Here is a 106,241-nt window from a genome sequence, read left to right as displayed (position 1 = left end):
TTGATGATGTCTACTTTCTTTATAAATTCTTTTGAGAATCCTTTGAGTTTCTCGGCTTAAATCTCTAATAAATCTCATAAGTCTCTTGTTTTCTTGACTTTTGTTTTAGCTTATTCTACTTTTTATTATGTGTAATTTATTTTACATAAGCACTTATCTTCAGAAGAGTTGCTAAAGGCTGTTGAACAATTGAGCTTGCCTGAATTAGAGAAATTTGTATCTCAAGTCCTCTTACTACAAGGACAGCGCAAAGCTAATAGCCTGCCGCAAGCCGAAGCTGAATTGTTAATAAAAATTAATCAAAGTATTTCTTCAGATATTCAGACGTATTATGACGAATTGATTGCTAAGCGACAGGCTGAAACTCTGACGCCTACAGAGTATAGCGAGTTATTGCGCTTGACCGAACAGATAGAAAAGCTGCAAGCGCAACGCATAGAATACTTGGCAGAATTGGCACGTTTTCGTAAAATTTCCCTTACTGCATTGATGGAAGATTTAGGCATCCAGATGCCAGCTTATGCCTGAAAGTCGCGTCACAGCTCAACAAAAAAAGCTGTATGTAACGGGAAAATATCTCCCAGCTAATTTGCATGAATAAAGGTAGGCGCGATCATCTACGAAGCAGAGCGTTGTACCATATATAAAGCTTAGAATTGTTGTTTCAATGGAGTAATCTGTGGTCAAGGCACCCGACGCAAATCCAAAAAATCTTTTATCGCTTATCGGTGACGTTTACAGCGGCAAGGTAGTTGTACCTGAATTCCAGCGCTCATTCGTGTGGGAAAGAGACGATATTGAAGAGTTCCTAACATCGCTCCTTCATGGATATTTCATGGGAACATTTCTCATGTTAGATACGCCAACAAAAACGCCTATGTTTCCTTTTCGGCCTGTCGAAGGTGTCGAGAAAGTTAACCCTCAGGTGCGTCCCAAGGCACATGGAACTGTGCAGCTAGTTTTAGACGGTCAACAGCGGATCACTTCATTGTTCTATGCTTTTTATGAACCGGATATTTGTCTAAAGGGAGTAAAAAATCCATATCGCTTTTATTTAAACCTTGATGAAGCTTTGAACGGAGATATTGACGAAGCGGTAATCGGTGTATCTAAGGGAGATACAAGGCGCATAACAAATTTTGAGAAACTTTGTAACGAATACAAAGCTGTACGTTTCTCACTTTTGCGAGACTATAGCAATTTTGATGATTGGCTGGATGAGGGACACTCAGTGTGGGGACGTGAACAACGTAGACAGATTAAGGAACTTTATCGACACCTAGAGCAGTTTATGGTTCCTGTCGTTGCTCTTCCTGAGGAGACTAGCAAGGCAGATATCGTTAATATCTTCGAGCGTATCAACAGAACTGGAGTCAGCCTTTCACTTTTCGATCTTGCTGTAGCACAGCTATACCTCAAGGAAATAAAACTGCGAGATTTATGGGAGAGCTTTAGCAAGAAACACAAGACAATCACCTCAGTGGTTGAGCCTGTATTTTTGCTTCGGGTGATTGCTCTTTTGGAAGGAAAGGAAATTCGTAGGCGTGATTTACTAGATGGTATTGACTTGGAAGCGACTGCTTTTGAGAAGCGTTGGTCTGATGCCGCTAATTCTATAGTAGAAGCGCACAACCGAATTATCCACGAATATGGTGCTTTTAGTCAAAACTTAATTCCTTATTCGACTTTGTTAGTAACACTAGCTGTTCTTTTGCATAAACTCAAGGAAAAATCAGCAGGAGCAAAGGATTATCAAAAAGTGGATCGCTGGTATTGGGGCTGTGTTCTCAGTCGGCGCTACGATACTTCAAGGTTTACCAAAACTTATCAAGATGTTAAAGATTTAGACAGTTGGCTCGATGGCAACGCTGATGCACCACAATGGCTGCAACAGTTTGCAGATCAAGACTTAAATCTGGATATAGTTGATGATCCTCGATCTGCTTTATATCGGGGGCTTATGGGTTTAGTTGTATGTCAAGGTGCAAAAGACTTCTTGACTGGTCAGTCTGTTAAGTATAGCGAGTGTCAGGACGACCATATCTTCCCGAAGTCTGTGTATAAAAAATCATATGAGAAACAGGTTGATACTATATTAAATCGGACACTCATTTGGGAACCAACCAATAAAACTAAAGCAAATAAGTTGCCATCGCAGTTTTTCCAAGATTGCCAAGTCAAGCACGGTGGAGATGAAGCTAAATTACTAGAAACTTTAAAAACTCACTTTATTTCTCCAAATGCTTATGCTGCTCTAAAACAGGATAATTTCGATGGATTTATTAACGAAAGACGTAAAACTTTAAAAGAAGTAGTTCAAACCGTACTCTAAGAGGCTTGTGGCAAAGGCCATCAGAGTAAGGTTAAACATATACATTTGTTAAATCACCATACCCACCACCTCCGGGTGTTTCTATTACAAACACATCATCTGGCTGCATTTCTACAACCCCTGTACTACCCAATTCCTGAACAGTCCCATCATTACGCTGCACATAATTTTTCCCGACTGCACCCGCTTCACCACCGTGCAAACCAAAGGGAGAAATGACACGACGACTGGATAAAATTCCAGCAGTCATGGGTTCAAGAAAACGCAGGCGACGGATAACACCATTTCCTCCATGATGATGCCCATTTCCGCCACTATTGGGACGAATCGCAAAACTTTCTAAAAGGACGGGAAATCGCCATTCTAATACTTCTGGATCGGTAAGACGGGAGTTTGTCATGTGAGTTTGTACGGCGTCGGTGCCATCGAAGTCAGCGCCAGCACCGGAACCACCACAGATGGTTTCGTAATATTGATAGCGATCGCTTCCAAAGGTGAAATTATTCATGGTTCCTTGGGAAGCTGCCATCACCCCCAGCGCCCCATACAAAGCATCGGTAATGTTTTGCGAAGTCTCTACATTTCCCGCCACCACAGCAGCAGGATAACGCGGATTTAACATACAGCCTTCGGGAATAAAAATCTCCAAAGGTTTGAGACAACCCGCATTGAGGGGAATATTGTCATTCACTAAAGTGCGGAAGACATACAATACTGCTGCCTTGCACACGGCTGCTGGTGCGTTTAAATTACTCGGTTGCTGAGGAGAAGTGCCGGTAAAATCTATTTTGGCGCTGCGAGTCGATTTGTTGATGGTGATGGTAACTGCGATCGCGCTGCCATTATCCAGAGGACAGGTGAAACTGCCATCTTTGAGAACTTCGATAACCCGACGTACCGACTCTTCCGCATTGTCCTGTACAAAGCCCATATACGCTTGCACAGTCTCTAAACCATAATGCTCCATCATCTTGTGGAGTTCTTGCACGCCGCGTTCGTTCGCCGCAATTTGTGCTTGCAAATCTGCAATATTTTTACTGGGATTTCGGGCTGGATAAGCGCTGGATGCCAGCAGTTCCAGCAATTCTTTTTCTCGAAAATGTCCTCCCTCTCCTAGTTGGAAATTATCAAGTAGCACTCCTTCTTGTTCTACCGTGGTGCTGTTTGGAGGCATGGAACCTGGGGTAATCCCGCCGATATCTGCATGATGTCCCCGCGAGGCAACGTAGAAGAGGGGAAGCGTGGGATGGGAGGTTGTAGAGACGCGATTTATCGCGTCTGGAGAGGAAGCAAATACAGGGGTAATTACAGTGATATCGGGTAGGTGCGTGCCGCCGTTGTAGGGATTATTTGAGGCAAAGACATCTCCGGGTTGAATCGTGTCGCCACAGGCGTCAATTAAACTTTTGACGCTTTCACTCATGGAACCCAAATGTACGGGAATATGGGGGGCGTTGGCGACTAACTGCCCGTGTTGGTCAAAAATTGCACAGGAGAAATCTAAGCGTTCTTTGATGTTGACTGAGGAACTGGTATTTTGCAGAGTAATGCCCATTTGTTCGGCGATCGCGCCAAACAAATTATTGAAAATCTCCAGCATCACCGGATCGGGACGATTGAGGATTCTCGATTCTAGATTTTGGATCGAGAATTGTAAATCTGCCGAACGCTGTAAAATCAGATGATTGCGATCGCTTAGTTGTGCCTGCCAACCGGGTTCAATCACATTCGTACCCGTCGCATCGGCAATGATAGCAGGGCTAGAAATCCAGTCTCCGGGTTGCAAATCCTCTCGCTTATACACTGGCGTCTCGTGCCACCGATCCGCCGCATACATCTGTACAGTTGCCACCGGCGAGGGAAGTTCATCACTGCGACGCTGAATGACTGCTTCCTCTACTCTCTCCGTCTTCGCCACCACCTCAACTGAAACTGCCTCTACAATCAGCCTTTTATCTTCCACAACAAAGCCGTAACGCTGCCGGTGCAACTCCTCAAACCACCCCCTCATCGCCGCCGTATCCCCAAAATCTACAATCAGCGCCGAATCAGTCCCCTCATACCGTAAATGCACCTTCCGAAAAACCTCAATCTCAACATCCTCCCTTGTCTCTTCTTCCTCTCTTTCCTCTGCGTCCTTGGCGTCGTGGCGGTTTAATTCCTCCTCCCCCTCCCCTGCCAACTGGCTTAACATCCCCTCCAAACTCAGCACTAACTCCTCACTCAGATGCGCCTCCACCGCCCGTTCTCGCAGCACCCGCATATCTGCCAAACCCATGCCATAAGCGGATAACACGCCGGCATAGGGATGCAGAAACACCTGCTTCATCCCCAACGCATCGGCAATCAGACAAGCGTGTTGTCCTCCTGCGCCCCCAAAACAGCACAAAGTATATTCCGAAACGTCATAACCGCGCTGGAGAGAGATTTTTTTAATTGCACTCGCCATTGTTTCAACTGCGATCGCGAGAAATCCAGCCGCCACTTGTTCCGGCGTCCGATTGTCCCCAATTTCTGCCGCCAGTTCACTAAACTTTTGCCGCACTACTTCTGCATCTAGCGGCAAATCTCCGTTCGATCCAAACAATTTCGGGAAAAACTCCGGTTGCAACTTGCCCACCATCACATTGCAATCCGTCACCGTTAGCGAACCGCCTTTTCCATAGGCAGCGGGACCCGGATTCGCCCCCGCTGATTCGGGTCCCACGCGATACCTCGCCCCATCGAAAAAGAGAATCGAACCGCCACCAGCAGCAACCGTATGAATTGCCATCATCGGCGTTCGCAGTCGTACCCCGGCAACTTCCGTTTCAAAGGTGCGTTCGTATTCGCCGTTATAGTGGGCGACATCCGTAGAAGTTCCGCCCATATCAAAGCTGATAATTTTGTCGAATCCCGCCATCAAGCTTGTCTGTACCGCGCCGACGATGCCCCCAGCAGGGCCAGATAAAATACTGTCTTTCCCTTGAAACTGTTGGGCATCAGTAAGTCCACCGTTGGACTGCATGAACATCAACTGGGGAGAGTTTTGAGTTGAAAATTCCGATTCCAAACTGGCTAGCTGACTGGCAACTCGATCTACATAACGCCGCAAAATAGGCGATAAATAAGCATCAACAACGGTAGTATCACCGCGACTCACCAACTTCATCAACGGGCTAACTTCGTGCGATACCGAGACTTGGGTAAATCCAATTTTCCGCGCTGCATCTGCTATTTGTTTCTCGTGTTCGGGATAGCGATAGCCGTGCATGAAGACAATTGCACAGGAGCGAATCCCGTCGTCGTATGCTTCTTGTAGAGATGCGATATATCCTGTTTCTAGGGGGATTAATTCTTCGCCTTGGGCGCTGTAGCGTTCCTCGACCTCAATCACTCGCTCGTAGAGCATCTCTGGCAATACAATGTGACGGGCGAAGATATCGGGGCGATTTTGGTAGCCGATGCGAAGGGCATCCCGAAATCCCTGAGTAATGACCAGAAGAGTGCGATCGCCCTTGCGTTCCAGTAGCGCATTCGTCGCCACAGTGGTTCCCATCTTGACAACTGCAATCTGTTCCGATGGAATAGGTGCATCTGCCGCAATTCCCAAAATGTCCCGAATTCCCTGTATCGGCGCGTCAGTATACCGTTCGGGATTCTCCGACAGCAGCTTATGAATCACCAGTTGTCCATCTGGACGCCGCGCCACAATATCAGTAAACGTACCACCCCGATCGATCCAGAATTGCCAGCGGTTATTTACGTGGGAAGGTAGATTGGAATGCATAATAAAAAATAATTGCGCGATGTTGATGATAAAATCTTTCTAATTAATTCTTATTATAAATACCGTTGCTAGTTTGTCCGGTTTTAGTTTAAAAACATCCAAACTTTTTTAATAAACATGTTTTTTAATATAAAAGTAGCTTTTGTAGCAGGAAAATTTATAAATATTAATTGCTATAACTTCTAAAATTAAAATAAATAATCTAACCTTTTATTTAACTTTTATTTACAAAAAGGATGTTTTAGAGAATGCTTTACTTCACCGAAACAGAGAAAGCTAAAGTTCTAATTGATGAATATTCAAAACGCCAGCTTTTGTACTTAGATACGGAAGTTGCCGATTATAATACTCGCAAGCCTAAACTCTCTTTAATTCAAATATTAGATGACTTTACCGATGTAAGCGGAGATAGCGTTTGCATCTTAGATGTTTTAGATAATCCTGAAATTGCAGAAATCTTTATTAAAGAAATTATGGTTAATCCTGCAATTGAAAAGGTCTTCCACAATTCCAGCTACGATCTGAAGTTATTAGGTAAAACCAAAGCTAAAAATGTAAGTTGCACCTTAGAGATTGCCAAATCAATCCCTTACTATTTATTGCCAGTACCAAATTTACAATTGAGAACTCTGGCAGAAAAGCTGTGCTATTTTCCCAATATAGACAAAACCGAACAAAGCAGCGATTGGGGACAGCGACCGCTGACAGAAAGTCAGCTACAGTATGCAAAAATGGACCCGATTTATCTGGCTCACGTGCATCAGCGGCTGTTGGAATTAACTCAATTGAGTAGTCCAGATCCAGAACAGGAAGATGTAACAGCTCTAGCCCAACGCTATCGAGAAATTGAGCAGGAATGGAAGTTGCTAGATACCGAAATTGACCACATCCAAAATAGGCTCAAAGCCGCAATGCAGGCACAGGAACTATCAGAGACGAAATATTTCCAATTATCCAGTTATGAGCGAACTACAAAAAAGATTCCGTTTAACCAGTTGGCAAGAATAGCGGAAATTCATGGAATTGATTTAGAGTTTCCGGTAACGCTAACCCAAAATCTTCAGAAGGACTTAGGAGAATTGGTCGCGGAACTTCCCGTGGAAGAAGAGAAAACTACTATCTGGCGGTTGAATCCCAAAGAGCAGGAAGATGAAGAGGATGATGGGATTCCATTTTAAAGAATATTCTGTGAATTCAAGTAACTATCTCTTTCTTCCAGTCTCGGGATTCACCTTTTATCTGGAATAGCAGTCTGTTCTCGTGTGTAAAAGCTCGTAGCTAACCTTCGTATTCAAGGGGTTTCTGTAATGCTTCCTGATTTATTGCATCGCAAACAGACACATTTCGTTTTGTGGCGTCCAGGAGATATTAAACCCCCTCCAACGCTTTACATCGGCGACTTCGCTGGAGATAATCCAAGCTCATTTGAAAATTTTCAAGAATTCGACTTAATCCAATCAACAGATTTTCCAGAACTTTGGGAAATACCAGCGGAAAACTGCAATTTAACAGACGGAGAGGTTTATTTTTACTGGTTTAAAGTCCGCGACACTGACGCCTACACCAACACCCATCGAATTCTCTACTGCACCGATCCTACCGCTTACACGGTGGATCGGCGTTTCTCTGCACCGAAAATCCTTTCAGAAGAGGGAATGTCCGACCTAGATCCAGCTAGCGTCATCCTCTACCGAGATAAAATGCTGGTTCCGTGCGATCCGAAGGGGCAAACAGCGGACTGGGAAGGAGATACGATAGAAAACCTACAACCGAATAATCGGCTAGTGATTTACGAGTTGCCCACTCGCTGGACTCGAATTCGTTCAACTGGGGGAATTCAAGAAGGAAACGGGACTTTTCGAGACGTAGTTTCTCTATTTGTGGAAGAAGCGATCGCACCTACTTTTTCCTCAGTCCGCGCCTTACAGAACCGCGCTCATCTGGTGGAATTAGGTGTCAATGCTTTGGAACTTTTACCGCCATCTGATAGCGATCAAACAGATAATTGGGGCTACGGTACGGCTAATTATTTCGCAGCCGATTATGACTTAGGTCGCCCGGACAGCCAAGAAGCGCCCACGGCTTCCACCGATTTAATCAATCTCATCAAAGTTTGCCATCAACACGGCGTGCGCTTTTTTGTTGATGCGGTAATGGCTTTCTCTTACAACAATCCTTACCGCAACGTTAATTATCTAGAATTTTACATCAAGTTTAATAGTGGCGATCCAGAACAAGGAAATCGGGACGGATTTGGCGGTGATTTGTTTAAGTACAACTATTGGGTAGAAGGGTATCATCCGCTTGCAGGTACGCGATCGCGTTTTGTTCCTGCCCGCGAATATATGAAAGCCTACATCGCCCACTGGATGGATTACTATCGGGTAGATGGTTTGCGCCTCGATAGCGTCAACAATATCGGCAATTATGACTTTTTACAGGAATTCAAAGATTATGCGCGATCGCTTTGGCAGGAACGGGAAGGAAGCGGCGATAAATTTCTCGTAGTCGGTGAAGAATTAAGCGTACCGCTAGCTTTAATTTCACAGAATCGTCTCGATGGGTTGTGGAACGAAAAGTTTAAGCATATTATCCGTAGCGTCATTCTAGGACAAAATTCGTCTGATGAGCCTAGCTTTGAATGGAGCGTCCGCAAACTCATTGACTGTCGTAATTTAGGGTTTGCAGATGGTTCTCAAGCAGTTAATTATCTGACTTCCCATGATGTAGGAGGCTTTGGCAACGAACGCTTCTACAGCTACCTAAATAATAATCAAGTTTTTGATACAGAAAAGCGCATCAAGCTAGCATTTGTTTGTTTGCTCACTGCTGTCGGGATTCCGATGATTTTGGCAGGAGATGAATTCGCCGATCAAAATGACTTGCCAACTTCAGATGACCATAAAAAACAGGTTGATCCGGTCAACTACAGCCGTCTGACAGATGATTGGCGACAGCGTATTTTCAATTATGTTTGTAGATTAGTGAAGTTTCGGACTACTTCTGATGCTTTAGCCGTAAATGACACTCATTTTATCCATTCTGACTTCAATGAAGGCAAGCGAGTTATCGTCTGGCAGCGAGGCAAAGACGATCGATTAGTGATTGTGGTGGCGAATTTCTCTGAGTACGGGACTCCCCCCGGTTCTGACTATAAAATACCCAATTGGCCTGCAACTCCGGCTGGTAAACAGTGGAAAGAAATCGCCCAGGATCGCATGGTTCCTGCTGAATGGGTAGGCAGAGAAGGCATCTTCCCGTGGGAAGCGAAGGTTTACGCGCTAGTTTAAACTTATTTACCCTCAGAGGTAGAGACACGGCAGTGTCGTGTCCCTACTTACTCAATACTGGTCTCTAAACGCCAATACACACCATTTTCCCGCTGCATCAGTTTAGAGGCTATCAACTCTCGCCGCAGAGTGGCGCAGTCAGGATGGTGGCGCTTGATGATTTCATTCACCTGAAGTTCTGGGTAATTAATCCCGATTTCAAATTGGTTTGCCAACCACTTGAGAATCACTTGGCGTTTTTTACGACTGGCAGGAATTTCTTTCAAACGAAGGACGCGATCGCATCCCGCTTCGCTAACGTCCTCAAAAAAGTTTTTCAATACCTTGCTCTCCCATGCTTCCCCTTCTACATCTTCGACGAGAGAAGCCATGTTATCTGGGGTGAAAATCTCTTTGCTAAAGTTTTGCAGCGCCTCGCTATTGAGTCGATACAAATGAGTATTGCCGTCAGGGCGCATATTCACCAAATTGAGTTCTTTCAGTTTACCCAAATGATGGGAGACAGTCGGCTCCTTCAGTTTCACAATCGCGGCTAATTCTTCGACGCTGCATTCCCGATTCGCCAGAATCCCCAAAATCTTCAATCGGCTTTCGTCAGCGAGAACCTTGAAGAAGCGTAGCAGGGTTTGAAATTCCGCTTTTTCCATCGTTTTACGTCTAATTAGATACATATCTAATTAGAAGTTTATCTAATTAATTGTGCGGTATGCAAGTCATCTTTCACAGACGGCTAATACCGGAAGCCAAACCGCGACAGACGCCGGTCAGAAAGTTTAAATCCAGGGTTTCTATGGTGTCGCTCGGTTGATGGTAATGGGGATTTCGCATAAATGCTGTATCTGTCACCATCATTGCTTTATAGCCTAAATCCCAGAAGGGCGAGTGATCGCTCAGTCGCGTTGAGCTGACGATTAAACCTTTATTCGGCACCGGCAACCATTCGCTTGGAACCCCAACTTTACGAATGTTGCGACTCAGGTGGATTAAATCAGGAATGGTCGGCAAATTGCCAATCAAAGCAATGTAATCACCTCGATTCGGGTAAAAGCGTTCTAATCCGGCCGGATAGCGTTGCGAACCAGGGGCGGAGTTGCAATATCCCAGCATTTCTAAGGAAAGCATCAAACGAAGTGATTGTCCTTGTTGCTTTAAATCAGATGCATATTGCTGACTCCCTAGCATCCCGTATTCTTCCATATCAAAAGCAACCAATCGCACCGGGTATTTTGCAGGTTCTGCTGCGAAAATTCTCGCCAATTCCAATAGCGCGGCGACACCCGTGGCATTATCATCTGCGCCTGGGGTTCCAGGTGCAGCGTCATAATGTGCGCCAATAAGAATCGGTGGCTTCTGATTATTTGTCGCAGCTGGTAGATTCAGAATGAGATTCTGATGGTTTTGACCGCGAATGCTGAACTCGTGGGTTTCTACAGTTCCCCATTGTTGCAGTTGTTCGCGGATGTAATGCTGGACGTAGAAATGCCCCGAACTGGCGAGATAAGGGTCGCGATCGCGTACTATCTGGGTCAGATGCGATCGCAAGTTTTCTTTTAAATCCAATTGTCTATTGCTCCTAAGTTTCTAACCAAGCGCTCAAATCATTTACAGAGGAGAAATCCAACAGCGCCTCGCCCAAATATTCTTACTGGGGAATGGATAATTGCTGAATTTTAGTTTGTAGTTCGGGAGCGATCGCGCCAAACCGACGGATAAGCTGATGCATAATCAATGCTAACCTTTCTCGTTGCTGTCACTGTTAGAGGATATTTTGATAAATTACCAATCCTTGCATAATCTCCTCTCTAAACAGTTGGGTAATCAAATCTTTTTCAAAGCCTGATACTGTTTATAGTATCTACCGCCAATCCTGAGCATGGAGATTCATCTCATGACGACTTCTGCTCACCGCTCATCGAACGCTGTTTGGCTCCCTTTGTCACTCTCAGCTTGGCAAGATACCTATCAAACGCTGCATTTGTGGACACAAATTATTGGTAAAATCCCGTTAGCATTAGCCCCGAAAATCAACCATTGGTGGCACTCGACGCTGTATGTCACCACCCCTGGACTTACCACTGGTTCAATTCCTAACGGAACACGCAGCTTTCAAATCACCTTTGATTTTCTCGCTCACCAACTCAAAATCGAGACAAGCGAAGGTACAACCAAAAGTCTGGCACTTGCTCCTCGCTCGGTGGCTGATTTTTATCAGGAAGTGATGAACACCCTGAAGGATCTCGGTATCGAAGTGCAAATCTGGACAATGCCCCAAGAAATTGCCGATGCGATTCCATTTGAGCAAGACCATCAACATCATGCTTACAATCCGGAATCTGCTCAACGCTTCTGGCAAATTCTGGTACAAGCCAATCGCATCATGACCGTATTTCGCTCCCACTATATCGGAAAGTGCAGTCCTGTCCATTTCTTTTGGGGCAGTTTCGATCTGGCTGTGACTCGCTTTTCGGGACGAAGGGCACCCGAACATCCAGGAGGTGTACCCAACATGGCAGATTGGGTAACGCGAGAGGCTTATTCCCATGAAGTCAGCAGTTGTGGTTTTTGGTTTGGGGGTGGTTCAACAGAAGCCTTATTTTATGCCTACGCCTACCCAACACCAAGAGGATTTAAGGATTATCCAATTCAACCACAGTCTGCATTCTATAGCCCGGAGCTACAAGAATTTGTCCTGCCCTATGAGGCGGTGCGACAAGCAGACGATCCAGATACAGCCGTGCTGCAATTCCTACAAAGCACTTATGAGGCAGGGGCGAATTTGGGAGATTGGGAGCGAGCTGCGTTGGAAGATACTCCAGTAGTGAGTGAATAAAGCAAGTCTGCGATCGCTTCTATTTGTATATGGGATGATATTATCTCCGCTTTTTTCCGCGTCACTTCATAGAGAATTGGTATCACCAGGCGATCTAATGATTGACAAAAGAAGAAATCCGACAGCACCTCGCCCCAATCTTCTCACTGGAGAGCAGACCGACGTGATTGATAAAAAAAGGGATACGGTAATGCCGTCCCCCTTTTTAAGCCTAAAAAAATTGAATTTCAAACGCCAGAATTGAGAATAAATTACCTCAGCTTAGGGGCAATTTTAAACAGACAAGGCGGAGGAAAAAGCCTTGGACTGAGTGGGGTGGAGTAGATACTCAGAGTCAACTTTTTCAGCAGTCAAGGGCACCAGTTGCACCGCACAAGCTTTCAGTTCCGGTTGCAGTGATTCGGGACAAGATTCGGCATGGGTGAGGGCGTTCGCTTCGGCACCATCTGCCCAAAGAGCGCCCCAGTGCATGGGGACAAAGGTAACACCGGGAGCGATCGCCTTGGTGACTCTGGCAGGGAATCGCGCCGTGCCCCGACGGGTTCGCACTTCCACCCAATCATTTTCCTGAATCTTCAGAGAGGCCGCATCGCGGGGATGAATTTCAATGAATGGCTGCGGGTGCATCTGCCGAATTTTATCAATTCGTCCGGTACGGGTTTGGGTGTGCCAGTGTCCGTAAAGTCTGCCCGTCGTCAGAACAAAAGGATAATTGGGATCGGGCGGTTCTGCCAGCCCCCGCGAATGATAGGCTCCAAACCGCGCCCGTCCATCCGGCGTCGGAAAGCGAAAATCAGTGTAAAGCCGTTTTAAGTTTTGAGTTTTGTTAGCGTAGCGGTGCGTAGCACATTTTGAGTTTTGAGTTGAAGAGTTTAACGGAGAACTCAAACTTGGGGTATCAAAACTACGATCGGGACAGGGCCACTGAAGCGGACCTTCTTGCGCCAGTCGTTCGTGACTGAGACCGCTCATATCGCAAACGCGATCGCGTGTCAGCTTCACATATTCGGCATAGATGGAGGCTGGCGTCTCGTAGGGAAATTTTTCAGCAAAACCTAAGCGCCGTGCGACTTCTGTAAATATTTGCCAATCGGGTTTGGCTTCTCCTGGGGGAGTGCGAAATGCCTGACACAGCGTGACCACTCGCTCAGAGTTGGTCATTGTGCCGGTTTTCTCGCTCCACTGCGCTGCTGGTAGCAAAACGTGAGCAAAGGCGGCGGTTTCAGTGGGGTAGTAGGCGTCTTGATAGACCGTAAAAGGCGATCGCTGCAATGCAGCTTTCGCACGTTCCAAGTCAGGTAAACTGACAGCCGGGTTCGTAGCGGCAATCCAGAGAACGCCCACATCTCCGGTTTCCAAACCCGTGATAATGTCCCACGCCGTGCGACCCGGATAGGGCGAAATTTGTCCGGCGGGGAGTTGCCAAAACGCTTCAAGTTCCGCTCGATGTTGGGGATTTTTGACCACTCGATATCCGGGCAGAATGTGGCAAAGACCGCCGGTTTCCCGACCGCCCATCGCATTCGGTTGACCCGTCAGGGAAAACGGCCCTGCACCGGGTTTGCCAATCTGAGCCGTCATCAGGTGCAGATTCACGATCGTTCGCACCTTGGCAGTGCCTTCAGAAGACTGATTCACGCCCATCGACCACAGAGACAGCACGCGCTTCGACTGTGCCCAGTATCGAGCTGCTGTTTCCAGGTCAGAGATGGAAATACCGCATCGTTCGGCGACCACTTCCGGTGGATAGTGCTGGATGACTTCTGCAAAAGCCGGAAAATTCGTCGTGCAGTCTTCAATGAAATAAGTATCAATCGCGCCCCAACGCATCAGCAGGTGAGCGATGCCATTGAGTAGATCCATATCGGTGCCTGAGCGAATCGCTAAGTGCAAATCTGCTGCCTCAGCGGTGTTCGTCCGGCGCGGATCGACCACAATCATTTTGACGTGGGAATTTTTTTTGTGGTGTTTCCGCAGGCGGTTAAAAACGATCGGGTGACAGTCGGCGGTGTTGCTACCGATGATAAAAGCACAGTCGGTTAAGTCTAAATCTTCGTAGCAGCAAGGGGGGCCATCTGAACCAAAGCTTTGCATATAACCCGCAACGGCGGAGGACATACACAAGCGCGAGTTGGAATCAAAATTATTCGTGCCCAGGCACCCTTTGAGCAGTTTCTGAGCAACGTAGTAATCTTCAGTTTGCAGTTGCCCGGAGCCGTACATACACACGGCGTCCGATCCTTGAGTTGCCAGAACGTTTTGAATCTTGCTCGCGACGAGATCCAAGGCTTCCTCCCAGGTGGCGCGGCGGAAAGGTTCATCCAGGGAGTCGCGGATCATCGGATGGAGAAGGCGGTCTTTGGAAAGGGACTCGGCAACGGTAGCACCTTTGACACACACCATCCCGTGACTGGAAGGGTGCGCGCGATCGCCCTGCACTTTCCAGATGGGATTCCCTTGAGCATCCCGATGCGTTGGCTTACCGGCTTGCGCTGGAGGTGTCACCTCCAATCCACAGCCTACGCCGCAGTAAGGGCAAAGGGTTTTTGTACTGTCAGTTGTCATTCGTCAGTCGTCCGTTGCTAATTGCTAATTGCTAATTGCGATTAGCCATACTTTCATCGCTTGTTGGGGATTACCCATTGGATAATACCTAACAAGCGATGACTAATCATCATCATGAGCAAATCGGTTGAACAGAAAGTCGAGGGCGTAGTTCCGCAGGTTGTAATATTCCGGGTCTTCCATAATCCGGGCGCGATTCCGGGGGCGGGCGAAGGGAATTTTCAAAACTTCACCGATGTTTGCCGATGGCCCGTTGGTCATCATCACCAGCCGATCTGCTAGGAAGAGTGCTTCGTCGATGTCGTGGGTAATCATCAAGACAGTAACTTGATGTTCGCGCCAGATGGTCAGCAGTTCCTCTTGTAATTCTTCCTTGGTGATGGCATCTAAAGCGCCGAATGGCTCATCCAGGATTAATACTTTAGGGCGAATTGAGAGGGCACGCGCGATCGCGACTCGCTGTTTCATCCCTCCAGACAGCTGAGATGGTTTTTTATCTGCTGCTTCAGTCAGCCCCACCATTGCGAGGTGATCCCGAACGATGGTGACTTTTTCTGACCGGGGTTTGCCAGGATAAACAGAATCCACTGCTAGGTAAACGTTCTCGAAGGCAGTCAGCCAGGGAAGCAAGCAATAATTCTGGAATACCATCATCCGGTCTGGGCCGGGTTCGCGGATTTTCAGGGTTTCCAGGCGCACTTCACCGTCAGTTGGCTTATTGAAACCTGACACCATGTTTAACAGGGTGGATTTGCCGCAACCAGAGTGACCAATCAGGCAGATAAATTCGCCTTCATAGACGGTGAGGTTTACCCCATCTAGAACGGTATACGGTCCGGTAGGAGTGGGATAAACCTTGGAAACGTCTTCAATGACCAAAAACGGGTCGCGGTTGACGGTTTCTTGGGTTAGTTGGGTGACGACGCCAGTGTTGTTCAAAGTATGCATGGGGAGGTGAAGGTTGTTAATAGCTAATCGCGAATTGTTCTTGCCATAGTTCCATTAGCGAATGGCTAATGACTGATTACTAACGACTCGCAACTAAGGGGTCGATGTTAATCTCTTCGATACGAATTGGACGCTTAATTTCCAAGCTATTGAGGTACTTAATGGGATCGTCGGGATTGAAAATGGTGCCATCAAACATTTGCATGGGTGCGCGATCGCGTCCGATATCCATTAAGCCGAGTTCCCGCGCCGCTTCCCTAAATACATCGATGCGCCGCACTCGTTCTTGAATTTCTAGCCAGTTTTTGGGGAACGGAACAATTCCCCATCGTGCTAGCTGAGTCATCACCCACAGTCCTTCCTCCGGTTCTGGAAAGTTCGCTTTATCGACAAAGAACTGGTTATAACGCAACATCTGTTCGGGTGCTGCGCCCGTCCCGCGAATGTAGGGATCGATAAAGCCGGGACGGGTGTATTCTGGGGCGGAGCCGATGTATTGCGGCTGACACAGTAAGTTGACAATTTCTTCCCGATTGCGTCGGTCATCGCAGTATTCGCAAGCTTCCAAAAGCGCTTTTATCAATGCGATATGAGTTTGCGGGTACTTATTTGCCCATTCTTCCTGGCATCCGAGTACCTTCTCCGGATGTCCCGCCCACAACTCCATATCGGTGGCGATGACAAAACCGAGTTTTTCATGAACGGCGCGAGAGTTCCAAGGTTCGCCGACACAGTAGCCATCAATACTTCCAGATTTCAGATTAGCGACCATCTGGGCGGGTGGAATCACCGTCAAACTGACATCTCGGTCGGGATCGATGCCGCCACTTGCCAGCCAGTAGCGCAGCATCATGTTGTGCATAGAGGCAGGATGCACCACTCCGAGTGTATGGATCTTGTCAGGAGTTTGCGCGATCGCTTCCTTGAAATCTGCCAAGGTGCGAACGCCGCGATCGTACAAATCCTTACTGAAGGTAATCGCATTGCCATTGCGCGATAAAGTCATCGCCGTACATACGGGCATTGGCGGGCCATCGGCTCCCAAGGTCATTGCCATCGGCATTCCGGCAACCATCTGGGCAGCGTCTAGGCGTCCCGTCGCCACCCCTTGCGCGATCGCTTTCCAACTGGGTTCGCGATTCAGCGTCACATCTTCTAACCCGTGCTTGGCGAAGAAACCTTTTTCTTTTGCCACCACTAAAGGGGCGCAGTCAGTTAGGGGAATAAAGCCAATTTCCAGATTGACTTTCTCCAACCCATTCCGGGCAACCACCGCCGGTTGCGTTGCTTTGCGCTGCTTGGCCTTTTTCTGCTGGTTGAGGAAGTAAATCATCTCATTCCGCAAACCGTAGTAGCTGGGATGATTGACAACCTCCATCCGCTTACGTGGGCGAGGAATCGAGACTTCCAGAATTTGCCCGATATGGGCATCTGGGCCGTTAGTCAGCATCACAATCCGGTCAGACAGTAGCAGCGCTTCGTCCACATCGTGCGTCACCATGATTGCGGTGACTTTGCTTTCCTGACAGATTTGCATCAGCTTTTCTTGCAAGCCGCCCCGTGTCAAGGCGTCTAGTGCGCCGAACGGTTCATCGAGTAGCAGCAACTTAGGACGAAGGGCGAGGGCACGCGCGATCGCTACCCGCTGTCTCATTCCCCCCGATAGCTGACCGGGTCGTTTATCCGCAGCGTGCCGCAATCCCACCAAATCGATGTGATGCTCCACAATCCCCTTGCGCTCACCTCTGGGCCGGTCCTGTAATACTTCATCTACCCCCAGAGCGATGTTTTCCCGCACGGTGAGCCAGGGAAGCAGCGAATAATTTTGGAACACGACCATTCGGTCTGGTCCCGGCGAAGTCACCTGTCGCCCTTCTAAAATCACACCCCCACTCGTCGGTCTATCTAGACCAGCCACCATATTTAGCAGGGTTGATTTGCCGCATCCAGAATGTCCAATTAAAGAAACAAATTCACCTTGTTTGATTTTCAGGTCAATATTCTTGAGTGCCACATAAGTACCGCCATTGGCAAGCGAGTACACCCGGTCAACATGGTCAATTTCTACAAAGACAGACATAGCAATAGGGCTGAGGTATGAGGACTGAGAGAAGTGAGGACTGAGGTATGAGGGCTGAGGACTGAGAGAAGGAACTAAAAGAGGAGTCGGGGATAAGGATTGAGGATGAGTTGAGAAGTTAAGGGCGAAGAGTTTACTTAATACTTCCTACTCAGTCCTCAGTCCTTACTTCTGTTCCTCTGGTACAACTTTGGAGGCGACGAAACCGACCAGCCTATCTAGCAGCAGACCTACAATGCCGACATAGACAAGCGCGAGAATAATTTGGCTTAGTAAAGAGTTGTTGTAAGCATCCCAGATGAAGAAACCAATTCCCACACCGCCTACCAACATTTCAGCCGCAACAATTGCTAACCAAGACAAACCAATGCCAATTCTCAGTCCAGTAAAGATATAAGGAACCGCTGCGGGAAAGAGAATCTTAAAGAAATACTTCTGCTTAGAAAGCCGCAATACTCTAGCAACGTTTCGGTAATCTTGAGGAATCTGCTGCACTCCCACGGTGGTGTTAATAATAATGGGCCATATCGACGTGATAAAAATTACAAAAATAGCTGAGGGATTGCTTTGTTGAAATGCTGCCAGAGAAATCGGTAGCCATGCCAGAGGGGGAATGGTACGCAGAACCTGAAAGAGGGGGTCTAAAGCGCGGTAAGTAAACTGATTGGTACCAATCAAAATCCCCAACCCAATCCCAACTAAGGTAGACAGAGAGAAGCCAATCGCTACCCGTTGTAAACTGGCGAAAATTTGCAACGCCAAGCCTTTATCCGTACCGCCATTATCAAAAAATGGATTGATAATATAGGGATTCCAAGTTTCTCTTAGTACTTGGATTGGCCCTGGCAAACCTTTAGAACCCGGAGGGCAGAGGATTTGCCAAAGGATCATAAAAGCTGCAAGTGCTAGCAGCGGTGGCACAATATGTTTAAGTTTCTTCTGAAAGAAGGTTCCGATTAATTTCTGGGGATTATTACTTGAAAGGCGATACTCAGTTCTAGCGGTCATTCTCCCTCCTAATTGTTAATCATATTGATTCGTCATTGGCTAGCGAACAGCGAATAGCCGATTCCTCTGGAACTATTCGCTGTTCGCGATTTATGCCTTCTTAATCTTGAGACTCTTCAAGTATTCCTCTGGCTTTTCGGGGTCAAATTTGACGCCATCAAAGAACGTTTCAACACCGCGAGAACTGCTAGTCGGAATTTCTGAAGCAGGAACTCCTAGTGCTTTGGCTGCCTCTTTCCAGAGGTCTTCCCGGTTCACTTTGTCAACAAGTTCTTTAATGTTGGTGTCAGCAGGAATATTCCCCCAACGGATGTTTTCAGTTAGGAACCAGGTGTCGTGACTCTTGTAGGGATAAGAAGCGTTATCTGACCAGAACTTCATCAGTAGCGGACTATTTTGCACGACCGGGCGACCATCGCCGTAGTCAATGTTGCCTTTGGAGCGTTCGATAATATCTTTGGCTGGGACTTTAAACCATTTTGCTTGGGAGACAATTTGGCACATCTCTTCTTTGTTTTCTGCCTTATCGCACCACTGCTGGGCTTCTTGGATTGCCATTAGCAGTGCTTTGGCAGAATTGGGATTTTTATCTACCCAATCAGCCCGCATCGCAAAAGCTTTTTCGGGATGGTCTTTCCACAGTTCTCCCGTTACCAAGGCGGTGTAACCCTGCCCTTGGTTCACCAGCTGGGCGTTCCACGGTTCGCCTACACAGAAGGCTTCCATGTTGCCCGTTTTCATATTCGCCACCATCTGAGGCGGTGGTACGGGGACTGTAGAAATATCCTTGTTTGGATCGATGCCGCCTGCGGCTAACCAGTAGCGCATCCAGAGGTCGTGGGTGCCACCAGGATAGGTAATGGCTGCCTTGAAGTCATTTTTGCCCCCAGCTTTGGCAAAGGCTTCTTTGAGTCCTTTGCTGTCTAAGCCGACTTTGGATTCTTTGTAAGTATTGGCAACAGAAATTGCTTGACCATTGGTATTTAACCGCGCCAGGATGTACATCGGCACTGGCTGCTTGTTCTTGGTTTGTCCCAAGCTCATAAAGTAAGGCATGGGGGATAAAATATGCGCCCCATCAATCCCACCGGCGTTACCGGCTGTGCCTAGCTCCAAGTTATCGCGGGTGACGGGCCAGGAAGCTTGCTTGACAACCTCAACCTCTGTCATGCCGTATTTGGCAAACAACCCTTTTTCCTGGGCTACAACTAGGGGCGCGGAATCCGTTAGAGCAATAAATCCTAGCTTGGCGGTGGTTGTTTCTACTTTCGGCGCGTTGGCTGCCGTGCTGGTGGCAACGGGGGAAGATTTTGAAGCGGACTTGGCGCTATCGGTGGGGCCGGAACTACAGCCATGAGCCAGCAAGCTTCCGGCTGTGGCTGCGCCTGCTGTAATGATAAATTGCCGTCTAGAAACTCTGCTCATATTTCTCTTGGAAGTGGTAACTCGGTGGTACGTAGTCGGGAATTAGTGGTAGGGAGTCGCTAAAAGCTTCTTTGCAACTCCTAGAAGCGAGGAGTCGCCCCAAACTGTTCGATCAATAAATTCCGCAATACAGGTTTGAGGTCTTCGCAGGGAATGCTTTTCTGGACGCAGGTACCCAAATGGGCTTCTTTACCAACTGTGCCTCCCATGTAAAGATCGACACCTTCTAAGGTTTTGCCGTTTTTGCGAACTTTTGTCCCCATCAAACCGATGTCGGCTACTTGAGGCTGACCGCAGGAGTTGGGGCAACCAGTCCAGTGAATCCGCACGGGTTTAGTTAGAGATAATTCTGCTCCCAGTTCTTCAATCGTTGCCAGGGCACGGTTTTTAGTTTCAATTAAGGCAAAGTTGCAGAACTGCGATCCGGTGCAGGAGACTAGCGATCGCGCTAAAGGATCGGGATTGATCGAGAATCGTTGTAGCAGGGGTTCGGCTAAGCAGGCGTCTAAGCGCGAGTCGGGAATATTCGGGATGATGACATTTTGCTCAACGGTGAACCGCATTTCTCCGCTGCCGTAGACTTCAGCCATCCGAGCCAGGTCAAACATATCCTGGGCATAGAGACGCCCCACGGGAACGTGTAAGCCGACGTAGTTTAAGCCGGGTTGCTTTTGGGGGTACACGCCGATGTGGTCGCGCTTTTCCCAGTCAATTTCGTCTTTTTCGGCGGCTGGTTGGAGAGGCTTCTCTAGATATTCTTCTACCAAGGCTCGGAACTGTCCTAACCCCAATTCATCGATCAGCCACATCAGCCTTGCCTTGTGCCGATTCGATCGGGGACCGCGATCGCGAAAAACTTCTAAAACGGCTCGGCATACCTCGACAACATCGTCGGGATGCACCCAAGCATTCAGGGGAATGGCAGCATCGCACCGTTTGGCAGAAAACAAACCACCGACGAGAACATTAAACCCGAAGACGCCATCTTTGTAGGCGGGGACGAAGGCGAGGTCGTTGATTTCAGCGTGAACCGAGTTGTCGCGACAACCGGCGATCGCAATATTGAATTTCCGGGGCAGATTGCTGAAAGCTTTGTTGCCTTCCCCATGATTCGTAATCATGTCCTGGACTTGCTGCACCAGACTTCGCGTATCAAACAATTCATCCGCATCAATCCCCGCAACTGGCGAACCCGTGATGTTGCGGACGTTATCCATCCCCGACTGAATGCTGGTCATCCCGACTCGCTCTAACCGTCGGAAAATTTCTGGCACATCCTCGATTCGGACTCCCCGCAGTTGGATATTTTGCCGGGTGGTGATGTCGCCGCTGCCATCTTCGCCGTAACGCTGCACAATCTCGGCGAGCATTCGCATTTGATCGCTGGTGAGGATACCGCTGGGCATCCGCATCCGCATCATAAATTTTCCGGGCGTAACGGGTCTGAAGAAAATCCCTACCCACTTGAGTCGGTGGTCGCGGTCTGTTTCGTCCATCGCCTCCCAGCCAACTTGGGCAAAATGTTCAATTTCTGCCTTTACCGCCAGACCATCTTTCTCTGCTTTGAATTTTTCAAATTTATTAAGACTTGCTGTGGGCGTGGCTGTGCTTGTCATGGGTGTGTCCTCATTACGTGGCGCTCGAATGCCCGCAAACGGATAATATGCGTGTTTGTCAATTGCTCGTTGATGATAAGTTATGCAAACTGAACTGTGAAATTCGTATAAGAAATTACAAAATGTTAATACAAATGAAGTTTTTGCATCGATCGGATGCCATTTAGTCATGACATCCCCCTTAAGGAAGATTAATGATTTACATAAGAAATTCTTGTGGCGAGGGGTTTTGGAGTCGCGATCGCGGCCCCAAAACCCCTATCAATGCAATCATTGAGTTTCCTGCAACTCACAGCCGTCAAATAAGAAAACTCATACAAGTGTGATTTAGCTGCCCTTGAACGTGGAGTTAAGCAATTTTGTGAGAATTTACAATCGTTAAAACCGGATTACAAGGAAATATTCAAACCGTTAGTAGGGAACGCTCTTTTGTACGATAGGCATAGAACGGGTACGAAACTCGGCAAATTACTAAATGATCATCCCGACTTCTGTGCTGGCAGATTTGCTGCAAGTCCTGCCCCAGCTGCGACCTCAAATGTATTTCAAGTCTTCCTTAATCGCCTTATCTCATGCGATGGAAGACCAGGTTCTGGCATCTTTAGACCAGCATCTGGTGATTGCCAGTTTCCAGCGAGAGCGCTTCTATCGTCAGGAGGCTCACCGTTATCGACGGATTGCAGAACGGACAGAGCAGTTATATGTGCTGGCAGCCCCAGAAACCGACTTTAGCAACAGTTCGGAAGCTTATGAAACTGTTGCTTTTGAGCCGACCGATGGTTTAAGTCAAGAGTGGCACTTAGTGGTGATCGGGCAGAATTATGCTACTTGCTTGGTTTGTCGAGAACGAAACCTAACAGAGGATGGGCGATCGCGTCAGGGTGTAAGAGGAAAGACCGCAGCTAGAAAAGGAATCGCACCCGCGATTTCCCCTAGCCGCCGCACTTCTGACCTTCCTCGAACCGCCTCCCGATTGCGGATGTCATCGTTTGAAGGGATAGACCCCGCCCGCCGGTTTGAGGGAATCTGGACGTTCGATCGGCAAGTCAGTTGCATCGTTGCTGAATTATTACTCAATCGAATTTCGCAGTACCGTCCGGAATTGGCTCAAAAGCTCGCTCAAGCACGAAATATTTACGGCATTCCTTCGAGGGGAGAGTTTTTAGAAACTTCCTTTGGAAAAACCGATCGGGAAGCAGCGAATCGGCAGAATTTTTTAGTTCAAAACTCCGTACAGCCACAGGCGGCAAAGGAACCCTCCGCCCAAACTCCAGAGTCTCTAACCGACAATCCCGACCCCTTTGTTCAGTGCCTAGTCACTTACTTGCAAGCGGGGCAGTACAAGCTGCTCAAAGCTTATCGCTCAATTTCCGCCCAAGAACGCAAAGAACGCCTAGTCAACTCGATTACGGCTGCCATCCGGCGGGGTAGCCATACGGGACAGCCGTTACACCCGGATGAAATTCTATCCATTGCCGTACAGGAATTAGGACAGGCATTGTTTGCTTGCCGGTGTCTGATTTATCGTGCCGGGGAAATCGATACTTCTGCCACGATTAACCATGAATTTTTGAAAGTGACCGATAACGGGAATTCTCGACTTGCCTCTGCACTCGGTCAGAATTGGCCTTTACAGGAAAATCCTCTATTTCAGGAAGTTGTGCAGAACCGAGAGCGAGTTTATGTTGCCGATACTCATATCGACCCTCGCATTGTAGGAGTGTCGGCAGGAATATCGGTAGGAGTGTCGGAACTTCCTTCCAATCGCCCACTTCAAACTCTGGCGAGCCGCTTTGCTATTCAGTCTTGGCTGATGATGCCAGTGCTATATCAGGATCGACTACTGGGGATAGTAGAGCTGCATCATTGCGGTGCTACCCCCTACGAGTGGCAGGACGACGAACTAGAACTTGTAGAAGCCATTTCTATTCAAATCGCCGGGGCATTGATTCAAGCCGAAGCCTACGCGAACCTGGAAGACCTCAACCAACAGCTAGAAGCTCTCGATCGCACTCGCAGCAACTTAGTCGCAATTACGGGTCACGAACTCCGCACCCCCCTCTCTACTATCCAAGTCTGCCTGGAAAGTCTAGCGAGCGAACCTGATATGCCCCCGGAGATGCGGCAAGTGATGCTCAGTACCGCTCTCACCGACGCCGAGCGGATGCGTAAACTGGTTCAAGATTTCCTCACCCTTTCTCGCCTAGAAAGTGGTCGGGTGCAATGGCATCCAGAACCCCTAGCGCTGCCAGAGTGCATCGATCTTGCCCTCAGCAGTATCCGCGCCCGCAATTCCGATGGTCAGCTACCAAAGATTATTACTAAAGTGTCTGATTCGCTGCCTTTAGTACGAGCGGATGGGGAGTGGCTGGTCGAGGTGCTTGCCAAACTGCTGGACAACGCTTGCAAATTTACAACGCCTCAAGGAAAAATTACGATACTCGCTGAGTGTAACGACAGCTCAATGCTTGAAGTTACGGTTGCCGATACAGGTCGTGGCATTGAACCCAACCGGCTGGAGGCTGTCTTCGATCGGTTCTATCAGGAAGAAGGCGCTCTGCGGCGAACTACTGGCGGTACTGGTCTGGGACTTGCGATTTGTCGCCAAGTTGTCACGGGTTGGGGCGGTGAAATTTGGGCTGAATCCGCTGGTAAAGACCAAGGTAGTCAGTTTCACTTTACCGTCCCTATCGCGGCAAGACAGTCAGCAGTCAGTAGTCTTTGAAGAAATTAGTCAGCAATTAGTAGTCAGCAGTGCTTGACTAATGACCCATGACTCATGACTAAATGACTCATGACTAAATGGCTAATGACAAACTGTTACAGTTCTTGACAGACTCGCAAGACAGGCCTTGCCTCGGTGATAGGATGCCCTAAAACGTTGGGAGAAAAATCTATGCCAGAAACTCTTACTGGACAAACCCCCATATTTGGCGGCGGTACCGGCGGTTTGCTCACCAAAGCTGAACTAGAAGAAAAGTACGCCATCACTTGGACAAGCCCGAAACAGCAAGTATTTGAATTGCCGACTGGTGGCTCTGCCATCATGAACCAAGGTGATAACTTGCTATACCTAGCACGTAAAGAATACTGCATCATGTTAGGCGGTCAGGTACTCCGAGCCAAGTTCAAAATCAACAACTACAAGATTTACCGTGTCTTCCCGAACGGTGAAATGGAGTATCTGCATCCGAAGGATGGCGTCTTCCCAGAGAAAGTCAATCAAGGTCGTCCTTATGTGAATAAGGTAGAACGGAACATTGGTAGCAACCCGGAACCGCCAACGATTAAGTTTAGCGGTCGTGCGACTTACGACGTTTAGCACCTTTTTAATTATTTAGCATTAGTAGGGTGGGCATCCACCCTACTTTTTCGTTAAAGATGATGCGATAAATGGGCGAAGCAAGGGCAATTCTGTTGGGTTAACAGTTTGAATTCAGATTTCGCAATTCTCATTTGGGTGCGATACATCTGTAGGAGCATGACAATCCAAAAGCGCCTATCAAACATTAGAACCGCAAGATATTCCACCCAACTGAGAACTGCTATATTTGCTCCCCACGACTTATCCTCCAAGACTCCCCGATAAGTTGGGGAAATTAGATAAAACAAAAATACGAGAGTCTAAAGGAGAAAGATGAAGGATGAACTAAAGCGTCTGGTTCTTCCCTTTTCCCATTTGCGCCCATTTCTGTTTTAACCTGGATGAATAATGGCGGCGCTAGGGCGAATCGCCTCGATCCAGAACGCAAGAAAATTATGATTTTTCCTGATTTTTCCCAATTTTCCGATCTGGCTAAACAGGGTAATTTTGTGCCGGTGTATCAGGAATGGGTGGCAGACCTAGATACACCCGTGTCTGCTTGGTACAAAGTCTGTGCTGGACAGCCTTATAGCTTTTTACTGGAATCCGTGGAAGGTGGGGAAAAAGTAGGTCGCTACAGTTTTGTCGGCTGCGATCCTTTGTGGGTGTTGGAGGCGAGAGGAAATAAAACGACGCAAACCCACCGTGACGGGAGAGCGATCGCGTTTGAAGGCGATCCGTTTCAGGCATTAGCTTACTGCCTAAAGCCGTTTCACCCGGTAACGTTGCCCCAATTGCCGCCCGGAATCGGCGGATTATTTGGCTTCTGGGGTTATGAACTGATTAACTGGATAGAGCCGCGCGTGCCGATTTATCCCGCCTCAGAGGACGATTTACCGGATGGATTGTGGATGCAGGTAGATAACCTGATTATTTTCGATCAGGTGAAGCGGAAGATTTGGGCGATCGCGTATGCGGATTTGCGCGACCCAGAGGTTGATTTGGCTCAGGCATATCAACAAGCGTGCGATCGCGTTACTCAATTGGTGAGCAAACTCCAGCTACCCTTGTCGGGAAAAGATACTTTGTTGCAATGGACGCCCCCTGAAAATCGGGAGAAGCAACTCACCTACACCAGTAACACCGGACGCGAACAATTCTGCGCCAATGTCGAAAAGGCAAAAGATTATATTCGCGCCGGAGATATATTCCAAGTCGTCCTGTCTCAACAACTCTGTGCCGAATATAGCGGCGATCCCTTTGCCTTATATCGCTCTTTGCGCCTAATTAATCCCTCGCCTTATATGGCTTATTTCAACTTCGGCGATTGGCAGATTATTGGCTCTAGCCCGGAAGTGATGGTGAAGGCGGTGCTGAGTTCTTACGGAGGCGATGCGGCGCTAACAGAGGAGGGGATGAGCGCGACCGTGCGCCCGATTGCCGGAACGCGCCCGCGAGGGAAGACGCCAAAAGAAGATGACGCCTTTGCTGAGGACTTACTTCAAGACCCAAAGGAAATTGCCGAACACGTGATGCTGGTTGACTTAGGCCGCAATGATTTGGGGCGCGTCTGCACCAGCGGCACGGTGAGAGTCGATGAATTGATGCTAATCGAGCGCTACTCTCATGTAATGCACATCGTCAGCAACGTGCTAGGAGAACTCGCGCCCGATAAAACCGCCTGGGATTTACTCAAAGCCTGCTTCCCCGCCGGCACCGTCAGCGGTGCCCCCAAGATTCGGGCGATGGAGATTATTCACGAACTCGAACCCTGCCGTCGTGGCCCTTATTCAGGAGCATATGGCTGGTATGACTTTGAGGGGCAATTAAATACAGCGATCGCGATTCGCACGATGGTTGTTCGTTCTCAAGCCAGTGGGAAACATCAGGTGTCAGTCCAAGCGGGGGCAGGTCTGGTTGCAGATTCTCAGCCCGAAACCGAGTATCAAGAAACCCTCAACAAAGCTAAGGGATTGCTAGAGGCTATCCGCTGTCTTGAATAGAGGCTAAACCGTTAATGGAGTGTAGAGACGCGATTAATCATCGCGTCTTTTTTTCAAGAACAGCCCTCGATCGAGGTTAGAGCGGTTTCATTACGACCGCTTCATAGGGAATCACGCCCACCTCTTCACTCTTAACGCAGCGAGCGGCTCCCCGCGACAAATCCAGCGTTCTCGGCGGAATGTAGGGGCCACGGTCAGTCACCCGCACGATGACAGCATCCCCATTTTTCAAGTTTGTTACTTTCAGAAAGGTATTAAAAGGCAGAGAAGGATGAGCCGCCGTAAGTGCATCCTGGTTATAGATTTCGCCGTTTGCCGTTTGGCGTCCGTGAAAATAACCGCCATACCAAGAGGCTAAACCCTCTAGTTTGGTATCTGTCTGGGTTAATCCGTGCATTTGGGCTTGAGCTTCCACCAAGGTTAAAGGCGTTTCTCCCAAGGCGAGGCGGAGATTATTTACCCATTCGATTGCCAAGAGTTGGCGATCGCGATTGAAGTCGGTAGCGATCGCGTCGTCAATTACAAACAACTGGTTGTTGCCTAGCTTACCCCCCGGCTTCCCATCCACCAGCGTTGGTTTCAGTTGCGAAGCGTCAACATCGGAGTTTTGCAGGAGTTGCGCGACGCGCTTGGCAAATCGCTCAGCTTGGGGTTTTTCGGGGATTTGAGCCACCAAATGTCCCTTCACCCAGACTTGAAACTGCTCCGGTTCTCCGCTAGATGTGGCAACGCTCTTGCTTTTGCGCCCAGCCAAGGACATCCACAGACCTTGCCGTTTTCCAATTTTTTCATTGATTAAGCGATCGCCCGATGTGCCTTGGTCGCGAATCTGAACGACTGCAACCGGAGAAGGCTTTGTATCGCGAGATTCAGCCCAAGCAGGCAATTTCAATAAATTCTGCATCACCTGCATGATTCTGTCTGGAAAACTCGGCTTTGACGCTCGACTGACAGGAACTTCAACCCATGAAGCCGACTGAGATAGGATAGTTGGTGCTACTGGCGCTTCCTTTGTGGGTGCCGAGCCGGGGCGGCAAAGCACATTATCCACCGTCTCTAGCTTCCGCCTAGATTGTTCGGGCGTTTTGGCTTTGTTTGATGAAGATTGGCTCTGATTTCCTCCTAGTTGGAAATCCCAGGAAGGCAAGAACGCACTGAATTTTTGAGAATGTAAACCGCTTAAATACGAGTAGGGTTTCCCCGTTCCTACAGCCTGAACAAACAGAGGTTTATCGCTATCCAGGGGATTATTGACAGATGAAAAAACCTTGGCTGGAAGTGTTATCGAGAGGTAATCAGGTATACTCGACAACGCCTGGTTAGAGAAAAAACAGCTGACCCAAGAAGTTACCCAAACAAGTCCGAAAAATGGCATTGGCAAAAAAATCTTTAGTTACAATGCACTCTGGATTTGCAAACGTTCTCTAGTATACCAACCTCCTTATTTGGTATATCTGCCCTCTGGCTGAGTTGTGCATTTAGACGCGATCCCAGCCTCTTGCTAATAAACCATATAGCAGCGATTTTGACAAGTATGAAGCGACTTCACTTTTACATGGTTGATGTATTTGCCGTAGAAAAATACACGGGTAATCAACTAGCAGTTTTTACGGATGCCGGTGAGCTTTCTGATGTTCAAATGCAAAGAATTGCTAAAGAGACAAACTACTCGGAAACCACTTTTATAACCTCTCCAGAGGTTCGAGATGGAGGTTATGATGTGCGGATTTTTACGCCTAAGCAAGAGTTACCGTTTGCAGGGCATCCTACCTTAGGGACTGCTTATATTCTGCAACAAGAAATTATTAATCAGCCGGTTGAAAACTTAATTTTAAATTTAAAAGTCGGACAAATTCCTGTATCGCTGCATTACGGAGAGCAAGCAGTAGAATGGTTGTGGATGCAGCAAAAACCACCTACTTTTACCCAAACCTTCGAGGGAGAGGCACTCGCCCAAGTTTTGAATTTAGAACCCAGCGAGATAGATCCCCGATTCCCAATTCAAGAAGTTTCTACGGGAGTTCCCTTTATTATCGTTCCCTTGAAAACGCACCAATCCTTAAAGCGAATCAAGGTAAATAAGGATAAATATTTTGATTTAGTTAGTCATACTCAAGGCAAATGTATATTGGTTTTCTGCCCTGAAACTTATCATCCAGAGAATAACTTGAGCGTGCGCGTGTTTGCCGAGTATGCAGGAATTCCCGAAGATCCTGCTACAGGAAGTGCGAATGGTTGTTTAGCTGGTTATTTGGTTCAGCATTCCTATTTTGGAGCAGAGACAGTTGATGTCAGAGTTGAGCAAGGGTATGAAATTGGCAGACCTTCTTTGTTGTTATTAAAAGCTCACAAAAAGTCTGATTTCATTGAAGTATCGGTGGGTGGTAAAGTAATTTTAGTTGCCAAAGGAGAATTCGTCTAACGGGTAAGATTTGCTTCGACTCAATCCGGTTTGGTTTAGCATAATTATAGATTGGCTTCGGGTTAGACAAACCCATCAAATGCCTTAAGATGCGTGGTTACAGGCTTCAAGGCGATCTACACAGGGAAGGTTTTTAGTCTTAAGCCGACCGGATTTTGCCTCTATTTGTGCAAGTAAAGAAGAGCCTATCTCTTACCAATTGGATTAGAAAATCAACAATTTTTGAGAAATTTTATGAGTATTATTTTGCACATCACGAAGCGCGAACAGTGGGAAGAAGCAAAATCAACTAACAAATATTGTGGCGATACGCTGGAATCGGAGGGTTTTATCCACTGCTCAACGCCAGAGCAAGTTATTAATGTAGCGAATAGCTTTTTTCATTCCCAAAGTGGCTTAGTCCTCCTGTGCCTTGATTCAGAGGCAGTTGAGGCAGAAATCCGATACGAGGGATTAGACGAAGGAGAACGATTTCCTCATATCTATGGGCCTTTAAATATCAATGCTGTGGTGCAAGTGCTGGATTTCTCTCCGGGGGATGATGGCTGCTTTGAATTGCCGCCAGAGATTGCTGGTAGTGCTAATAAGGCTTGAAGAACGAGAGCGATCGCATCCTCATCTAGCCGCATCCGTTGTCCATTAGAGGCAACCTGAGCCGCATTCCTGGTTGATTTGGGGCTATCTATGGATTGAATAGGAGCAAGTCCGCTTATCGATTGCTCAATAAACGGACTTGAAATCGGGAATGGCTAATCCCAAAAAACATAAAGTTTACAGACGTGAGTTGATTTTCCTCTGGTTGTCGCCAGCGCCACAAGCCGCCAGCGCCACAGAGTTATAGCACCTGCGCCCTCAACCAAGCCGCTGGCAAACTCAGCAGCTTCCGGGAAGTCGGGACGTAAGCTCTGGTGCTAAATACATCGTATTGATTGCGTTCAATCCGATCGAGAATTTGGCTATAGAGCATTAAAGCCGCCGCAACGGGCCAACGAGCATCGGGGCTAAGGGCACCAATTCCCTGTTCGGCTTCAACGTAGAATTTGCGCGCCCGTTGAATTTGGAAACGCATCAATTCGCGCCATCGCTCATCGACTACCCCATTCATCAGATCCTGTTCGGTGTAGTTAAATAACGCTAATTCTTCGAGGGGCAGGTAAATGCGACCCCGACGGGCGTCTTCTCCGACATCTCGCAGGATGTTAGTGAGTTGGTTAGCAATGCCAAGTGCGATCGCTTCCGAGGTCGGAATATAAATCTCTTGATTGCGTTTCCAGGGTGCTGTATACGGTTCCGTATCGACACCCATCACCGCAGTAGACATCAACCCCACCGTACCGGCAACCCGATAGCAGTAAAGATTAAGTTCCTCAAAGGTCTTGTATCGGCTGCGGTAGAGATCCATTCGCTGACCCGCAATCATATCCCGAAATGGTTCAATATCCATCGGGAAGCGTTTCAGCGTATCTACCAAAGCCACATCCGGGTCGTCTAGGGGTTCGCCGGCAAAAACAGATTCTAGCTGTTTTTCCCATCGATCCAAAGTTTCAGGAGTCGTAATCGCAGCTGAGGCACCGTCTACCAGTTCATCGGTGCGACGACACCAAGCATAAATTGCCCAGATGGCACGGCGCTTGGCTGCTGGCATCAGCAGCGTACCCAGATAAAACGTCTTTGCGTACTTAGCCGTAATCTGGCGACAGAGTTGGTAAGCGTCCTCTATTGAAGCCAGCGTTCTCATGCGCGGGAAATTAGACAGTTGCAGCATTCAGTACAGGCACCAGAGATTGTCAGTTTTCCGTTGTCAATTGTCAATTGTCCTGAGTCTGTTGTTCTTTGGTAGCAGGTAATAGATAGTCAGATATTCGGGAGTAGACTCTTTCCCCCTAACCATTACCCACTAACGACTAACGCCTGATCGGTGACCGTTGACGATTGATCGGTGACTACTGACGACTGACTGCTCACAATTGCCTGCGCTGTCAGCTTACCAGAAAGTACGGCACCTTCCATACTCGCTAGGTAACGCTGCATGGTGTAATCACCCGTTAAATAGAAATTCGCAATCGGTGTTTCTTGGGAAGGTCGATATTGCTGACGCCCTGGAGTTGCCTTGTAGACTGAACGAGGGGTTTTGACGACATGATATTTCAGCAACTTGGCTGGGTTCTCACCCCCAAAATGATCGGGAAAAAGTTTTTCCAATTCTGCGACGGTAGCGTCTACAATTTCCCCATCCGATTTGCTAATCCAATCTTTTGCTGGTGCCAGCACCAATTCCAACATTGAGCGGTCGGGGTTCGCATATTCGCGACAGGTGTTGCTCATGTCCGCGTAGACACTAAGCAAGGGCGATCGCGAAAACAGCAGATGGTCAATTTGAGTTAATTTTCGGTCAAACCACAGATGCACGTTGATGACCGGGACACCCTCTAAGCCGTCTAGCTTTTGGAAATACTCCATCTGACGCCAAGATTGGGGCAACATCACCTTCAGGGGATCAACCGGCATCGCAGATACATAAGCATCCGCCGTAATAATTTCATCCGCAGCACCATTTAACCCACGAATCAAGAATCCCCGCACCGTGCCATCGGCATTGAGCAAAAATTCCTTGATCGGCATATTCAACCGCACTTCCCCACCGCGCTCGGTGATGTAATCTACCATTGGCTGACACAACCGCTCGGTCGGGGAACCATCCAAAAATGCCATTTTTGAGCCATTTTTTTCCTGAAGGAAGCGATTGAGAGCGGTCAGCAATATCGTGGCAGAAATTTCATCTGGGTTAATGAAGTTCAGTGCTTTGGACATGGCAATGAAAACTTCTTTTTCTACCCGTGGGGGGATGTTTTGCTTTTTCATCCATTCCGACCACGAGTATTTATCCATCTCCTCAACGTATTTTTGCCCCTGAACCATCGCCGGAATTAAACCAATCCCGAAGCGAATTTTTTCAGGCCAAGTCAACATATCGTTGTTGCCCAAAATCGCTGTGACGCCATTAAATGGTGCCGGAATGTCCGGAAAGTCAAAGCGAGAATAAGTACCGGGGGCATCGGGCTGGTTGAAGATCATTGTGTGTTCTTTCCACTGCAATCGATCTTCAATACCGAGTTCCTTAAATAGCTGCAACATATTGGGATAAGCCCCAAAAAAGATGTGCAGTCCGGTTTCGTACCAGTCGCCGTCTTCGTCTTTCCATGCTGCCACCTTACCGCCTAGAACGTCCTGACGTTCTAGAACGATGGGAGTGTGACCGGCATCTGTCAAATATTTGGCGCAGGAAAGCCCTGCTAAACCCGCCCCAGCGATCGCAACTCGCATCTGATGGTCTACCCTTATAGCTGCTTGCGTGTTTGGTCGCTCTCATTATACGTTGCATTTCGTTACAGAAGATAGCGCTACCCCACTGCAAATCTCTGTAAAGTTGTCACCCTCTCCCGATCGATGAATATTAGCTGCGATCGGAGCGGGGCAATAATGAGAAATTATCGTCCGAGCTGAACCCGCAGGAAAGACCGATGAGTCAAGACAATCCCGATGCACCTCAACCACTCAGCGAACGAGATAGGGCACTGGCAAAGGAGCTTGCAGCAGTACGCGCTCAAAGACAACGTCTGTATGAAAAGCTAAATGGTTCCCTAAAAGCATTGTTTAGCCATTGTGAGTGGAGAATCACTCATCACGACACTGGAATGACAGAATTAGTTGTCATCTGCCCTAGCTTGGTCATTTATCAACGGCTATTAAAAAAAGTAATTTCCATTCAAACTCGGCTTGAAGATGCTATTGAAATTAAACAGACTAGATTTATTCTCTGTTATCCTCCAAATCCTCAAGCTTTTTATGAGCATGAAGTGACAATACAACAAGATTTCAATCCTGATCCTTATTTAGATTTAGATGAGAACGAGGAGTTTTAGGAGATCAGGAGAGAAAACTTAAACCGCAAGGGTGCAATCGTACCAAATCGTAGCAATGACAATAAGGAAAAAATAGATGCTAATTGTCCGCATTGCGAGCTTTGTTTAGCTCTAGCATTCAATGATGCGGACAATATTTTATCTAGCGAGGCCAGGGAATTCTAGTATCGGCAGCAATTTGGCGACCGATGACAGCCGCACCATAGCGATTTAAATGGCTGGGATCGGCAAAATAGCCATTTTGGTTTGTCCACTGTCTGGATAAGTCGAGAAAGATGAATCCTTTAGCACTAGATTGGCGAACCATATAAGGTCTAAATTGTTGCTCAGCTCTAAGACGAGTTCGGTCTAAATAATCTCTACTTAAAGGCAGGTTGATGAAGAATACTGGAATCCGACGCTGCTTGGCAAATACCATTAAATTATTCAACGCCGCCTCCTGCTTACCTCCGAGTTGGAAGGCACTGTAATCACTGTCATAAGCGCCTGCAACTCGCGGCTTTTGTCGATAGTAAATAGCAGGATTAAAGCGAATATTTACGGGAAGAAATCCATTGGCGTCGATTGCCGCTGCCGAGTAGTCGGGAGTCAATCCTCCTAGAGTATTTTGAGCCAGTATTGTCTCGCTGGACGGCTGAGAATTCAAAAGGGTGATATTAAACTGGCTTTCGTTCTGGGGAATTTCGTCTAGGTTGGTATCAGCAACTGAGTTGAGGTTTGGAGGTGGGGTCGCTGTTAAGAGTGTATCCGGGCGGTTAGAGGGTGTAATACCACTTAAGGGGCGATTGCCCGTTAATAAGCGCTTGTAGCCTGGAGAAGCCAAAATCAAGTTATAAGTCCGATCTACACGCCCACTGTTAAAGGCTCTCACTCCATCCGCCCACACAATGAGTTTCGGCAACTGCTCTTCGGTTAAAATTTTCCGCAACAACAAATCAATCACTTGGACAGTCGCACCATTCACCCCGAAGTTAAAGATTTTCAATCCCCCAAAACCTTTACCCGCTAAAGCTTGCTGCATCTGTTTGGGATCGACTCCCTGCAAAGAGCGGGAACTGCCTACAATTAAAATATCGGGTGGGCCAAGGGCAGCGATGTAGGACAGATAAAGAACTAGCTGATTATCAAGCAATTGGTTGTTAAAGGTGGGGTATTTTAACTGAAAGCTGGTTGCAGCGGCTCTTTGTTGGGCTACCTGCAAAAAAGCCATATACTCGATAATTTTCTTCTGGGCATAGACTCGTTGGGGACTGTCGGGTGGTATGGCTTGCAGGGATGCGATCGCGCTTAGCCATGTTTGGGCAACTTCATCCCAGTCCGCCGCCGATCTAGCCGTTTGAGCCAGGGTAGCAGCCCTGTTAGCGTAGTTAATTGCCTCCGACAAGGAATCGCTCTTAGTCGCTGCTGTTGTGGCAGCTAAGGGCTGAACCAGCAGGTTCCTATGGGTAATTTGGGGTACTAGCGTTGTCGAACAGCCAATCGCCAGCAAACATCCTGCCACGACGGCAGTAAAGCGGGACAAGAAGCGATGATTCGCAGCAAAAATAATAAAGAGTCGATATATCATTGAGTTTCTCTCTTGCCTGATACTGCTCATTCCTGACAGCAAGATAGAATAAATCCAGCAAATTGTTCTCAGTATATTAAGTTAGGTAAGGAGAACACGAATCGCATGGGCAAGGTAGTCGGCATTGACCTCGGAACAACCAACTCAGTCGTAGCTGTCATGGAAGGCGGCAAGCCCGTTGTCATTGCCAATGCGGAAGGCATGAGGACTACTCCCTCCGTGGTAGGCTTCAGCAAAGACGGGGAACGCCTAGTTGGACAAATGGCACGGCGGCAAGCCGTTCTAAACCCGCAGAATACGTTTTATGCGGTAAAACGGTACATCGGACGCAAGTATGCCGAACTTAGCCCCACCTCGAAGCAAGTTCCCTACACGATTCGGCGGGATGACGAGGGCAATATTAAAGTTAAATGCCCCAGACTGAAGCGGGAATTTGCTCCAGAAGAAATCTCGGCAATGGTGCTGCAAAAGTTGGCAGATGAGGCGAGTCGTTATCTGGGACAGCCGGTGACGGGCGCAGTGATTACCGTTCCAGCTTATTTCAACGATTCCCAACGGCAAGCGACGCGAGATGCTGGGCGAATTGCCGGGTTGGATGTATTGCGGATTCTTAACGAGCCAACGGCTGCATCTTTGGCTTATGGTTTGGATCGCCAGGATACTCAGACGATTCTAGTGTTTGACTTGGGCGGCGGTACATTTGACGTTTCCATCCTGGAAGTAGGGGATGGAGTGTTTGAGGTAAAAGCCACCAGTGGCGACACCCAATTGGGCGGTAACGATTTTGACCGAAAAATTGTAGATTGGCTGGCAGAGCAGTTTCTGGAAAAAGAAGGGGTAGATCTCAGACGCGATCGCCAAGCCTTACAACGCCTCACGGAAGCCGCCGAAAAAGCCAAAATTGAGCTGTCTGGCGTTACAGTCACGGATATTAACTTACCTTTTCTCACTGCCACGGAAGAAGGTCCCGTACACTTAGAAACCAGGTTGACGAGGGCGCAATTTGAAGGATTGTGTGGGGATTTGGTGAGCCGATTGAAGGCACCCGTCAAACGCGCTTTAGTGGATTCTGGTCTGAACCCCTCCAAGATTGATGAAGTGGTGTTAGTGGGCGGTTCTACTCGCATTCCCTTGGTGAAACAGCTGGTTCGTAGCTTAATTGACAAGGAACCAAACGAGAACGTTAACCCAGATGAAGTCGTGGCAGTGGGTGCCGCAATTCAAGCGGGAATCCTCGCCGGTGAAGTCAAAGACGTGCTGTTGCTGGATGTCACGCCTTTGTCCCTAGGATTGGAAACGATAGGTGGCGTGATGAAGAAACTCATCCCCCGAAACACGACGATACCCGTGCGGCGTTCGGATATCTTCTCGACCGCTGAAAATAACCAAACCTTGGTGGAAGTTCACGTCCTTCAAGGGGAACGGGAAATGGCGGCTGATAACAAGTCGCTAGGGCGGTTTAAGCTCACTGGCATTCCCCCAGCACCGCGAGGAGTGCCCCAAGTTCAGGTATCTTTTGATATTGATGCCAACGGCATTTTACAGGTGACGGCGTTAGACCGGACGACAGGGCGAGAGCAGAGCATCACCGTTCAAGGGGCTTCCACTTTAAGCGAATCGGAAGTTAACCGGATGATTCAGGAAGCCGAGCAATATGCCTCAACAGATCGGGAACGGCGCGAACGGGTGGAGAAGCGCAACCGCGCCGAAGCACTGGCTTTCAGTGCGGAACGGCAACTGAAAGAAGTGGCGCTGACCTATGGAATGCAGTTTGCTGCCGGTCAGCGGCGTCGCATTGAGAACATGGTGCAGGAACTGCGCCAGAGCATTGCCCGCGATGACGATCGGTCTGTGGATCGGGCACAAAGCGATCTCCAGGATGCTCTCTACGAGCTGAACCGAGAGGTGCGGATGGAATCAATGGAGGACGAGGACGACTTTTTCGGATCGATCCGTCGCACGTTTTCCGGCGAAGGCGATTCCTTGTTTGGCAACTCGACACAAGACCGCTATGAGAGTAGCCGCTATCAAGATCGTTATGAAAGTAACCGCTATCAAGATCGCTCGGAGGGTAGCCGCTATCAGGATCGCTCCGAGGGTAGCCGTTCGCGCGATCGCTATGACGATGACCGTCGCAATAGCGGCTCTACAGGCGGTCAGCGGTATAGTCGGGATAGTGACGCGGCTCCCCGCCGGACTTCGAGAATTGTTCAACCTGAGGATGATTGGGATGATGATGATGATTGGCTGTAAATTAGCTATAGCTGTTAGCGATTAGCTGTTAGCTATTGAAGCGGTCTGGCACAAATAGTAGAGGATTAGTCTGCTAAAACTGTGAATATCCAACGCTCAATCAGCTAATCGGTAACAGCTAATCGGTAACAGCTAATCGTTAATTAACTATGCAAAATTTTCGGGACTACTACCAGATGCTGGGCGTTGCTCGTGATGCCTCCGGCGACGAAATTAAGAAAGTTTATCGGCGGCTAGCTCGGCAGTATCACCCCGATCTAAATCCTGGCGACAAAACAGCAGAAGAAAAGTTCAAGGATATCGGTGAGGCTTACGAAGTTCTCTCCGATCCCGGTAAGCGATCGCAATACGATCAGTTCAGCCGTTTCTGGAACCGGAGCGGTTTCAAGGGCGCTAAAGGGACGAAGGGGACTAAAGCCTGGGGGACTCGCTCCAACGGTCGCAACGGCACACAAGAATTAAAATATGACGATTACCCGGACTTTAACAGCTTTGTCGATACTCTGCTAGGACGTCGGGAAACCCGTGTAGCTACTCAGGCACCCAGTTCCAACAACCGAGTTGCCTCAGCCGATACCTTCCGTCCTGGTAACACGAAAACATCCTACACCGTGAATTCGCGCCCTAGTCGGCGCGATGTTGAAGCCAGACTGACGATGCCCCTCGAAAAAGCTTATCAGGGAGGACGAGAGCGGATTCGGCTGGAAGATGGGCGATCGCTGGAAGTGGATATGCCACCCGGAATGGTCAACGAGCAGCGCATCCGGCTAAAGGGTCAGGGCATTGAAGGTGGCGACTTGTACCTCAAAATTACCGTATCGCCCCACGCCTTCTTTCAAGTAGAAGGCTCGGATATTTTCTGCCAATTGCCAGTCACTCCCAGCGAGGCAGTCTTGGGGGGAGCCGTGGAAGTTCCTACCTTGGATGGTTTGGTGAAAATGACGCTTCCTAGCGGTGTCGGGCACGGGAAGCGCCTGCGCCTTGCCGGAAAAGGCTACCCGACAGGTAGAGGCGATCGCGGCGATCAGTTAGTTGAAATTCAGGTTGTGGTTCCCAAAACGGTCACTTCCCAAGAACGGGAACTCTACGAAAAGCTGCGGCAAATCGAAACCTTTAAACCCCGTCTCGATTTGCCAGTTCAACGCTAAAAAATTAGCCCGCGCAGGCAGGGCTAATTTTTTGTCTAGCCGCAGACTTTAGTCTGACGGATGAGATGGGCTTTAATTGAAATACTGGCGTTTAAGCGCGATCGCGATAGCACAAACCCAACAGCGTACCGCTAGCAATCAACTTCAACGCTTCTAATGTCCAGTAGCCCCCGTGCATTTGATTCATCCCGGCAGGAATCTCAGCAACGGGTTCAAAAAGATTGAGCTGTAGCCCCAGCGCGCTCATTTGTGGGGTTAAAAAATATGTATCAATAATGGCAATTGTCAGCAAGAACAGGGATAAGAAAATTACTTTGCGCCCTCCCAGCTTAGAAGCAGCCTGAGTGCGGTGAAGAACCAACAGCCCCGTTAACACTAAGGCTGCACATAATAATTCAATCCGATTAAAAATCCAGAAAATTGAATAACCTGCTGTTGCAAATCCAGGTTGAGCCATCATCCCGGTTGCAAACAAACTGGGCATAATTACCCAGTCCAAAAGCAAGCTTCCGCTAAGCCAGAAAGCCAACGTAAAGGTGACGGTTGTTTGCCATGCTGGTTGCTTTAATCCAGCGCTAGAAAAAGCGGTCATATAATTTCCTCAACTTTCTGTCTTCTTTCAGCTTATCGAATTGTTTTTAGAAACGATATGAAGTATCTTTTCGATTTTTGGCAGTTTTGCTGTTAGGAATTTACATTTAGTTAAATTCTCCAAATCATTAAGAATTTCAGTAAATTCCTAAGCTAGTTAATTGAGTCAGGAGGGCACCATCGGCTTGGTAAAGCGCGATCGCTTCCAAAGAAAACAGGTGCGAGTCGCTGCATCGCCGCCTACCAAGAAGGCGATCGCGCTCTAGACCCGTTTAAGATGTGTAAAACCCTGAAACGGAGATTTCCATCTAGACGTTTTTTGAGTCGAAATTAGGTCGCAGCCGAGTTTGATGACGCGGCTCTAAAAGTTTTTTGGACTCTATCTCGCAAAAAGGCTTAACATTTGCCTCATTCTGCCGATATTGTTCAACTTGTGCTTACGAATAAAATCAAGAGAAAACATCTGTCTAAAGAATGAACTTTATTAGGCAAATATACCTTTAAGACAAGGATGGAATCAGATTTACAAAATCTTTTCTCGATGCCCTTGCCCAAGTAAAATCCTCATCAAGAGAACACTATAGGCTTTTTATCGCTATCCGAAAAATGCAATCAAGCTTCGCTTTCTAAGTCTGGAAGCTGCTACTGGTTATCGTTCACCCTCAACCTTAGTTCACCGAAACACGCCATGATGAAAGCGATTCTGCCTAAAAATGAAGCTGATCTAGTGTATGCACCTACTGAGGGCAGCTCAACGAAGCACTTGCATCGGAAATTCTTCTACAAGGTTGCGGGAGGTCTGGGAGTGGCAACTGTCCTACTGGTTAGCATTGGTGGGATTTCGTACCGGAGTATCACGCAACTTGTGCAAGCGAATAACTCAGTAGACGATACCTTTACCTTCATTAATCAGCTTGATGATGTATTTTCCGGAATCAAGGACGCAGAAACTGGGCAGCGTGGCTACATAATCACTGGAGACGAGGCTTATTTACAACCCTACTACACAGCAACAGCTAAGGTTAATCAACAAGTTGAGTTTCTCAAGGGATTAGCGGGAAATAACCTCAATCAACAGCAGAAGCTCGGCACTCTGGAATCTCTGACTGCAAGTAAATTTTCTGAATTGAAACGGTCAATCGAATTACGAAAAAACAAGGGATTTGAAGCCGCGCAACAATTAGTTAAGACGAATGAAGGCAAGGTAGTGATGGATAACATCCGCCTGCTTGTCAATGATTTGGAAAATGACCAAAAGCATTTGTTGAAGGAGCGGTACCAACAAGCGAAAGACCAGGCTCGTGACTCTCTAATTACATTTTTAAGCGGTGTATTCCTAAATTTTATTATTGCTTTATGGGTTTACAGGCTTATTTATGGGGAGATGAGCGATCGCTATCGGACAGAAAATGAACTTCAGAAAGAACGCGACTATACATCATTTATTGTTCAGACTACACCAGCACTAGTCGTTGGGCTAAAGCTTGATGGGGTGATTACATTTGTCAATCCTGCTGTTGAGCAGGTGACAGGCTACTGCGCAGAAGAATTAATTGGACGCAACTGGTGGGAAATCTTTTATGCTGACGACGAATACAGAGGCATCGAGCAGTTATTATCCACCCTGAAGCATGGAGGTGTCCGCGACTATGAAACAGTTTTGACCATCCAGAATCGAGAAAAACGGATTATCAATTGGAATGTTCTGAAGCGGTTTGACGAGCGAGGCAAATTGGTTGATGTGATTCAATTTGGCAATGATATCACCGATCGCAAAGCAGCTGAGGACATTCGCAAAGGCGCAGAACTGCTGCAACTGATTTTGGATAATATTCCCCAATATATCTTCTGGAAGGATAGAAACTCTGTCTATTTAGGCTGTAATAAGGTTTCCTGTCAAATCACTGGGATTAGCAATCCAGAAAACATTATTGGCAAGACGGATTATGACTTGTGGTCGCAAGAAATAGCAGAAAAATACCGCAAAGACGACCGTCGCGTGATGGCAACGGATACCCCGGAACTGCATATTATCGAACGCTTGATTCAGCCAAACAATGAAGAACTCTGGGTAGACATCAACAAAGTTCCCATTCACGATGCGATGGGCAAAGTAATCGGTATCCTCAGCACCATAGAAGACGTTACCGAACGCAAGCAGGCGGAGAAAGCCTTGCGGCAGAATATGGAGATGCTTGACTTAGCCACGGACGCAATTATCATTCGGGATTTGAATGACAAGATTAGCTATTGGAATCAGGGCGCTGAACGGCTATATGGTTGGACAAAAGCAGAAACACTCGGTCAGTACATCCACACCTTCTTGCAAACTGTCTTTCCTCTACCAAAAGAGGAAGTTCTAGAGATATCCCTGCGTGAAGGGAATTGGGAAGGCGAATTAATTCACACTAAGCGTGATGGCACTCAAATCACGGTAGCCAGCCGATGGACGCTGCAATTAGATGAATTTGGTCAGGTGTCCGCCAGACTAGAAATTAACAATGATATTAGCGATCGCAAGCAAGCTCTTGATGCCTTGCGCCAGTCGGAAGCGAAGGAACGAGAAAAAGCCCAGCAGTTGCAGCAAACTTTGCACGAACTCAAAAAGACCCAATCTCAACTGATTCAGACTGAAAAAATGTCCAGTTTGGGTCAACTGGTCGCTGGAGTGGCGCATGAAATTAATAATCCCGTTAACTTTATCTACGGCAATCTCATCCACACCGAGCAATATACACAAGACTTGCTCAATCTAATGAAAGTCTACCAACGGTACTATCCCAATCCCGCGCCAGAGATTCAAGAAGAAGTTGAGGCTTTAGACATTGAGTTTGTTCTTGAAGACCTGCCCAAAATGGTCGCTTCAATGAAGTTAGGCGCTGACCGCATCCGCCAGATTGTCCTCTCTTTGCGAACCTTCTCCCGCCTGGATGAAGCAGAAATGAAGCCGGTTGATATTCACGAGGGTATTGATAGCACCCTCTTAATCTTGCAGAATCGGCTGAAAGCTAAACCAGATTCTCCAGGAATTACAGTTATTAAGAAATATGGCACGCTGCCAGAAGTAGAGTGTTATGCAGGACAACTGAATCAAGTATTTATGAATATCTTGAGCAATGCCATAGATGCTTTAGAAGGGTTGCCCTCTAATCGTCAAAAGCTCATGGATTCTGGAGAAACAAGTTCTAATAGCGAGTTCCCCATTCCTAATTCTCAATTACCGACCATCCAGATTTGCACTGAAGTTTTGAACGCGAACAAAATTGTTGTGCGAATTGCAGATAACGGCCCCGGTATCCGTGAGAATGTCAAGGCGCGACTTTTTGACCCATTTTTCACGACCAAGCCAATCGGTCAGGGCACCGGGCTAGGATTGGCAATCAGCTATCAGATTGTCACAGAAAAACATGGAGGGTCGATCAGTTGTGTATCAGCAGTGGGAGAGGGAACCGAGTTCGTTGTAGAGATTCCAGTAACACAAAGTCCAAGGCAAGGGAATTGAGACATTTTACGCGATTTCAAACGACAGAAGGGATTTCTAAGGCAATCCTTTTTGGTTAATGTTGTAATCCTGGGAGAACCTCTGAATCCCTTTGATCGCCAGACTTTGGAGTAATTTTCCCTGTTACTAAGTTAATCCCCCCCTTGAGGAGCATCTGTGGGTGGATAGATGAGCGATCGCTTAAAACTAGATTTTTGGGTTTAAGAAAGAAAATCTTAAAAACCCGTAAAAACACAGTGTTTATTTTCTCCAATCCTCCTGAGAATGAGAATTGAGTGAAAGCATGAATCTAAAGTAGCAGACTCAAAATTTAAGTGGTAATCTCTCATATTACCACTTAACTTAAGATGTGAAAAAATAACATTTCTTGAAGTGTTATTTTCATAATTTTGGAAAGCGGTATTATTCTCCAGATACGGTAAAAAGTTAAAAGATAAACATAGCCTTAAACAGAATGCAAAAACATCTATCTTGGACACGAAATCGCTCTTACAAACGAGCAGCGACTTGCTTCATCCTAGCCTTGTCCGTTACGTACAGTTGTGTAGCCTGTACTCAGCCAAGTGAAAATACCACAACGCCAATAAGCCCCAGCTCTCAGTCACTGAGCGATAGTTCTAGGAATACAGGAGACGAACTAAAAACCCTAAATATGGCGGTGATTCCGTGGCAGGTTTCAGCAGAACAGGAAAAGCAACTTCAGCCACTAGCGGACTATCTAAGCAAGACATTAGGAAAACCTGTTAAATTTCAGATTACAAAAGACTACGACACATCGATAGATTTACTGGTGACAGGAAAAGTAGAAATGGCTTTTCTAGGTCCCCTGTCGTATGTGAAGGCACATCTTCGAGATCCCCAACTTAAGCCAATTGTTGCGCCAATTGAAAGAACAACTGGACGACCTTGGTATACAAGCGCGATCGTTGTTAATAATGCCAGCGGTATCAAAACTATTAAAGATTTAAAAGGTAAGAGATTTGCCTTCGTCAGTAAATCCTCAGCTTCGGGTTACTTAGTGCCTTTAGCTCACTTTCAAGACATTGGTATTAACCCCGAACGCGACTTTGCTACAGTCAAGTATGCGGGTAGTCACGACAAGGTGAAAGCGGATTTACTAGCAGGAAAGGTGGATGCGATCGCGGATGATAAACGCTCGTATCTTCAGCAACAGAAAGAGGGAAATATCGACCCTTTAAAATACAAAATTATTTGGGAATCTGACCCAATTCCTCTTTCGCCCATTGTCGTCTCTAGTAAGCTTCCATCCCAACTGGTAATCGACCTCAAGAAAGCATTTGTCAACTCTCCAGAGGGACTGCTAGATCCCAGTGGTTCTGAGTCGGCTGGATATACTCTGGTAGAAGATCGAGACTATACACCGATTAGAAAGCTCCAAGAGCGCCTCAAGTTGAAATAAAGCCGAATGCAATGAAAATATTAACTAAGTTTATTGGATCTTCTATTGCCGTAGTAGGGCTAATTTTATGCCTTACAGTTGGCAGTGAAGACTGGCTCAAGCAAGTAGAAAAATCTACCGAAACGAGCCGAGAAAGAGCCGCTCAAGCTGACAGTATAGTCTTGAATCTAAAAGTTTCTTTAAGAGACCAGATCGCAGCACTGAGGAACTATCTCATCCTCAACCGCGACCCCTCAGATATGGCAAAATATCACAAGGCAATGTCTGACTTTATCCTTAGCTTGGATGACTTAGAAAGTCTGATGCCAGAAAATTCAGAACTGAGAGTTGTTCGCCGTCGCCATAGTTTTCTCGTCCGCTTAGCAACAGAGCTTCGCGATACACCTTCTACTCTTAAACAGACTCAGCAGGATTTCAGAACCATCAATTCTTTTAAAGAAGATATTGATTTCTCTTTAAATTATCTAGTTACTAATATTCAGCAGCAGTATGCCCTAGCAAGGCAAGAATCAAATAAATTTAAACAGACAACCCATATTATTAGATATGCCACTACAGGTTTAATTCTTATAATTCTCACTGGGCAGATGATATTAATATTAATCCCAGTCATTTTATCTATAAAAAAACTCCAGTTAGGAGCGACAAAAATTGGTGCAGGTAATTTAGATTATCGCCTAAATATTCAAACAGGAGATGAAATTGAAAAATTGTCTTGCGAGTTCAACCAAATGGCAAAAAAACTTGCAGAATCTTACTATTTTTTAGAGCAAAAGATAATTGAACGGACTGCCGAATTGATTGAGTTAAACCAAAATTTAGAAATTGAAATTTCCGAACGCAAGCAGGCAGAAACAGAACTTCAGCAAGTTTTGCAAAACTTGCAACAAACCCAAGCTCAGCTCATTCAAACCGAAAAGATGTCTAGCCTTGGTCAAATGGTTGCTGGGGTAGCTCATGAAATTAATAACCCCGTTAATTTTATCCACGGCAACCTTGTGTATGTGGGTGAATATACACAAGATTTGTTGAGACTGGTGCAGCTTTACCAAAAACACTATCCTAACCCAATTACCGAGATCGAAGAGCAGACAGAAACTGTCGAAGTTGACTTTATTATCGCAGATTTAGACAAAATCCTATCTTCGATGAAAATTGGCACTGAACGTATCCGTCAAATTGTTCTTTCTTTGCGGAATTTCTCTCGCCTTGACGAGGCAGACATGAAGCCAGTTGATATTCACGAGGGATTAGATAGCACTCTTTTAATCTTGCAAAATCGATTAAAAGCTAAGCCGGAGCATCCCGCTATTGAGGTGGTTAAAGAATACGGAAATTTGCCTTTAGTTGAGTGTTATGCGGGTCAGATGAATCAGGTATTTATGAATATTATTAGCAATGCTATTGATGCCCTAGAAGCCTTTGATGGCTTATCGTTCATTGCTCGTAACAATGAACAATCGACAAGTAATCTTGAACCATCCCCAACGATTCGGATTAGCACTCAAGTTTTGCACCCCGACCGTGTTGCTGTGCGAATTGCTGATAATGGACTAGGCATGACGGAAGAGGTAAGAAAACGGCTATTCGATCCGTTTTTTACGACCAAGCCAGTTGGGCAAGGAACGGGGCTGGGGCTATCAATTAGCTATCAAATTGTAGTAGAGAAGCATTCAGGAATGCTTCGCTGCATTTCCGAAGCGGGACAGGGAGCAGAGTTTTGGATTGAAATCCCGATGCGTCAAAGCCAGAGAGGCTCTACTGCAACTGTTCGAGAGAGGTCAAATCGGTCAAAACCTATGGCAATTTCTTAAGCGTTGTCCTCTTATTGTTGAAGGGATGTATTAGGGAAGCTTAAGGAGGCGATCGGTTTTTGCTTTTGGCCTTCCTCTAGGCGACGCCGCAGCGATTAGATATTAAGTTGGTCTACCTCCTTCTTAACGTTGGTTTTGTAGAGACTCCATATCTCGCGTCTCTACAAACGATAAATGCTACCTCTAGGTCTCTGGCTTTTCATAAAAGTTTTATGTCTAAAATTTAACTTTAGTATCTTTTTTATTAATCTTTTATAAAAAAATCATATATTTTTGGAAGTCTTTTTAAGGTTTTCCAGTTCTATGCCAGAGAGATGACTTCTCTAAACTGGCATTACCTTGCCTATTCCAGCATTCACGAATAGGTAATTGTTACTAAGCATTTATTATTGAAACACTATTTCAAGTAGCAAGACGGTTTAGCATCAGGAACCCATTTAGATGAAAATCAGCCACAAATTGATGACAGGTTACTTAGCCGTTGCTCTACTTGTTGAAGTGGTTGGATATGTCGGAATTAAAGGAACGAATAATCTTGAAAAAAAATACAACGAAGTTATTAATAGAACAATTCCTTTTCACTATGAGTTAGAGCGGTTGCAATATGTTTCGGATACAGTAGTTTTGTATACTAAAGAATTAGAATTCCAAGAAATAGAAAGAAATCCATCTGCAAAAGATATTGTATCGACGCGAAAATATCAAAATGTGGAGACTAGCCAGGAAAATTATCGCAAGGCTCTGAATGATTATAAAGAATTAGCGAACTATTTTTTCCCATCTGAGCAAGGATTGTCAGAAGAAATCCAAACTTCAGGTGAGAGATTTTTAAAATTATCCAACGAGGTGATTGGCTTAAAAAAGCAGGGAAAGGTAACTCCAGAGTTACTGGCAAAAGAAAACGAACTGGAAAAAACCAGCCAACAATTTATAGGAACTATTAACCAAAAAATTCAGGCTCAATCGCAAGAGTTGGAAGCCGAAAGAAAGAAGATTCAGGAAACTCTGCTGTTGACCGACAGAATGATATTTGGCGTCGGTTTATCTAGCGTCTTAATCGCTATATTTCTTGGTCTTTCTATCTCGCGGTCTATATTGAGTCGGCTAAACAAACTCAAAGCGGCTGCGGTAGAGATAGGCAAGGGCAAGCTAGAGACAAAAATAGACGTTTCCACCAAAGATGAGCTGAGCGCCTTAGCTGATGCTTTCAATAAAATGGCTGAGGATTTGCGGCAGAAAACAGCGGATGTAATCAATGTTTGTGAAAGCATGGTGGAATCTCTGATCGTGGTAACGCCCGATACCATGATTCAGTCAGTTAATAAAGCAACCTGCGAACTTTTGGGGTATCACAAAGAGGAGTTAATTGGGCAACCGATAGGAGTTATTTTCGCCGATGAAAAATTTCCTTTCACAGCGTCGGAGTTGGATGATTTAACTCAAAAAAGGGTTGTCCGAGATGCGGAAAAAATTTACCTGTCCAAAGACGGGAGAAGAATCTCGGTGCTGTTTTCCTGTGCAGCGATCGCAAGCGTACCGGATAGAATTCAGGGAATCGTTTGTGTAGCCCAAGATATCACGGAACGGCAGCGAGCGGAGTTGGCGATCAAACAAGCGAAAGAAGAACTAGAAATTAGAGTTGAGGAGCGCACAACTGAGTTAAAGCGTGCAATTGGGCAATTTCAGGGCGAGATTGTCGAGCGTCAGCGGGTAGAGGAAGCACTGCGCGAAAGCGAGGAGCGGTTTCGGACGCTGATACAGGAGCTTCACGTCGGCGTTTTACTGCAAGGAGCCAACGCAGAAATCCTGCTGAGCAATCAAGCGGCTATCGACCTTCTCGGTATCACTGACAGCCAACTGCTGGGGAAAACTTCCTTCGATCTGAATTGGAATGTCATTCATGAAGATGGTACACCGTTCCCCGGAGAAACCCATCCGGTGTCGCAAGCGATCGCAACTCGTCAAGCCGTGCGGAATGTCGTGATGGGCGTTTATCGTCCCAGTGTGGGCGATCGCATCTGGCTATTAGTCAATGCCGAACCTCAGTTGGCAACGGATGGTAGCCTTGAACAAGTAATCTGCACCTTCAGCGATATCACCAAGCGCAAGCAAGCAGAGGAAACGCTGACACGCCTTGCCGGGATTTTGGAAGCAACGAGTGATTTCGTAGGCAGTGCGGACAATCGAGGACGCGCATTTTACATTAACCAGGCAGGTCGTCGCTTGGTCGGAATTCCTCTCGAAGAGGATATCTCAAACCTCAGCGTTGCCAGTTGCCACCCGAAATGGGCGGGTCAAATCATCTTGGAGGAGGGAATTCCTAGTGCGATTCGCGATGGCGTCTGGTGTGGCGAAACTGCACTTTTGACCCGCGACAAACGGGAGATTCCAGTTTTGCAGCTGATTATTGCCCACAAGAAGCCGGATGGAAGCGTTGACTTTCTTTCTACCATCTCCCGCGATATTAGCGATCGCAAGCAAGCAGAAAACGCTCTCAAGCAGCTCAACGCAGACTTAGAAAGACGAGTCCTTGAGCGTACCGCAGAATTAAACAATGCGATCGCGCAATTGGAGGGCGAGATTGCCGAGCGCAAGTGGGCAGAAGAGGAACTGGAAAAATCCCTGTCCCTGCTCAAGGCGACGCTCGAATCAACAGCTGATGGGATTCTCGTAGTTGACAAAACCGGAAAAATAGCCAGTTTCAATCAAAAATTTGTCCAAATGTGGCGCATCCCCGACTCTATTGTCGCGGCAGGGAATAGCAACCAAGCCTTAGCATTTGTCCTAGAGCAGCTAAAAAACCCGGAAACCTTTATCACCAAAATTCAGGAACTCTATAGCGAACCAGACGCAGAAAGCTACGACCTCCTTGAATTTAAAGATAGAAGAATCTTCGAGCGCTATTCCCAGCCTCAACGGATTGGGGGAAAAGTCGTCGGTAGAGTGTGGAGCTTCCGCGATGTCACCGAGCGCCAACAGGCAGAAGAAACCATCCGCTATCAAGCGTTGCACGACCTGCTGACTGGCTTGCCGAACCGGATGCTATTCAATGAGCGGCTGTCCGTGTCCTTGGCGTATGCACGTCAAAGCCAAAGTACGCTTGCCGTAATGTTTTTGGATTTGGATCGTTTTAAGACGATTAACGATACATTGGGGCACGCTTTTGGCGATCGCTTGTTGCAAAGCGTGACTGAACGAATGATCGGCTGTCTGGGGGAGGATGACACCGTTGCTCGCTGGGGAGGGGATGAATTTACCCTACTTATCCCCCAAATTCGTTGTAAAGAGGACGCTGCTAAGATTGCCCAGAAAATCTTAGAAGATTTAAAGCCAGAATTTTATTTAGAAGGGCACTCCCTGCATATCAGTAGCAGTATTGGGATTGCACTTTATCCCAGTGATGGCGCAGATGCTGAAACACTTTTGAGAAACGCCGATGCTGCCTTATATCGTGCCAAAGAAAAAGGTCGGAATAACTATCAATTTTATAATCCAGCAATGAATTCTCAGAATTCTGAGTTATTGGTACTCGAAAACGATTTGCACCATGCTCTAGAACGGGGAGAATTTGTCGTTTACTACCAACCTCAAGTCAATACAACAACTGGAGAAATTACCCATGTTGAAGCCCTGTTGCGCTGGCAGCATCCAAAGTTTGGGCTAGTTTCTCCAGGAATATTTATTCCCCTAGCGGAAGAAACCGGACTCATCGTACCAATTGGGGAATGGGTGTTAAAGACTGCCTGCGCTCAAAATAAAGCTTGGCACGATGCAGGAATTGCCGACTTGCAAGTGGCGGTTAACCTTTCTGCCCGACAGTTTCAGGAACCCGATTTAGTCAAAATGGTGACGCGAGTTCTGGAAGAAACTGGACTCGAAGCGCAATTTCTGGAGTTAGAAATTACTGAAACAATCACGATGCAAAATGTAGAATTTACCCGAAAAACTTTGAGTGAGTTGCATCGGCTAGGAGTTTACATTTCTCTAGATGATTTTGGGACGGGATATTCTTCTCTGACTTATTTGAAAAAGTTTCCCTTCCATACCTTAAAAATTGACAAATCCTTTGTTCGAGACTTGACAAGCGACCCCAATGATGCAGCCATCATTACAGCGATCGCAGCGTTAGGAAAGGTACTCAATCTGAGACTGGTTGCGGAAGGCGTGGAAACAGAAGCGCAAAAAGATTTCTTGCAAAATCTCCAATGCGAACAGATGCAAGGGTACTTTTTCTGGCGACCTCAAGCGGCTGAGGAGATTACCAAAATACTCGAAAAATCTTTCTCAAAGATAGCCAAACATTCAAGTTGTGTATCCGTTGCTAACTGTTCCTGTAGCTTTAGACTTTCAGCGGAAGCGATGCGATGATGGCTTAGGATGGATACGGAAGCGATCGCATAAAACTTATATTTTCGTCTTGCTCATGACGGAGTAGGCAACTCAAACAGTAGTTTTAACCAAGCAACAAAGATGAGTGCGATCGCACAAACTCTTCATCTGTGCAGCGGTTGTTATCTTCTAGCTTAGAGAGCAGTGGTAGATTCGATGACAGCTTCGGCTTGGTGAACTAAGCTTCTTAACTTATCCACCATCTCTCGATCGACGTTTTTCCACAATCCCCGCTGATTAGCTTCTAGCAAACGTTCTGCCATATCTCGCAATGCCCAAGGATTCTTCTGATGGATGAAATCCTGCACAGATTGGTCGAATAAGTACGCTTCTGCAACTCCTTGATACATAAAATCTTCCACACAATTTGCTGTGGCATCATAAGCAAAGAGATAATCCACGGTTGCTGCCATTTCAAATGCACCTTTGTAACCGTGACGCATGACTCCAGCAATCCATTTTGGATTCACGACACGAGAACGATATACTCGCGCAATTTCTTCTCGCAGTTGCCGCACTTTCGGGTTTTCAGGAAGGGAATTATCCCCAAAGTAAGTTTGGGGATTTTTGCCACTCATCGCCCTTACTGCTGCTGTTAAACCGCCTTGAAATTGATAGTAATCATCTGAATCTAATAAATCGTGTTCCCGGTTATCTTGATTGTGCAATACGATTTGCATCTGGCGTAGGCGCTGCTCAAAGGCTTCTGGGGCGGCGATTCCCCCTAAACCTCTTTTGCTCAGGGAAGGAGAAGAAACATCTCCCGCAACTCCTTTTGACAAGGGAGGCGAGGAATCTGCGGTGCTAGTGTAGGCGTAACTACTCCAGTTGATGTAGGCACGGGCTAAATCTTCGTCATCTGTCCAGTTTTGGGCTTCGATTAAGCCTTGCAATCCCGCACCGTAGGCACCAGGTTTAGAACCAAAGATGCGATAGCGCGATCGCATTTCTGCCTGTTCCTGATTTAACCCCGCCGCTTCCCATAACTCGGTTTCTTGTTTAACTTGCGCGGCTAAGGGGTTTTGTTCTGGTGGTTCATCCAACGCTGCGACTGCTGCCACCGCTTGATCGAATAGATCGATTAAGTTCGGAAAAGCATCGCGAAAAAAGCCAGAGATTCTCAGCGTGACATCGACCCGGGGACGATTTAAGACCGAAAGTGGCAAAATTTCAAAATCTACCACTCGCCGCGACGGGCTATCCCACACGGGTTGCACTCCCAACAATGCCAGCGCTTCTGCCAAATCATCGCCGCCAGTCCGCATGGTGGAAGTTCCCCATACGGATAATCCGAGTGTTTTAGGATACTCGCCGTTTTCTTGGGTATATCGTTCAATTAAGGCTTCTGCTGCTTTACGTCCGACCAGCCAAGCCGTTTCTGTAGGAATTGCCCGAATATCAACAGAGTAAAAATTGCGGCCCGTAGGCAGAACATCCGGGCGTCCGCGTGTTAGTGCGCCAGATGCCCCGCTGGGGACAAAACGCCCATCTAAACCTCGCAATAGGTTGGTGATTTCTTGGGTGGTTTGTTGCAGGGAAGGGAGGAGGGAGTTGCGTATCCACTCCAGTTCTTTTTGCGTGGCAGTGCCTACCCCACCCCAACCCGGTTGGTTAACGGGGAGGGGGCAAGAGGGGGTGGCATCACTTAAATCAACCCCATCCCAAGCTTCTCCATTAGCGAAGGGGGGGTAAGAGGGGGTGGAAAGGGAGGCGGCGGTAAGCAGATATTCCACCAAGTTAGAGGCTTGTTGTTCTAATGCTTCAACTGCGTCACCGACAGTTCGATAGGCTGCAATTGTCTGCTCGTTGCCCCCCCTGTGAACGGGGGGGGTAGGGGGGGGGTCCGCGCTGCTATGAAGCGGTTGAGCGGGATCTGCTGTCAAGGGGTCGAAATCCAAACCCCAATCTTGGGCGATCGCGCGAGTTAAACCGAGACGATGAGTACCGGGGTGACGAGCGATCGCTACTATTAAATCTCTGAGTTGTCGCCCTTGCGGACATTGCCCAAAAATGTGCAAACCATCTCGAATTTGAGCCTCTTTTAATTCGCACAGATACCCATCAGCGCGAGTAAGGAAATTTTGGATTTCCTCACTTCTGTTGTTAAGAGTTTCTAACCCTAAATCCTGATGGAGGTTTTCTTCAAGGATTAGCTGAGTGATGCGATCGCTTATCACTGGCAGGCGCGACGGATCTAAACTCTGGGCTTCATAATACTCGTCAATTAAACCTTCCAATTGTTGCAAAGAACCATAAAGTTCAGCGCGAGTCATCGGCGGCGTTAAATGGTCAATAATTACCGCTTGGGCGCGACGCTTAGCTTGCGAACCTTCACCAGGGTCATTGACAATAAAAGGATAAAGATGAGGCAACGCCCCAAACGCCACCTCTGGATAACAATTTTCAGACAGAGCAACACTTTTCCCCGGCAACCATTCCAAATTCCCATGTTTTCCCACATGGACAATTGCATCAGCCCCAAAATGTTCTCGTACCCAATAGTAGAAAGCGAGATAACTATGAGGCGGTTCCAAATCCGGAGCGTGATAATTCAAACTAGGGTCAATATCGTAACCCCGCGCTGGTTGAATCCCCACAAACACATTACCCAGATAAATACCAGGAATTGGGAATTCTGAAACGGAACCCGTTAGATCGATAAATCTCTCTTCCCTCTCTTCCTTTGCGCCCTTCGCGTCTAAAGCGCTAACGCGCATGGCTTTGCTAGTGCGGTTCATCTCCAAAACAGAACTCCAGCGATCGCATATTCCCTTCTGTACGTCCACTGGCAACGTCGCAAAATACTCCTGATATTCTTCCCCACAGACAAATTGCCCGGCTGGGCGCAATCCCCCCTCCGGATCGTTCGTCACCCCAGCCGTTAAACGCCCAATCAATTCATCTCCATTTGCCGGGATATCTTCAACCTGATACCCAGCCAACTGCAACGCCTTAAGGATTTCCACACAACTTTCTGGCGTATCCAACCCAACACCATTGGCAAGACGCCCATCTCGGTTGGGATAATTAGCCAAAATCAGGGCAATTCGCCGCTCAGATGGTGGCGTTTGGCGTAGTTTTGTCCAATTAGCGGCTAAGTCAGCCACGAACTCAATGCGATCGCGTACTGGCTCATAAACCACTACATCCGTTTCTAACTGAGGATTCCGGGTTTGCACCGCCTTAAACGAAACCGCACGGCTAATAATCCGCCCATCCACTTCTGGTAGCGCTACATTCATCGCCATATCCCGTGGCGATAGCCCCTGAAACCCAGATTCCCATTGTTCCACCGTGCCACCGCTGAGGATTACCTGCAACACTGGTACATCTAAAGTGCTGAGTGCTAATGGCTCATTATCAATCGCTAATTGTTTTTGACCATTAGCGATTGGTAATGAGCTAATCGCAAAGCTGGTGGTACTGAGCAAAATTTGTATGGGTTCTGCATCTTTGGGTTGGAGTAGTTGCAAGACGTCTGCCTGCACATCCGGATCTCGCAGAGAAGAGACAAAAACGGGGACGGGTTCTAATTTTCGTGCGGCTAATGCTTGGCAAAGAGCATCAATGACTGCTGTATTTCCAGCTAAATAATGAGCGCGATAGAACAAAATTCCAACTTTTGGCTTTAATTTCTCCTTCAACCCCTCTCCAGCAAGGAGAGAGGCGTCATTCTCCTCTTGCCCTCGTAGGGAAGGGGGCTGGGAAGTTAGGTTTTTCTGATTGTCTTCCTCATCCCTCATTTCCCATTGATAAAGCCCCACGCGAGGAACTTCTTGGGGTGGGAGTGGATTGTAACGACCTTCCAGACAAACATCAGCAATAAATTTTAGGGCGCTGGCGAAATTTTCCCCGCCCCCTTCGATGAGGTAGCGCCACAACTGGTTAACAACTGATAGAGAAACAGTAGAATGACTGATTAAATCAGGATCTGGGCGATCGTCTCCTGGCAAGACAATCAATGCTGCACCCGTTCGCTGCACTGTCTCGCGTACCACTTCTAACCCGTAAGACCAGTAAGAACGTCCTCCCAGTAGCCGTAGAATAATTACCTGTGCCTGCTCTAGCACTTCCTCAGCGTAAGTATCAATACTGAGCTGTTGCTGCAACTGCAAGAGATTGACGACTCGTAGCGCTGGAAATCCCTCTGGCAATTTGGATACTGCTGCGGCGAGAGTTTGAATATCGGTGTCCGCTGCGGTGAGAAGGACGATCGGGGCAGGGGTTTGTTCGATAAAAATGACGCCTTCAGCGTCAGGATTCCATCCCCCAGGAGTAGCGGCTAGACGATGCATAATAGCGATTTTAGATTTTAGATTGGCTCTTGAGATTCGCTCTTGCCAAGGTATGACTTTCTCATACTTGGCTGAAAGTGGATTGCTCAAAGCTCATGGTTCGTTGTTCAATGTTCATGGCATTTGACGATAAACCATGAACCAAAATTCCCAAGGATTAAACGCGCTGAGTCAAGGTCTGATTGTATCTTGTCAGGCTCCGGTTGACTCGCCTTTACATGAGCCATCGGTAATTGCCGCGATCGCGCAAGCGGCGATCCTCAACGGAGCTGTCGGTGTCAGAATTGATACACCCGCTCATGTAAAAGCAGTCCGGGAACGGGTAAAAGCACCGATTATCGGGCTGTGGAAACAACAGATACCGGGGTACGAAGTCTATATTACGCCGCAGTTTGAACACGCGGAAGCGATCGCTCAAGCCGGTGCGGACATTATTGCCATTGACGCTACTTTACGCGATCGCCCAGACGCGGAAACAGTAGAAACACTCATTACCCGGATTCACGATGAATTAGGCAAGCCGGTGATGGCTGATGTGGATACGATAGAGAGCGCGATCGCGGCGGCGGCGGCTGGTGCAGACATTGTCGGTACCACGCTCTATGGTTACACTGCCCAAACGAAAAATCTGGCTCCTCCCGGCTTCGATCTTCTCGCCCAAATAGTCGAACAGCTAAGCGTTCCAGCAATTTGTGAAGGCGGCATTGCCTCACCGCAGCAAGCTAAACACGCCTTGGAATTAGGAGCTTATGCTGTTGTCGTCGGTACCGCAATTACAGGTATAGATTACAACGTAAAGGTGTACCGTGCTGCTTTCCCAAGTTCCCAAAAATCATAATTTTTAGCTAAAAATGATTGTAATAATTAAAACTTTGGCTACTTAATTATCAGTATTTCTCGTGAAATAGCAGTTTCTTTCTAGATTTAGTCTCAGCACGTAGGTAATTATTGGGATATACTTCTTTAGGTAGAGGCATACAAAGATTGATCTAGTTATCTTTGTGGTCTAAAAAATTGTGAATGTGCCAGGGCGCTACCTAGGGTAATTTTTATGCACGCTTTACCACGAGTTATTAGGAAAACCGGCTTTTTATGGGCGTTGGTTGCAGTAGGTGCATTTCAGGGATTGCTGATTACCTGGATGCTGCCAACCCAAAGTTTGAACTTTAACAATCCGCCCCAATCGGTGCGTGCGGGAAATCGGTAGTTAAGTGCAAAAACAAAAATACCCTCGATGCCTCGAAGGTATAACCAGAAAAAGTATTTTAGGTAGATTTGGCGGCACCCGCGCAACAACTAAGTCGCCGCCAGTTGACGCCGCTTCACAATCACCATGGTGTTTCCCACGACTGGACTACGCGCCAGCACGTCGCCTTGAGAATCGGCGATTTGTAGCTTGCTGAAGTCGAGTTCCCTAGCACGTTGCAACATTTCAGCAGCTAATTTGTCCTGCTTAGAGACAGAGAGATTGTACCAAGCATCTCCTACCTTCACGATTAGCAAGCTGCCTGGAAAGTTAGCTTCAATCGACTGAATCAGCCCATTTTCATATTGACTGGTAATTTCAGTGACTCGATTTTGGATAGATGCAATCAAGTTTTGCTCTGGAGTCAGCACTGGGGGAGGCGGCGTCACCGTTTCCACGGGTTCTGGTGCTTCAGGCGCTTTTAATTCCGGTGGAGTGGTAATTTGTGAAGGCGGAAGATTCGCCACGTCAGTCGGAGGCTTCCCAGGTACCAGGGCGGCTGTTGTCCAGAGTACTACGAGAAGAACGCCTGCGATCGCGCCCGACAAAGCCGTATTCGACAGCTTTTGACTGATTGATTCCGGCAGAATTGCGCGGATTCTCGCCAGCGTCGCATTCCACAACATCACAAAGCGCATCCAACTCTGACGGAACCTCTCTAGAGGACTCGGCGTCGGTGGCAAAGGCACCACCTCAGCAGGGGGTGTCTCTGGTGCTGGCGTGTCCGCAGAGGTTTCTAGGGCTGACGTCTCTGTAGCCAATGCTGGTGCTTCTGGCGTCACTTCTGGCGTCACTTCTGGCGTCAGCTCTGTCACCCCCTCAGTAGGTTGAAATACCACCTTTTCCGGAGGAGAAGGAGTCCTTGAGGGTAACTGTTCGGTAGGTTCTGCCTCCAGTTTTTCGACAACCCCTTCCAGTAGCTGAATTGTGCCACGCAGAGTTTTAAGGCTTTGCACTTTCAGAACGGGTTGGAATCTAGCCCAAATTTGCTGGAGGGCTTTTCCCGATTGGCTTTTTGCCCCCGTGGGCGTCGGCGTTTGGGGTGCCGGTTTAGCTGAAGAAGTTGGCTGTTTCGGTTGATCTTCTGGCATCGAATTTCCCCTGAGGGCAGTGCAAATAGGTGCAATTACGGTAAATTTTTACCGAATGCTGCCTTCACAGCCCTAATCTACCACTTTGCTATTCTGCTTTAATCGACTTGCGCCCAACTTACGTAACTCTTAATCAAGTAATCCATGCCCCTTAAACGCCGTGACTTTCTAATTTTAAGTAGCCTCAGTGGCTTCGGCTTAGCTTTTTTGGTCAGAAAATTCCGCAGCCAAATCGCTCAGAGTCAGGATATCAACCCAGGAGAGACTTCCAAAACCTCCCCTTCCTCCAACTTAGGCTCCAAATCGACAACCGTTAGTTCATCACAATCCCCTCTCCTGCGGTTTGTCTCCGTCGCTGACACCGGCACCGGCTCGGCAAGCCAGTATGCTGTGGCGGCGTCAATGGCTCGTTACCACGCGCTAAAGCCCTTCGATTTGGCAATTCTTGCGGGTGACAATATTTACAACAACGGTGAAATCGAGAAAATTGTTGATGTCTTTGAGCGCCCCTATCAAGCTTTATTGCAGCGCGGAGTAAAATTTCAGGCGGTTTTGGGCAATCACGACATCCGCACCGATAACGGAGAACCCCAAGTGCGCTATCCAGGCTTTAATATGCAGGGACGACGCTACTACACATTCCGCCGCAACCCCGTACAATTTTTTGCTTTAGATACTAATGAGAATGCTGACTGGGAAACTCAACTAAAATGGTTAGAAAAAGAACTCAGTCGCAGTAATGCCCCTTGGAAAGTAGTAGTTGGTCATCACCAGATTTATTCATCGGGTGCATATGGAGTCAATCAACCCTTTATACAAACCTTGACGCCGCTCTTTAAAAAGTACGGAGTGCAACTTTACATCAACGGTCACGACCACCATTATGAGCGCACTCAGTCCATCAATGGGACTACCTATCTCATCTGTGGAGCAGGGGCAGGACTCCGCCCGGTGGAACGTTCAGAATGGACGGCGCATTCTGCTAGTCAATTGAGTTTTGCGGCACTTAATGTATATCCAGACAGAATAATCATTAGCGGTATCGGCACCGATAACCGCATTTTTGACCAAGGCATCATTCCTCTGCAATCAGCCTGATTCAAACTATGAAAGTCAAGCGTCTGAAAATGACTTCGTTCCGTGGCATCAGCGATCTGATGTTAGAGTTCGATGCCGATGAGCCAACAGTTCTCATCGGCATCAACGGAGTGGGAAAATCAAGTATCCTTGACTGTCTCGCTATTGTCTTGTGTCCTCTTATAGAGCTAATTCGGCGCAACCCCGACTTTTACGAATCGCTGGATAAAAACAGTATCGTACCTTCATTTACTTGGTTGGATATTAAAAATGGATGCAATAATGTACACAGCGAGATTACGATTTCTAGCGACGGGTTCCAGGATGTGAGTTGGTCTAGAATCACAACTTACAAAGAACGGCACATAGAGACAAATAGTGACATTATTCAATTAAAATCTTTTGCTGCAAATATCCACAATCAGTTAAAAACAAACCCGACGGTCACGGTACCTCTCGTAGTTTACTATCCGGTCAATCGTGCAGTTCTTGATATTCCCTTGGAACTTCCTAAGCAACATCCGTTAACAGGAATTTCAGACGAAGAAACTTATGATGATTGGGATTCACAACCTCAATTTCCTAATCTTGCTGCTATGAGGGTAATCTATCCGGTTGATGTTATTGATCAGATAGATGCATATGCTCAAGCACTTACGGAAAAACAAATCGGCTATGTAAGGTTTTTCCAATGGTTTAGAGCTTTAGAAGATGTGGAGAACGAAGAACGGCGGGACAATCCCGATTATCGCGATCGCCAGCTAGAAGCAGTGAGACAAGCTATATCTTTACTGATGCCGGGTTTCTCAAACTTACGTGTTAGGCGATCGCCCTTGCGAATGACTGCAAAGAAACAAGGTCAGGAACTCATCGTTAATCAACTATCAGATGGTGAGAAATGCTTATTGGCAATGGTGGGAGATTTAGCGAGAAGGTTAGCGATCGCAAACCCAGGTTTACCTGATCCACTCCAAGGCGAAGGCGTTGTTCTCATTGACGAAATTGAACTGCACCTTCACCCGAAATGGCAACGCGAAATTATTCCCGCGTTAACAAGAACATTTCCTAATTGTCAGTTCATCGTTACAACCCATTCCCCACAGGTAATCAGCGAAGTTAAACCTAATGGAATCTATATTCTAGAGGCAACATCTGAAGGTGTTGTTGCTAAACGTCCAGAAAGTTCTTTTGGTAGAGACAGCAATCGTATTTTAGAAGACCTCATGGGTGTTCCAGCCCGTCCGCAGGAAATCAAAGACGAACTCCTGGAGCTATTTCGACTCATCGATAAGGGGGATCTTGACGGTGCTAAACAATTGCGCCAACAAATCGCTGACCAAATTGGAACTGATGAACCAGAGTTTGTTAGGGCAGATGTACTCATGCGGCGAAAAGAAATTCTTAATCGATGAAGTACATCAGAAAAAGCGAGGAGCCAGAAAGTTTCGCCAAGTGGAAAGCACTCGCTAACGAAGACTGGACACCCACTTATGATGACCTACGCGGACAAGAGAAAACAGATGTTTGTAATAGGCTGCTGCAAGAGCAAGGCTATACCTGTTGCTATTGCGGAATGCGTATTGCTAGAGAAAACAGCCATATCGAACATCTAAAACCCCAAAGCTCCTATCCACATATAGCCCTGGAATACAACAATCTGCTGGCTTCATGCCAAGGAGAAAGTGAAGAACCACCCCCACTCCCGGTTCATTGTGGACGCAAAAAAGATGACTGGTACGATGAGCATTTAATGGTTTCTCCTTTAGATGCGGACTGCACTAATTTTTTTAGGTATTCTGGTTCAGGAGAAATCCTACCAACAGACGATTTAGGGAAGCAATCGATAGCAGCAACAACGATTTCTCAGCTTGGACTTGACATTGACAAACTGAGGGCGATGCGGCGCGAGGCAATTGATGGAGTCTTGTTGGCGATTGAGGGACTAACGGAAGAAGAGATACAACAGTTTGCTCAAAGCTACGAGCGGTTAGATGCAAAGGGACAATACACGCCGTTTTGTGCTGCGATCGCTTATATCTTTAAGGCATACTATCCTTAATATTGAGCTAGATTAATGGATAGGAGGAAATACGCGATCGCATCTAGTTCATCCACCTATTTCACTGCGAGCCACTAATTTTTTTGACTCCGAATAAGACGAAATATTTTATTTTCTTAAAAAAGATGAAAAGGAACAACAATCATGAAATTGCAGAATCCCAAAATTAGATTATTCCTTCTCGTCTTGGCTTGTGCAATTGTTTTCAGTATTCAATCCTTATCTTTAGCACAAAAAGACGCTCAACTAGCTACCGAACCGATTACTTCACCTGCTTCCCAATTACTCGCTCAACAAAACGGGAAGTTAATTATTACTCAATTAAATAGTGAGTTTCAGATAAATTTAAACGAAACCGCTATTTTATCTGATGAAAGTATTTGGGTTAAATTTACTGACGTCACAGAAGATTCACGCTGTCCTATTAATGTCCAGTGTTTTTGGGCGGGACGAGCAAAAATCGTGGTAAATATTTGGAAAGACAGTCAAAATACAGGAGATTTTGTTTTGACCACTGGTGGCGGAAATCCAGCATTAGCAGTTCAAAACTTTGACAGCAACTATAATATTAAGTTTGTAGACCTTCAGCCAGCTCCCATTAGTGGATCAGAAACTCAAAAATCAGCTTATACTGCTGCTCTCGTGATTTCTAAAACAACAGACAAGATTTAGTCTTGTAACTTGCGTAGGCAGGTTTCATTTGTGTAGGTGCGGTTTCAACCATCCCTGCAAGAAGTGAGGGATTCTGACCCGCTGGCATATCGCAATTCAAATACGATTGCTATAGCAGTTTTTTTAACTATAACCATATTAAAGTAAAAGCAAATAACTAAAAAATGAAGCGCATAAACATTCTTATTTCTGGTTTTCTTCTAACTACGAGCCTGACGGCTACAGCAGCCTACAGTCAAAGCGTTTCCCCACGCCCAACTCTACTTCCCACATCCAGCCCTATTCCAAATTCAAATCAAATTAAACCCAACAACTGGGAGATAAATGTAAAAGAAATTTTAGAAACTCCTAATTTGGCTGACTGCAAATTTTGGATGATGCTTGGGGTAATCCTCGCTGCTGGAAGCCTGGGTGGGTTAGTCTACGAACTGCTCAATCTCCAGGGAAATATTGAGTTACCTCATAAGCCGACCGATGATGATTTAGCGGTAAAGTTTGCCTATGCTCATTCTACGAATGTGATTGATTTAGGGGTAGTGGCACGGTTACTCATTGGTGCCCTTGCTGCACCTCCAGCTATCGCGATTGTCCGACCAGAAACGGCTTTTATCCTGTTAGCAACCTCCGCAGTTGCTGGTTCCGCAGGTACTTTGATCTTTCGCGCTCTACAGGATCGGTTATTAGTCGCGGTACTTCAAACTGGGATAAACGAGGTCAGTGCAAGAAGTATTAAACCGCAACAACCAATCGATGAAGCGATTAAAGATTTTGACAAGCTAGTACAAGAAGTGAGAAAGCATTCAGAAAGTCCCAGAGGATTGACTGAGCTAAAGTTTACCAGAGACGCGACTTTAGACCCCAGCGACTTCGAGGAAGTCAGCAAACATTTGAATCAAATTCAAGGAGTAAATCCTAAAGTTGACGAGGCGATTGAGATTTTCAAAGAGCTGGTAGAGGAAGTGCGAAAGCACTCCGAAAGTCCTAGCGGGACTACTAAACTAAAGATTACTAAGGGTACCGTTTTACCATTTGAGCATTTACAGAAGATAAAAACACTTTTGTGGCAAGCTAAAAAAGACACGGAAACGACTACATCCGCAAATGATAGCACTGCTGAATTAGCATCTAAGCCGACGCCACCCGCAGAAGGCAGTACTTCTTCTCACAACTGAAATAAATTCAAGCACACGGATAAGCTAATCCTGCCAGATGCAGTTGCCTTGAAAAAACAGAATTAACACCACTTGTAATAAAACTTTACAGTAAAATCTTGTCGTTCGATCTCTTGAGTTTTGTTAGTTAACCAGTAGGGGTATTGTAGTCTAATAGAAATAGAATTATTAGGTTGTTAATATATTAAGTTTAAACGTATGCAGGCTGGATGATATTTGTTCAATCTATCGGAAGAGTGAATTATTTGAACAATTTGTAATAAGGCAACATCTGTCTAGAGAGCGGTTTAGCTGATAAGCCAAATGAAGTAAATATAGGATTGCTAAACCTAATGAGATTGTGTTCTATGCAACCAAATTATTTTACGAAAGGACTTTCAACTGTAGGACGTTGGCTGGCTACAACGCTGTTTTGCGTGTCAGCGATCGCGTTTGTTTGGCAGGGTGCCTTTTTCTCGACCAGCGCAGCAATGGCTGCTCCTAGTGCAAACCTAATCGCATCTGTAGATACGAGCGACCAGGTTAAAGGAAAAGCCAATGAAGATTTGAACCGAAGCAAGAATTTCATTGACGATGTCAAAGACAAGGTAAAAGCAACTGCCAATAAGAATGCCGACCGAGTCGAGGAAGGAACGGATGGGCATGGGAATCTCATTGAGCGTAAAGCCAACAGAGATGCAGCGCGAATTGAGAAAAGAGCAGATGAAGATGCGGCTCGGACTAAGGAAGCAGTAGACAACACAAAAGGTCTTGTTGAAAAGGCTGTTGATAGCATCAAGGATGCTCTTGGTAACTAGAGAATAGTTGTTAGGGAAAGGTCAATGTACATTATTCCGTTCATTTAAACCTGAAGGATGGATGTACATTGATTGGCTGTTTGCAATTCTACTTCGGCAAGAGAAATCAAAATAAAGAAACGAAACACAAGCTTAACTCGAATGGCACTGAGTTAAGCTTAAGCTTACTCGCCGCTCTCCCTGTCTTGTCACTCTCTAAAAACAAAAATTGAAGGCAATTTTTTAACCCAGACTGAGATTGGGTTTCTAGATGTATTTTCTAATACTTTAGATATAATCATTGCGTAAAACTAAAACACTTGTATGGGAAGGGTTATATCTTTTCATCTGAAGATAGTCATGAAAGAGCGATAGAGTTTCAAGCTGTTTTCTTTTACTTCTTCAGGGTCGTCAGCGTTTCGTGGAAGTTTCGCAAAATTGGCGATCGAAACTGCATCATCAATCGCTCTGTTGACGGTTGCGTCGTTCGTTCTTGACGGTTTGGTTAGATTGACAATGTGGACATTGGATCATGCTTCGATTGTGCAATTCCCAAATCAATTATCAAGTCAAGTCAGAACTTCAGAAGGGCGAAAAGTCGTCTCGATCGCCCCAGCTATTTGTACAAATACCTGCCCGACTGTAGAGTCTGGATGCGTTAGGGTCAAAGGCGTTCCCGTATCCCCACCCATACAGATACTAGGGTCAATGGGAACCTGCCCCAGTAAAGGGGCCTGGAGTTCTGTCGATAGCTGTTGCCCTCCACCACTCCCAAAAATCGGAGTGCGATCGCCACAATGGCCACAGATTAAATAGCTCATATTTTCGATAATGCCAAGCACGGGAATGCCGACACGACGAAACATATGGACACTGCGACGCACATCCGAAACGGCGACTTGTTGGGGAGTCGTCACCAAAATTACGCCACAAATCGGACTTTCTTGCACAATCGTAATTTGAGCATCACCTGTACCAGGAGGCAAATCAATCAGCAGGTAATCCAATTCTCCCCATTCCACCTCCTGAATAAACTGAGTCACGATTTTGTGCAGGACGGGGCCGCGCCAAGCGAGGGGATGATCGGGTTCTGCCAGCAGTCCTACGGACATGACTTTGATACCGTGAGCTTCTAGAGGGAGAAACTTTTGACCGTTGGGTGTATCAATCACCTTGACATCTGCCTGTCCTAATCCCAACATCTGGGGGACATTGGGGCCATAGACATCCGCATCGAGTAGACCCACCTTCGCCCCCTGTAAACTCAAAGCGGCGGCTAAATTAACCGATGTTGTGGACTTGCCTACACCTCCCTTGCCACTGGAAATTGCCAACGTCGTTCTGACACCAGGAATGGTACAAAGTTGGATATAAATTTTCTTGCACCAGGTTATGGGCGCAAGTGCCGATTGAATTTCGGCTTGTAGGTGATGTTGATGTTTCCCCACATACAGGCGTAGATAAATATAGTCATCCACAACCCGCAGATTCCGCACCATCCCTAAGCTAACGATGTCGTTTTTGAGGATGGGTTCAATCACCTGTTTGAGAGACTGGATAACTTCTCGTTGCCGAGATTCCGTCACCGGATCGGGAGGAGTGGCAATTTCCTCTGTATGGGTTTGGCGAAAGGGAGATTGATGGCTAGGCATTGGATGTCTCTGGTGTAGACTCCTGGATCTTCTGAATCGCTCGTTGGGCGTAAATACACACGTCTTTGTCGGGATCGTCCAGGGATTGCTGGAGGGCATTCAGGGCAGTTGGATTCTTCAGGATGCCGAGGGCGATCGCAGCATCTCGACGCACATCTGAATACTCATCTGCCAACGCTTTCACTAACGCAGGTAAGGTTTGGTCAGTGGGGATTTTTTGCAAAGCTTGAAGAGTAAACTTCCGCACCTGCCAATGCTCATCTGCCAAAGCCGTTTCTAAAGCTGGAACTGCCGTAGAATCAGCGTGGAGTGCCAACGATTTTGCCGCATTGCGTCGCACCTGCCAATCCGTATCCTCAGTGAGTGCTTGACACAGACTGGGAACTACTTCTGCATCTGCTAAATGTCCTAATGTTAGGGCAGCAGAACGCCGCACATTCTCATCGGGGTCGGACATTAAGGCGATCGCTTCTTGACAGCGTTCCACTTGATTGAGATAGCGTAGCGTTGTCACTGCCGCTTCTCGTAACTCAGCATTTTCCGACTCAAAGAACGGCAATACATAGGGCAAAGACTGAGCATCGTGAATTTTCCGCAACAGAATTAACACATTCAGTTGCATATTCACGTCATCTCGATGCAGGGCATCTAGCAGCAGCAACAGGTGATCGGGAGTAACTAATTCGCCCAAGGCAGATAGCGCTTCTTCCCGAATCTCCTCATCAGTTGAAGCCAGACATTCCACTAAAGCCGGAACCGCCTTGGGATTAGCTAACTCCCACAGCGCAGTCACTGCAAGCTTTTGCACAGCCATGCTCTCATCTTGCAATGCTGTAATTAACGGTTCCAGAGCATCCTCATCGCCCAAATGTTGCAGCATTTTGACGGCAACTAGGCGATCGCTGGCGTCGGGCGATCGCAACATTTCCAACCATTGGTTCAATTCAGAATCAGCAGACATCATCACTCCTCTATCGCAACAAAAAGGGAATTTGAACCGTAATCGCGTTGGTGGGACACTCCTTCTCGCAAGGCAAGCAAAACCAGCACTCGTCGTACTTCATATACGCTTTGCCCGTTTCAGGGTTCTTCGCCAATACATCCAGCGGACAAACTTCAATGCAAGCCGTACACTTTTCTAGGCATTTCGATTCATCCACGATTACGGGTACATCCACCCGTTGCATAGCTAAAGCCATAACTCTTCCTCTGTTTGCTACAAATTGACCGACTTAGCGCACCGCCACGTCATAAACTTCTCGTTCAATATCAACGTCCACCACATAAGGCTCAACCGGACGCTTGAACAAAGCCATTTCGCCTGATTCGTCTTTCTTGAGATTGACGTGGCAGAACCATTCTTCATTGTTCTTGTCGGGATAATCCACACGGTAATGGTAGAGTCCCCAACGGCTTTCCCGACGATATAGCGAGGCGCGGGCTGCCATCTCTGCACAATCGCGAATAAAGTGAACCTCCATGCAGCGCATTAGTTCATGCGGATCGCGTGCGCCCATCATCTCTAGGCTTTCGTGGTAGCGCACAAAGCTTTTTAAGCCAATTTCCATCTTGTGGTCTACTTTAGGAGGCTGGAGATAGTCATTGACGAGCCGCCGTAATTTGTACTCCACCTGCGTATGCGGCACGCCATTCGGGTTGTTCAACGGTGCATAAATCCGTTGTTTTTCCGCCTCTAAAACATCAGCATCGGGTTCAACATGCTCTAGCCCTTCGATATAGTCCACCGCATTTGTACCCGCCAACCGACCAAATACAAATGCCCCAATCATGTAGTTGTGGGGGACACTTGCCATATCTCCGGCTGCATATAACCCTGGGACAGTCGTTTCCGCTTTCTCATTGACCCAGACTCCAGAAGCACTGTGACCGCTACACAAACCGATTTCTGAGATATTCATCTCTACGCCATTCGTGCGGTAATTTTCGCCTCTCCCTTCATGGAACCGCCCTCGACTGGGTCGTTCATTCGACCACAGAATCGACTCAATTTCTGAAATGGTGTCTTCATCTAAGTGGGTCATTTTCAGTTGAACCGGGCCTTTCCCAGAGTTCAACTCCTTCCAGATTTCCAGCATCATCTGACCGCTCCAGTAGTCGCAACTAATAAAGCGGTGCCCTTCTGCATTAGCAGTGTAAGCGCCAAACGGACTAGCGACATAGGCGCAGGCAGGACCGTTATAGTCCTTCATCAAGGGGTTAATTTGAAAACACTCAATATTGGTGAGTTCTGCGCCTGCGTGATACGCCATTGAATAGCCGTCACCAGCATTTGTGGGGTTTTCATAGGTGCCGTAGAGATAGCCGGAGGCGGGTAGACCTAAGCGTCCGCAGGCTCCTGTACACAGAACGACTGCTTTTGCCTGAATCACGACAAAATCGCCGTTTCGCACGTCAAACCCTACCGCTCCAATGGCACGTCCGTCTTTAACTAGAACGCGAGTCGCCATCACCCGATTTGTGACTTTAGCTTTGTGGCGCTTAACTTGTCGGGTCAAAATCTGTTTGAGGTCTTTTCCTTCAGGCATCGGTAGCACGTATTTACCCACGCGATGCACTTGCTTTAAGTCATAATTCCCTTGAGTATCTTTTTGGAACTTCACGCCCCAGCTTTGTAGTTCTTGAATGACTTCAAAGCCTAGTTTTCCGGTTTGGTAGACGGCTTTTTGATTGAGGATGCCATCGTTGGAAATCGTAATTTCGCGAACATATTGCTCTGGGGTAGAATTACCAGGAATGACGGCTGTATTGACCCCATCCATACCCATTGCGATCGCTCCACTGCGACGGATATTCGCTTTTTCTAAAATCAGCACTTCTGCGTCAGGATTTGCCTGTTTTGCTTTGATGGCTGCCATCGTTCCCGCAGTACCACCGCCGATGACAAGAACATCGGTCTTCATCCATTGAGTATCCACTCTTTACTCCTCTTCAGTTAGCAAAAACTTTTATAACTTTGTACGAATAAATTCACTAAGTCTGCTTTTCCACCTTTTTTTATATTAAAGAAGAGAATTAAAACTTACAAGCTTTTTTGTAACCGAAAATACCATCTATTCATTCGCGTTTTTTATGATTTTATAAATTAGCTTTATTCATTCATTAAGCTGTAAAATAAAAATTTCAATCCGGGGGGTTAGAGAACGTGGAGGTTTATCAAGTTAAAGTATTTCTGGAGGTAGCTAGGCACCTCAGTTTTACCGAAGCCGCTGATGCTCTAAATCTGACTCAGCCTGCGGTCAGCGCCAAAATAAAATCCCTGGAAACTGAACTAGGAACTGACCTTTTTTATCGTCTTGGTCGTAAGATTCAGCTAACCGAGGTGGGACAGTTTTTATTGGAGGAAGGGCCAAGACTGATTGATGTTGAAAATCAATTGTTTGCCAAAGTCGAAGAAATCAAAAAAGGCAAATTTGGCAATCTCAAAATCGGCTGCACAGCCGCGATCGCTAATGGATGGCTACCTGAAATTCTCTTCCAGTACCGTCAGCAGTATCCTGGGATTCAGACTCAGTGTGTCGTATTTGACTCGGCTGAATTTCTCTATCGCTCCATTACCAGCAGTCAGATTGATATAGGAATTTCAGATATTAGTTTTGCAGAGTTCTCGGAAATATCAGCAACCCCAATTGCTCCCATTCACTATTCTTTAGTGGTTGCGGCGAACCATCCTTTAGCGAATCAAAGCTGGTTGAGCTTAAAAGAACTGCAAAAAGAGCGATGGGTCATGCTAAATACTGGCTCCCCTAGCCGTTTAGTGTTTGAATCTCGGCTAACTGAATTAGGGATAAATTTTTCGGATTTCGCTCAAGTTGAAACTGTTGATACTCTCAGTTTGATGCGAACCTATATGATGCAGGGTGATTATTTAGGATTTGCTTCTAACTTTGAATTTAAGTCTGAATGTCAATCGGGAATGCTCGTTGCAATTCCCCTGCAAGAATTTGCCTTATCCGGTAATGTTTTCCTAGTGTTACCCAAACGATTAAGCCAATCTGCGATCGCAGACTCATCCTCGCAAAATCGGCGATCGCGCAACTCAAACCCGATGCAAAAATTCATGGCTCTGGTTGAGAATTGTCAAGAGCAACAACCAGCCTCTTTCCCTCATGTAACCCCAGTGCGTTTGCGATCGCCTAACCTGATCATTCGTTCCAACTCTCTGCAACATCCTGAGACAATTGATTTAGCGATCGGTATTCAAAACAGCACGATTCCAACGGTGACCGCTGGCTTAGTAATTCAGCGCTTAGGCTTACTGGAACACTTCTTACCCAGAGAAGGACGCTACAGTTCTACCCAATACCGCATTCACTGGTGCGATTTTTCTACAGGAGCACCCATCATTCAGGGGTTACACTCCGGACAACTAGATATTGGCGTTTTAGGGGATTATCCCTTGTTACTGAGTGCTATCCAGCAAAATAATTCCAGTAGTGAAACTCGACAGACGCGACTAGTGAGCTTTGTTTCGACGAATCCCGATGGTTCCTGTAATGCCGTAATTGTTCCCAATAAGTCCAAACTGCAAAGTATTGAAGACTTGCGAGGAGGTGTGATTGCGGTTCCTTTCAGTTCTTCTGCACATGGGATGGTGATGCGATCGCTCAATTCTGCGAACTTACTTAACGAGGTTAAGCTTGCTTCCCTAGAGAACTCCAACATTACTCAGCCCTTTGGTTATTCCATTCAGGCAGATGGGTATGCCCACTTTGCTCCCTTTCACGATATTGCCTATCGTCAAGGCAAGTTTCGTTATTTGCCAGGTGACAATTTGAATATGTTACCGGCTTTTCATGGTGTAGTGGTGAGTGCAGAGTTAGCGGAACAGTATCCGGAAGTTGTAATCGCTTACCTAAAAGCCCTAAGCGCTGCCCAATATTGGTATACCATTACGCCCTCAGCGCTTTCTCTGATCAGCCAGTGGACAAACCTGGATGCCGAAATCGTCTCCCAAATTCTCAGCAATGTCTATCACCAGAATCAACCTGGGCGCTTTTTCTGCGAGATGATGATTCGTCCCGACTGGATTACTCAACACATTGCCCAACTGCGTCTAGTTCCCGGAAATGAAGGACTAGAGACAATTAACCTCGATCGCTGGATTCAAACCGAATTTCTTCATCAATCTCAGAACTTAAGCAGTTGGTAAAAGGGACAACAAAGGACACGCCAAGCCGCTATCGAAAGCAACACACTTGGGCTGTACGAGCAGTACAAATACGGTTTGCTTCAATCAACCCAACTCCATACTCTTGAGAGTTTCTTCGCGAATCAATTCAAAGACTTGCCGATTGAGATTTACAAAATCTGGTGAAAGCATCGTATCTATATGGCGGGGTCGATCGAGATTCACCACAACTGTTTCTTTGATATGCCCTGGACGAACGCCCATAACCAGAATGCGATCGCTTAAAAAGATAGCTTCTTCAATATCGTGGGTGACAAAAATAACCGTAGATTTCAAATCACTCCAAATGTTCAGCAGCAACTCCTGCATCATGTGCCGAGTTTGGGCATCCAATGCGGCAAACGGTTCATCCATCAATAATACTGAGGGTGAATTTACCAGCGCCCGCACAATGCTTGCTCGTTGTTGCATTCCTCCTGATAGCTGATGAGGATAAGAATGACGATGCTTATACAAGCCGACTCGGTCTAAGTAATTATTTACCAATTCAGTCCGTTCTACTCTGGAAATACCCTGAATTTTTAAACCAAATTCCACGTTTTCAAAGGTGGTCTTCCAGGGTAGGAGCGAGTATTGCTGAAAGACAAATCCGCGATCTGCTCCCGGTCTTTCAACGGGTTGCTCATCCACTAATACCTGTCCCCTTGTTGGCTTCAGAAAACCAGCAATCAAGTTTAGAATCGTTGACTTGCCGCAGCCCGATGGTCCCAACAAACAGACAAATTCACCAGGATTAATTTTGAAGTTTGTCGATTCTAGAACCAGCAAAGGCCCGTACTGGTCTCGTCGCTTAAAGGCAACGGATAAATCTTTAACTTCAACTGACCCTTTCGCCAAGGCGCTAACCTGCTTTTTTGCTAGGGTTGCCACAGCCTCTAAACCTCCAAAAATAGGCAACTTGAATATTCATTTTCAGGGAACTACACACCCTGCTTTTTCGTTACTCGCCAAGGCATCAGCAACTTCGTCAATAGATCGACAATCAGCGTGCTTACCAAACCCATCAAACCAATCAGCAGCATTCCCATCACGATCGGTGGATAATTTGATGTAACATAAGACTCCCAGGTTAGATAACCCACCCCAAACCGACCCGCCAGAATTTCAGCTGTTACCAAACAAAACCAGGCATTTCCCATACCAATAACCAAACCGCTGGCAATGTTGGGCATCGCTCCTGGCACCACAATATCTTTGAAAATGTGCCACTGTTTAGCTCCCAAACACTGCCCTACTCGCAGCAGCACTATATCTGTGCTTTCTACTCCCCGAATTGTGCTGATCAAAATTGGGAAGAATGCGCCTAGAAATGTGATGTACACCATCCCTGACTCTGCATTGGGAAACATGAGAATTGCCAGCGGTATCCAGGCGACGGCGGGAATTGGTCTGAGCAACTCCAACGGAATGAAAAGCAAATCTTCAATTTGCCGAAACCAGCCAATCATGATGCCCAAGCTAACGGCCAGAATAGCCGCAATTCCAAATCCCAGCAAAACTCGTTGAAGACTGGCAGTAATATGCACAGCCGCATTGCCAGAAAAGAATTCAACCGTTGCATTCCAAACTTCAACTGGAGAGGGTAAAAAGGTAAAATTGATGAAGAAATTGAATTGAGTGACGCAAAAAAGCTGCCAGATCCCAAAGAATAAAACAATGGAAATGGCTCGCTTTAAATTGCGACTTTTGAGCAGTGCCAGACTTATAAGCGCTAATTTTGACAAGGAGCGCTGCTGCAAAAATTTGCTACTCAGTACACTGTACTTCTCTCCTTTTGTCTTTCGTGCTGATTTTGGAGATACAGCCATTACAAACCTCTCATTTGAATCAACATAGTTCTATCGTTGCGATCGCTCCCCTTCATTCATCGCGCAACCGCTAAATCCTTTGACTGCGTATTTTTGGCATAAAGCTGTTGCAACTCCTGGAAGCTTGCAACCTTTGCTCCAGCTTTACCAGCAAATGTTTGTGCATCTTTTTCTAGTAAGAACGCAGATACCTGGTCGCCATTCCGAACATAGAACGAATTTTGGGCGAATAACTTCCAACCTTTGTCGCGATCGTGTACGAAGGCTACAGCCGCTGTCTTGCCCTCAGACTTAAGCTGTTGCAGCTTTGTCAGCATATTCTTGATTGAGGCAAAACTGAGGACTTTATCTTCTCCTTCTACCCAAATCTGCGCTGCTAGTTTTGAATCTTGAATCGATTCTTGAGTGAGTGCATCATTGCCACGAATCAAATTATCTGCAAACTGTGCTACATCTTGTTCGCTAATGTTGCTCTCTTTGAGAGCTTGTTTCAAGTAGCTGTCATCCGTCCAACTTACAACGTCATCTGGCTTCACGCTGGCATCTAATTTTCCAATCTGCTTCAACGTCGTTACGCTATTTTTGAGCGCAGTAATTTGGTAGGGCTGAATTCTCGGATCGAGCTTTTGAATACCCGATGGACCAAGGAACATATAAAAGATTTCTTTCTCAACCCCTGTCCATTTCTCTAACTTCGCACTAAGGGCTTCTGGTTGTTCCCGGAAACGCTGATTCGCCTCCAACATTGCCCTTAGATAAGCCACCACAATTTCGGGATTTTCTTTCGCAAAGTCCGAGCGCACCACAACTCCATGAAAGGTAGGAGTTGCCGTTTGTGCACCATCGTAAATCTTGCGAGCAAAGCCTCTAAAGGGAAACAACTCACCATAGGGCACAAAATCTGCATGAGCATCGATCTGACGGCTCCTCAGGCTGCTACCACCTACTTCTGGCGATTGACTCACTAACGTCACGTCTTTCTGTGCATCAATGCCTTCATTCTTCAGCGCCCGCAGCAGCATCCCATGTGCCGAGGTTCCGAAGGGAACTGAAATGGTTTTCCCCTTCAAGTCTGCTAGTTTTTTGTAAGGTGTATCGGTGGGGACAACAACCGCATTTCCGGCTCCAATCGGGCTGTAGGCAAGGGATGAGATCAAAACAGTCTTAACGCCATTGCCTTTTTTCTGAAACGTGGTCAGGTTGATCGTTGCCGGAAAGTCTGCCATGCTGCCGATATCAATTTGATTCGCCAACATTTTGTTGGTAATTGGTGGGGCTGATGTGGAGCTAGACCACTCAATTTTGTACTCAACATTTTGATATTTCCCTGTTTTTGGCAGGTACTTCTCCAGCAGCTTTTCTTCTCGGATGACTGCACCACCTGTCACGGTGTTAATGGTTTGGTCTTGGGTACCAATCGCAATCCGAATCACCTTTTTGCCAGAGGAACTACCTGAAGTATTTGCAGAAGTATTTGCTGAAGTATTTGCTGAAGTGTTACTACAAGCGCTGGTAAAGGTTAAGGAAACAACTAGCAGAGAAAAAAGAACACTCTTTAAAGACAATAGTTTGATATGCATACGGCTCCATTCCCGCATTGAATCTACTGCCCCACTTGTTTCACGCAAATCATGTTGGAGCAGTAGCTAGTTTAATCTCCGGTTTATCGGTCGGAATACGACTGTTTTAACAGAATGCCATAGTCAAACACCGAAGACAAGATGTAATCCCCGGTTTATCGATAGACTTTTCGTATTTATAGATAGATTTTTTGAATTGAAGCTGCCAGATTTGGAAACTCGCGGTGGAGGGAAGCACCTTTTATGATGCTAGTTATGGCTCTAAACGCTTATTCAACTTGGTTTTTATCAATTCCCGCGATCGGCTATAACGCTCAACGTCATTGAATCAATACTGCTGGTCAAGCAGATCGAGTTTCCGGAGGAAGTCCCAGTCTAGGAGACTCCCTCGCCACGACAGTGCAATTTGTAGGGGGAGCAGAATGAGGTGTCCTCCTGCATCAGGTTGCCCTTGTCCAACAGAACAACGCCCCAATTTCCAACCGACGATAAGCCGACTATAAATAAAGGGATAAGCCGGACAGGATATTAACTCTTTCGTTTCTCTGCGGCGGTGTCGAGGGGAAGACGAATACTAAAAGTTGCGCCTTGACCTGGAGTGCTAGTAGCCGTAATCGTGCCGCCGTGTGCTTCCACAATCCGTCGCGCGATCGCTAACCCCAAACCCGTTCCGCTGCCTTTGCGCGAGGGATCTGCTGTATAAAATTGTTCAAAAATGCGGGGCAAATCGCTCTCTGTGATTCCGGTTCCCCGATCGCGAATTTTTACTGAAACCTGGGCACCCTCTGTATTGCTTGAGACAGACACTTTAGACTCTGGTACTGAGAACTTAATCGCGTTGTCCAATATATTTAGAAAAGCTTGCAATAGTCGTTCTGGATCGCCTTGGATTTGAACATCCGCAACCTCCACGCTGATGCCAACTTCCTTGGCTATCATGCGGGACTCCATTGCTCGCACCGCCCGTTCGATTAAGTCTCGCAGCTTTAGCGGTTGCTGTTCTAGTGGCGTTACACCAGCTTCGAGTCGTCCTAAATCCAGCAGATCCTTAATTAGCCTGGACAGGCGCAGGGTTTCATCCTGTGCAGTCTGGATGAAGCGATCGCGTAACTCCGGCTCCTCAGCCGCTCCATTGGCGAGTGCTTCTAGGGTGACATAGACGTTGCTAACAGGAGTCCGCAGTTCGTGGGACACATTTGCGAGAAATGCCCGCCGCTCTTTATCTAAGGAAGCCAGCCGTTCGCTCATGCGATTCAATTCACTGGCTAATTGACCCACTTCATCATCTTGATGAATGTTCAGCTTCTCACCTAAATGACCCCCGCCCACCTCCATTGCAAAGTGGCACATCGCCTGAATTGGTCTGGCAATATTACGGGCAAGGCTTTCGCTAATCAGCGCACAAAGCAAGAGCGTCAAGAAGAGCGTTCCAAGAACGGTGAAAATGACGCGGCGAAACTGACGCTGAAACTGTTCTAAAGTGATCGACATCCGCAGCGCACCGAGCAGACGACCCTTCCGAAATATCGGTCGCACTGCATACACTCGGTCATCGTTGGATAGAATCCCTTTTGCTACCCCTTGCGTCGGCTGATTTTGTAGCGCTTCTCTCACGCCAACAACAGCTAACCAGTTAGGGACTTGCCGATCTAGCTGGGGGGCGGAGGTGAATAGCAGGCGACCATCAGGTGCAAAGACGCGCAGGGTGACTGCTTCCGGTGAACCGTAGCGTTGCACTAGCACTCTTACCCGCTCAAGATCATTTTCCTCTAAAGCGTCAGCAACACTCTCGCTGAGGGCTGTTGTCCAGGCATCTAAATCAGCCTGTCTCGTCCTCATGAAATAGGCATGGAAAGAGAACAGAATATAGCTTGCCAGAATAGAAGTTCCTAATGCGGTGAGTGCTAAATAGGTAACTAACAGTTTCCGGTAAATTGAATTCCATCGGATATGAATTGCTAACCAGCTCCTTGAATTTTTCAAAGGTGCAACTTCAATTTTTTTAATCTCCCTGTAGAGACTGTTGACCCACAGCGCGACCCCGGAGAACAGCTTTTATGCGTGCGAGAAGTTCGCGAGTGTTGAAGGGTTTGGTGATATAGTCATCTGCACCCGCTTCTAATCCCCAAACTTTGTCAATATCTTGGTCTTTAGCTGTCAGCATCAAAATCGGGATATTAGAAAATGCTCGGATGCGCCAGCAGAGTTCCATCCCATCAATGCCCGGTAGCATCAAGTCCAAAATAATCACGTCCGGCACTTGCTTGTGGAACAACTTGAGTGCAGTCTGTCCATCCCCTGCGGTTGTCACTTGATAGCCTTCTTTAATTAAGGCGTAGCTAAGACTGGCACGTAATGCCTCTTCATCATCGATCAGTAAGACGTGTGGCATGCTGAGTTGACCTCTTCGTTCAAGTGTACCAGGTTGAGTTATTCCCTTTTGAATTTTAGATTTTGACTTTGAGCTTTTGAAATCTACCAATAGATAGTTTCTAAAATTAATCTTTTGTCCATTTAAAGCTAACGGGGATGAGTTTAAACGGAAAATGAAAATAGCGATCGCGTGCAGTCAGAACAACACCTTTACCGAGCAACTGCTATAGAATCTTACTGAATGGTTCGGGAAGGTCAGGTACCCGACTTTTTTTAGAGCAGTCAGGTATCTGAAGGGCTGGCTCACAACTTCAATAAGATTGCTAGATTTTCTAGTTAGGTTCAACCGTCGTCTATTTCGACTAGCTTATTTCTTGACGATAAACCCGATTTGATAAAAATTCTTGATTTTGATATGTTAAATTTTTTAGAGAGTATTTGAATTAACTCTTCATTTGCCTTACCATCTACAGGTGGCGACTTTAAATGAACCGTAAGGCTACCGTCCTCAGCTTCCTCAATTCTTTGGTTTTTTGAATTGGGTTTAACCTTTACTTGCTTCTTCATCTGGCTGGGGTGATGGTAATCTGGTTGTAGCTATCATGCGGGTTAACGATAAATTTCATAACCATAGCGATCGCTCAACACAGGTTTTCGTGTAGTGTAGTATACAAATATCGTTCGTATTAACTTCTGCCTGGAGATAGAAGTTTAGTTGGATTAGTCTCTAATATCTTTTATTTGAAAGGGCAAAGCTAAATCTACGAATTTAATCCATTGTCAATAAGTTTTGACGAAAAAAATTCATCCAGAAAAATTGATCTAAAATTGCTAGATGAGTAGATAGTACGACGATATTCTAAATTTTAAATGCTCGTGTGGCAACCGCGTAGCGGTTGCCACACGAGCGCTCGATTTTTGGCATCCACTGAACCAACTTCACTCTTTTACAAAACCACACTAGCATCTTCATCAACTGGATTCCTAACATGACAAAATATAACGTTAGCAATAGGAAGTGGCAAAAACTATCTTGCTGTAAAATTCATCAAGATGATTTATCTTTAGCTAAGTCTGGACAGCAAGATTCTGGGATATATCAGCAAAATATAATAACTAAAACAGATTATCTGCTCAGCAAATCATCTAGGCTGATCGGCGAAAGTCAGGATCTAATCGCCACAAGTGAAGCGCTAATCGCTACAAGTGAAGCGCTAATCGCCACAAGGAAAAAGCTGCTCGTACAATCCAAGCAACTAATATATAGATAAGTAGATACTACAACCCGTCCAAAAATTCGAGCGATCGCGTAGCACCTGCTACGCAGGTGCTACGCAGGTGCTACGCGATCGCTTTCACCTTTAAAATCTACTAGTAAGTTCAAATTTTGTCTTTTACAATACCTGCTAACATCTCCGTTAACTGGATTCAGAGCATGACAAAACACAAACTGAGCAACAGGAAGTGGCAAAAATCAACTTGTTTTGAAGTTCCCCCATATCCTTTAGATTTGGCAGAATCTAAACAGCAAGATTCTGAGATAACCCAGCAAAATATAACAACCAGAACAGACTATCTGCTCAGCAGATCGTCTGAGCTTATCTGCGTAAGTCAGGAGCTAATCGCCACGAGCCAAGAGCTGATATTACTATCCGAACAGCTAATCACCCTAAGCTTGATGCTGAAAGAAAACAGCTTGATGCTGAAAAGCTGGCGAGAAAGATCAAAAGTTAAATCAAGGTTAGGGCATCCGGTTCGGGTTAATTCAGTTACATCTGATTAGCCATCAAACACAGGCTAAAAACTACTGAAAATTCTCCCTCATCTAATCATCCTATCTATTTATCCGAGCGAATCGGGGTTTTATCTTTGTAACCTCTAACAATTTGCTGTAACCATAGCCACCCGATGATGCAACCGAGCAGATAATGGGGGAAATCCCACCAAGAAAAGGTGGTTCCAAGCAACAGTTTGCCCAGAAAAGTCGAGCGAATCGAGTCTAAAACAGGCTGGTGGCACAGTTGCAGAAATTCGATCGTACAGGTGATACCGAATACCCAAATTGGAATTTGGTTCATTGCTTTGCGACTCGGAAACAGGAAAAACCCGAACAAACACCAAAATATTTCGTATAAGATATCACCTGAGAAATCGTTGACCCAGCCGCGACCGAACCCAGTGTATTTCTTGGAGAGCAATCCCAGGGGCACAATAATCAGCAGCGAGAGGATAATCCGCTTGATATATTTGGCGTCTCGAAGCATTGGCTACACTTCCAAGCAGTTCTCAGTTCTGTATTCTATACATTTAGACTAAAGCCGCGCCAACGAGCAGGCTTCTGCATCCAACTGAGCTTCATAGCACACAGAAGAGTTCAATATTTCCTTCTTAAGTAGGAGATTAATTTATATCCTAGTTGTTATTAATTACGCAATCTTATATAAATTTTTTATACTTTGACGATCTAATACTCAAGGTAGAGTATAAAGGTATACCAAAAATTATATTCTTAGTTTCTAAAGCTGAATATTGTTGGGAGAATAATAGTCATGAATAATCAAACAGATAACGTAGACAGCAGTCAACGAGTTGGTGAAGATAACTACGATCGGGGGATTGTACCTGCTGAAACCGCAGCACGTAGAGAAAGAGAGGGGAATGCATTTAAAACAACTCCTGGAAAAGATGATGAGGAAAAATCCCCTACTAACGATCAAACAAATGATGGAAGTATCGATACTACAGATGGCTACACGGTAGACAAAGAGGGTCTTTTAAATAACTATGCCATCGAACCCGAAATGTATGTGAACGAACCTGGAGACTTGAAAGCCAAAGAAGAAGCCGAGGCTGCCGAACGCGCTGAAACTGTCTCAGAATTACAGGACGATGAAGAAGGGAAGCTGACGATGGAAGGTGACAAGCGTCATCAAGGGCCAGGATTGATATAACGCAGAAAAATTTAGCTTTTGCAGCTTCTACCCTTTAGCGATGCTAAACAAGTGTAGAGGAAATTTTTAAATTAATTGGCAGGCGACGTGGATGTCGCCTGCTTATTTTTTCTATCTATTTGAATCCCCGTAGCCGATCACAGCAACTTTATGCCGATAGACTAGCTCGGCTCCGTACCAACCCGACAAACCGAGAAGGGTTGCCACAATAATTGAGATTGTAAGCCCTGTAGGCAATATGGCTCCTGAGGTATTGCCCCAACGGAGTGCAAAGTTGGCAATTGTCAGCCCTAGGGCGGCGACATTCAGTACCATGTGTGCCCAGCCAGCACTGCGCTTGCGAACTCGTTCAATTCTCAGAAAGTCCATCATGCCGCTTAGGGCTGCAAGCACCCCGCTTGCCAAGCCAATGCCGATTAGCCAAAAGGAGGCTTGTGCCCAGAAGAGATCTTTTGTCCACCAGTAGGCGAGATCCGCTGCTGCTGGCGTGGTCAAAAAAGCAATGGGAAAGGTGACGATCAGTGGATGCAGGGGATGTCCTGCGATCGCGACTGTGCTTGTCACCCCGCTATCTTGATAATCGGTCTCATCACTTTCAATCAGCGGCGGGATATTGGGAGTTTGTGTCATGTTCTTCTCTATGGATTCTAGGAGTTAGACGAGTGAAAGCAAGCGATCGCTATTAGCTATTAGCTTTGGGTTGCCGATCGTAACCCACTCAGCTAACCGCGAATAGCGAACCGCGAACAGCTCATCACTAGCCTGAAGGAATTTGCTCCACGCGCGCTTCCGCCAAAAGCGTCATTTTTCCCGATTCTAGATTTAATTGTTTGATGCGAAGCGACATTCCTTGTAGATCGAAGTTACTTAGGTTCAATAGTTCGCTCGATTTTTCTAATAGCGCCGCCGTCAGTTCCGGGGAGAGTTCCTTGCCTTCGGTATACTCAACGTCTTCCAGATTGACCTTCTGCCCATTTGCACCAACTCGAGGCACTGCTGTAAAGGCAATTTGCGTGGTTTCTCCAGATTCGCGTAGCAGCACGTCGGCACTCAATGCAATTTTGTTCTCACCGGGTAGGCGAAAATCTACTTTTTTAGTGTCAATAGTCATCGGTTGTCCATTGACTGATACCTGCATACTTTGCAGCTTACTACCGACAAATTCTGAGTTAAATGCCCGGTTGATGTCTGCTTCCGTCAAGACAACGTGGGTCGTTGCATCAGTGGGTTTGGTTAATTCAATTTTGCCAAAAGCAGCGCTGAGGGGATTGATGGAGATGCCACGCATTTCCATTTTCATTTCCTGCATCCGGAGGTCTTTGTTCATAACCAAACCTTCACCTTCAACGGTGACTGAATCCACCTGTCCCTGAACCATTTTCAGTGGATCGCTCTGGATATCTACCGCTAATTCTTCTACTTCATCGAGTTGGCTAGATAATCCTATTTCTGCTGCTTTGTTAAGTGCCTGCTGCCCCAGAGAAGCATCCTTATTCGTCGTCACGCCCTGTCTCCTGCCCTTGTCTTAATTGAGTCTGTTATTGAGTCAATCTAGCGACCCGTATTAAGAAGTGTATCTGCCTGATGGTGGAATGGTGACAAAGTGATCGGCTATACACAAATTTAAACTCAATATTTCATTCTTAAGATAGTGGCACAAAACTGTTTTTATAATAACTAGCTTGTCAAATCTCCGTCATCAAACTTCAGGCTATTTTAACTTTTCAAATATGATTTACGATAGATGCCGAATAACCAAAACAAGAATATAGTAAGCCAACTAAAAAAGATAAAAGTCCTAAGGTTTTGAATCTTTTCTATCTTTGGATAGAGCCAATAAAAATTGGACGTTATAAAAAGGATAAATAAGGGGGATCTCTCAAAAGAGAGATGAATCTACTCGACAGAGATGACTATCTTCGAGATAGATTCCGATCCTATGATTATTGAGTGGAGAACAAAAGAATGGTAACGACACTAGATGATACCAAGCGCATAGCGATTGGCATGAAGTTGGCAGATATGAAAGCGCTGCAAAACTTGCTAATTGCTAACGAGCAAAAGTTCATCTCTGCGCTCGCCGATGATGATCTTCGCAAGCGCATACAAGATATGCTTGATGACGATCAGAAAAACCTCGGTGTTCTCGATACTGTAATTATTCAGTACGGTGTCAAAGCCGAACCCAAGGAATCCACAACCAAGATAATTGGTGAAGCTCAGAAACTAATGGAAAGTTCTGAACTGACTTTGTTTGAAAAAGTATCTCAGCATGAATTGCTTAAGCATAAGCAAACCATGACGGGTCTACTGATTCACAAAGCTGCTCAAGTAGTTGGTGCTGATGTTGAAGCTGCCATTACTCCCTTGAATACCGTTAACTTTGAGAACCGCGCTCACCAAGAGCAACTGAAAGGTATTCTGGAAATTCTGGGTGTTCGCGAACTAACCGGACAAGAAGCCGATCAAGGACTGTGGGGACGGGTTCAAGACGCCGTTGCCGCATTATCAGGGGTATTTGGTAGTGCTGTCACCCAAACCTCCGACCGTTCTGATATGACTATCGGTGAAATTCTTCGCATGGATCACAGCAAGGCGAAGACCTTGTTTATGGAAATTGAGAATTCCAACGACGCTCAAAAGATCCAAGAATACTTCGGTCAGCTTTACAAAGACTTGATGGCTCACGCTAAAGCCGAAGAGCAAGTTGTTTATCCAGCAGTGCGCTCCTATTATCAGGACACGCAGGATCTGTATAACGAGCAAGCTGAGCAAGCTCGTATGCTGGATGAAATTAAGGCGATGAGTCCTTCTTCTTCTGAGTTCAAAGCGAAAGTTCGTCAGCTAAGCGACGCTACCAACCATCACATTAATCAAGAAGAGAACGAGATGTTCGCTAAGCTGCGCGATAATTTCAGCAGCGAGCAGCAACAACAAATGGCAACCGAGTTCAAATCTGTTAAGAGCAAGCTACAAGACCAGATGGCAGCTTCTAGCAAGTAGTAGTGCGCGCGAACAGAATTAACTCTGTAGGGAGGTTTGGAACGTAGCTTCCCTATAGTTAATAAGTGCGATCGCTAACTGCCATCGCCCGAATAAAGCAATTAAATCTAGGAAGGTCTATAAGCTAGCCTCCTAGATTTATTTTATTGACGAGTTAATTTTTCTTGAGCGCTTAACTTTACGTTTTCTATTGAAGGAATATTCAAGGAATAAAGTATATCTATCCTCTTTTAGGTATGAGATACCATTGGTTCAGCTCTCCAGCTTTTTAGAGAGGCCGAAGAACTCACGTTCACAAATCATTTACAGCGATATATTCTTGAAACTTGTTTAAATGAATCATCAATATACTCAAGAACCCTAATTTTGCAAACTATCAAAAGTAGAAGTTTTAATAATTTGAATTCCAAATAAAAATCTATAAGTTAAAAGTATTTATCTCCGCTATAAACCATACTTTTGGATTCAGTCGCGGGAAAGATGAATTACCTTAAGAGATTGTGAGATTATTCATAAAGATTCAAAAATCATAATATTTCAAAGAAGGAACAAAAATGGTATCAACACTGGACGATACAAAGCGCATTGCGATCGCTCAAAAATTGGCAGACATGAAAGCGACGCAAAATTTAATCATCTCTAACGAGCAAACACTGCTCGGTGCCACTCACGATCAAGATGTGCGCGATCGCTTGCAGAATATGCTCCAGGACGACCAGAAAAACCTGGGCGTTCTAGAAACGGTAATTGTTCAGTACGGCGTTCCCTCTGAACCCCACGAGACAGTTCAGGAATTTGTTCAGAAGACCCAAGAATTAATGTCTGGTGATAAGCTGTCTCTCTATCAGAAATTAGTTCAACACGAACTCCTGAAGCACGCTCAGGCGATGAGCGGTATCGTAGTTCACAAAGCTGCTCAAGTCGTGGGTGCTGATATTGAACTGGCGATTGGACCTTTAAATGCTGTTAACTTTGAGAACCGCGCTCACCAGGAACAACTCAAAGGACTGCTAGAACTCGTGGGTGTCCGCGAACTGACTGGAAAAGACGCAGATCAGGGACTGTGGGCACGAGTTCAAGACGCTGTTGCAGCCTTGTCTGGTGTGTTTGGTAGTGCCGTCACCCAAAACACCGATAAGCAAGATATGAACATCCAGACGCTCATCCGCCTGGATCACAATAAGACCAACACCATCTTTACAGAAATTGGGGCTACTGACGATCCTCAAAAACTCCAAGAGTATTTTGGGCAGCTCTACAAAGATTTATTGGCACACGCTCAAGCCGAAGAAGAAATCGTTTATCCCAGAGTTCGCTCTTTCTACGGGGACGACAATACTCAAGAGCTGTACGATGAGCAAGCCGAGATGAAGCGGATGTTGGATGAAATTAAAGCGATCAACCCTGCTTCTTCCAAAGACGAATTCAAATCAAAAATTAAGCAGTTGATGGATGCGGTTGGCGATCATATTCGTCAAGAAGAAAGCACGATGTTTGCAGCCATTGACAACAATTGCAGCACCGAACAAAAAGAGCAAATGTCTAGCGAATTCAAAGCTGCCAAGAGCAAAATTCAGCAAGAAATGGCAGCTTCGACGAAGTAATCGGAAGCACACTCAACCTCTAAAGCCATACCTCTCTAAACTTAACTGACGTTTGCACTCCCACCACTTACGTGGTGGGAGTTTTTTTGTTTCACTAGGTAAATACACGCCCCCGCACTAGAAGGGTAGGTGTACATAAACAAAGCCTGCCTACGCAGACTCAACTAAAAATTCTTCAGCCTACGGGGAGCAGCTTTTGTACGCACAAGACCCACCTTTCAAGGTATAGGCGTATACCCTAGGATGCATCCTATCGCTAACTTCTAACATCTATCAAAAAACCCGTTCTCTAACCAGAAAACGGGTTTCTATTCTTTCAAGAAAAATCGGTAGTCATCTCAGCGTTAAGCATTGACAACATCGCCACCGTTGGGATGCAAAATCTGACCGGACATATAAGAAGAGTCGTCTGATGCCAAAAAGACGTAGCTAGGTGCAACTTCTTCTGGCTGTCCAGCCCGTTGCATCGGCACTTGTTTACCAAAAGAGGCAACTTTTTCCTCTGGGAAAGTTGAGGGAATGAGCGGCGTCCAGATGGGGCCTGGGGCGACGCCATTCACGCGAATTCCCTTTTCCACCAGAGATTTTGAGAGCGATCGCGTAAAGGCAACAATGGCCCCTTTAGTAGACGAATAATCGAGCAGCTGCTGATTCCCTTTATAAGCTGTCACCGAAGTGGTGTTGATAATCGCGCTGCCTTCTTTGAGGTGCTTGAGTGCAGCTTTCGTCAAGAAAAACATTGAGAAAATGTTAGTCCGGAACGTGCGCTCAAGCTGTTCGGCAGTGATGTCTTCGATGCTTTCTTGAGGATGCTGTTCGGCAGCGTTGTTAACAAGAATATCGAGTTTCCCAAGCTCCGCAACCGTATTTTCTACAGCCTGCTGACAGAATTTTTCGTCACCAATGTCGCCAGGAATCGTAATACATTTGCGCCCTTGTTCTTCTACCAGCCGTTTCGTTTCTTGGGCATCATCGTGTTCGTTCAGATACATGATTGCCACGTCAGCGCCTTCTTTGGCAAAAAAGATAGAAACTGCGCGACCAATGCCACTATCACCGCCGGTAATCAGTGCCACTTTATCGCGTAATTTGTTGCTACCTTGATATTTACTATCGTCTGCCTTGGGGCTAGGCGTCATTTCTGATTCGGTACCCGGTCGATGGTCTTGATGTTGGGGTGGTTGTAGCTGTTGTTCTGCTGGCATTAGTGTGTCCTTAAACTGTGTCTAAAAAAATGAAATCCAGAGAAGATTTCTTGTTTCTATTCACCCAACACGCTAGCAACCCTCCAGATTGACTTAATCAATCTGGAGAGGGAAAAGAAAAGTGAATGTAGTTAACTTTTTGTTGTAAATTGACTGGGCAATTCTTTTTGATCGAGATCCGTAATCGGCGGGCCATTGAGTACCTCACCCGTAGGGCTGAAACGTCCACCGTGGCAAGGGCAATCCCAAGTTTTTTCGGCGTTATTCCAGTCAACAATGCATCCAGCGTGAGTACACACTGGAGAAAGCGAACAGAGATAATCCGTCTCGTCGCGGTAGACGGCATATTTCTTTCCGTTGATGTCAAGAATCTTGCCTTCGCCTGGTGCTACGTCCGAGGGTTCATTGCCCTCCGACTTGAAAAGCCGATCCGCTACAAAGTGCTTGGCGACGCCCAGATTCTCCGTCACAAACCGCTGAGCGCTGGCTAGGATATTCGCGCGATTGGGGTCGTAAAGGTCGCTCCAGGGATTCGTCCGTCCCAGAATCAAGTCGCTTGTTAGCATCCCGCCAACGGTGCCGAAGGTCATGCCGTTGCCAGAATAGCCGGTAGCAACGTAGATATTAGAATTCGCTGCGGTTTTCCCGATATAGGGTAGACCATCGACCGGCTCATACAATTGAGCTGACCAGCGATAATCGATAGAGGCGACATCATAGAGCGATCGCGCATACGCTTCCAAGCGCTCGAAACACGCCTCATTATCCACATCCTCACCCGTCTTGTGGTCTTCACCGCCAATAATCAGCAGGTCTTTGTAGCTGCGTGTATAGTGATACGGCTCCTCGGTATCCCAAAACAGTCCTGGCGGTAATGGCGATCGCAATCTCACTCCGATAACGTAAGAACGATACGGGGCAATTTTTGTGGACATTACATACAAGTCCGGGAGACTGTTCAGATTGTGAATCGGCGTATGAGTAGCAATAATCACATCTAGTGCCGTTACCGTCCCCTGTTCGGTAGAAACTCGACTCGGCTTGTCTCCGGTGATATCGACAACAGATGACTGCTCAAAAATAAAACTGCCACCACCGTCAATCGCCTTCGCAAGCCCTTGGAGATAGGGAATCGGGTTAAACTGCGCTTGATTGGGGAACATCACCGCCGCTTCTACCGGAAATGGCAGTGGCACATCCTTGGTCAAAGCAGCCGGAATCACTAACTTGCTAACCGCTTCCGCCTCTGACTCAATTTCAGACACATCCTGGGATTTTTCAGTGTAAAGATATCCCGGCACTCGCTGAAAATCACAATCAATCTTCTCTTCTGCCACAAACTTAGCAATGCGTTCAATCGCCGCACGACTGGATTCTGCTACCAGCTTCGCATCCGTGTCGCCCAAGGAGGAAATCAGGTCTTGGTAGCGTTCGTCAGCAGCTTCGGTGAGGTGGGCAGTCGTATAGCCGGTGACACCACTGCCAATTTGCGATCCCTCGATTACTGCAACCCTTAATCCAGCGCGTTTCAATAGCAACGCAGCGGTTAAGCCAGTAATCCCTCCGCCTACAATGGCAACATCTACGGTAATATCACTGGTCAATTGCGGGTATTTTGTCCCTTCTGTAGTGTCGAGCCAAACAGAGACGGAGGTTCCTGGTAAATTCATTCAGCGTTCTCCTGAGACAGTATAAATTTTTATATTTAGCGCTTTACCTATTACTGGGATAACGTCTGAAGGCGGAACCTGGTATCTGTAATTAGAAGTAAGTAAACTTTGATACTTTTCCCAGCAGCAATCAACACATAGCTAGTTGATTTTCATTACAATAAGATATAAAAGTTTCTTTTTCAGCAGAATTCAAGTTACCTTTTTGCAAGTTAAGTGGAAAGAATTAAAATGTCTAAATTTTTTAAGACTCTACTTTTATATAGTCCAGCCGTTTTGGGAATGGCCTTGCTGTTAGCAAACAGTGCAGTTGCACAGGAAGCGATTCCCAATAATCCAAATTCTCAAATGCCACCTCCAACAGAGCGTTATGGGTGTCTCAGTGGAAATGGCGATGGAACTTTTCAAGGCAATCGGCCTGTAACTCGGTATGAATTTGCTGCCGGTTTAAATGCCTGCTTAAATCAAGTTGAACAACTCATTGATAATCCTGCTGGAAATCGAGTTAATCAAGAAGGGTTAACGGTTCCAAGAAGCCAATTAGAAACCTATCGATTAGAGTTGGAGCGTTTGCGTAATCGAGTAGATAAGCTGGATACCCAGACAAGAGAACAGTCGAGCCAGTAGTTTTTTAAAAACAGAAAAAAAGAACGGTTGTGATTGAGGAACTGGATTTCTAATCAAATACTTCTCGATTAGTGATGTTACATCCAAAGAAAGCCCCCAAACCCTCTTTTAAAGCTACCGTATACGCACAAGACTTCTTTAACTTGCAAGTCCCGTTTTGATCCCCCAACCCCCCTTAAAAAAGGTGGCGAATTAAGTCAAAGTTCCCCTTAAAAAGGGAGATTTAGGGGATCAATCAACTTTTTGCCCCTTAACCCAAGATGTGCGTACACCGTAGCCTTAAAAGGGGAGCTAAGACCGAATCGCAAGTGTAGGTAGCGCTAAGACAAGTAAATTATCTAACTTCGATAGGATTGAGACCGTTAAACCGCAACCATTTCTTGATGCTCAATCTTCGTTCCCAAAAGTTTCAAGAATTCTGCCAACCAGTTAGGATGAGCAGGCCATGCAGGTGCTGTTACTAAGTTACCGTCAACCATTGCCTCATCTGGTGGAATATGCACGTAAAGCCCACCTGCCCGGTTAACATCCGGGCCGCACGCGGGGTAAGCGGTGCAACTTCTGCCTTCTAGCACTCCCGCTGCCACCAAAACTTGTAACCCGTGACAAATTGCAGCAATCGGTTTATTTGCTTCGGCAAAGTGGCGGGTGATTTCTAATACTTTCTGGTTCAAACGGATATATTCTGGCGCACGTCCACCAGGAACGACTAAGGCGTCGTATTCTGTCGCTTCCACTTCATCAAAGGTGGCATTTAAGGTGAAGTTGTGACCGGGTTTTTCACTATAAGTTTGGTCGCCTTCAAAGTCATGGACTGCGGTTCGCACCTTATCTCCAGCTTTCTTATCGGGACAAATTGCATGGACAGTATGCCCAACCATTTGTAATGCCTGGAAAGGCACCATTACTTCGTAGTCTTCAACAAAGTCACCGACGAGCATCAAGATTTTTTTTCCCGCCATTTTCCTAACTCCTGTTTGATTGCTTGGATGTTGCAGTCTGTGGCTCCATAATAGAACCCATAAACAGCAAACTTCCAGTATCATCATCCCGAATCGCGCAGAAAAACGGGCGGTCAACCACCATGCTAAAGGGAGGGTCGGGGGGACCGAATGAGGCTTCTATACCAGTTGCGGCGGCGGCTTCGGTTCCTTCTTCGTTGACTTCGAGAAAGGTTTTATGGATGACGCTGGCAATGGCAATGTCTTGGGCAGACATCTGCTGGAAACCTCCTTCAAAAGCCATTCCCATCCCCAAGGCAATCAGGGCATCATTGAGTGCTACTTGATACTCTAGCTGAAAGCGGGGTAAAACGAGTGTTCCTTCCTCTCGCCAGAATTGGTAAATCCATTGATTCCAGTTTTCAGCGTTCAGATTTTTGTGGAATGCTTGCAAGTTTGAGTCTTGATCTGGAAGGAAGATGTACATACTCACCTGTTCACTACCGTAGGGTAAATTAACCGCCTGAAAGTTCTTACCTTGGTAGTAGCGGTAGGTTCTGTGCTGAGACATCATCGGGTACTGTTTCTGCGTCCCATCAAGTAATGTAAAGGCTCTATCGTGTGTATTTTCTTTATCGAAAGGGCTTGCCCAAATACCTTTAAAATAGATAGCGTTAATTAGGATTAAAACGGTTTGAGGGTCAAGCTTTTGGAGAATTGTCTCGATTTTGCCGTGGGTGTTTTCGCTTACCCAGTTGTTAATAGGGTAGTAATGCATAGTAATGGTAAGCTAGCAAGCTAGCAACTTTAATCATTAGGGACTGCTCAATGTACTGTCCTAAGTGCCAATCAACTCAAATCATCAAATACGGGCATACGCACTACGGCAAACCTCGATTCCGTTGCCAAGACTGCGGACGGCAGTTTGTGGAGAATGCGAGCCGGCAACCGATTGATCAGCCAACCCGCCAATTGATTGATAAACTGTTGCTGGAACGCTTGGCGCTTGCAGCAATCGCACGAGTGACGGGTGTTTCTGAGCGTTGGCTACAGATGTACGTCAATCAGAAGTACCAGAAGACCCCAAAGGCAGTAGAAGTCGCCCAAAAAAAACGGGTCAGTTGACGATTCAACTGGACGAGATGTGGTCATTTGTCGGTTCCAAAGAGAACAAACAATGGATCTGGTTAGCCATTGATGCAGACACTCGTGAAATCGTCGGGGTGTTTATCGGTGATCGTTCCCGTCAATCAGCCAAAGGACTTTGGAAATCCTTGCCAGCAGTTTATCGCCAGTGCGCCATCTGCTACACCGATTTTTGGGAAGCGTATGAGCAGGTGCTACCGAGCAAGCGGCATCGAGCTGTTGGCAAAGAAACGGGGAAAACAAGTTTAATTGAGCGGTTCAACAACACTCTGCGGCAGCGAGTGGGGCGCTTGGTTCGTAAAACCTTGTCGTTCTCCAAGAAACTGAGCAATCATATCGGTGCGATTTGGTACTTTGTGCATCATTACAATGCCTCCCTTCGCTCCTGACCATTACTATTCACCACTACCGTTAATAGTTGCCAAAGCATCGGAACTACTAAAGTCCAGGTTGGTTACTTTTGCACCGTAGAACTCTTGGGTTCGCTTCAAAAAATCCCGTTTAAATTCGACATCCTGCTGCGCCCAAAGCGAATTAGCGATCGCTAACTCCACCTCGTTATCCAGATTTTCTAGCGATTGTTTCAACTGTAAGTTAGCTTCGTTGACTTGTTGCAAGCTCATTTCTTGCAATTCCAGCGCGATCGCCATTGCCGCTTGTGTCTGCCCCACACTGCCGTTATAGGTCATTGAGAGCGCGATCGCTATGCTTGCTGGAGAAACAAAAATGTTTTTGTCAGGCTCCTGCTTTGTAAGTTCCCTAAATAGTTTGAAGGCAAATCGAGTATTCGCTGCGACAAGCTTGTTATTAACCATTGCATCGTTTCCAATAATTACAGCGAACCGGGAAATGAGCAGTTATCAAAAAACTTAAGGTAACTTGTAGCTAGAGACTCGTACGACTAACTCGCCATCGCGGGGATTGCGGCTAAAGATAAATGCGCCTTCTTCCTTTTCGCCGCCGGAGAGAAAGTCAATTTGTTGTTCGCCAGTTTCTTCAACTTTCCCATTAACCCGCAACTCGGCAATAATCTGGACTGATTCAGCAGTTTCTCCACCAGTATTCGTCACTTCAAAAGGGATGTAGAATTGCTCTTGAGTTTGACGAAGTTCTCTTTCCTTCGCGGTGACTGATAGAGTCGGGGGTTCATTTTTCTGGGTTGCCCAGTCATACAGCACCAGTCCTACGAGTAGCGCCACAATAGATGTCGCGATCGCAAAGGAAACCCATTCCGCAAGCGATCGCGGCGGTCGTTGCTGTTGGGATGAATTGCTATCTTGATTCGTTTGGCTCATGCTAGCAACCTTCCTGCTGCGCCACCTACAGTGGCTGGGAGTCCTAGTAACAATGTATAGCTCAACCACATTTGCCACGGATCGTCAAAGCTCAGCTGGTGGAAGAACCACAACATAAATGTGGCTGCCAGAAGCGACACTAAATAGGAGCAAACAGTTTCGCTTAAGGGACGCTGAAAAAGTCCTTGCTGTTGTTTCCGTTGTTGTTGATTAGTAAAGCCAGCCTGAAAGACAATCCCATAAGAAATTAACAGCGAGGCAACAATAATCGCAATCAGCCACGGAGGGGAAGAAGCAGCGACTAGCATGGGAATTTCGTCAGTAGGCGCAATGTTAAAGGCAATAATCGTGGCACCAATCAAAGTACCCCCAATATCTGCCAAGGTCGCATTGAGACGGGTTTTGTCTGGTTGTGGGGGATTTTCATCGCTGTTAGGAGATTGATAGCGATCGCCACTTAAAAAAGAACGCGCTAGCGCCACACCCAAAGCAAACGGTACACTCTCGAAGATTATTTTTCCTAATGCTTCACCCAAAGAGGTATCGAAGGTGATTTCGCGCAATAAAATTAGGATACTTGTCGCGCAGACGACGCCGATAGCGATCGCTTCAAGGGTATCTATCACCGCTTCACCCGGTCGAATATCCTTATATTTGCGAAAGCCTTCGGTGCGATTGAGCAGGAAAACGACGATAAACGTGGCAGCGATCGCAGCTAGCATCACCGGCGGTTCCGTGAACGACCCAATCCACCAGACTTCCATCGTGTACAGTAGCGGAATTCCGAATAAAAACCCACCCGCGGCACCCCGCAGTAGATCATCCCATTCTTTCGACCAAATGTTTTCGGGTTTATGTTTTGGAGCGCGTTTAATCTTCATTAGGGGGGCATCGACTTTTCATCCGCTTATGCCAAGCCAAAAGTCATTCTCAAGCAACCAAGCCAGAGGCAATAACAGATGAAGCTAGCGGTAAGCCGTTCGTCAACTTATTCCTTAAATGTTATCAAACCCTGACTCTCGAATAATGTAAATCATCCAATAGCCGTCTTATTTGATTTCGGAAGAAATGAACTGCTCCAAGTCCCACAGGGCGATCCAACAAGACAATAGAGAATTTAATAACTACTGCAAGGATTGCTGTCGAAGCAGATAAAAGCCAGGAGGAAGAGAAAATTCTGAATCGTTTGTTTTCCTAACCCCTGACTTTATCTCACTCATTTTTAAGTTGTCTTACGCCATCTTTTCCCAAACTCATCGAGGGTTGCTTTCGGAATCTGCGTCTGAAGCCACTCCAGCGCATCATCTTGATGAGGCAACCCTTGGTAGTATTTGCACATATTCACCAGATTAACTGGAGGCACTTGTGTGGGATTGGTGAGCGCATTCCAGGTAGTTGTTCCTACCACTCCATCCGCCTTTAACCCTTGGGATTTCTGAAAAGCAATCACAGCCGTTTCTGTGCCCGTACCAAAACTACCATCAATGGGACCAGGATTAAAACCTTTGTCCTTCAAAAACTGCTGCAATTGTTTGACTTTTTCTCCTCGCGATCCAACTCTTAAGGAACCATCGTCTGTCGGAACACCGATTGCACTCAACTTTTGACGAACGGCTTGACGCAAACGGGGTAGTTGAGCGTATAACCAATCACCAGGGCAATCAGTGGCAGAAAAATCTCGATGCCCTTTGATATTATCAGGAGAAATTTTGCAGGAACTGCAAATTGAAACGCATAAATCGACTAAACTATTCCATTGTTTTTCACCCATCTGATGGGTCATGAATCTGCCTTCATTTTCAATTCCCGGCGATTCATTGCCTAGAGCACTGCCAGCATGAGACGAGCGAATACACAAACCTCGTTTAATTTTTGCTAAAGTGCCATTTCTTCCTTCTAGGAGAACGCCGTCCGTTGTATTCAAAAAATTATGACCGGAATCCCACCAGCCGAAAACATCCATGTGGGTATTCTGAACACTTTTGGCAAATTTTTTCGCTCCATCCACAGTTCCTTTCGATATATGGCTGGGGGGATTGGGCGTATCGGTATGGTGAACGATCACGTATTTAGGTGTGGTTTCCTCTGACCACTGTTTGGGGGGTCTGGCCCCCCACTCCTGACATGAAATAACGCTAGCGGTAAAAGGCATGTTGAAGATGTCCTGTAAAGTTGACGGCAGATGAATAATGAGCGTGATGGGACAAACCACAAACGCTTTTTCTAGCACTGCCAGCATCGTTTGTAACCTAATAACTATGCCGCAGCAAGGTAAGTAGCAATTTTTTTCACATTTCTTGATAGCTCAGATTAAGTGAAATTCTTGGAGTGCGGGTAAAAAGTTTTGGTTTTCGTGACTGGGGCGGCTGAGTTTGATGAGGGCAAAGCGTTGGGCGGGAGTGAGTTCTGCCCATTGTTGGGGTGTCAGTATTGCTCCAAATTCTGCTGCCTTTTCCTGAATGTTAGCCGGTATTTTTGTAGCATCCATCCAATCTGGATGAGGTTCTATCGGAAGGTCGCTTGGAGAGACGCCCGTGTGTTCTACAACGAATTGGTGCAGTAATTTCCGGTAGGCTTGAGCTTCATCTGTTGTGGTACAGGGCATCTCTACCAAGGTTTGTCGTTCCGCTTGACTAAATTGGTGCCAGTGAGGCAATTTTAGTTTGACGCCGCAAGTGTCTAATTTCATCCGCACCTGCATCGGAATGCAACGCAAGGACTCTACAAAATCGGCTTCAAACTGAAAGAAATTAGTGGTAGAATTGTCAGTCTTCATTCATTTTCTGGGTAATTAATTCATTAAAAATAACAAAAATTTTGATGAATAACTTCTCCAAAGAAAAAGCTCCTAAAGGCATAAACTGCGACTAATAGGAGCATTACCACAATCGTGAAAAGCTTTCAATATCGGCAGGATTCAAGGGCTGGTTTGTGGAAAGTCACTAGCAGCAGTATATAGGGGCAGCGAGGTGGGGTTTTGCAACCCGGTCGGCGTGCGCGATCGCTGCGTTTGAATCAAGGAGACTTGGGTAGTCAACAGGAAACTGACAAAACTGGCAATCACCAGAACCGGCACCATTGCGGTGTCTGAAAGCACGCTGAGAATTACAGTGGAACTAATCGGTGTTTTTGTCACCGCCACGTTCACTGCCGCCATCATGCAAATCATACCGATTGTCGGGTGGATTTGTGGAAAAGCTAGAGAAATCGCCAAGCCAACTGCTGCACCAATGTAAAACAGCGGAAAGATGAATCCTCCCCGGAAACCGGAGTGGAGAGTGAAACTAACTGCTAGCATCTTCGCAAACGCGATCGCGAGCAACATCGTCACTCCAAACGTCGAACCTGTTTCGACAATCGTATGAATTTCCTTTTCGCCAAAAAATAGGGTCTGGGGAAACACTAAAGCAATCAGCCCAATTGCGAACCCTCCCAAAGTAGCCAGCGCAATCGTGTGGTGTTCGATGTATTGAGTCAAGTACCCAATACTCCGGAACAGAACAATAAAGATGATCGCAATCAGCGCCCCTAGCGCCCCCAGCAGTGCGCCTTGACCCAAATTCACCAGGGAAAGCTTAGGAGGTGCGACAAAGTGATACATCCCCCCAATCGTCAACCCCGTGTTAAATCGAAACACAAAAAAGCTTAAGATTGCCGAAAGCACGGCAGGAATGAGCGCTTCGTAGTATTCCAATCCCCGACGATGGGGAATTTCTAGGGCGAAGAGTGCGCCACCAAGAGGCGCACCGAAGAAGGCACCTAGTGCCGCACTCATGCCGCAGAAAGTCAGCACGCGGGTTGTCGTCAGGCTCAGATTGAGCTTTTGACCCAGCCAGCCGCCAAAACTGCCATTGATTTGTACTAGCGGGGCTTCAGGGCCAGCACTGCCACCAGCTGTAATCGAAAACAGAGAGGCAACAATCATTGCCGGAGTTTGGCGTAGAGAAATTCGTCCTGGATCGTGTACCTTATCAACGACTAGAGAAACTTCACCGGGAAGTCCCATGAAGTGCAGTGTGAGACCGACAAAAAATCCCCCAATTGTGGTAGCAATCCACACGTAATTCCAGGCGGGAAATCCGCTAGGGAAGTAAGGATTCAAAACACCAGGCAGCGTGTGCCAAACAAAATGCAGGCTTAATTCCAGTGCGTAATAATAAACCGTTGCAACTAATCCTCCAGCAATTCCAATGACTGCCGAACAGAGAATAATTTGCTGATAAGTTAGTTCGCCTGCACTGTTGGAATCGTTAGGTAATGTATCAGCATATACGTTATGCTCGTTGCTGGCAGTTGTTCGATCGGGAGACGACATAAAATCTCCTCAAAGTCACTAGCAGTGTGAGTAGGAAAGCAAGGTTAACTTAATCCCAAATCACCCGTCTAGGTGTATTAAAAACAACTTTATCCAGAAAGAATATTAATAATCTATCTAAATTGGTAAGGAAGCATGAGTAGCCAAGCATATCTCTAAACCCGCTCGACACGCCATAAAAATATTGGGGTGAGATTGAAACTCACCCCTACTCGCTTGGTTTTAGAAAAAGGCAGTTATTAAACCTAAGTTGGTATAACCCTTAACACCTTATCTATTACCAATTAGCGCTTGTAACAAAATTAATTTTGTTCGCGTTCGTGCGAGAAAACGGGAGTTTTTGAGGATGTTATTCCGACTTCTTCACCTTCATGAGAGCCTTCCGGTTCTTTGAGAAGAAACGCACAAAGACTAGCCGAAATTAAGCCAACAATTCCTAGCATCTGGAAAAATATGCGATCGCCCGCAGCATCCTGAGGTAAAAAGCTATAGACGGTGAGGTAAATTACCGCTCCTACGTTGCCATAAGCACCCACGTTACCAGCAATCTGACCCGTTACGCGCCGCTTAATTAGAGGAACAATTGCAAAGGTCGCACCTTCCGCTGCCATGACAAAGAAGGAAGCAATCATGGTCACAATAACTACCCCGAACAGGGGTATATTTGCACCCAAACCGCTAAACACTAGATAGCCAATTCCTGTGCCAGCAAGCGTTGCCGCCAGCGTCCACTTCCGGCTGCCAATCTTGTCAGAAATTAAGCCCCCTCCTGGACGAGCCGCCAAGTTCATAAAGGCATAAGTTCCGGCAACTCCCGCTGCTAGCGCCTCTGTTAATCCAAAGCCTCTTTGAAAAAACGTTGGGAGCATGGAAACAACAGCTAGCTCTGAGCCAAAACAGGCAAGATAAGCAATTTCTAAATTGACAACTTGACCAAATTGATAGCGCTCTTCAGCAGAGTAGCGCTTTTTACCAGTCATCAAGCTGTGATTTGCTTTCCAACAGTTATAAGCTTGGAATGCATACAAGCACAGCAGCAGAAACCAGGTGACATACAGTTGAGTGATATTGAGAAATTTAACTTGATTTAAGCGCCAAGCAATGACGCCCAAAACGCCGACTAAGGGAATGTTGCTAAGTAATAGAAACCAGAAGTCTTTCTGGGTAGTCACTTCTATTCCGGCGCTGCTTTGGGGACGTTGGTAAACCTTACCTGGAGGGGTATCTTGGACGTTTAAGTAATAAACAATTCCGTAGATAGCGGCAACAATTCCGGTGAGCGCGATCGCAAACCGCCAGTTAACTTGACCTGCCCCTAAAAAGGCAGCTGCTGTGGCAATTGTCGGGAGGGTAAACGCTGCACCTGCCGATCCAAAGTTACCCCAGCCGCCATAAATGCCTTCTGCTAAGCCAATTTCTTTCGGGGGAAACCATTCCGCCACCATCCGAATGCCAATCACAAATCCACACCCAACGATGCTCAGCGCTAAGCGGCTTAATACTAATTGGGAAAAATTCTGTGCAAATGCAAACATCAGGCAAGGAATCGCCGCATAAATTAAAAGGCATGAATAGGTGATCCGAGGACCGTAGCGATCCAGAATCATGCCGACAATAATTCGAGCCGGAACGGTGAGCGCAACGTTACAAATAGCGAGAGTTCTGAGTTGGGCTTCATTTAAACCTAAATCTGCTTTCACCGCTGTGGCAAAAGGGGCGAAGTTGAACCAAACGACAAAGGTTAAAAAGAATGCAAACCAGGTCAGGTGTAAGATGCGGTATCGACCGCTAAATGACCATAATCCGGACATTTCAGAACCTCTTCTTTTCAAGTAAAGTATGCATCAAAGCGGGAACTGTTCTTGGGTTAGCGTAAATTTTATAGATTCAATTGGGGATATAAATCCTAGGTAAAAAATTTACGTAATTAGGCGCTTGCCACGGGGTTCGGTCTATTTTTTGATTGAAAGTTTTCAAACATAAAATCTCACCTTATCGAGCCGAGCTGCCGAACGTTAGTTTTTTTAGCAATAAGCGCTACTGTTAGAGTAATGAACTGAATAATCTGAGTTCGTAGAATTTGTTACAAAAGACAGATTTCTTTTGAAATCTCTATCTTGTTAGGTATTGTATCTGTATTGTGAAGTATTCTTTCTTCTCCATTGCACATTTTGCATTCAACTCATGCAAAATGTGTAATGGAGGGATTATTTTTGAGTAATGGAGGGATTATTTTTGAGTATTTCCTGAGCGATAACCGTTTGTTTTTTTCAAGCAAATAACTTCCCTTTGATCAAAGGGAAGGTATGAGAAGTTTTTACTAAAGCTGCTTTCCTCAGCTTGGATTTTTAGACCGATTTCTCTGCTGCTATTTTCTAGTTAGGCGCTCTAGAAGCCGTCTGTTTACATCTGTCACATCTTACTAAGTCAGCATTTATTAATAGGTTTTGCGGATAGTCTTGGAGCCATTAGATTGTAAGGGCTTAAAAAAATTAAATGATATTGATAAGTCTCTATATTTTCAGAATGCGATCGCGTTATTTGGTCGAAGGCTCAGAATCTCAAGCCAAATTAGATTAATCCTATGTGAGCATTTCCTGACATTGACTCCTCTCTAGACACGGATGGTGGTTGCATCCCTCAGCGGGTTCGGCAAAGTTGCTAAATCTGATTTCCTCCTTTTGATAGGTGCAGTATTCGCTGAAATTCATCACTACCGAGAAAATCGAGTTCAGGCTATTTTAAACTTTTGTAAAAGAAGATTTTTGTATATTCAGCTACAGAATTTTTGCTAGATTTAAATAGATGCACAATTTTTAGAAATTAATCAAAAGGTTTTAGTAATGAAAACGCAAGAACGCCCCCAAGTATTGATAGCGGAGGAAGAACCCTCTAATCCATTGATGGTGGTGCTTTTGGTTACGGTGGTATCGATGATTTTCGGGTTGATTCCGGTTGTTTATAGTTCAACGTTTGCAAAACTCCAATCCCAGACACCAATCGCGCTGGGAGAGGCAGGCTTGTGGAGCGCTTTTGGAGAAAAAGCAGATAGCGTTCGGGTTAACCCAGAACAGTAAACTTTTGGTAGAAATTTAGGCGTGAAAGCGGATAGAAAACCAAAGCTTTTGCGATCGCTTCAAACACGCAGCGGTGAGGACAAAGCTTTCGGTTGAGTCTCTGTCTCTGGAGTCTCCGGAAGCAGATACTCTTCAGAGATTAGATGGGCAGCAATCGGCACCAGTTGCACGGCGCAAGCTTTTAGTTCGGGTTGCAGAGAGTCGGGACAGGATGCGGATTGTGTCATGCTATTCGCTTCGGCATCATCCGCCCAAAGATCGCCCCAGTGAATGGGCACAAAAACCGTACCGGGAGAAATGGTCTGAGTGACTTTGGCTGGGAATCGAGAAGTTCCTCGACGACTTCGCACTTCCACCCAGTCATTCTCCTGAATCGCCAACTTTGCAGCATCGCGGGGATGAATCTCAATGAACGGTTGCGGATGCATTTGGCGGATTTTTGCAATCCGTCCGGTACGAGTTTGCGTGTGCCAGTGCCCGTACAGCCTGCCCGTCGTCAGCACAAAGGGGAAGTTTGGATCGGGGGGTTCTGCGAGTCCCCGCGAGTGTTTAGCAACAAAACGCGCCCGTCCATCCGGTGTCGAGAAGCGCAAGTCAGTGTAAAGCCTTTTAGGAGTGCTGTGGGAAGATTTTCCCGGTTCCTTTTTAATGTTTAATTTTTCCTTTTTAAGGGGTTCGGGCCATTGAATCGGGCCTTCTTTTTTCAAACGTTCGTGACTAATGCCCGTTTGGTCGCAGAGGCGATCGCGTGTTAGCTGCACAAATTCATCATAAATTTCCGATGAGTGAGTAAAAGCAAACTGTTCGGGATATCCCAACCGACAACCCACTTCTGCAAAGATTTCCCAATCTGCCCTCGCCTCCCCCAAAGGTTTGCGGAAAGCTGGACACAACGTGACGACTCTTTCAGAATTTGTCATCGTCCCAGTTTTTTCCCCCCACTGCGCCGCCGGAAGTAGAACGTGAGCAAAAGCAGCGGTTTCCGTGGGATAGTAGGCATCTTGATAGACCGTAAAAGGCGATCGCTTTAGCGCCGCTTTCGTTCGTTCCAGATCCGGCATACTCACCGCTGGGTTCGTCGCTGCAATCCAGAGAAACTCTACCTCTCCCGTCTCTAGTCCGGTGATAATTTCCCAAGCGCTGCGACCGGGAACGGGCGAAATCTTCCCGGCGGGAAGCTTCCAAAACTGCTCAACTTCGGTTCGCTGCTGGTCATTCTTGACTAAACGATATCCAGGCAACAAATGAGCCAGACCCCCGACTTCCCGTCCCCCCATTGCATTAGGTTGACCCGTCAGGGAAAAAGGGCCGCTTCCGGGTTTGCCAATTTGACCCGTCATCAGGTGCAAGTTGATCAAGCTGGATACTTTGGCAGTCCCTTCAGAAGATTGGTTTAAACCCATCGTCCACATAGAAAGGACGCGCTTAGACTCAGCCCACATTTTGGCAACGGTTATCAATTCATCCAGGGAAATGCCGCAGCGTTCGGCGACCGCTTCCGGTGGATAGTGTTGAATCACCTCAGCGTAGGTGGAAAAGCCTGCGGTGCAATCCTCAATAAATTCAACATTCATCTTGCCCCATCGTAGAAGCAAATGAGCGATGCCATTGAGTAAATCGATATCGGTACCGGGTCGAATGGCTAGATGCAAATCGGCGGCTTCGGCGGTTGTGGTGCGACGCGGATCGACCACAATCATTTTGACGTGATGGTTTTGTTTATGGTGTTTCCGCAGCCGATTGAAGATAATCGGGTGACACTCAGCTGTGTTGCTACCGATGATAAAAGCACAGTCGGTGAGTTCTAAATCTTCGTAGCAACAAGGCGGGCCATCCGAACCCAGGCTGTAAAAATACCCTGCTGTGGCGGAAGACATACACAGGCGCGAGTTAGTATCAAAGTTATTCGTGCCTAAGATTCCTTTAAAAAGCTTTTGGGCAAGGTAGTAGTCTTCCGTGAGGAACTGACCAGAACCATAGAGACATAGGGCATCTGGGCCAGTGGAGTTTAGGATGGAACCCATGCGACTGACAATTGCATCTAAGGCTTCCTCCCAGGAAGCGCGACGGAAGGGTTCATCCAGAGAGTCGCGCATCATCGGGTAGAGGAGACGGTTTTTATCAATCGATTCTGTAACCGTCGCTCCTTTGACACATACCATACCTTGACTGGAGGGATGAGAGCGATCGCCCCGCACTTTCCAGATCGGATTTCCTTGGCTATCTCGATTGGTCTCCCGATTTGCAGCCGCTGGCGGTGAAACTTCTAAGCCACAGCCAACGCCACAGTAAGGACAGAGGGTTTTTGTTGAGTCACTCATGGCATTCGTCATTAGTCATGGGTCATCGGTCATGGGTCATTAGTCATCGGTCATCGGTCATTCGTAATTAGCAAGTGACTAATGACGCATGACTAACGACTAACGGCAATCTCTGCTTCTAGCTTTTCTTGTGGCTGCTTGGGGATTGCCCCAAAGTGTTCGATTAGCAAGTCTCGTACCACTGACTTGAGATCCTCGCAGGGAACCTTTTTCATAATCTCTTTGCCAAGGTGTGCATCTTTCCCTACCTTGCCACCCATCCAAATATCGACCGCTTCTACGGTTTGACCATCTTTGCGCGTCTTCGTACCGATGAAGCCAATATCTGCAACTTGCGGTTGACCGCAGGAATTTGGGCAACCTGTCCAGTGAATGCGAACCGGATGCGGTTGAATTAACTCTTCCTCCAGTTCCTGAATCAAGGCAAGCGCCCGGTTTTTCGTTTCAATCAGCGCAAAGCCGCAAAACTCGCTACCTGTGCAAGAAACTAGCCCCCGATTCAAGATGGCTGGATCGATAGACAACCGTTCTTGAAGCAGTGGTTCTTCTAAGAAGGGACTTAAGCGCGTGTCGGGGATATTGGGGATAATCAAATTTTGTTCGACAGTCAGACGAATCTCCCCGCCGCCATAAACTTCCGCCATTCGCGCAAGTTCAAACATTTCATGGGCATACAAGCGACCGACAGGGACGTGCAAACCGACGTAGTTCAGTCCGGGTTGCTTTTGGGGATAAACGCCAATATGGTCGCGCTTGTCCCAGTCAATTTCATCTTTTTCAGCCGCCGATTCCAGCGAATGCCCTAGTTGTTTTTCCACTTCCGCCCGAAACTTTTCAACGCCCCAGCCCTCAATCAGGTACATAATCCGGGACTTTAGCCGATTCTCGCGGGGACCATTATCCCGGAAAACCTCCAGCATTGCCTTACTTAAAGAGACAGCCTCTTCAGGAGGAATCCAAACATCGAGAGGAATCGCTTCTACATACTGATTCGGCGCAAAGTAGCCGCCGACGATGACGTTAAATCCAATGGTGTGGTTTTTGTATGCGGGGATAAAGGCAAGGTCGTTGATTTCGGCATGAACGGAGTTGTCCCGACCCCCGGCAACGGCAATGTTAAATTTTCGGGGTAGGTTGCTGAGTTCGGGATTGCCCTCACCGTTATTGGTAATCATGTCCTGAAGGCTGCGGACAATCCCCCGTGTATCAATCAATTCAGCCGCATCAATGCCTGCAACTGGCGAACCCGTGATGTTCCGAACGTTGTCCATTCCCGATTGAATGCAAGTCAGACCGGCTTTTAACAAACGGTTGAATATCTCTGGGATATCCTCAATCCGAATCCCTCGCAATTGGAAATTTTGTCGGGTGGTAATGTCGGCATTTCCCTGGTTTTGAAATCCCGAACCCGTGCAGTAGCGTTGCACGATTTCAGCCAGTACTCGCATCTGAGTGCTGGTCAAAATGCCGTTGGGTATCCGCATTCGCATCATGAACTTGCCGGGTGTCACCGTGCGATGGAAAAAACCCAACCACTTTAGCCCTTGGTTCCGCTCAAACTCGTCCATCGCCTCCCAGCCAATTTGTGCAAAATGCTCCAGTTCTTGCTTCAGCAATAGGGGATGTTTTACAGCTTTGGCTTTTTCAATCTTATTTAGTTTTTCTGTAGGCTTGGTTGCCTTTATTGCTTCTGTAGGGGTGGTTACGTTTGTCACGGTTCCTCCTTGCGTACCTGGATCTGGCGCAATTGCACGTGTAACCGCACAGCTATTGCTCTCGCTGTTAAATACTGCTTTTTATGCTAAGTTAGGCGCTTTTGTAAATCGAAACGGTAGACTTTGTTACAGAAGCTGCTTATTGCTAATGAAACCTTTCTTTTGAAATATTTTTAATTTTAAAAGTCTATCTTTATGGTTACTTGCCAAATAGGATCTTAGTAGGTTGCTGAAGATTAAATTTCAAGCCACACCTGCTTGTAACCTCTATTTTCTAGAGTTTTGTTTTCTCTCCCGGTATTATTCAAAATAGCTGTAAGCTTTAACGGGCAAAACTTATGAAGGGATTAATCTGAAAGCAAACCCGTTTAAATAGGCATCATTTGGAATCTTCAACCAGTCACTTTCCTTCAGATACAGAGGGGCGCAAGAGAAGGGGTGAGGTTCTCCTAGAATACTGAGTAATTAGTAAGATTTATATGAGTAAATTATTCACCCTTCTGTAAAAAAAAACTGGCGCATTTGATACATTTTTAAAATTTTTAACCAGTTTGTCTGGTTGAAGCTTCTTGAGCGCTGCCTTATCGGGTCAAAATCCTCAAAGTCCTTGAAGCGGAGACATTAAGAATTTTTAAAATTTCAGCCATTCTTGGAATATATAACAGTCTTCTTTAATTTGGGAAAAACGAACCGCAGAGGACGCAGAGAGCGCAGAGGAAGAGAAGAGAGGAGCTTATCGAGGAAATAGACTCGGTAAATAACCTACACTGCATCAAGCTCGTAAATCGCTACTAGCTCTTCCTTGCCTTTCACCCGAACAAACTTATCGACTAAGCGCAGGGGGAAAGTGTCGGGGTGGCGCAGCGCTTCGACGATTGGCTTGGTGACGAGGATGGTGCTGTCGTAGTTTTTGGTGAGGCTTTCGACACGAGCGGCTACGTTTACGGCATCCCCAACAACTGTAGACTCGATACGGGAGCTAAATCCAACGGTACCCATGACGACCTCGCCTCGATGAATGCCAATACCGATGTCGATGGTTGGCAAACCTTGATGCGATCGCTCTTCATTCAATAGTTTAAGTCGCTGTCGCATTGCTAATGCTGCGTACAGAGCGTTGTCCGTCGCTTCATCATCGAAGAGCGCCATAATCGCGTCGCCGATATACTTGTCAATGAAGCCGCCGGACTTGTCAATCACTTGCCCCATGCAGGCGAGGTAGTCATTTAAAAATGAAAAGGTTTCTAAAGGCGTCATTTGTTCTGACATTGCCGTGTAGCCCCGAATATCGGCAAACAGGATCGTAATCGTGCGAGTCGAGGCAAAGCCAACTTGGATGTTCTCGATGCCGTCGGGTGCAATTACCAGGAGAAATTTCTCCGGGACGAATCGATGAAAGGACTCGATAGTTTTTTGTAGTCGGCTAAATAAACCTTGTAGCGCCGCCGACATATCATTGAACGCGATCGCTAAAGCGCCGATTTCATCTTTGCGGTAAATTTCAGCCCGATGGTGTAAATCGCCTGCGGCAATTTTGGCAGCACTCACTTGCAACCGCCGCACGGGACTACTGAGTTCTGTTGCCAACAGGTAGGAACCGAAAAGACCCAAGGAGAGGGCAAAAACACCCACAAACAGCGCTTTTTCGACAGCGATCGCGACCGCTTGATTGACCTGCCGCAGTGACATGCCAATCCGCAACGTCCCAATTTTTTGCCCCGAAGAGTTGCGAATCGCGGCGGCAACTTCGATGGCAGTTTCACCTTGGCGTGCCCGCACTTTGCGGTTGAAAGTAATGTCGCGCAGGAGAAATGTCTCGACAACACGGGTATCGTCATATACTGCCAGCGCTGAGTCCGTGACCCACACAGGCACAATATCGGGAACATACTGTTCCTGAAGTTCGCTTTCGCTGGCGGCGACGATTTGATTAGACAGGCGCACATCGGAGATCAGAATGTAAACGAAATCTGGGTTGCGCTTCAGTAGCAGATTGAAACCGAGCCGAATCTGACCCCAATTTTGGTCTTCAAGTTCGTTCGTCCAGGTATTGGATAAGGCGATCGCTAGCTGCTGGACTTCACGCCGCTTCTGTTCCCGGTAGAGTTGTCTCTCGTTTTTCGCCCACAGCCATACCACAGAACCAACAATCGCCACAATCAAGAGTGTCGTGGCGGTCATAATTCGTGTATGAATTGAACGGAACGCGGCAACTTTCATCAGGGTTAATTGGTAATGGTTACTTGGTAATTTCTAAAAAGTTTGAAATTTTAAATTTTTAGTTTTGAACGAAAAAATCTTCTTGAAACTCAAAACTCTCAAAAGTTAAAACTTTTGAATAAAATAATTTTCTTGGAACTCAAAACTCAAAACTCAAAACTCAAAACTCAGATTAACCATTCGCCATTATTTACTAACCTCCAGTTGTTCCACAAAAGTGAGCCAGCGCTGATTCTCGGATCTCGCTTGACAATTGCTGGGGAAAGCCAGCGTTATCGGACCACCCATTTTGGCAGGAATCGGATTGCGTTCGTTACCCCAGTGCGTGGCAAACAAAATATCGCAGTCTCGCACCTCGTTAGCTGCCAAACGAATTGGATTCAGGGCATTGCGAGAGACGGGCGCTTTTCCCCGAATGATAACCATACCGTTTTCTGGCAGGGTATCACCGGCAGCCGCAAGAACGTCCCGCACCCGCACGCCCGTGAGCTTGACTTTACCAATCGGCCATCCAATCGGGTAGCCAACAGCTTCTTCGATGGTGACTTGTGGCAGTTGGCTGATGGTTCTGGCATCAAGCGGGGTTTCGCCAACGCGCAGTTGCACTGGCTCGGTACCGACAATCAAGTTGGTCACGTAAAATGCCCAAAAACGGTCGGGATACTTTTGCTCAAGCTGCGGGTACTCGGTGTAAGGAAATACCAGAGAAAGCGGGCCGCCTTCGCTGCGGGAAATGGGCATTCCATCGCGCTCTAAAGCAATGATAATCGGGTACGCACGCAAGTCTGCAATGCTGACGGTGGCACGGTAGGAATCGAAAGCGACAAGCGTTACTTCCTTACTATTAGTGATGCCGAACTTGTCGAGCAGTTTAGAGATAGCAACACCCCGAAAGTCAAAAATCCGATCGGGGTTGTTGCTGGTATTATGGGGCGATCGCGTCCGTATATGGGTGGTTGCGATCGCGTCTAGTTCTTGCATAGTCAACCGCACGGATTTTCCCGCCGCCGTTTTCCCCTGAATTTCTAGATTCCACTGTTGCCGCTGTCGATTGTTCGTATGAGCGGCAACCATTGCGGCGTTTTTTTGCATTGCCTCATTTCTCCACGCCTCCATCTCGGCATTCGTTGGTTTCTGATTTTGACATCCGCTCATGAAGGCAAGCAAGAAGAGGCAGCTGGAAAGAGGGAGCCGGGAAGGTTTCATATCATCTTTATAACCTTCAAGCTTGATTCTGCACCCTTCCACAAGTCTCTGTTGCTGCGATTAATGAGAAAAATACGTCGGTTCATTCCCCGGCTTCCACTTGATGTTGCAGCCGATGCTAGGCTTCTGGTCTGAGGGGATTGATTGACCGGCTAACACTGCATCAATTGCGGCTCGTAAATCCTTGCCGTTGACGGGTCGATCGTTACCGGGGCGACTGTCATCTAATTGACCGCGATAAACCAAACTTTGGTTGGCATCAAAGAGGAAAAAGTCTGGGGTACAAGCAGCGGTATAAGCTTTAGCAGTTTCTTGAGTTTCGTCGTAGCACAAAGGAAAGGTGAATCCCAGCTCATTCGCCATTGCTTTGAGTGAGTTGGGGGCGTCATCTGGATAGCTGCTGGCATCGTTGGCACTAATTGCCACAATTCCAATCTCTTCACCTACGTAATCCTTGCCAAGCTGCACGAGTTCTCCCTGAATGTGTTTTACAAAGGGGCAATGCTTGCAGATGAACATGACCAGCAATGCCTGCTTATCGGCAAAAGTGGCAAGGGAAATGGTTTGACCAGATACCACATCCGGCAACTGGAAATCTGGGGCTGTCGTGCCCAACGCCAACATGGTTGAGGCGGTTCGCACCATTGTATGCACTCCTTAGGTTTTGGTAGACTGCGCTCCCACTTATATTGCTCTACCACTGAAAAAAAAACCAGAGTAAGTAGCGATCGCCTCCCGTTATAGTACAATTGTACTGATTGCGTCCGCATCCAAGTCGTTAGGTAGCCATCCAGCCATCGACATGACAAAACTGCAAGCCAGCCTCAAAGTAGTCCAGATGAAACGTGGCGAAGACCGCCAACCCGTAAAAGGTGATGCCAAACACAAGCGCGTTCCATCGCCAGCGATCGCCAATACTGAAAGACGACCTCGAAAGACAGGCGATTCCAGAAGGTTAATTCCGTCACTACGGGTGAAAACCTATCAGGAACTGCTACAGGAACATCTGAATGAAAAGTTAAAACACCTAGAGGCGCAAGCAACCCAAGTCAATCGGCTTTCAGCGGAGTTAGAGGCAGCAATACAGGAACTCAAGGCAATCTCAGCTCAAGTTAATACAGACTTAAAATCCCTTCGGGGTAAAGCTGACATTTGCGAGTATAAAGCAACGAGTCTCCCCTACGTCGGGCAAAAGCTTGATGGATCGTTAGTGCTGACAGCTCGATCCATCGATCTCTACAAAGCCGAACGAGAAGCTTCTTCGCTGGCACAGAAACTGCGGCGACGAACTGGAAAAAAACGCCGCTGAGAGCTTTAATCGTCTAAAGCAAATATCAGCCCCAGGCTTCCATCCTGGGGCTTATTTCAACGGCTATTGAATTTGCGATCGCTTATATTTCCCGAATCAGTTAGGAGCGATCGCAATCAACTCACGCGATCGCTCCTAACTAAAAACTAAAATTTAGGAAATAGGATTGAAATTACTACAAATCCTTAGGCTTGATGATATCATTTAAATAATCAAAATATATCTCTAATAAATATTTTATGAAAATTCTTCCTTGTCAAACTTATAATATCATAAAAACTTGTGTGAAGTCTAGAAGTTAAGATAAAAAGTTTGGTAGTCCTAAACAAGTAAGGATGCATTGTAATAGTGGACAAAGTACCACACGGCACCAATATGATTCTCTAACTTCTTAGAGAACGATAATGTCTTTCTCACTAATCGGGAT

At 46.5% G+C, this 106,241-nt stretch carries 79 protein-coding genes and 2 pseudogenes; 34 read left to right on the top strand and 47 right to left on the bottom strand.

All coding sequences use genetic code 11. The features are described 5' to 3' along the window. Window positions 1–168 precede the first annotated feature (168 nt). Entirely contained in the window at window positions 169–528 is a 360-nt protein-coding gene (locus tag NDI34_RS09800; RefSeq protein WP_348232554.1) for an STAS/SEC14 domain-containing protein, read from the top strand. A gap of 151 nt (window positions 529–679) precedes the next feature. Beyond that, window positions 680–2,332: a DUF262 domain-containing protein gene (locus NDI34_RS09795; protein ID WP_348232553.1), complete on the top strand. Its 1,653-nt coding sequence runs from the start codon at window positions 680–682 to the stop codon at window positions 2,330–2,332. 31 nt (window positions 2,333–2,363) lie between these two features. Here the strand turns inward: NDI34_RS09795 and NDI34_RS09790 are convergent, their stop codons facing one another. After that, window positions 2,364–6,101 (bottom strand): hydantoinase B/oxoprolinase family protein, encoded by a 3,738-nt coding sequence (locus NDI34_RS09790; RefSeq protein ID WP_348232552.1) that lies wholly within the window; start codon window positions 6,099–6,101, stop codon window positions 2,364–2,366. Window positions 6,102–6,349: 248 nt separating this feature from the next. Between NDI34_RS09790 and NDI34_RS09785 the strand changes: the two genes are divergently transcribed. Both NDI34_RS09785 and NDI34_RS09780 read left to right on the top strand, forming a co-directional pair. Then, window positions 6,350–7,279, top strand: coding sequence for a ribonuclease D (locus tag NDI34_RS09785; RefSeq protein WP_190678969.1), 930 nt, complete (start codon window positions 6,350–6,352; stop codon window positions 7,277–7,279). 129 nt (window positions 7,280–7,408) lie between these two features. Continuing rightward, a complete protein-coding gene (locus tag NDI34_RS09780) occupies window positions 7,409–9,391 on the top strand; it encodes an alpha-amylase family glycosyl hydrolase (protein WP_348232551.1) in 1,983 nt (660 codons plus the stop codon). 47 nt (window positions 9,392–9,438) lie between these two features. Here the strand turns inward: NDI34_RS09780 and NDI34_RS09775 are convergent, their stop codons facing one another. From NDI34_RS09775 to NDI34_RS09765, 3 genes and pseudogenes are all read right to left on the bottom strand, one after another. Beyond that, window positions 9,439–10,038 (bottom strand): metalloregulator ArsR/SmtB family transcription factor, encoded by a 600-nt coding sequence (locus NDI34_RS09775; protein ID WP_348232550.1) that lies wholly within the window; start codon window positions 10,036–10,038, stop codon window positions 9,439–9,441. Between the two features lie 73 nt (window positions 10,039–10,111). Further along, on the bottom strand, window positions 10,112–10,951 hold the full coding sequence (locus NDI34_RS09770; protein WP_348232549.1) for a M28 family peptidase: 840 nt from the start codon (window positions 10,949–10,951) through the stop codon (window positions 10,112–10,114). A 13-nt stretch (window positions 10,952–10,964) separates the two neighbouring features. Next, a pseudogene (locus NDI34_RS09765) lies at window positions 10,965–11,126 on the bottom strand (DUF4351 domain-containing protein); the annotation flags it as partial. A 153-nt stretch (window positions 11,127–11,279) separates the two neighbouring features. Between NDI34_RS09765 and NDI34_RS09760 the strand changes: the two are divergent. After that, window positions 11,280–12,221: a DUF5996 family protein gene (locus NDI34_RS09760; RefSeq protein ID WP_348232548.1), complete on the top strand. Its 942-nt coding sequence runs from the start codon at window positions 11,280–11,282 to the stop codon at window positions 12,219–12,221. Between the two features lie 273 nt (window positions 12,222–12,494). On the opposite strand, the gene NDI34_RS09755 is transcribed toward NDI34_RS09760, so the two are convergent. The 6 genes from NDI34_RS09755 to NDI34_RS09730 form a co-directional block, all read right to left on the bottom strand. Next, complete coding sequence (locus NDI34_RS09755) at window positions 12,495–14,786, bottom strand: nitrate reductase (RefSeq protein ID WP_348232547.1); 2,292 nt, start codon at window positions 14,784–14,786, stop codon at window positions 12,495–12,497. Between the two features lie 102 nt (window positions 14,787–14,888). After that, window positions 14,889–15,734: a nitrate ABC transporter ATP-binding protein gene (locus NDI34_RS09750; protein WP_190430024.1), complete on the bottom strand. Its 846-nt coding sequence runs from the start codon at window positions 15,732–15,734 to the stop codon at window positions 14,889–14,891. A gap of 79 nt (window positions 15,735–15,813) precedes the next feature. After that, window positions 15,814–17,814, bottom strand: a complete 2,001-nt coding sequence (locus NDI34_RS09745) for a nitrate ABC transporter ATP-binding protein (RefSeq protein WP_348232546.1) — start codon at window positions 17,812–17,814, stop codon at window positions 15,814–15,816. 165 nt (window positions 17,815–17,979) lie between these two features. Further along, on the bottom strand, window positions 17,980–18,822 hold the full coding sequence (gene ntrB / locus NDI34_RS09740) for a nitrate ABC transporter permease (protein ID WP_348232545.1): 843 nt from the start codon (window positions 18,820–18,822) through the stop codon (window positions 17,980–17,982). A gap of 90 nt (window positions 18,823–18,912) precedes the next feature. Continuing rightward, a complete protein-coding gene (locus NDI34_RS09735) occupies window positions 18,913–20,247 on the bottom strand; it encodes a CmpA/NrtA family ABC transporter substrate-binding protein (RefSeq protein WP_190410260.1) in 1,335 nt (444 codons plus the stop codon). A gap of 80 nt (window positions 20,248–20,327) precedes the next feature. After that, on the bottom strand, window positions 20,328–21,863 hold the full coding sequence (locus NDI34_RS09730; protein WP_348232544.1) for a ferredoxin--nitrite reductase: 1,536 nt from the start codon (window positions 21,861–21,863) through the stop codon (window positions 20,328–20,330). A 475-nt stretch (window positions 21,864–22,338) separates the two neighbouring features. On the opposite strand from NDI34_RS09730, the gene NDI34_RS09725 reads away from it, so the two are divergent. From NDI34_RS09725 to NDI34_RS09715, 3 genes are all read left to right on the top strand, one after another. Next, window positions 22,339–24,588 (top strand): DICT sensory domain-containing protein, encoded by a 2,250-nt coding sequence (locus NDI34_RS09725; protein WP_348232543.1) that lies wholly within the window; start codon window positions 22,339–22,341, stop codon window positions 24,586–24,588. Between the two features lie 171 nt (window positions 24,589–24,759). Next, window positions 24,760–25,185: a photosystem I reaction center subunit II PsaD gene (locus tag NDI34_RS09720; protein ID WP_190410263.1), complete on the top strand. Its 426-nt coding sequence runs from the start codon at window positions 24,760–24,762 to the stop codon at window positions 25,183–25,185. Between the two features lie 437 nt (window positions 25,186–25,622). Beyond that, window positions 25,623–27,170 (top strand): anthranilate synthase component I family protein, encoded by a 1,548-nt coding sequence (locus tag NDI34_RS09715; protein ID WP_348232557.1) that lies wholly within the window; start codon window positions 25,623–25,625, stop codon window positions 27,168–27,170. 76 nt (window positions 27,171–27,246) lie between these two features. Here NDI34_RS09715 and NDI34_RS09710 read toward each other — a convergent pair whose 3' ends face one another. Continuing rightward, complete coding sequence (locus NDI34_RS09710; protein WP_348232542.1) at window positions 27,247–28,545, bottom strand: septal ring lytic transglycosylase RlpA family protein; 1,299 nt, start codon at window positions 28,543–28,545, stop codon at window positions 27,247–27,249. A gap of 159 nt (window positions 28,546–28,704) precedes the next feature. Between NDI34_RS09710 and NDI34_RS09705 the strand changes: the two genes are divergently transcribed. Next, the gene (locus NDI34_RS09705) at window positions 28,705–29,592 is read left to right on the top strand and encodes a PhzF family phenazine biosynthesis protein (protein ID WP_348232541.1); all 888 of its coding nucleotides are present in this window, start codon (window positions 28,705–28,707) and stop codon (window positions 29,590–29,592) included. A 234-nt stretch (window positions 29,593–29,826) separates the two neighbouring features. Continuing rightward, window positions 29,827–30,186: a DUF952 domain-containing protein gene (locus tag NDI34_RS09700; RefSeq protein WP_348232540.1), complete on the top strand. Its 360-nt coding sequence runs from the start codon at window positions 29,827–29,829 to the stop codon at window positions 30,184–30,186. Window positions 30,187–30,427: 241 nt separating this feature from the next. Here NDI34_RS09700 and crtB read toward each other — a convergent pair whose 3' ends face one another. Both crtB and pds read right to left on the bottom strand, forming a co-directional pair. Continuing rightward, entirely contained in the window at window positions 30,428–31,357 is a 930-nt protein-coding gene (gene crtB / locus NDI34_RS09695) for a 15-cis-phytoene synthase CrtB (protein WP_190410266.1), read from the bottom strand. Window positions 31,358–31,482: 125 nt separating this feature from the next. After that, a complete protein-coding gene (gene pds / locus NDI34_RS09690) occupies window positions 31,483–32,916 on the bottom strand; it encodes a 15-cis-phytoene desaturase (protein WP_190410267.1) in 1,434 nt (477 codons plus the stop codon). Between the two features lie 197 nt (window positions 32,917–33,113). Here pds and NDI34_RS09685 point away from each other — a divergent pair, with 197 nt between their 5' ends. Then, a complete protein-coding gene (locus NDI34_RS09685) occupies window positions 33,114–33,515 on the top strand; it encodes a hypothetical protein (protein WP_190535900.1) in 402 nt (133 codons plus the stop codon). A 142-nt stretch (window positions 33,516–33,657) separates the two neighbouring features. Here the strand turns inward: NDI34_RS09685 and NDI34_RS09680 are convergent, their stop codons facing one another. After that, window positions 33,658–35,082: a hypothetical protein gene (locus NDI34_RS09680; protein WP_348232539.1), complete on the bottom strand. Its 1,425-nt coding sequence runs from the start codon at window positions 35,080–35,082 to the stop codon at window positions 33,658–33,660. Between the two features lie 105 nt (window positions 35,083–35,187). On the opposite strand from NDI34_RS09680, the gene dnaK reads away from it, so the two are divergent. Both dnaK and NDI34_RS09670 read left to right on the top strand, forming a co-directional pair. Beyond that, window positions 35,188–37,335: a molecular chaperone DnaK gene (dnaK, locus tag NDI34_RS09675; RefSeq protein ID WP_190688441.1), complete on the top strand. Its 2,148-nt coding sequence runs from the start codon at window positions 35,188–35,190 to the stop codon at window positions 37,333–37,335. A gap of 149 nt (window positions 37,336–37,484) precedes the next feature. Beyond that, window positions 37,485–38,483, top strand: a complete 999-nt coding sequence (locus NDI34_RS09670) for a J domain-containing protein (protein WP_190415078.1) — start codon at window positions 37,485–37,487, stop codon at window positions 38,481–38,483. 91 nt (window positions 38,484–38,574) lie between these two features. Here the strand turns inward: NDI34_RS09670 and NDI34_RS09665 are convergent, their stop codons facing one another. Beyond that, window positions 38,575–39,075, bottom strand: a complete 501-nt coding sequence (locus NDI34_RS09665) for a hypothetical protein (RefSeq protein WP_348232538.1) — start codon at window positions 39,073–39,075, stop codon at window positions 38,575–38,577. A 687-nt stretch (window positions 39,076–39,762) separates the two neighbouring features. Here NDI34_RS09665 and NDI34_RS09660 point away from each other — a divergent pair. The 4 genes from NDI34_RS09660 to NDI34_RS09645 all read left to right on the top strand — a co-directional run bounded on the left by NDI34_RS09660 (window position 39,763) and on the right by NDI34_RS09645 (window position 50,178). Continuing rightward, a complete protein-coding gene (locus tag NDI34_RS09660; RefSeq protein ID WP_348232537.1) occupies window positions 39,763–42,576 on the top strand; it encodes a PAS domain S-box protein in 2,814 nt (937 codons plus the stop codon). Window positions 42,577–43,030: 454 nt separating this feature from the next. Then, window positions 43,031–43,996: a phosphate/phosphite/phosphonate ABC transporter substrate-binding protein gene (locus NDI34_RS09655; protein WP_190985405.1), complete on the top strand. Its 966-nt coding sequence runs from the start codon at window positions 43,031–43,033 to the stop codon at window positions 43,994–43,996. A gap of 11 nt (window positions 43,997–44,007) precedes the next feature. Continuing rightward, window positions 44,008–45,810 carry an ATP-binding protein gene (locus tag NDI34_RS09650; RefSeq protein WP_348232536.1) on the top strand — a complete coding sequence of 601 codons (1,803 nt, stop codon included), beginning with the start codon at window positions 44,008–44,010 and terminating at the stop codon, window positions 45,808–45,810. A gap of 441 nt (window positions 45,811–46,251) precedes the next feature. Next, the gene (locus NDI34_RS09645) at window positions 46,252–50,178 is read left to right on the top strand and encodes an EAL domain-containing protein (protein WP_348232535.1); all 3,927 of its coding nucleotides are present in this window, start codon (window positions 46,252–46,254) and stop codon (window positions 50,176–50,178) included. Window positions 50,179–50,333: 155 nt separating this feature from the next. Here the strand turns inward: NDI34_RS09645 and cobN are convergent, their stop codons facing one another. Then, complete coding sequence (gene cobN / locus NDI34_RS09640; RefSeq protein WP_348232534.1) at window positions 50,334–54,494, bottom strand: cobaltochelatase subunit CobN; 4,161 nt, start codon at window positions 54,492–54,494, stop codon at window positions 50,334–50,336. Between the two features lie 136 nt (window positions 54,495–54,630). On the opposite strand from cobN, the gene NDI34_RS09635 reads away from it, so the two are divergent. Then, window positions 54,631–55,332, top strand: a complete 702-nt coding sequence (locus NDI34_RS09635; RefSeq protein WP_348232533.1) for an N-acetylmannosamine-6-phosphate 2-epimerase — start codon at window positions 54,631–54,633, stop codon at window positions 55,330–55,332. A 213-nt stretch (window positions 55,333–55,545) separates the two neighbouring features. Further along, the gene (locus NDI34_RS09630; RefSeq protein WP_190415069.1) at window positions 55,546–55,701 is read left to right on the top strand and encodes a hypothetical protein; all 156 of its coding nucleotides are present in this window, start codon (window positions 55,546–55,548) and stop codon (window positions 55,699–55,701) included. An 89-nt stretch (window positions 55,702–55,790) separates the two neighbouring features. On the opposite strand, the gene NDI34_RS09625 is transcribed toward NDI34_RS09630, so the two are convergent. Beyond that, window positions 55,791–56,831 (bottom strand): hypothetical protein, encoded by a 1,041-nt coding sequence (locus NDI34_RS09625; protein ID WP_348232532.1) that lies wholly within the window; start codon window positions 56,829–56,831, stop codon window positions 55,791–55,793. A 144-nt stretch (window positions 56,832–56,975) separates the two neighbouring features. Between NDI34_RS09625 and NDI34_RS09620 the strand changes: the two genes are divergently transcribed. The 6 genes from NDI34_RS09620 to NDI34_RS09595 all read left to right on the top strand — a co-directional run bounded on the left by NDI34_RS09620 (window position 56,976) and on the right by NDI34_RS09595 (window position 62,608). Further along, entirely contained in the window at window positions 56,976–57,929 is a 954-nt protein-coding gene (locus NDI34_RS09620; protein WP_348232531.1) for a metallophosphoesterase, read from the top strand. An 8-nt stretch (window positions 57,930–57,937) separates the two neighbouring features. Further along, window positions 57,938–59,320, top strand: a complete 1,383-nt coding sequence (locus NDI34_RS09615; RefSeq protein ID WP_348232530.1) for an AAA family ATPase — start codon at window positions 57,938–57,940, stop codon at window positions 59,318–59,320. Then, window positions 59,317–59,967, top strand: coding sequence for a retron system putative HNH endonuclease (locus NDI34_RS09610; protein WP_348232529.1), 651 nt, complete (start codon window positions 59,317–59,319; stop codon window positions 59,965–59,967). The genes NDI34_RS09615 and NDI34_RS09610 overlap by 4 nt, the downstream gene beginning before the upstream one ends. Before the next feature lie 144 nt (window positions 59,968–60,111). Beyond that, a complete protein-coding gene (locus tag NDI34_RS09605; RefSeq protein WP_190688414.1) occupies window positions 60,112–60,639 on the top strand; it encodes a hypothetical protein in 528 nt (175 codons plus the stop codon). Between the two features lie 164 nt (window positions 60,640–60,803). Next, a complete protein-coding gene (locus NDI34_RS09600; protein ID WP_190688411.1) occupies window positions 60,804–61,811 on the top strand; it encodes a hypothetical protein in 1,008 nt (335 codons plus the stop codon). A gap of 347 nt (window positions 61,812–62,158) precedes the next feature. Continuing rightward, the gene (locus tag NDI34_RS09595; RefSeq protein ID WP_190415064.1) at window positions 62,159–62,608 is read left to right on the top strand and encodes a hypothetical protein; all 450 of its coding nucleotides are present in this window, start codon (window positions 62,159–62,161) and stop codon (window positions 62,606–62,608) included. A gap of 548 nt (window positions 62,609–63,156) precedes the next feature. Here the strand turns inward: NDI34_RS09595 and NDI34_RS09590 are convergent. The 4 genes from NDI34_RS09590 to NDI34_RS09575 are packed head-to-tail and all read right to left on the bottom strand — an operon-like array spanning window position 63,157 to window position 67,160. Continuing rightward, window positions 63,157–64,239 (bottom strand): Mrp/NBP35 family ATP-binding protein, encoded by a 1,083-nt coding sequence (locus NDI34_RS09590; RefSeq protein WP_348232528.1) that lies wholly within the window; start codon window positions 64,237–64,239, stop codon window positions 63,157–63,159. Continuing rightward, window positions 64,232–65,200, bottom strand: coding sequence for a HEAT repeat domain-containing protein (locus NDI34_RS09585; RefSeq protein ID WP_348232556.1), 969 nt, complete (start codon window positions 65,198–65,200; stop codon window positions 64,232–64,234). Before NDI34_RS09585 ends, NDI34_RS09590 begins: the two co-directional genes overlap by 8 nt. Before the next feature lie 10 nt (window positions 65,201–65,210). Next, on the bottom strand, window positions 65,211–65,438 hold the full coding sequence (locus tag NDI34_RS09580; protein ID WP_071958132.1) for a ferredoxin family protein: 228 nt from the start codon (window positions 65,436–65,438) through the stop codon (window positions 65,211–65,213). Between the two features lie 33 nt (window positions 65,439–65,471). Further along, window positions 65,472–67,160 carry a fumarate reductase/succinate dehydrogenase flavoprotein subunit gene (locus NDI34_RS09575; RefSeq protein ID WP_348232555.1) on the bottom strand — a complete coding sequence of 563 codons (1,689 nt, stop codon included), beginning with the start codon at window positions 67,158–67,160 and terminating at the stop codon, window positions 65,472–65,474. Window positions 67,161–67,402: 242 nt separating this feature from the next. Here NDI34_RS09575 and NDI34_RS09570 point away from each other — a divergent pair, with 242 nt between their 5' ends. Further along, on the top strand, window positions 67,403–69,409 hold the full coding sequence (locus NDI34_RS09570; RefSeq protein WP_348232527.1) for a LysR substrate-binding domain-containing protein: 2,007 nt from the start codon (window positions 67,403–67,405) through the stop codon (window positions 69,407–69,409). A gap of 84 nt (window positions 69,410–69,493) precedes the next feature. On the opposite strand, the gene NDI34_RS09565 is transcribed toward NDI34_RS09570, so the two are convergent. The 6 genes from NDI34_RS09565 to NDI34_RS09540 form a co-directional block, all read right to left on the bottom strand. Beyond that, window positions 69,494–70,318 (bottom strand): ABC transporter ATP-binding protein, encoded by an 825-nt coding sequence (locus tag NDI34_RS09565; protein WP_348232526.1) that lies wholly within the window; start codon window positions 70,316–70,318, stop codon window positions 69,494–69,496. Window positions 70,319–70,368: 50 nt separating this feature from the next. Further along, the gene (locus NDI34_RS09560) at window positions 70,369–71,256 is read right to left on the bottom strand and encodes an ABC transporter permease (RefSeq protein WP_348232525.1); all 888 of its coding nucleotides are present in this window, start codon (window positions 71,254–71,256) and stop codon (window positions 70,369–70,371) included. 56 nt (window positions 71,257–71,312) lie between these two features. Further along, window positions 71,313–72,836, bottom strand: a complete 1,524-nt coding sequence (locus tag NDI34_RS09555) for an ABC transporter substrate-binding protein (RefSeq protein ID WP_348232524.1) — start codon at window positions 72,834–72,836, stop codon at window positions 71,313–71,315. A 528-nt stretch (window positions 72,837–73,364) separates the two neighbouring features. Continuing rightward, window positions 73,365–74,819, bottom strand: a complete 1,455-nt coding sequence (locus NDI34_RS09550) for a HAMP domain-containing sensor histidine kinase (RefSeq protein ID WP_348232523.1) — start codon at window positions 74,817–74,819, stop codon at window positions 73,365–73,367. Between the two features lie 19 nt (window positions 74,820–74,838). Continuing rightward, window positions 74,839–75,228, bottom strand: coding sequence for a response regulator (locus NDI34_RS09545; RefSeq protein ID WP_190415056.1), 390 nt, complete (start codon window positions 75,226–75,228; stop codon window positions 74,839–74,841). Between the two features lie 323 nt (window positions 75,229–75,551). Continuing rightward, window positions 75,552–75,776: a DUF167 domain-containing protein gene (locus tag NDI34_RS09540; protein WP_190429982.1), complete on the bottom strand. Its 225-nt coding sequence runs from the start codon at window positions 75,774–75,776 to the stop codon at window positions 75,552–75,554. 868 nt (window positions 75,777–76,644) lie between these two features. On the opposite strand from NDI34_RS09540, the gene NDI34_RS09535 reads away from it, so the two are divergent. Continuing rightward, a complete protein-coding gene (locus tag NDI34_RS09535; protein ID WP_190678905.1) occupies window positions 76,645–76,992 on the top strand; it encodes a hypothetical protein in 348 nt (115 codons plus the stop codon). A 55-nt stretch (window positions 76,993–77,047) separates the two neighbouring features. Here NDI34_RS09535 and NDI34_RS09530 read toward each other — a convergent pair whose 3' ends face one another. Next, complete coding sequence (locus tag NDI34_RS09530; protein ID WP_348232522.1) at window positions 77,048–77,473, bottom strand: DUF2809 domain-containing protein; 426 nt, start codon at window positions 77,471–77,473, stop codon at window positions 77,048–77,050. 285 nt (window positions 77,474–77,758) lie between these two features. Here NDI34_RS09530 and NDI34_RS09525 point away from each other — a divergent pair, with 285 nt between their 5' ends. Continuing rightward, window positions 77,759–78,160: a hypothetical protein gene (locus tag NDI34_RS09525; protein WP_190415053.1), complete on the top strand. Its 402-nt coding sequence runs from the start codon at window positions 77,759–77,761 to the stop codon at window positions 78,158–78,160. Between the two features lie 111 nt (window positions 78,161–78,271). Here the strand turns inward: NDI34_RS09525 and NDI34_RS09520 are convergent, their stop codons facing one another. Next, window positions 78,272–78,790, bottom strand: coding sequence for a DUF2231 domain-containing protein (locus tag NDI34_RS09520; RefSeq protein WP_190415052.1), 519 nt, complete (start codon window positions 78,788–78,790; stop codon window positions 78,272–78,274). Window positions 78,791–78,917: 127 nt separating this feature from the next. Beyond that, complete coding sequence (locus tag NDI34_RS09515; protein ID WP_347276033.1) at window positions 78,918–79,664, bottom strand: DUF2993 domain-containing protein; 747 nt, start codon at window positions 79,662–79,664, stop codon at window positions 78,918–78,920. Window positions 79,665–80,125: 461 nt separating this feature from the next. Here NDI34_RS09515 and NDI34_RS09510 point away from each other — a divergent pair, with 461 nt between their 5' ends. Continuing rightward, the gene (locus NDI34_RS09510) at window positions 80,126–81,163 is read left to right on the top strand and encodes a hemerythrin domain-containing protein (protein ID WP_190415051.1); all 1,038 of its coding nucleotides are present in this window, start codon (window positions 80,126–80,128) and stop codon (window positions 81,161–81,163) included. 554 nt (window positions 81,164–81,717) lie between these two features. After that, window positions 81,718–82,767 carry a hemerythrin domain-containing protein gene (locus NDI34_RS09505; RefSeq protein ID WP_190524392.1) on the top strand — a complete coding sequence of 350 codons (1,050 nt, stop codon included), beginning with the start codon at window positions 81,718–81,720 and terminating at the stop codon, window positions 82,765–82,767. Between the two features lie 344 nt (window positions 82,768–83,111). Here the strand turns inward: NDI34_RS09505 and NDI34_RS09500 are convergent, their stop codons facing one another. Both NDI34_RS09500 and NDI34_RS09495 read right to left on the bottom strand, forming a co-directional pair. After that, entirely contained in the window at window positions 83,112–83,972 is an 861-nt protein-coding gene (locus NDI34_RS09500) for an SDR family oxidoreductase (protein ID WP_190429986.1), read from the bottom strand. Between the two features lie 131 nt (window positions 83,973–84,103). Then, window positions 84,104–85,642, bottom strand: a complete 1,539-nt coding sequence (locus NDI34_RS09495; RefSeq protein ID WP_348232521.1) for an FAD-dependent oxidoreductase — start codon at window positions 85,640–85,642, stop codon at window positions 84,104–84,106. A 231-nt stretch (window positions 85,643–85,873) separates the two neighbouring features. Here NDI34_RS09495 and NDI34_RS09490 point away from each other — a divergent pair, with 231 nt between their 5' ends. Further along, the gene (locus NDI34_RS09490; RefSeq protein ID WP_190415891.1) at window positions 85,874–86,269 is read left to right on the top strand and encodes an S-layer homology domain-containing protein; all 396 of its coding nucleotides are present in this window, start codon (window positions 85,874–85,876) and stop codon (window positions 86,267–86,269) included. A 362-nt stretch (window positions 86,270–86,631) separates the two neighbouring features. Here the strand turns inward: NDI34_RS09490 and NDI34_RS09485 are convergent, their stop codons facing one another. Together NDI34_RS09485 and NDI34_RS09480 are read right to left on the bottom strand one after the other, a co-directional pair. Then, window positions 86,632–87,231, bottom strand: coding sequence for a DJ-1/PfpI family protein (locus NDI34_RS09485; RefSeq protein ID WP_348232520.1), 600 nt, complete (start codon window positions 87,229–87,231; stop codon window positions 86,632–86,634). 4 nt (window positions 87,232–87,235) lie between these two features. Then, on the bottom strand, window positions 87,236–87,988 hold the full coding sequence (locus tag NDI34_RS09480) for a serpin family protein (RefSeq protein ID WP_348232519.1): 753 nt from the start codon (window positions 87,986–87,988) through the stop codon (window positions 87,236–87,238). A 50-nt stretch (window positions 87,989–88,038) separates the two neighbouring features. Between NDI34_RS09480 and NDI34_RS09475 the strand changes: the two genes are divergently transcribed. Then, window positions 88,039–88,745 (top strand): IS1 family transposase gene (locus NDI34_RS09475; RefSeq protein ID WP_348232518.1). Its coding sequence is split into 2 segments (ribosomal slippage): window positions 88,039–88,324 and window positions 88,324–88,745, totalling 708 coding nucleotides; the frame shifts between segments, so codons are not numbered across the junction. A 6-nt stretch (window positions 88,746–88,751) separates the two neighbouring features. On the opposite strand, the gene NDI34_RS09470 is transcribed toward NDI34_RS09475, so the two are convergent. From NDI34_RS09470 to NDI34_RS09440, 7 genes are all read right to left on the bottom strand, one after another. Then, entirely contained in the window at window positions 88,752–89,171 is a 420-nt protein-coding gene (locus NDI34_RS09470; protein WP_348232517.1) for a serpin family protein, read from the bottom strand. Window positions 89,172–89,225: 54 nt separating this feature from the next. Next, window positions 89,226–89,651: a TIGR02588 family protein gene (locus NDI34_RS09465; RefSeq protein WP_190415885.1), complete on the bottom strand. Its 426-nt coding sequence runs from the start codon at window positions 89,649–89,651 to the stop codon at window positions 89,226–89,228. After that, on the bottom strand, window positions 89,648–90,532 hold the full coding sequence (locus NDI34_RS09460; RefSeq protein WP_190429991.1) for a TIGR02587 family membrane protein: 885 nt from the start codon (window positions 90,530–90,532) through the stop codon (window positions 89,648–89,650). Before NDI34_RS09460 ends, NDI34_RS09465 begins: the two co-directional genes overlap by 4 nt. 341 nt (window positions 90,533–90,873) lie before the next feature. Then, entirely contained in the window at window positions 90,874–91,890 is a 1,017-nt protein-coding gene (locus tag NDI34_RS09455) for a peptidoglycan-binding protein (protein WP_242033283.1), read from the bottom strand. 66 nt (window positions 91,891–91,956) lie between these two features. After that, the gene (locus NDI34_RS09450) at window positions 91,957–92,427 is read right to left on the bottom strand and encodes a nitrate reductase associated protein (RefSeq protein ID WP_348232516.1); all 471 of its coding nucleotides are present in this window, start codon (window positions 92,425–92,427) and stop codon (window positions 91,957–91,959) included. 141 nt (window positions 92,428–92,568) lie between these two features. Further along, complete coding sequence (locus NDI34_RS09445; protein WP_190688377.1) at window positions 92,569–93,966, bottom strand: chloride channel protein; 1,398 nt, start codon at window positions 93,964–93,966, stop codon at window positions 92,569–92,571. A gap of 302 nt (window positions 93,967–94,268) precedes the next feature. Continuing rightward, a complete protein-coding gene (locus tag NDI34_RS09440) occupies window positions 94,269–95,777 on the bottom strand; it encodes a NarK family nitrate/nitrite MFS transporter (protein WP_190415878.1) in 1,509 nt (502 codons plus the stop codon). 1,032 nt (window positions 95,778–96,809) lie between these two features. Here NDI34_RS09440 and NDI34_RS09435 point away from each other — a divergent pair. Then, window positions 96,810–97,043 (top strand): hypothetical protein, encoded by a 234-nt coding sequence (locus NDI34_RS09435; protein ID WP_190415875.1) that lies wholly within the window; start codon window positions 96,810–96,812, stop codon window positions 97,041–97,043. Window positions 97,044–97,102: 59 nt separating this feature from the next. On the opposite strand, the gene NDI34_RS09430 is transcribed toward NDI34_RS09435, so the two are convergent. From NDI34_RS09430 to NDI34_RS09410, 5 genes are all read right to left on the bottom strand, one after another. Further along, window positions 97,103–99,364 carry a nitrate reductase gene (locus tag NDI34_RS09430; protein WP_348232515.1) on the bottom strand — a complete coding sequence of 754 codons (2,262 nt, stop codon included), beginning with the start codon at window positions 99,362–99,364 and terminating at the stop codon, window positions 97,103–97,105. A 92-nt stretch (window positions 99,365–99,456) separates the two neighbouring features. Beyond that, a complete protein-coding gene (locus NDI34_RS09425; RefSeq protein ID WP_348232514.1) occupies window positions 99,457–101,079 on the bottom strand; it encodes a ferredoxin--nitrite reductase in 1,623 nt (540 codons plus the stop codon). 762 nt (window positions 101,080–101,841) lie between these two features. Then, window positions 101,842–103,260 (bottom strand): adenylate/guanylate cyclase domain-containing protein, encoded by a 1,419-nt coding sequence (locus NDI34_RS09420; RefSeq protein WP_199300568.1) that lies wholly within the window; start codon window positions 103,258–103,260, stop codon window positions 101,842–101,844. 225 nt (window positions 103,261–103,485) lie between these two features. Then, window positions 103,486–104,391, bottom strand: coding sequence for a molybdopterin-dependent oxidoreductase (locus NDI34_RS09415; protein ID WP_348232513.1), 906 nt, complete (start codon window positions 104,389–104,391; stop codon window positions 103,486–103,488). 174 nt (window positions 104,392–104,565) lie between these two features. Then, a complete protein-coding gene (locus NDI34_RS09410; protein WP_348232512.1) occupies window positions 104,566–105,150 on the bottom strand; it encodes a thioredoxin family protein in 585 nt (194 codons plus the stop codon). A 157-nt stretch (window positions 105,151–105,307) separates the two neighbouring features. Here NDI34_RS09410 and NDI34_RS09405 point away from each other — a divergent pair, with 157 nt between their 5' ends. Continuing rightward, window positions 105,308–105,814 (top strand): hypothetical protein, encoded by a 507-nt coding sequence (locus tag NDI34_RS09405; RefSeq protein ID WP_190415866.1) that lies wholly within the window; start codon window positions 105,308–105,310, stop codon window positions 105,812–105,814. A gap of 321 nt (window positions 105,815–106,135) precedes the next feature. On the opposite strand, the pseudogene NDI34_RS09400 reads toward NDI34_RS09405, so the two are convergent. Then, a pseudogene (locus tag NDI34_RS09400) lies at window positions 106,136–106,241 on the bottom strand (IS1 family transposase); the annotation flags it as partial.

This window comes from Trichocoleus sp. DQ-U1, assembly GCF_039961925.1.
GTDB lineage: Bacteria > Cyanobacteriota > Cyanobacteriia > Cyanobacteriales > FACHB-T130 > FACHB-T130.
Note: the sequence above shows the minus strand (reverse complement) of the source record. Positions and strands in the feature narration are given on the sequence as shown.

What these genes read in the sequence shown, in the direction of transcription:
- NDI34_RS09720 (WP_190410263.1), top strand. Translation starts at nt 24,760, where the DNA reads ATGCCAGAAACTCTTACTGGACAAACCCCCATATTTGGCGGCGGTACC.
- NDI34_RS09535 (WP_190678905.1), top strand. Translation starts at nt 76,645, where the DNA reads ATGACAAAACACAAACTGAGCAACAGGAAGTGGCAAAAATCAACTTGT.
- NDI34_RS09700 (WP_348232540.1), top strand. Translation starts at nt 29,827, where the DNA reads ATGAGTATTATTTTGCACATCACGAAGCGCGAACAGTGGGAAGAAGCA.
- dnaK (WP_190688441.1), top strand. Translation starts at nt 35,188, where the DNA reads ATGGGCAAGGTAGTCGGCATTGACCTCGGAACAACCAACTCAGTCGTA.
- NDI34_RS09430 (WP_348232515.1), bottom strand. Translation starts at nt 99,364, where the DNA reads ATGAGTGACTCAACAAAAACCCTCTGTCCTTACTGTGGCGTTGGCTGT.
- NDI34_RS09725 (WP_348232543.1), top strand. Translation starts at nt 22,339, where the DNA reads ATGATCATCCCGACTTCTGTGCTGGCAGATTTGCTGCAAGTCCTGCCC.
- NDI34_RS09755 (WP_348232547.1), bottom strand. Translation starts at nt 14,786, where the DNA reads ATGACAACTGACAGTACAAAAACCCTTTGCCCTTACTGCGGCGTAGGC.
- NDI34_RS09605 (WP_190688414.1), top strand. Translation starts at nt 60,112, where the DNA reads ATGAAATTGCAGAATCCCAAAATTAGATTATTCCTTCTCGTCTTGGCT.
- NDI34_RS09520 (WP_190415052.1), bottom strand. Translation starts at nt 78,790, where the DNA reads ATGACACAAACTCCCAATATCCCGCCGCTGATTGAAAGTGATGAGACC.
- NDI34_RS09790 (WP_348232552.1), bottom strand. Translation starts at nt 6,101, where the DNA reads ATGCATTCCAATCTACCTTCCCACGTAAATAACCGCTGGCAATTCTGG.
- NDI34_RS09660 (WP_348232537.1), top strand. Translation starts at nt 39,763, where the DNA reads ATGATGAAAGCGATTCTGCCTAAAAATGAAGCTGATCTAGTGTATGCA.
- NDI34_RS09655 (WP_190985405.1), top strand. Translation starts at nt 43,031, where the DNA reads ATGCAAAAACATCTATCTTGGACACGAAATCGCTCTTACAAACGAGCA.
- NDI34_RS09540 (WP_190429982.1), bottom strand. Translation starts at nt 75,776, where the DNA reads ATGAAGAAGCAAGTAAAGGTTAAACCCAATTCAAAAAACCAAAGAATT.
- NDI34_RS09665 (WP_348232538.1), bottom strand. Translation starts at nt 39,075, where the DNA reads ATGACCGCTTTTTCTAGCGCTGGATTAAAGCAACCAGCATGGCAAACA.
- NDI34_RS09560 (WP_348232525.1), bottom strand. Translation starts at nt 71,256, where the DNA reads ATGGCTGTATCTCCAAAATCAGCACGAAAGACAAAAGGAGAGAAGTAC.
- NDI34_RS09545 (WP_190415056.1), bottom strand. Translation starts at nt 75,228, where the DNA reads ATGCCACACGTCTTACTGATCGATGATGAAGAGGCATTACGTGCCAGT.
- NDI34_RS09620 (WP_348232531.1), top strand. Translation starts at nt 56,976, where the DNA reads ATGCCCCTTAAACGCCGTGACTTTCTAATTTTAAGTAGCCTCAGTGGC.
- NDI34_RS09590 (WP_348232528.1), bottom strand. Translation starts at nt 64,239, where the DNA reads ATGCCTAGCCATCAATCTCCCTTTCGCCAAACCCATACAGAGGAAATT.
- NDI34_RS09485 (WP_348232520.1), bottom strand. Translation starts at nt 87,231, where the DNA reads ATGGCGGGAAAAAAAATCTTGATGCTCGTCGGTGACTTTGTTGAAGAC.
- NDI34_RS09610 (WP_348232529.1), top strand. Translation starts at nt 59,317, where the DNA reads ATGAAGTACATCAGAAAAAGCGAGGAGCCAGAAAGTTTCGCCAAGTGG.
- pds (WP_190410267.1), bottom strand. Translation starts at nt 32,916, where the DNA reads ATGCGAGTTGCGATCGCTGGGGCGGGTTTAGCAGGGCTTTCCTGCGCC.
- NDI34_RS09630 (WP_190415069.1), top strand. Translation starts at nt 55,546, where the DNA reads ATGCACGCTTTACCACGAGTTATTAGGAAAACCGGCTTTTTATGGGCG.
- NDI34_RS09480 (WP_348232519.1), bottom strand. Translation starts at nt 87,988, where the DNA reads ATGCATTACTACCCTATTAACAACTGGGTAAGCGAAAACACCCACGGC.
- NDI34_RS09420 (WP_199300568.1), bottom strand. Translation starts at nt 103,260, where the DNA reads ATGACCGCCACGACACTCTTGATTGTGGCGATTGTTGGTTCTGTGGTA.
- NDI34_RS09510 (WP_190415051.1), top strand. Translation starts at nt 80,126, where the DNA reads ATGGTAACGACACTAGATGATACCAAGCGCATAGCGATTGGCATGAAG.
- NDI34_RS09775 (WP_348232550.1), bottom strand. Translation starts at nt 10,038, where the DNA reads ATGGAAAAAGCGGAATTTCAAACCCTGCTACGCTTCTTCAAGGTTCTC.
- NDI34_RS09730 (WP_348232544.1), bottom strand. Translation starts at nt 21,863, where the DNA reads ATGACAAGCACAGCCACGCCCACAGCAAGTCTTAATAAATTTGAAAAA.
- NDI34_RS09760 (WP_348232548.1), top strand. Translation starts at nt 11,280, where the DNA reads ATGACGACTTCTGCTCACCGCTCATCGAACGCTGTTTGGCTCCCTTTG.
- NDI34_RS09470 (WP_348232517.1), bottom strand. Translation starts at nt 89,171, where the DNA reads ATGGTTAATAACAAGCTTGTCGCAGCGAATACTCGATTTGCCTTCAAA.
- NDI34_RS09650 (WP_348232536.1), top strand. Translation starts at nt 44,008, where the DNA reads ATGAAAATATTAACTAAGTTTATTGGATCTTCTATTGCCGTAGTAGGG.
- NDI34_RS09615 (WP_348232530.1), top strand. Translation starts at nt 57,938, where the DNA reads ATGAAAGTCAAGCGTCTGAAAATGACTTCGTTCCGTGGCATCAGCGAT.
- NDI34_RS09445 (WP_190688377.1), bottom strand. Translation starts at nt 93,966, where the DNA reads ATGTCGTCTCCCGATCGAACAACTGCCAGCAACGAGCATAACGTATAT.
- NDI34_RS09460 (WP_190429991.1), bottom strand. Translation starts at nt 90,532, where the DNA reads ATGAAGATTAAACGCGCTCCAAAACATAAACCCGAAAACATTTGGTCG.
- NDI34_RS09680 (WP_348232539.1), bottom strand. Translation starts at nt 35,082, where the DNA reads ATGATATATCGACTCTTTATTATTTTTGCTGCGAATCATCGCTTCTTG.
- cobN (WP_348232534.1), bottom strand. Translation starts at nt 54,494, where the DNA reads ATGCATCGTCTAGCCGCTACTCCTGGGGGATGGAATCCTGACGCTGAA.
- NDI34_RS09785 (WP_190678969.1), top strand. Translation starts at nt 6,350, where the DNA reads ATGCTTTACTTCACCGAAACAGAGAAAGCTAAAGTTCTAATTGATGAA.
- NDI34_RS09530 (WP_348232522.1), bottom strand. Translation starts at nt 77,473, where the DNA reads ATGCTTCGAGACGCCAAATATATCAAGCGGATTATCCTCTCGCTGCTG.
- NDI34_RS09580 (WP_071958132.1), bottom strand. Translation starts at nt 65,438, where the DNA reads ATGGCTTTAGCTATGCAACGGGTGGATGTACCCGTAATCGTGGATGAA.
- NDI34_RS09415 (WP_348232513.1), bottom strand. Translation starts at nt 104,391, where the DNA reads ATGCAAAAAAACGCCGCAATGGTTGCCGCTCATACGAACAATCGACAG.
- NDI34_RS09685 (WP_190535900.1), top strand. Translation starts at nt 33,114, where the DNA reads ATGAGTCAAGACAATCCCGATGCACCTCAACCACTCAGCGAACGAGAT.
- NDI34_RS09735 (WP_190410260.1), bottom strand. Translation starts at nt 20,247, where the DNA reads ATGAGCAGAGTTTCTAGACGGCAATTTATCATTACAGCAGGCGCAGCC.
- NDI34_RS09595 (WP_190415064.1), top strand. Translation starts at nt 62,159, where the DNA reads ATGCAACCAAATTATTTTACGAAAGGACTTTCAACTGTAGGACGTTGG.
- NDI34_RS09405 (WP_190415866.1), top strand. Translation starts at nt 105,308, where the DNA reads ATGACAAAACTGCAAGCCAGCCTCAAAGTAGTCCAGATGAAACGTGGC.
- NDI34_RS09410 (WP_348232512.1), bottom strand. Translation starts at nt 105,150, where the DNA reads ATGGTGCGAACCGCCTCAACCATGTTGGCGTTGGGCACGACAGCCCCA.
- NDI34_RS09465 (WP_190415885.1), bottom strand. Translation starts at nt 89,651, where the DNA reads ATGAGCCAAACGAATCAAGATAGCAATTCATCCCAACAGCAACGACCG.
- NDI34_RS09645 (WP_348232535.1), top strand. Translation starts at nt 46,252, where the DNA reads ATGAAAATCAGCCACAAATTGATGACAGGTTACTTAGCCGTTGCTCTA.
- NDI34_RS09600 (WP_190688411.1), top strand. Translation starts at nt 60,804, where the DNA reads ATGAAGCGCATAAACATTCTTATTTCTGGTTTTCTTCTAACTACGAGC.
- NDI34_RS09575 (WP_348232555.1), bottom strand. Translation starts at nt 67,160, where the DNA reads ATGAAGACCGATGTTCTTGTCATCGGCGGTGGTACTGCGGGAACGATG.
- NDI34_RS09625 (WP_348232532.1), bottom strand. Translation starts at nt 56,831, where the DNA reads ATGCCAGAAGATCAACCGAAACAGCCAACTTCTTCAGCTAAACCGGCA.
- NDI34_RS09715 (WP_348232557.1), top strand. Translation starts at nt 25,623, where the DNA reads ATGATTTTTCCTGATTTTTCCCAATTTTCCGATCTGGCTAAACAGGGT.
- NDI34_RS09780 (WP_348232551.1), top strand. Translation starts at nt 7,409, where the DNA reads ATGCTTCCTGATTTATTGCATCGCAAACAGACACATTTCGTTTTGTGG.
- NDI34_RS09585 (WP_348232556.1), bottom strand. Translation starts at nt 65,200, where the DNA reads ATGTCTGCTGATTCTGAATTGAACCAATGGTTGGAAATGTTGCGATCG.
- NDI34_RS09500 (WP_190429986.1), bottom strand. Translation starts at nt 83,972, where the DNA reads ATGCCAGCAGAACAACAGCTACAACCACCCCAACATCAAGACCATCGA.
- NDI34_RS09750 (WP_190430024.1), bottom strand. Translation starts at nt 15,734, where the DNA reads ATGCATACTTTGAACAACACTGGCGTCGTCACCCAACTAACCCAAGAA.
- NDI34_RS09670 (WP_190415078.1), top strand. Translation starts at nt 37,485, where the DNA reads ATGCAAAATTTTCGGGACTACTACCAGATGCTGGGCGTTGCTCGTGAT.
- NDI34_RS09455 (WP_242033283.1), bottom strand. Translation starts at nt 91,890, where the DNA reads ATGCTGGCAGTGCTAGAAAAAGCGTTTGTGGTTTGTCCCATCACGCTC.
- NDI34_RS09555 (WP_348232524.1), bottom strand. Translation starts at nt 72,836, where the DNA reads ATGCATATCAAACTATTGTCTTTAAAGAGTGTTCTTTTTTCTCTGCTA.
- NDI34_RS09635 (WP_348232533.1), top strand. Translation starts at nt 54,631, where the DNA reads ATGAACCAAAATTCCCAAGGATTAAACGCGCTGAGTCAAGGTCTGATT.
- NDI34_RS09525 (WP_190415053.1), top strand. Translation starts at nt 77,759, where the DNA reads ATGAATAATCAAACAGATAACGTAGACAGCAGTCAACGAGTTGGTGAA.
- crtB (WP_190410266.1), bottom strand. Translation starts at nt 31,357, where the DNA reads ATGCTGCAACTGTCTAATTTCCCGCGCATGAGAACGCTGGCTTCAATA.
- NDI34_RS09745 (WP_348232546.1), bottom strand. Translation starts at nt 17,814, where the DNA reads ATGTCTGTCTTTGTAGAAATTGACCATGTTGACCGGGTGTACTCGCTT.
- NDI34_RS09450 (WP_348232516.1), bottom strand. Translation starts at nt 92,427, where the DNA reads ATGAAGACTGACAATTCTACCACTAATTTCTTTCAGTTTGAAGCCGAT.
- NDI34_RS09440 (WP_190415878.1), bottom strand. Translation starts at nt 95,777, where the DNA reads ATGTCCGGATTATGGTCATTTAGCGGTCGATACCGCATCTTACACCTG.
- NDI34_RS09490 (WP_190415891.1), top strand. Translation starts at nt 85,874, where the DNA reads ATGTCTAAATTTTTTAAGACTCTACTTTTATATAGTCCAGCCGTTTTG.
- NDI34_RS09710 (WP_348232542.1), bottom strand. Translation starts at nt 28,545, where the DNA reads ATGCCATTTTTCGGACTTGTTTGGGTAACTTCTTGGGTCAGCTGTTTT.
- NDI34_RS09705 (WP_348232541.1), top strand. Translation starts at nt 28,705, where the DNA reads ATGAAGCGACTTCACTTTTACATGGTTGATGTATTTGCCGTAGAAAAA.
- NDI34_RS09505 (WP_190524392.1), top strand. Translation starts at nt 81,718, where the DNA reads ATGGTATCAACACTGGACGATACAAAGCGCATTGCGATCGCTCAAAAA.
- NDI34_RS09495 (WP_348232521.1), bottom strand. Translation starts at nt 85,642, where the DNA reads ATGAATTTACCAGGAACCTCCGTCTCTGTTTGGCTCGACACTACAGAA.
- NDI34_RS09435 (WP_190415875.1), top strand. Translation starts at nt 96,810, where the DNA reads ATGAAAACGCAAGAACGCCCCCAAGTATTGATAGCGGAGGAAGAACCC.
- ntrB (WP_348232545.1), bottom strand. Translation starts at nt 18,822, where the DNA reads ATGACCGCTAGAACTGAGTATCGCCTTTCAAGTAATAATCCCCAGAAA.